This is a genomic window from Microbacterium sp. LB12 (assembly GCF_037150835.1).
In the GTDB taxonomy this organism is placed as follows: Bacteria; Actinomycetota; Actinomycetes; order Actinomycetales; family Microbacteriaceae; genus Microbacterium.
In genome coordinates this window covers 113,082-224,694 of record NZ_JBBCPF010000002.1, presented here as the reverse complement: position 1 = coordinate 224,694, position 111,613 = coordinate 113,082, and the positions used below count along the sequence as shown (strand labels likewise).

Annotated in this window: 114 protein-coding genes (1 of these 114 running past the window's edge); 36 read left to right on the top strand and 78 right to left on the bottom strand. The window is 69.5% G+C overall.

Annotated features, from left to right (window positions below; genetic code table 11):
- The 8 genes from WFM69_RS05615 to WFM69_RS05580 all read right to left on the bottom strand — a co-directional run.
- Positions 1–223: the 5' end (the start) of an ABC transporter substrate-binding protein gene (locus WFM69_RS05615; protein ID WP_337002534.1), read on the bottom strand. The gene continues 1,103 nt to the left of window position 1, outside the view; only the first 223 of its 1,326 coding nucleotides appear in the window; its start codon is at positions 221–223; its stop codon lies off the left edge, out of view.
- A 60-nt stretch (positions 224–283) separates the two neighbouring features.
- Positions 284–658: a cupin domain-containing protein gene (locus tag WFM69_RS05610; RefSeq protein WP_337002533.1), complete on the bottom strand. Its 375-nt coding sequence runs from the start codon at positions 656–658 to the stop codon at positions 284–286.
- Positions 655–1,545 carry a 3-hydroxy-5-phosphonooxypentane-2,4-dione thiolase gene (lsrF, locus tag WFM69_RS05605; RefSeq protein ID WP_337002531.1) on the bottom strand — a complete coding sequence of 297 codons (891 nt, stop codon included), beginning with the start codon at positions 1,543–1,545 and terminating at the stop codon, positions 655–657. Before lsrF ends, WFM69_RS05610 begins: the two co-directional genes overlap by 4 nt.
- A 23-nt stretch (positions 1,546–1,568) precedes the next feature.
- Positions 1,569–3,173: an FGGY family carbohydrate kinase gene (locus WFM69_RS05600; protein ID WP_337002529.1), complete on the bottom strand. Its 1,605-nt coding sequence runs from the start codon at positions 3,171–3,173 to the stop codon at positions 1,569–1,571.
- Positions 3,161–4,180: an NAD(P)-dependent oxidoreductase gene (locus tag WFM69_RS05595; RefSeq protein WP_337002528.1), complete on the bottom strand. Its 1,020-nt coding sequence runs from the start codon at positions 4,178–4,180 to the stop codon at positions 3,161–3,163. Before WFM69_RS05595 ends, WFM69_RS05600 begins: the two co-directional genes overlap by 13 nt.
- 43 nt (positions 4,181–4,223) lie before the next feature.
- Positions 4,224–5,039: a GntR family transcriptional regulator gene (locus tag WFM69_RS05590; protein WP_337002526.1), complete on the bottom strand. Its 816-nt coding sequence runs from the start codon at positions 5,037–5,039 to the stop codon at positions 4,224–4,226.
- 386 nt (positions 5,040–5,425) lie between these two features.
- Entirely contained in the window at positions 5,426–6,589 is a 1,164-nt protein-coding gene (locus tag WFM69_RS05585) for an acyl-CoA dehydrogenase family protein (protein ID WP_337002524.1), read from the bottom strand.
- A 151-nt stretch (positions 6,590–6,740) separates the two neighbouring features.
- On the bottom strand, positions 6,741–7,670 hold the full coding sequence (locus WFM69_RS05580) for a M15 family metallopeptidase (protein WP_337002522.1): 930 nt from the start codon (positions 7,668–7,670) through the stop codon (positions 6,741–6,743).
- 74 nt (positions 7,671–7,744) lie between these two features.
- Between WFM69_RS05580 and WFM69_RS05575 the strand changes: the two genes are divergently transcribed.
- Complete coding sequence (locus WFM69_RS05575) at positions 7,745–8,818, top strand: Rv2578c family radical SAM protein (RefSeq protein WP_337002520.1); 1,074 nt, start codon at positions 7,745–7,747, stop codon at positions 8,816–8,818.
- A 60-nt stretch (positions 8,819–8,878) separates the two neighbouring features.
- Positions 8,879–9,418: a YaeQ family protein gene (locus WFM69_RS05570; RefSeq protein ID WP_337002518.1), complete on the top strand. Its 540-nt coding sequence runs from the start codon at positions 8,879–8,881 to the stop codon at positions 9,416–9,418.
- Between the two features lie 166 nt (positions 9,419–9,584).
- Here the strand turns inward: WFM69_RS05570 and WFM69_RS05565 are convergent, their stop codons facing one another.
- Positions 9,585–11,846 (bottom strand): DEAD/DEAH box helicase, encoded by a 2,262-nt coding sequence (locus WFM69_RS05565; protein WP_337002516.1) that lies wholly within the window; start codon positions 11,844–11,846, stop codon positions 9,585–9,587.
- Positions 11,847–12,130: 284 nt separating this feature from the next.
- Between WFM69_RS05565 and WFM69_RS05560 the strand changes: the two genes are divergently transcribed.
- A complete protein-coding gene (locus tag WFM69_RS05560) occupies positions 12,131–13,027 on the top strand; it encodes an aldose 1-epimerase family protein (RefSeq protein WP_337002514.1) in 897 nt (298 codons plus the stop codon).
- A 116-nt stretch (positions 13,028–13,143) separates the two neighbouring features.
- Here the strand turns inward: WFM69_RS05560 and WFM69_RS05555 are convergent, their stop codons facing one another.
- From WFM69_RS05555 to WFM69_RS05540, 4 genes are all read right to left on the bottom strand, one after another.
- Positions 13,144–16,356 carry an efflux RND transporter permease subunit gene (locus tag WFM69_RS05555; RefSeq protein ID WP_337002512.1) on the bottom strand — a complete coding sequence of 1,071 codons (3,213 nt, stop codon included), beginning with the start codon at positions 16,354–16,356 and terminating at the stop codon, positions 13,144–13,146.
- A 16-nt stretch (positions 16,357–16,372) separates the two neighbouring features.
- Positions 16,373–16,960 (bottom strand): TetR/AcrR family transcriptional regulator, encoded by a 588-nt coding sequence (locus WFM69_RS05550; RefSeq protein WP_337002510.1) that lies wholly within the window; start codon positions 16,958–16,960, stop codon positions 16,373–16,375.
- Positions 16,961–17,029: 69 nt separating this feature from the next.
- Complete coding sequence (locus tag WFM69_RS05545; RefSeq protein WP_337002509.1) at positions 17,030–17,389, bottom strand: fluoride efflux transporter FluC; 360 nt, start codon at positions 17,387–17,389, stop codon at positions 17,030–17,032.
- Positions 17,386–17,760 carry a fluoride efflux transporter FluC gene (locus WFM69_RS05540; RefSeq protein WP_337002508.1) on the bottom strand — a complete coding sequence of 125 codons (375 nt, stop codon included), beginning with the start codon at positions 17,758–17,760 and terminating at the stop codon, positions 17,386–17,388. The genes WFM69_RS05545 and WFM69_RS05540 overlap by 4 nt, the downstream gene beginning before the upstream one ends.
- An 86-nt stretch (positions 17,761–17,846) precedes the next feature.
- Here WFM69_RS05540 and WFM69_RS05535 point away from each other — a divergent pair, with 86 nt between their 5' ends.
- A complete protein-coding gene (locus WFM69_RS05535) occupies positions 17,847–19,373 on the top strand; it encodes an FAD-dependent oxidoreductase (RefSeq protein ID WP_337002507.1) in 1,527 nt (508 codons plus the stop codon).
- Positions 19,374–19,472: 99 nt separating this feature from the next.
- Here WFM69_RS05535 and WFM69_RS05530 read toward each other — a convergent pair whose 3' ends face one another.
- The 7 genes from WFM69_RS05530 to WFM69_RS05500 form a co-directional block, all read right to left on the bottom strand.
- Entirely contained in the window at positions 19,473–20,261 is a 789-nt protein-coding gene (locus tag WFM69_RS05530; protein WP_337002506.1) for a nitroreductase family protein, read from the bottom strand.
- A 4-nt stretch (positions 20,262–20,265) separates the two neighbouring features.
- Entirely contained in the window at positions 20,266–20,640 is a 375-nt protein-coding gene (locus WFM69_RS05525; RefSeq protein ID WP_337002504.1) for a hypothetical protein, read from the bottom strand.
- A 126-nt stretch (positions 20,641–20,766) separates the two neighbouring features.
- Positions 20,767–21,564 carry a MerR family transcriptional regulator gene (locus WFM69_RS05520; RefSeq protein ID WP_337002502.1) on the bottom strand — a complete coding sequence of 266 codons (798 nt, stop codon included), beginning with the start codon at positions 21,562–21,564 and terminating at the stop codon, positions 20,767–20,769.
- A gap of 154 nt (positions 21,565–21,718) precedes the next feature.
- Positions 21,719–22,678: a nucleoside hydrolase gene (locus tag WFM69_RS05515; RefSeq protein WP_337002500.1), complete on the bottom strand. Its 960-nt coding sequence runs from the start codon at positions 22,676–22,678 to the stop codon at positions 21,719–21,721.
- A gap of 28 nt (positions 22,679–22,706) precedes the next feature.
- Positions 22,707–22,991 carry a hypothetical protein gene (locus tag WFM69_RS05510; RefSeq protein ID WP_337002498.1) on the bottom strand — a complete coding sequence of 95 codons (285 nt, stop codon included), beginning with the start codon at positions 22,989–22,991 and terminating at the stop codon, positions 22,707–22,709.
- A gap of 7 nt (positions 22,992–22,998) precedes the next feature.
- Positions 22,999–23,454 (bottom strand): hypothetical protein, encoded by a 456-nt coding sequence (locus WFM69_RS05505; RefSeq protein WP_337002496.1) that lies wholly within the window; start codon positions 23,452–23,454, stop codon positions 22,999–23,001.
- A complete protein-coding gene (locus WFM69_RS05500) occupies positions 23,418–24,317 on the bottom strand; it encodes an MFS transporter (protein ID WP_337002494.1) in 900 nt (299 codons plus the stop codon). The genes WFM69_RS05505 and WFM69_RS05500 overlap by 37 nt, the downstream gene beginning before the upstream one ends.
- A 93-nt stretch (positions 24,318–24,410) precedes the next feature.
- On the opposite strand from WFM69_RS05500, the gene WFM69_RS05495 reads away from it, so the two are divergent.
- Positions 24,411–24,824 (top strand): hypothetical protein, encoded by a 414-nt coding sequence (locus WFM69_RS05495; RefSeq protein WP_337002492.1) that lies wholly within the window; start codon positions 24,411–24,413, stop codon positions 24,822–24,824.
- 13 nt (positions 24,825–24,837) lie between these two features.
- On the opposite strand, the gene WFM69_RS05490 is transcribed toward WFM69_RS05495, so the two are convergent.
- Genes WFM69_RS05490 through WFM69_RS05445 form a run of 10 tightly spaced genes read right to left on the bottom strand, consistent with a single transcriptional unit; the run spans position 24,838 to position 33,138 of the window.
- Positions 24,838–25,824: a nucleoside hydrolase gene (locus WFM69_RS05490; RefSeq protein WP_337002490.1), complete on the bottom strand. Its 987-nt coding sequence runs from the start codon at positions 25,822–25,824 to the stop codon at positions 24,838–24,840.
- Positions 25,825–25,844: 20 nt separating this feature from the next.
- On the bottom strand, positions 25,845–26,522 hold the full coding sequence (locus WFM69_RS05485; RefSeq protein ID WP_337002488.1) for a substrate-binding domain-containing protein: 678 nt from the start codon (positions 26,520–26,522) through the stop codon (positions 25,845–25,847).
- Complete coding sequence (locus WFM69_RS05480) at positions 26,519–27,151, bottom strand: class II aldolase/adducin family protein (RefSeq protein ID WP_337002486.1); 633 nt, start codon at positions 27,149–27,151, stop codon at positions 26,519–26,521. The genes WFM69_RS05485 and WFM69_RS05480 overlap by 4 nt, the downstream gene beginning before the upstream one ends.
- On the bottom strand, positions 27,148–28,374 hold the full coding sequence (gene otnK, locus WFM69_RS05475) for a 3-oxo-tetronate kinase (protein WP_337002484.1): 1,227 nt from the start codon (positions 28,372–28,374) through the stop codon (positions 27,148–27,150). Before otnK ends, WFM69_RS05480 begins: the two co-directional genes overlap by 4 nt.
- Positions 28,371–29,039, bottom strand: a complete 669-nt coding sequence (locus WFM69_RS05470) for a hypothetical protein (RefSeq protein WP_337002482.1) — start codon at positions 29,037–29,039, stop codon at positions 28,371–28,373. The genes otnK and WFM69_RS05470 overlap by 4 nt, the downstream gene beginning before the upstream one ends.
- Positions 29,036–29,842, bottom strand: a complete 807-nt coding sequence (locus tag WFM69_RS05465) for a hydroxypyruvate isomerase family protein (protein WP_337002480.1) — start codon at positions 29,840–29,842, stop codon at positions 29,036–29,038. The genes WFM69_RS05470 and WFM69_RS05465 overlap by 4 nt, the downstream gene beginning before the upstream one ends.
- Positions 29,839–30,828, bottom strand: coding sequence for a phosphoglycerate dehydrogenase (locus WFM69_RS05460; RefSeq protein ID WP_337002478.1), 990 nt, complete (start codon positions 30,826–30,828; stop codon positions 29,839–29,841). The genes WFM69_RS05465 and WFM69_RS05460 overlap by 4 nt, the downstream gene beginning before the upstream one ends.
- Positions 30,825–31,610, bottom strand: coding sequence for an NAD-dependent epimerase/dehydratase family protein (locus WFM69_RS05455; RefSeq protein WP_337002476.1), 786 nt, complete (start codon positions 31,608–31,610; stop codon positions 30,825–30,827). Before WFM69_RS05455 ends, WFM69_RS05460 begins: the two co-directional genes overlap by 4 nt.
- Positions 31,611–31,635: 25 nt before the next feature.
- The gene (locus WFM69_RS05450; RefSeq protein ID WP_337002474.1) at positions 31,636–32,430 is read right to left on the bottom strand and encodes an MBL fold metallo-hydrolase; all 795 of its coding nucleotides are present in this window, start codon (positions 32,428–32,430) and stop codon (positions 31,636–31,638) included.
- A gap of 45 nt (positions 32,431–32,475) precedes the next feature.
- The gene (locus WFM69_RS05445; RefSeq protein ID WP_337002472.1) at positions 32,476–33,138 is read right to left on the bottom strand and encodes a GntR family transcriptional regulator; all 663 of its coding nucleotides are present in this window, start codon (positions 33,136–33,138) and stop codon (positions 32,476–32,478) included.
- 180 nt (positions 33,139–33,318) lie between these two features.
- Here WFM69_RS05445 and WFM69_RS05440 point away from each other — a divergent pair, with 180 nt between their 5' ends.
- Genes WFM69_RS05440 through WFM69_RS05430 form a run of 3 tightly spaced genes read left to right on the top strand, consistent with a single transcriptional unit; the run spans position 33,319 to position 34,939 of the window.
- Entirely contained in the window at positions 33,319–34,158 is an 840-nt protein-coding gene (locus WFM69_RS05440) for a DUF4097 family beta strand repeat-containing protein (RefSeq protein WP_337002470.1), read from the top strand.
- Positions 34,155–34,781 carry a PadR family transcriptional regulator gene (locus WFM69_RS05435; protein WP_337002468.1) on the top strand — a complete coding sequence of 209 codons (627 nt, stop codon included), beginning with the start codon at positions 34,155–34,157 and terminating at the stop codon, positions 34,779–34,781. The genes WFM69_RS05440 and WFM69_RS05435 overlap by 4 nt, the downstream gene beginning before the upstream one ends.
- Complete coding sequence (locus WFM69_RS05430; protein WP_337002466.1) at positions 34,778–34,939, top strand: hypothetical protein; 162 nt, start codon at positions 34,778–34,780, stop codon at positions 34,937–34,939. The genes WFM69_RS05435 and WFM69_RS05430 overlap by 4 nt, the downstream gene beginning before the upstream one ends.
- A gap of 53 nt (positions 34,940–34,992) precedes the next feature.
- Here WFM69_RS05430 and WFM69_RS05425 read toward each other — a convergent pair whose 3' ends face one another.
- Complete coding sequence (locus tag WFM69_RS05425; protein WP_337002464.1) at positions 34,993–35,535, bottom strand: universal stress protein; 543 nt, start codon at positions 35,533–35,535, stop codon at positions 34,993–34,995.
- A 150-nt stretch (positions 35,536–35,685) separates the two neighbouring features.
- Between WFM69_RS05425 and WFM69_RS05420 the strand changes: the two genes are divergently transcribed.
- Positions 35,686–35,871 carry a DUF3073 domain-containing protein gene (locus WFM69_RS05420; RefSeq protein ID WP_029259537.1) on the top strand — a complete coding sequence of 62 codons (186 nt, stop codon included), beginning with the start codon at positions 35,686–35,688 and terminating at the stop codon, positions 35,869–35,871.
- Positions 35,872–35,927: 56 nt separating this feature from the next.
- Here the strand turns inward: WFM69_RS05420 and WFM69_RS05415 are convergent, their stop codons facing one another.
- On the bottom strand, positions 35,928–36,377 hold the full coding sequence (locus WFM69_RS05415) for a DUF2231 domain-containing protein (protein WP_337002462.1): 450 nt from the start codon (positions 36,375–36,377) through the stop codon (positions 35,928–35,930).
- Between the two features lie 92 nt (positions 36,378–36,469).
- On the opposite strand from WFM69_RS05415, the gene WFM69_RS05410 reads away from it, so the two are divergent.
- The 3 genes from WFM69_RS05410 to WFM69_RS05400 all read left to right on the top strand — a co-directional run bounded on the left by WFM69_RS05410 (position 36,470) and on the right by WFM69_RS05400 (position 38,253).
- The gene (locus WFM69_RS05410; protein ID WP_337002460.1) at positions 36,470–36,976 is read left to right on the top strand and encodes a sigma-70 family RNA polymerase sigma factor; all 507 of its coding nucleotides are present in this window, start codon (positions 36,470–36,472) and stop codon (positions 36,974–36,976) included.
- Positions 36,973–37,665, top strand: a complete 693-nt coding sequence (locus WFM69_RS05405; protein WP_337002458.1) for a zf-HC2 domain-containing protein — start codon at positions 36,973–36,975, stop codon at positions 37,663–37,665. The genes WFM69_RS05410 and WFM69_RS05405 overlap by 4 nt, the downstream gene beginning before the upstream one ends.
- 66 nt (positions 37,666–37,731) lie before the next feature.
- Complete coding sequence (locus WFM69_RS05400) at positions 37,732–38,253, top strand: COG4315 family predicted lipoprotein (RefSeq protein ID WP_337002457.1); 522 nt, start codon at positions 37,732–37,734, stop codon at positions 38,251–38,253.
- Between the two features lies 1 nt (position 38,254).
- Here the strand turns inward: WFM69_RS05400 and WFM69_RS05395 are convergent, their stop codons facing one another.
- From WFM69_RS05395 to purM, 3 genes are read right to left on the bottom strand one after another with little or no spacing between them, the layout of a single operon-like run.
- Complete coding sequence (locus tag WFM69_RS05395) at positions 38,255–39,568, bottom strand: MFS transporter (protein WP_337002455.1); 1,314 nt, start codon at positions 39,566–39,568, stop codon at positions 38,255–38,257.
- Positions 39,565–41,037 (bottom strand): amidophosphoribosyltransferase, encoded by a 1,473-nt coding sequence (gene purF, locus WFM69_RS05390; protein WP_337002453.1) that lies wholly within the window; start codon positions 41,035–41,037, stop codon positions 39,565–39,567. The genes WFM69_RS05395 and purF overlap by 4 nt, the downstream gene beginning before the upstream one ends.
- Before the next feature lie 6 nt (positions 41,038–41,043).
- Positions 41,044–42,159, bottom strand: coding sequence for a phosphoribosylformylglycinamidine cyclo-ligase (gene purM / locus WFM69_RS05385; protein ID WP_337002451.1), 1,116 nt, complete (start codon positions 42,157–42,159; stop codon positions 41,044–41,046).
- Between the two features lie 86 nt (positions 42,160–42,245).
- On the opposite strand from purM, the gene WFM69_RS05380 reads away from it, so the two are divergent.
- A complete protein-coding gene (locus WFM69_RS05380) occupies positions 42,246–42,851 on the top strand; it encodes a zinc-binding alcohol dehydrogenase (protein ID WP_337002449.1) in 606 nt (201 codons plus the stop codon).
- Positions 42,852–42,870: 19 nt separating this feature from the next.
- On the opposite strand, the gene WFM69_RS05375 is transcribed toward WFM69_RS05380, so the two are convergent.
- Positions 42,871–43,185: a potassium transporter Trk gene (locus tag WFM69_RS05375; RefSeq protein ID WP_337002447.1), complete on the bottom strand. Its 315-nt coding sequence runs from the start codon at positions 43,183–43,185 to the stop codon at positions 42,871–42,873.
- A gap of 109 nt (positions 43,186–43,294) precedes the next feature.
- Positions 43,295–47,491, bottom strand: a complete 4,197-nt coding sequence (locus WFM69_RS05370; RefSeq protein ID WP_337002445.1) for an HtaA domain-containing protein — start codon at positions 47,489–47,491, stop codon at positions 43,295–43,297.
- A gap of 165 nt (positions 47,492–47,656) precedes the next feature.
- On the opposite strand from WFM69_RS05370, the gene WFM69_RS05365 reads away from it, so the two are divergent.
- The 3 genes from WFM69_RS05365 to WFM69_RS05355 are packed head-to-tail and all read left to right on the top strand — an operon-like array spanning position 47,657 to position 50,606.
- Positions 47,657–48,766 (top strand): heme/hemin ABC transporter substrate-binding protein, encoded by a 1,110-nt coding sequence (locus WFM69_RS05365; RefSeq protein ID WP_337002443.1) that lies wholly within the window; start codon positions 47,657–47,659, stop codon positions 48,764–48,766.
- On the top strand, positions 48,763–49,836 hold the full coding sequence (locus tag WFM69_RS05360) for a FecCD family ABC transporter permease (RefSeq protein ID WP_337002441.1): 1,074 nt from the start codon (positions 48,763–48,765) through the stop codon (positions 49,834–49,836). The genes WFM69_RS05365 and WFM69_RS05360 overlap by 4 nt, the downstream gene beginning before the upstream one ends.
- Positions 49,833–50,606 carry a heme ABC transporter ATP-binding protein gene (locus tag WFM69_RS05355; protein ID WP_337002439.1) on the top strand — a complete coding sequence of 258 codons (774 nt, stop codon included), beginning with the start codon at positions 49,833–49,835 and terminating at the stop codon, positions 50,604–50,606. The genes WFM69_RS05360 and WFM69_RS05355 overlap by 4 nt, the downstream gene beginning before the upstream one ends.
- 24 nt (positions 50,607–50,630) lie before the next feature.
- Here the strand turns inward: WFM69_RS05355 and WFM69_RS05350 are convergent, their stop codons facing one another.
- Positions 50,631–51,086, bottom strand: coding sequence for a MarR family winged helix-turn-helix transcriptional regulator (locus WFM69_RS05350; RefSeq protein ID WP_337002437.1), 456 nt, complete (start codon positions 51,084–51,086; stop codon positions 50,631–50,633).
- A gap of 61 nt (positions 51,087–51,147) precedes the next feature.
- Between WFM69_RS05350 and WFM69_RS05345 the strand changes: the two genes are divergently transcribed.
- Positions 51,148–51,516 carry a VOC family protein gene (locus WFM69_RS05345; RefSeq protein WP_337002435.1) on the top strand — a complete coding sequence of 123 codons (369 nt, stop codon included), beginning with the start codon at positions 51,148–51,150 and terminating at the stop codon, positions 51,514–51,516.
- Between the two features lie 9 nt (positions 51,517–51,525).
- Here WFM69_RS05345 and WFM69_RS05340 read toward each other — a convergent pair whose 3' ends face one another.
- Positions 51,526–51,894, bottom strand: a complete 369-nt coding sequence (locus WFM69_RS05340; protein WP_337002433.1) for a sterol carrier family protein — start codon at positions 51,892–51,894, stop codon at positions 51,526–51,528.
- 49 nt (positions 51,895–51,943) lie between these two features.
- Between WFM69_RS05340 and WFM69_RS05335 the strand changes: the two genes are divergently transcribed.
- The 4 genes from WFM69_RS05335 (at position 51,944) to WFM69_RS05320 (ending at position 55,999) form a co-directional block, all read left to right on the top strand.
- Complete coding sequence (locus WFM69_RS05335; RefSeq protein WP_337002431.1) at positions 51,944–52,618, top strand: NUDIX hydrolase; 675 nt, start codon at positions 51,944–51,946, stop codon at positions 52,616–52,618.
- 46 nt (positions 52,619–52,664) lie between these two features.
- Positions 52,665–53,942 carry a phosphoribosylamine--glycine ligase gene (gene purD / locus WFM69_RS05330; protein ID WP_337002429.1) on the top strand — a complete coding sequence of 426 codons (1,278 nt, stop codon included), beginning with the start codon at positions 52,665–52,667 and terminating at the stop codon, positions 53,940–53,942.
- Positions 53,943–54,167: 225 nt separating this feature from the next.
- Positions 54,168–54,647 (top strand): winged helix-turn-helix transcriptional regulator, encoded by a 480-nt coding sequence (locus WFM69_RS05325; RefSeq protein ID WP_337002427.1) that lies wholly within the window; start codon positions 54,168–54,170, stop codon positions 54,645–54,647.
- Positions 54,644–55,999: an MFS transporter gene (locus WFM69_RS05320; RefSeq protein WP_337002425.1), complete on the top strand. Its 1,356-nt coding sequence runs from the start codon at positions 54,644–54,646 to the stop codon at positions 55,997–55,999. Before WFM69_RS05325 ends, WFM69_RS05320 begins: the two co-directional genes overlap by 4 nt.
- A gap of 64 nt (positions 56,000–56,063) precedes the next feature.
- Here WFM69_RS05320 and WFM69_RS05315 read toward each other — a convergent pair whose 3' ends face one another.
- The 8 genes from WFM69_RS05315 to WFM69_RS05280 all read right to left on the bottom strand — a co-directional run bounded on the left by WFM69_RS05315 (position 56,064) and on the right by WFM69_RS05280 (position 63,830).
- Positions 56,064–56,792 (bottom strand): amino acid ABC transporter ATP-binding protein, encoded by a 729-nt coding sequence (locus WFM69_RS05315; protein ID WP_337002423.1) that lies wholly within the window; start codon positions 56,790–56,792, stop codon positions 56,064–56,066.
- A complete protein-coding gene (locus WFM69_RS05310; protein ID WP_337002421.1) occupies positions 56,789–58,264 on the bottom strand; it encodes an amino acid ABC transporter substrate-binding protein/permease in 1,476 nt (491 codons plus the stop codon). The genes WFM69_RS05315 and WFM69_RS05310 overlap by 4 nt, the downstream gene beginning before the upstream one ends.
- 127 nt (positions 58,265–58,391) lie before the next feature.
- Positions 58,392–58,931: a GNAT family N-acetyltransferase gene (locus tag WFM69_RS05305; protein WP_337002419.1), complete on the bottom strand. Its 540-nt coding sequence runs from the start codon at positions 58,929–58,931 to the stop codon at positions 58,392–58,394.
- Positions 58,932–58,998: 67 nt separating this feature from the next.
- Complete coding sequence (locus tag WFM69_RS05300) at positions 58,999–60,579, bottom strand: MFS transporter (protein ID WP_442928395.1); 1,581 nt, start codon at positions 60,577–60,579, stop codon at positions 58,999–59,001.
- Entirely contained in the window at positions 60,576–61,202 is a 627-nt protein-coding gene (locus WFM69_RS05295; RefSeq protein ID WP_337002417.1) for a PadR family transcriptional regulator, read from the bottom strand. Before WFM69_RS05295 ends, WFM69_RS05300 begins: the two co-directional genes overlap by 4 nt.
- 77 nt (positions 61,203–61,279) lie before the next feature.
- Entirely contained in the window at positions 61,280–61,828 is a 549-nt protein-coding gene (locus WFM69_RS05290) for a GNAT family N-acetyltransferase (protein WP_337002415.1), read from the bottom strand.
- 52 nt (positions 61,829–61,880) lie between these two features.
- Positions 61,881–62,564 carry a response regulator transcription factor gene (locus tag WFM69_RS05285; protein WP_337002413.1) on the bottom strand — a complete coding sequence of 228 codons (684 nt, stop codon included), beginning with the start codon at positions 62,562–62,564 and terminating at the stop codon, positions 61,881–61,883.
- Between the two features lie 21 nt (positions 62,565–62,585).
- A complete protein-coding gene (locus WFM69_RS05280; protein ID WP_337002411.1) occupies positions 62,586–63,830 on the bottom strand; it encodes a sensor histidine kinase in 1,245 nt (414 codons plus the stop codon).
- Between the two features lie 229 nt (positions 63,831–64,059).
- Between WFM69_RS05280 and WFM69_RS05275 the strand changes: the two genes are divergently transcribed.
- Entirely contained in the window at positions 64,060–64,899 is an 840-nt protein-coding gene (locus WFM69_RS05275) for an Ltp family lipoprotein (RefSeq protein WP_337002409.1), read from the top strand.
- Positions 64,900–64,989: 90 nt separating this feature from the next.
- Positions 64,990–65,868 carry a phosphoribosylaminoimidazolesuccinocarboxamide synthase gene (locus WFM69_RS05270; RefSeq protein ID WP_337002407.1) on the top strand — a complete coding sequence of 293 codons (879 nt, stop codon included), beginning with the start codon at positions 64,990–64,992 and terminating at the stop codon, positions 65,866–65,868.
- A gap of 7 nt (positions 65,869–65,875) precedes the next feature.
- Here the strand turns inward: WFM69_RS05270 and WFM69_RS05265 are convergent, their stop codons facing one another.
- Positions 65,876–66,265, bottom strand: a complete 390-nt coding sequence (locus WFM69_RS05265) for a type II toxin-antitoxin system VapC family toxin (RefSeq protein WP_337002405.1) — start codon at positions 66,263–66,265, stop codon at positions 65,876–65,878.
- On the bottom strand, positions 66,262–66,525 hold the full coding sequence (locus WFM69_RS05260) for a type II toxin-antitoxin system VapB family antitoxin (protein ID WP_337002404.1): 264 nt from the start codon (positions 66,523–66,525) through the stop codon (positions 66,262–66,264). Before WFM69_RS05260 ends, WFM69_RS05265 begins: the two co-directional genes overlap by 4 nt.
- Before the next feature lie 110 nt (positions 66,526–66,635).
- Here WFM69_RS05260 and WFM69_RS05255 point away from each other — a divergent pair, with 110 nt between their 5' ends.
- Complete coding sequence (locus WFM69_RS05255) at positions 66,636–67,964, top strand: uracil-xanthine permease family protein (RefSeq protein WP_337002402.1); 1,329 nt, start codon at positions 66,636–66,638, stop codon at positions 67,962–67,964.
- A gap of 44 nt (positions 67,965–68,008) precedes the next feature.
- On the opposite strand, the gene WFM69_RS05250 is transcribed toward WFM69_RS05255, so the two are convergent.
- Positions 68,009–68,677 carry a TetR/AcrR family transcriptional regulator gene (locus tag WFM69_RS05250; RefSeq protein ID WP_337002400.1) on the bottom strand — a complete coding sequence of 223 codons (669 nt, stop codon included), beginning with the start codon at positions 68,675–68,677 and terminating at the stop codon, positions 68,009–68,011.
- A gap of 128 nt (positions 68,678–68,805) precedes the next feature.
- On the opposite strand from WFM69_RS05250, the gene WFM69_RS05245 reads away from it, so the two are divergent.
- Together WFM69_RS05245 and WFM69_RS05240 are read left to right on the top strand one after the other, a co-directional pair.
- Entirely contained in the window at positions 68,806–69,678 is an 873-nt protein-coding gene (locus WFM69_RS05245; protein ID WP_337002398.1) for a DUF1266 domain-containing protein, read from the top strand.
- Positions 69,651–70,712 carry a hypothetical protein gene (locus WFM69_RS05240; RefSeq protein ID WP_337002396.1) on the top strand — a complete coding sequence of 354 codons (1,062 nt, stop codon included), beginning with the start codon at positions 69,651–69,653 and terminating at the stop codon, positions 70,710–70,712. The genes WFM69_RS05245 and WFM69_RS05240 overlap by 28 nt, the downstream gene beginning before the upstream one ends.
- Before the next feature lie 96 nt (positions 70,713–70,808).
- Here the strand turns inward: WFM69_RS05240 and WFM69_RS05235 are convergent, their stop codons facing one another.
- The 5 genes from WFM69_RS05235 to WFM69_RS05215 form a co-directional block, all read right to left on the bottom strand.
- Positions 70,809–71,804 carry a LacI family DNA-binding transcriptional regulator gene (locus WFM69_RS05235; RefSeq protein ID WP_337002394.1) on the bottom strand — a complete coding sequence of 332 codons (996 nt, stop codon included), beginning with the start codon at positions 71,802–71,804 and terminating at the stop codon, positions 70,809–70,811.
- Positions 71,805–71,903: 99 nt separating this feature from the next.
- On the bottom strand, positions 71,904–73,334 hold the full coding sequence (locus WFM69_RS05230) for a GH1 family beta-glucosidase (RefSeq protein WP_337002392.1): 1,431 nt from the start codon (positions 73,332–73,334) through the stop codon (positions 71,904–71,906).
- A 5-nt stretch (positions 73,335–73,339) separates the two neighbouring features.
- Positions 73,340–74,230 carry a carbohydrate ABC transporter permease gene (locus WFM69_RS05225; protein WP_337002390.1) on the bottom strand — a complete coding sequence of 297 codons (891 nt, stop codon included), beginning with the start codon at positions 74,228–74,230 and terminating at the stop codon, positions 73,340–73,342.
- Positions 74,227–75,315, bottom strand: coding sequence for a carbohydrate ABC transporter permease (locus tag WFM69_RS05220; protein ID WP_337002388.1), 1,089 nt, complete (start codon positions 75,313–75,315; stop codon positions 74,227–74,229). Before WFM69_RS05220 ends, WFM69_RS05225 begins: the two co-directional genes overlap by 4 nt.
- 70 nt (positions 75,316–75,385) lie before the next feature.
- The gene (locus WFM69_RS05215) at positions 75,386–76,696 is read right to left on the bottom strand and encodes an ABC transporter substrate-binding protein (protein WP_337002386.1); all 1,311 of its coding nucleotides are present in this window, start codon (positions 76,694–76,696) and stop codon (positions 75,386–75,388) included.
- A gap of 135 nt (positions 76,697–76,831) precedes the next feature.
- On the opposite strand from WFM69_RS05215, the gene WFM69_RS05210 reads away from it, so the two are divergent.
- From WFM69_RS05210 to purQ, 3 genes are all read left to right on the top strand, one after another.
- Complete coding sequence (locus WFM69_RS05210; protein ID WP_337002384.1) at positions 76,832–77,365, top strand: adenine phosphoribosyltransferase; 534 nt, start codon at positions 76,832–76,834, stop codon at positions 77,363–77,365.
- A gap of 80 nt (positions 77,366–77,445) precedes the next feature.
- Positions 77,446–77,694, top strand: coding sequence for a phosphoribosylformylglycinamidine synthase subunit PurS (purS, locus tag WFM69_RS05205; protein WP_337002382.1), 249 nt, complete (start codon positions 77,446–77,448; stop codon positions 77,692–77,694).
- Positions 77,691–78,398: a phosphoribosylformylglycinamidine synthase subunit PurQ gene (purQ, locus tag WFM69_RS05200; RefSeq protein WP_337002380.1), complete on the top strand. Its 708-nt coding sequence runs from the start codon at positions 77,691–77,693 to the stop codon at positions 78,396–78,398. Before purS ends, purQ begins: the two co-directional genes overlap by 4 nt.
- 24 nt (positions 78,399–78,422) lie before the next feature.
- Here purQ and WFM69_RS05195 read toward each other — a convergent pair whose 3' ends face one another.
- The 5 genes from WFM69_RS05195 to WFM69_RS05175 form a co-directional block, all read right to left on the bottom strand.
- Positions 78,423–79,532 (bottom strand): ROK family transcriptional regulator, encoded by a 1,110-nt coding sequence (locus WFM69_RS05195; protein WP_337002377.1) that lies wholly within the window; start codon positions 79,530–79,532, stop codon positions 78,423–78,425.
- A gap of 67 nt (positions 79,533–79,599) precedes the next feature.
- Complete coding sequence (locus tag WFM69_RS05190; protein WP_337002375.1) at positions 79,600–80,712, bottom strand: ROK family transcriptional regulator; 1,113 nt, start codon at positions 80,710–80,712, stop codon at positions 79,600–79,602.
- 106 nt (positions 80,713–80,818) lie between these two features.
- Positions 80,819–81,673, bottom strand: coding sequence for a carbohydrate ABC transporter permease (locus WFM69_RS05185; protein ID WP_337002373.1), 855 nt, complete (start codon positions 81,671–81,673; stop codon positions 80,819–80,821).
- Positions 81,674–81,675: 2 nt separating this feature from the next.
- On the bottom strand, positions 81,676–82,632 hold the full coding sequence (locus WFM69_RS05180) for a carbohydrate ABC transporter permease (RefSeq protein ID WP_337002371.1): 957 nt from the start codon (positions 82,630–82,632) through the stop codon (positions 81,676–81,678).
- A 98-nt stretch (positions 82,633–82,730) separates the two neighbouring features.
- Complete coding sequence (locus WFM69_RS05175) at positions 82,731–84,053, bottom strand: extracellular solute-binding protein (RefSeq protein WP_337002369.1); 1,323 nt, start codon at positions 84,051–84,053, stop codon at positions 82,731–82,733.
- A 308-nt stretch (positions 84,054–84,361) separates the two neighbouring features.
- Between WFM69_RS05175 and WFM69_RS05170 the strand changes: the two genes are divergently transcribed.
- Positions 84,362–85,999 (top strand): beta-N-acetylhexosaminidase, encoded by a 1,638-nt coding sequence (locus tag WFM69_RS05170; RefSeq protein ID WP_337002367.1) that lies wholly within the window; start codon positions 84,362–84,364, stop codon positions 85,997–85,999.
- Between the two features lie 17 nt (positions 86,000–86,016).
- Here the strand turns inward: WFM69_RS05170 and WFM69_RS05165 are convergent, their stop codons facing one another.
- Positions 86,017–87,282, bottom strand: coding sequence for a hypothetical protein (locus tag WFM69_RS05165; RefSeq protein WP_337002365.1), 1,266 nt, complete (start codon positions 87,280–87,282; stop codon positions 86,017–86,019).
- Between the two features lie 177 nt (positions 87,283–87,459).
- Positions 87,460–87,888, bottom strand: coding sequence for a DUF1761 domain-containing protein (locus tag WFM69_RS05160; protein ID WP_337002363.1), 429 nt, complete (start codon positions 87,886–87,888; stop codon positions 87,460–87,462).
- Positions 87,889–88,007: 119 nt separating this feature from the next.
- Here WFM69_RS05160 and WFM69_RS05155 point away from each other — a divergent pair, with 119 nt between their 5' ends.
- Both WFM69_RS05155 and WFM69_RS05150 read left to right on the top strand, forming a co-directional pair.
- Entirely contained in the window at positions 88,008–89,669 is a 1,662-nt protein-coding gene (locus tag WFM69_RS05155) for a glycoside hydrolase family 13 protein (RefSeq protein ID WP_337002361.1), read from the top strand.
- Between the two features lie 81 nt (positions 89,670–89,750).
- Entirely contained in the window at positions 89,751–90,758 is a 1,008-nt protein-coding gene (locus WFM69_RS05150; RefSeq protein WP_337002359.1) for a LacI family DNA-binding transcriptional regulator, read from the top strand.
- A 100-nt stretch (positions 90,759–90,858) separates the two neighbouring features.
- Here WFM69_RS05150 and WFM69_RS05145 read toward each other — a convergent pair whose 3' ends face one another.
- From WFM69_RS05145 to fdxA, 4 genes are read right to left on the bottom strand one after another with little or no spacing between them, the layout of a single operon-like run.
- Positions 90,859–91,488 (bottom strand): superoxide dismutase, encoded by a 630-nt coding sequence (locus WFM69_RS05145; protein WP_337002357.1) that lies wholly within the window; start codon positions 91,486–91,488, stop codon positions 90,859–90,861.
- Between the two features lie 12 nt (positions 91,489–91,500).
- On the bottom strand, positions 91,501–92,019 hold the full coding sequence (locus WFM69_RS05140; protein ID WP_337002355.1) for a flavin reductase family protein: 519 nt from the start codon (positions 92,017–92,019) through the stop codon (positions 91,501–91,503).
- Complete coding sequence (locus WFM69_RS05135; protein ID WP_337002353.1) at positions 92,016–93,365, bottom strand: FAD-dependent oxidoreductase; 1,350 nt, start codon at positions 93,363–93,365, stop codon at positions 92,016–92,018. The genes WFM69_RS05140 and WFM69_RS05135 overlap by 4 nt, the downstream gene beginning before the upstream one ends.
- Positions 93,362–93,688: a ferredoxin gene (gene fdxA, locus WFM69_RS05130; protein ID WP_337002350.1), complete on the bottom strand. Its 327-nt coding sequence runs from the start codon at positions 93,686–93,688 to the stop codon at positions 93,362–93,364. Before fdxA ends, WFM69_RS05135 begins: the two co-directional genes overlap by 4 nt.
- An 81-nt stretch (positions 93,689–93,769) precedes the next feature.
- Between fdxA and soxR the strand changes: the two genes are divergently transcribed.
- Positions 93,770–94,219: a redox-sensitive transcriptional activator SoxR gene (gene soxR / locus WFM69_RS05125; protein WP_337002348.1), complete on the top strand. Its 450-nt coding sequence runs from the start codon at positions 93,770–93,772 to the stop codon at positions 94,217–94,219.
- A gap of 126 nt (positions 94,220–94,345) precedes the next feature.
- Here soxR and WFM69_RS05120 read toward each other — a convergent pair whose 3' ends face one another.
- The 6 genes from WFM69_RS05120 to WFM69_RS05095 form a co-directional block, all read right to left on the bottom strand.
- Positions 94,346–96,592, bottom strand: a complete 2,247-nt coding sequence (locus WFM69_RS05120; protein ID WP_337002346.1) for a glycoside hydrolase family 3 N-terminal domain-containing protein — start codon at positions 96,590–96,592, stop codon at positions 94,346–94,348.
- On the bottom strand, positions 96,592–97,719 hold the full coding sequence (locus tag WFM69_RS05115) for an ABC transporter permease (RefSeq protein ID WP_337002344.1): 1,128 nt from the start codon (positions 97,717–97,719) through the stop codon (positions 96,592–96,594). The genes WFM69_RS05120 and WFM69_RS05115 overlap by 1 nt, the downstream gene beginning before the upstream one ends.
- Position 97,720: 1 nt before the next feature.
- Positions 97,721–98,809, bottom strand: coding sequence for an ABC transporter permease (locus WFM69_RS05110; RefSeq protein ID WP_337002342.1), 1,089 nt, complete (start codon positions 98,807–98,809; stop codon positions 97,721–97,723).
- Complete coding sequence (locus tag WFM69_RS05105) at positions 98,806–99,612, bottom strand: ABC transporter ATP-binding protein (RefSeq protein WP_337002340.1); 807 nt, start codon at positions 99,610–99,612, stop codon at positions 98,806–98,808. Before WFM69_RS05105 ends, WFM69_RS05110 begins: the two co-directional genes overlap by 4 nt.
- A complete protein-coding gene (locus WFM69_RS05100; RefSeq protein ID WP_337002339.1) occupies positions 99,609–100,433 on the bottom strand; it encodes an ABC transporter ATP-binding protein in 825 nt (274 codons plus the stop codon). Before WFM69_RS05100 ends, WFM69_RS05105 begins: the two co-directional genes overlap by 4 nt.
- A 73-nt stretch (positions 100,434–100,506) precedes the next feature.
- Entirely contained in the window at positions 100,507–102,165 is a 1,659-nt protein-coding gene (locus WFM69_RS05095; RefSeq protein WP_337002338.1) for an ABC transporter substrate-binding protein, read from the bottom strand.
- A 158-nt stretch (positions 102,166–102,323) separates the two neighbouring features.
- Between WFM69_RS05095 and WFM69_RS05090 the strand changes: the two genes are divergently transcribed.
- Together WFM69_RS05090 and WFM69_RS05085 are read left to right on the top strand one after the other, a co-directional pair.
- The gene (locus WFM69_RS05090) at positions 102,324–102,971 is read left to right on the top strand and encodes a TetR/AcrR family transcriptional regulator (RefSeq protein WP_337002336.1); all 648 of its coding nucleotides are present in this window, start codon (positions 102,324–102,326) and stop codon (positions 102,969–102,971) included.
- A gap of 50 nt (positions 102,972–103,021) precedes the next feature.
- Positions 103,022–104,239 (top strand): amidohydrolase, encoded by a 1,218-nt coding sequence (locus WFM69_RS05085; RefSeq protein ID WP_337002334.1) that lies wholly within the window; start codon positions 103,022–103,024, stop codon positions 104,237–104,239.
- Between the two features lie 84 nt (positions 104,240–104,323).
- Here WFM69_RS05085 and WFM69_RS05080 read toward each other — a convergent pair whose 3' ends face one another.
- Genes WFM69_RS05080 through WFM69_RS05060 form a run of 5 tightly spaced genes read right to left on the bottom strand, consistent with a single transcriptional unit; the run spans position 104,324 to position 109,724 of the window.
- A complete protein-coding gene (locus WFM69_RS05080) occupies positions 104,324–105,223 on the bottom strand; it encodes a 1-phosphofructokinase family hexose kinase (protein ID WP_337002332.1) in 900 nt (299 codons plus the stop codon).
- Positions 105,220–105,687: a hypothetical protein gene (locus WFM69_RS05075; protein ID WP_337002330.1), complete on the bottom strand. Its 468-nt coding sequence runs from the start codon at positions 105,685–105,687 to the stop codon at positions 105,220–105,222. Before WFM69_RS05075 ends, WFM69_RS05080 begins: the two co-directional genes overlap by 4 nt.
- A gap of 10 nt (positions 105,688–105,697) precedes the next feature.
- Positions 105,698–107,488: an IlvD/Edd family dehydratase gene (locus WFM69_RS05070; RefSeq protein ID WP_337002328.1), complete on the bottom strand. Its 1,791-nt coding sequence runs from the start codon at positions 107,486–107,488 to the stop codon at positions 105,698–105,700.
- Complete coding sequence (locus tag WFM69_RS05065) at positions 107,485–108,855, bottom strand: family 4 glycosyl hydrolase (RefSeq protein ID WP_337002326.1); 1,371 nt, start codon at positions 108,853–108,855, stop codon at positions 107,485–107,487. Before WFM69_RS05065 ends, WFM69_RS05070 begins: the two co-directional genes overlap by 4 nt.
- 29 nt (positions 108,856–108,884) lie before the next feature.
- Positions 108,885–109,724 (bottom strand): fumarylacetoacetate hydrolase family protein, encoded by an 840-nt coding sequence (locus tag WFM69_RS05060; RefSeq protein ID WP_337002324.1) that lies wholly within the window; start codon positions 109,722–109,724, stop codon positions 108,885–108,887.
- A 68-nt stretch (positions 109,725–109,792) separates the two neighbouring features.
- Here WFM69_RS05060 and WFM69_RS05055 point away from each other — a divergent pair, with 68 nt between their 5' ends.
- Positions 109,793–110,488: a hypothetical protein gene (locus tag WFM69_RS05055; RefSeq protein ID WP_337002322.1), complete on the top strand. Its 696-nt coding sequence runs from the start codon at positions 109,793–109,795 to the stop codon at positions 110,486–110,488.
- Positions 110,489–110,572: 84 nt separating this feature from the next.
- On the opposite strand, the gene WFM69_RS05050 is transcribed toward WFM69_RS05055, so the two are convergent.
- On the bottom strand, positions 110,573–111,418 hold the full coding sequence (locus WFM69_RS05050) for an endonuclease domain-containing protein (RefSeq protein ID WP_337002320.1): 846 nt from the start codon (positions 111,416–111,418) through the stop codon (positions 110,573–110,575).
- Positions 111,419–111,613: the final 195 nt, after the last annotated feature.

Genomic DNA, 111,613 nt, shown 5'->3' with positions numbered 1-111,613 from the left:
CGCCGGTGGCGGCCTCGAAGTCGGCTTCCAGGATCTTGCCCGCACCCTCCTGCGGGGCGGCGATGAGGACCTTGAGGGTCTTGTCGTCGCCGCCGGAGGAGGATCCGCCGGTGTCTCCCGCGCATCCGGCGAGCACGAGGCCCACCGAGGATGCGAGGGCGATGACGGGCAGGGCGCGGCGCGCGAACCGCGCGGAGGATGAGGAGCGTCGTTGCACACTCATGGTGCTGTCCTTTCGATCTTGTTCGGGTGAGGGGTGATGCGGTGGTGCGGTGGTGCGGGATCAGGACGCGGGCGTGGCGCCCGGCGTCCAGGGGCGATCGACCTTGTCGCCGTCGACCCAGGGGGTCTTCACGAACACGGCGCGGAAGATCTCGTCGAACGGGTTGCGCACGAAGTGCTCCTCGTGCGGTTCCGCGCGGAGCACGTCGCCGGCCGTGACGACCCGGCGGGTGTCGCGGTCGAGCCAGATCTCGGCGCGGCCCTCGATCACCACGAACGACTCGGTGTGGTGCTCGTGGAGGTGGTTGGCGAACTCGTCGCCGGGACGGAGGACGACCACGCCGAAGGCGGCGTCGTCGCCCTGAGCGAGGTATCCGGGGCCCCAGTCGCCGAACCGCAGCTCGGCGTCGGCGGACCGCAGCACGTCGGCGCTCACGCGGGCACCCGCGTCTCGGTGGCCTCGCGGAACAGCTCGTACGCGTCGGCGGGGTCCAGGTCGTCGTGCACGACGGCGCGCACCGCACGCATCATGGCCGCGGGGTCGGCGCTCTGGAAGATGTTGCGGCCCATGTCCACACCGGCCGCCCCGGCACGCACGGCGTTCGAGGCCATCGTGAGCGCGTCCGACTCGGGCAGCTTCTTGCCGCCGGCCATGATGACCGGTACCGGGCACCCGGCCACGACGTCCTCGAAGCCGTCCTCGCAGTAGTAGGTCTTCACGAGCTGGGCGCCGAGCTCCGCGATGATGCGGGTCGCGAGGCCGAGGTAGCGGGCGTCACGCACGAGCTCCTTGCCGACCGCCGTCACGCCGAGCACCGGGATGCCGGCGGCGTAGCCCTCGTCGACGAGGGTGGTGAGGTTGCGGATGCTGCGGCTCTCGTGCTCGCCCCCGATGAAGACCTGCACGGCCACCGCGTCGGCGTTGATGCGCACGGCATCGGCCATCGCCATCGCGGTGTACTCGTCGGACAGGTCCTTGAGGATCGACGGTCCGCCCGAAGCCCGCAGCACGAGCCCGGCACGGGTCGCCGGCGGGATCGACGTGCGCAGCGATCCCCGGGTGCACATGAGCGCGTCGGCGTACTCCGCGAGCGGCGCGATGTTCAGGTCGATGCGCTCCAGGCCGGAGGTCGGGCCCTGGAAGTACCCGTGATCGAACGCGAGCATGACCGTGCGGCCGGTCTCGGGGTCGAGGATGCGCGAGAGGCGGTTCTGCATGCCCCAGTCGAGGTTCGCGGCCCCGCGGATGTTCTGCGAGAAGCGCACGGCCTGCTCGCCGGGGTGGAACTGCTTAGCGGCGGCGTTGCCTTCGAGGTCTGCCATGAGTGGTCTCCTTCTGGTGTTCGTCAGCCGGCGTGGCCGACCGACGGGAGTCGGGTGAGGGGCGGATCGAGGGGGCCGCGGGCGGCCCCCGGCGGGGTGAAGAGCGGAGGGAGGTCGGAGCCGGAGATCGACACGACGTCGCGATACACGCGGTGCCAGCGCGCGGTCACCGCGCGGTAGGCATCGTGCTCGGCGGGGTCGACGCGCTCGACGCGCTCGGGATCGTCCATCGGCGGCAGCTGCGCGCCGACGCCGCGTGCGGCCAGGCGAGCCGCGCCGTACGAGGTGGCCTCGGGGGCGGGGGTGACCCAGGTGTCGAGTCCGGTCACTCCGGCGATCACGCGCGGCCAGAGCCGCCCTGCGCTCGATCCGCCGGTGAACGTCACGGCGCCCTCCGCGACCGCCCGTCCGTCGGTCAGCGCCGACAGGATGCCGAGGTGCGCGTGGGCGACGATGGCCGCCGATTCCTCGATCGCCCGGATGAAGGCTCCGCGCGAGGAGTTCGCCGCGTCGTTGATGTCGAACCCGACGAAGGCGGGCGCGGCGTGATGCCAGGCATCCGCCTGCATGACGTTGGCCATGGTGGCGACCACGCCGTTCGATCCGGCGGGCACGGCCGCCGCCCACTCCTCCATCACGGTGAAGGCGGAGGTGCCGGCGGCGCGGCCGAGCTCGGTGGCGTCGGGGCACATCGCGTCGCGGAACCAGCGCATCGCGAGGCCGGAGAGGAAGCCGATGCCCTCGACCATCCAGGTGTCGGGCTCCACGTGGCACAGCGTGCGCAGTCGACGCTCCGGGTCGATGAGAGGCTCGGTCGTCACAGCCGTGGTCTGCCAGAAGGTACCGGCGACGATCGTGGGGCGGCCCTCGCGGGCGGCGATGCCGTGCAAGGCGAGCTGCGTGTCGGCGCCACCGGCCACGACGGGCGTGCCGATCGGCAGTCCGGTGGCGTCGGCGGCCTCGGTCGTGACGGCGCCGACCACATCACCGCCTTCGACGACGGGAGGGAGGATGCCGCGGTCGACACGCACGAGTCCGGCGAGTTCGTCCGACCAGGTGCGCGCACGCAGGTCGAACAGGGCGGAGCTCGATCCGCTGGTCGGCTCTGTCACGAACTCGCCGGTGAGGCGCGTCGTGACCCAGTCGCTCAGCATCCCGAAGTGGCGCGCACGGGCGAGCAGCTCCGGCTGGTGGCGGGCGATCCAGCGCAGGCGTGCGGGCGCGGTGATCGACACCCAGTCCCCGCCTCTGCGGTAGACCTCGTCGGCCACTCCCTCGGCGACCAGCTCGTCGGCTTCGGCACGGGCCCGACCGTCGGTGTTCGGGCATGCCCAGAGCTCCCGGCCCTCGGCGTCGTACAGCACGAACCCCTCGCGCATGCTCGACGCGGCCACGGCGGCCACGCGCCGCTCCCCCAGACGTGCGACCACCTCCGACACGGCATCGGCGATCGCGCGCCATCCTCGCTCCGTGTCGAAAGCGGTGCCGCCGGGGTGGCCGGGGACCGCGGTGTGCGTCCATTCCCGCGCCGCCTGCGTGACCAGCCGGCCGTCGGCGTCGAAGGCGAGCGCCCGCGCCGACCCCGTGCCCGCATCGATGGCGAGGAAGACGTCGGTCAGCGCTCCCATCGCAGGCTCCCTTCCGTGAGGAAGCTGGCGACCTCGGCGGCGAGCATGTCGGCGCCGCGCACCAGCGTCTCGTTCGTGGCACCGGCGAGATGCGGGGTGAGGATCAGGTTCGGCTGGGCGACCAGCTCGCGCCAGGGGCCGTCCGGCTCGTTGACGTCGAGCGCGACACCCCTGAGGTGTCCGCTGCGCAGCGCGTCGAGCAGCGCCTGCTCGTCGACGAGGGATTCGCGAGCCGTGTTGATGAGGAACGAGCCCTCCGGCATCCGCGCGATCTGCGCGGCGCCGATCATGTGCCGGTTCTCGTCGGTGGCGCGTGCGTGCACGCTGACCACGTCGCTGCCGACGAGAAGGGCGTCGAGGTCGGCGACGATCGTCGCATCCTGCACCGAGGCGGGATCGACGAACGGGTCGTAGGCGGTGATGGTCGCCCCGAGTGCACGGGCGCGGGCCGCGACGAGACGGGCGACGTTGCCGTAGCCGATCAGTCCGAGACGAAGGCCCTTGACCTCGCGCCCGAACCACCGCGCCCCCTCGAAGGTGGACTCGGCGAGCGGACGCCCATCGGCCACACGCTCATCGACGTCGCGCAGGGATGCCGGCACGTTGCGCACCAGCGAGATGAGGAAGCCGATCGTGAGGTCGGCCACGGCATCCGCGTTCTTGCCGGGCGTCGTGGTGACGCGCACGCCGCGCTCACGGGCGGCGGCGAGGTCGACGTTCACGGGACCCCCGCGGGCGCAGCCGACCAGGCGCAGGTCCGGAAGGGCGGCGAGCACGTCGGCGGTGACGGGAGCGGCGTGGAACGCGATGACGTCGTAGCCTTTCGCGATGCGCGCCACCTCGGCGGGGTCGCCCTCGAACTCGCGGATCCCGGAGGTGTCCCACGTCGGCGGCGTGATCGTCATGGTCGCCGCGTCGGCGTCGATCCCCCGCTGCGCGAACGCGCGGGTGAAGATCTCGGCGGTCATGTAGCTGTCGCCGATGACGAGGATGCGGGGGTCGGTCATGTGCAGGACTCCAGAAGGGTTTCGTGAGGGAGGACGTGCGGATTCAGCGCAGTGCGGTGGGGTAGCGGCCGGACGCGGTCTCGGTCGAGATGCCCGCGGCGTCGAAGCCGGTGTCGACGCTGACGCGCAGGCGGTCGGTGCGCACCGAAGCGCGGGAGAAGTCGATCGGCTGGCCGCTCTGGTCGTAGGCGACGGCTTCGACCACGACGATCGGATGCCCCGGTTCGACCTCGAGGAGCGCGGCGAGCGCACGGTCGGCGGCGACCGCCTCGATCGTGCGGTGCATGCGTGCGATGCGCACCCCGGCGACATTCCGGATCGCGGCGTACAGACTCGCCCGCGGATCGCGGAGGTCGGGCAGCACGCCGGCGAAGCGCGAGGGCAGGTAGTTGATCACGTGCACGGCGGTACGAGCCCCCACGGCGCGCACGCGCTCCAGCACGAAACCCATGCCGTCGGGCGAGTCCCGTCCGACGACCGCGGCCGCCCACGACGGCAGCGGCTCGATCCCGGCGCGGAGGATCTCCGAGCTGAGGGCGCTGCGACCGTCTTCGCTGTACTCGCCGAGCAGGCTGGGAGCCGAAGGCAGCGTCCATGCCGAGGGACCCTGCGCCCGCTCGACGAACGCGCCCTTGCCCTGCTGGCGGGAGATGATGCCGGCGCTCTCCAACCGCGACAGCGCGTCACGGATCGAGGTGCGCGAGGCCGAGAAGTGCTCGCGCAGCTCGCTCTCGCTGGGCAGCCGGTCGCCCGGGCCCCAGGTGCCCTGGGCGATCTCCGCCTCGATGGCGCGCATGATCTGGAACCAGATCGGGGCCGTCGATGAGCGGTCGAGCTGCGGCATGGTGAGCGTGGACATTCCGGCCTCTTCGGTGAGCGGGTGCGAGGACGACGACGTCCTCCGCGCCGGACATCTCGTATCCGACATGTATCGATCATGGACCTGCACATGTATCCCATGAAGAGACAAGTCAGAAGATTGTCCTCACGTTGCCGCAAGCCGTCTTTTACTAACTCTCACCTGGTCTTTCCTCACCCAACCTCACCCACACCCGCACACACTCCCCCTGCGGGCTCCCCCACCCGGGCCGCGCCGCCGATACAAGTCGACTCGCCGACGCCGCGCTGCGGGATCGAAAACACACCCCCAGCCGGCCGCAGAGGCACGTTTCGAGCCAACCAAGGCGTGGAAACAGAAACGCACCCCCGGAAGAGGCTCCGGGGGTGCGTTTCGCCAGACGTGCGTCAGCGCTTGCCTGCGATCTGACGGCCGACGAGGTCGCGCATGATCTCGTTCGTGCCGCCGTAGATGCGGTGCACGCGGGCATCGGTGAAGGCGCGGGCGATCGGGTACTCCATGATGTAGCCGTAGCCGCCGTGCAACTGCACGCCCGTGTCGAGCACCTCCCACTCGCGCTCGGTCGCCCAGAACTTGACCTTCGCGGCATCCTCGGCCGAGAGCTTCCCCTGCGAGTACGCCCGCAGCGCGCGGTCGATGTACGCCCACATCGCATCCGTGGTCGCGGCCATGTCGGCGAGGCGGAAGCGGGTGTTCTGGAAGTCGGCGATGCGCTCGCCGAACGCCTCACGGTCCTTCGTGTAGGTGACGGTCCAGTCGAGTGCGGCCTGTGCGGCTGCGGCCGCGGCGACGCCGATCGAGAGGCGCTCGAGCGGCAGGTTCAGCATCAGCTGGATGAAGCCCTGCCCCTCCTTGCCGCTGATGAGGTTCTCGTCGGGGACGAACACATCGGTGAAGCTGAGCTCCGCGGTGTCCCACCCGTGGAAGCCCATCTTGCTGAGCTTCTTGCCCTGATCGAAGCCCTCCATGCCCTTCTCGACGAGCAGCAGACTGAACGCGTCGGGACGGTTGCCCTCACCGGTCTTGACGAAGGTCACGACGACGTCGGCCGTCGTGCCAGAGGAGATGAACGTCTTCGCGCCGTTGAGGATGTAGCCGCCGTCGACCTTCTTGGCGTTGGTCTTGATGCCGCGCAGGTCGGAACCGGCCCCGGGGTCGGTCATGGCGAGGGCGCCGAGCACCTCGCCCGTGGCCATGCGGGGCAGCCACTTCTCCTTCTGCTCCTGCGTGCCCATGTGCACGAGGTAGGGCACGGCCAGGTCGTCCTGGATGCCGAAAGCACCGGCCAGCGAACCCGCGCCGGCGGCGATGACCTCCTCCATCACGATCGTGCGGAAGCGGTAATCCTGCAGCATGCCGGCGCCGCCGAACTCCTCGGGGACCGAGAGCCCGATCAGCCCCGCCTCGCCGGCGGCGAGCATCGTGGCCCGGTCGATCTCGCCCGCGGCATCCCACCGCTCGATCGCCTCGCCCGTCACGTGGCGCTTGACGAAGTCCTTGACCAGGTCGCGGAAAGCCTCGTGATCCTCGTCGTAGATGTCGCGTTCCATGCCGTCCTCCTGAACGTCTCATGCATCGTTGCTTCCGGAATTCTACGTCGCAGGACGCAGCCGAGGCAGGACGTTGTGAGAATGCATCCCATATGCGGTGACACTGGGTACCGCGGTTGTCGGTTGTCGCAGGGTGGCCGGAATCGCCCGCTCAGTGCGGATAATCCGGCGCGGCCGGAAGCCCGAAGAACTCCTCGAGCGTGTGGAAACCACCGTCGTGGTACGCCGCCGCGAGATCGACGCCGACGTACCGCAGATGCCACGGTTCTGGCGCATAACCCGTCACCGCGGTGCCCACCTGCTCGTAGCGCACGATGAACCCGAACTCCCACGCATGGGCGGCGACCCAATCGCTCTGCGCGGTGCTGCCGAAGCCGTCGAGACCGCCGCAGCTCGTCGCACAGGCCACCACGTCCAGTGCCAGCCCGGTCTGATGCTCGCTGTGCCCCGGGCGCGCCGAACCGGCGTCCGCGTCCGCCTGGCCCTGGGCGCGCACATGGCTGTCGTAGGTCGACACCTGCAGGCCGTATGAGCGGTAGCCGTTGTTCGCACCGATGCGGCCGACCCCGGCATCCGTCGCTGCCGCGGCCATCGCGCCGACCGCCGCCGCCACGTCGACCCGGACGCGACCGGACGGCGTCGTCATCTGCAGCGGCACGGAGTCGAGGGGGGCGGGCTCGAAGTCGGGCGGGGTCAACGGCAGGCTCTTGTTGACCACGACCCAGACCCGCGCAGGATCGGCGAGCGAGATGCAGGGAGCGTTGCCCGCGACCACCGCATCGCGGAACGCCGTGCCTCCGCCGAAGCCGGCGATGGTCGCCGCGTCGTCGCCGTTCGCGATGGCCTGCTGCACACCACCGTCCGCACAGGGATCCGCGGCGGGAGTGGCGGCGACGTCGACGGAGGGAACCTGCATCACGGTGACCGGCACCGGCATCGGATCGGCGGCGGGCGAGCCGAAGGGTGCCGAAGCGATCGACAGCATCACCCCGATGGCCGTCACGGCGACGCCGATCGGCAGGGCGGGGCCGCGGATCGGGGAGCGCGGAGCCGCGTGCTGAGGCTGCGGCGTGACGAACATTGCTTCATTCTTTCATTCGAAGCTATGTCGCAAGGTGGCTTGCGTTAAGCTCGTCCATCTGTTCGAATAAGGGAATGAGGTGGCAAGGACAGAAACTCGGAGACGTGGATGCCGCGGCGCTGCCGGGGCTGGAGGCTCGCACCAGCGTGCTGCGCTCCGTCACCACGCCCGAGTTCGCCGGGATGACCTTCCACGAGGTGCTGTCGAAGTCGGCACTGAACCACGTGCCCGGCGCCTCGCGCATGCCCTTCGCCTGGACCATCAACCCCTACCGCGGCTGCTCGCATGCCTGCGTCTACTGCTTCGCCCGGGGCACGCACGAGTACCTCGACCTCGACGGGGGCGCCGACTTCGACTCGCAGATCGTGGTCAAGGTGAACGTGGTCGAGGTGCTCGAGAAGGAGCTGCGCAAGGGCAGCTGGGCGCACGAGACCGTGGCGCTGGGCACGAACACCGACCCGTATCAGCGGGCCGAGGGACGCTACAAGCTCATGCCGGGCATCATCGAGACGCTCGCGGCCTCCGGCACCCCCCTGTCGATCCTCACCAAGGGCACGCTCATCCGCCGTGACATCCCGCTGCTCGTGAAGGCCGCCCGGCGCGTGCCCGTCGACGTGCAGATGTCGATCGCGATGTACGACGACGAGCTGCAGAAGGCCATCGAGCCGGGAGCCCCCACCACGCAGGCGCGACTCGACACCGTGCGCGCCCTGGCCGACGCCGGCTTCCCGGTCACGGTCTTCCTCATGCCGATCATGCCGCACATGACCGACTCGATCGCCGCGATCGACAGCGCCCTCGTGCGCATCAAGGAGGCCGGCGCCCGCAGCGTCATCTACGGCGCACTCCACCTGCGCCCGGGCGTGAAGCCGTGGTTCTTCGAGTGGCTCGGCGCGCATCGCCCAGATCTCGTCTCCTCCTACCGCGGGCTCTACCCCGGTGCCTCCGCCGAAGCACCGAAGGGATACCGGCAGTGGCTCGCGAAGCGGGCGCGGCCGCTCATCCGGATGCACGGACTCGACGGCCGCCATGAGGACGACTACCCCCGACGCGGAAGCCGCACCGGGGAGGGACACGTGCAGACGAAGCCGACCTTCACCCCGACCACACGAACGGCACCGACCGCCGCGCAGCCGATGCTGTTCTGACGGCGGGTGGAGCGGGACGCGGTCGAGCGGAGCATCCGCGGCCGCGTAGGCTCGGGGATCATGGCGATCGGTTCGACAATCCACACGTTCGAGGTGCAGCTCGCTGACACCGATCGCGGCGTCTACGAGGACTACTCGCTCCGCGTGGCACGGCATCCGTCCGAGACCGATGCCTACATGCTCACCCGGGTGCTGGCGTACGGGCTCGAGTTCGCGGAGGGCATCGCGTTCGGCGGCAGCATCTCGTCGACCGAGGAGCCGGCGGTGCTCGTGCGCGACCTCACCGGACTGATCACGGTCTGGGTCGAGATCGGAGCACCCGACGCCGAACGTCTACACTATGGCAGCCGCCTCGCCGAGCGCACCGTCGTGTACACGCACCGCGACCCCGCCAAGGTGCTCGCCCCGTGGGCGGACAAGCGCATCCACCGTCGCGAGGACATCCGCGTCTACAGCTTCGACCCCGGATTCATCGACGAGGCGGCCGCACTGATCGAACGCCGCAACACCATGACCCTCACGGTCACCGAGAGCGTCATCTACCTCGACCTGAACGGCACGAACCTGACCTCGGCCGTGCACACCCACGACCTCGCCTGACTCTCGCCTCTCTCCTCCGCTCCCCGGTCGTCGGGAGGAATTCTCGCCCTGGGGTGGACTTCGTGGGCGCAGGTTTCCTCCCCACGCAGAGAAACTCCGCCGGGACGGGCCAGGCGCGAAAAAGCCCCGCCCTGCCGAGGCAGAACGGGGCCTTCCTGGACGAGACTCAGGCCGTGAGGTCGGCTGCGGTCGGCATGCGACCGGCGATCTCTTCGATGATGTCGTCGTCGAGACGCGCGTTCTCGAACGGCGCGTCGATCTCGGCACGGTCAAGCAGCTCGGTCATCCGGCGCTGACGCTGACGCGTGATCAGCGTGACGACGCGACCCGAACGACCGGCACGACCGGTACGACCCGAGCGGTGCAGGTACGTCTTGTACTCGTCCGGGGCGTCGGCCTGCACGACCAGGTCGATGTCGTCGACGTGGATCCCGCGGGCGGCGACGTCGGTGGCGACGAGCACGTTCACGCGACCCGAGGTCAGACGCTCGAGGTTGCGCGTGCGCTTGGCCTGGTTCAGGTCGCCGTGCAGCGAGACGGCCGGGATGCCGGCATCGTCGAACTGCTCGGCGAGCATGTCCGCATATGCACGGGTGCGCGCGAAGACCAGCGTCTTGCCCGCACGGTCGACGAGCGAGGTGAGGATGTCGGCCTTGTCACGGTGCTCGATCACGAGCACGCGGTGCTCGATCGTCGAGGACTCCTGGTCCTCACCGGCAACCTCGTACACGGCCGGGTCGACAAGGAACTCGTCCACGAGCGCGGCGACCTCGCGGTCGAGCGTGGCCGAGAACAGCAGCTTCTGGCTGCCGTCGGCGGTGTGCCGCAGAATGCGCTGCACCGGCTCGACGAAGCCGAGCTCGCACATGTGGTCGGCCTCGTCGAGCACGGCGATGCGGCAGTCGGACAGGTCGAGCTTGCCCTGGTTGATGAGGTCCTCGACGCGACCCGGCGTGCCGATCACGATGTCGACGCCCTTCTTGAGCGCGCCCACCTGACGACCCTGCGGGACACCGCCATAGATCTGCGTGGTGAACAGACCGACGCTGCGGGCGATCGGCTGGATCGTGCGGTCGATCTGCAGCGCGAGCTCGCGCGTCGGGGCGAGGATGATCGCCCGCGGCGACCGCCCGAACTCGCGACGCTTGCCGGCCTGCGACTGCAGCACACGCTCGACGAGCGGGGCACCGAACGCGATGGTCTTGCCGGAGCCGGTGCGGCCGCGCGCGAGCACATCGCGTCCTTCCAGGACAGCCGGGATGCTGGCGGCCTGGATCGGGAACGGTGTCTCCGCCCCCATGTTCTTCAGCGTCTCGACGATGTTCGAGCCGAGACCGAGGTCGGCGAAGGTGACGCCGTCGACCTCGACCGCCGCCACGGACTTCGCCTCGAGGCGCTCGTGCACGACGTCGTCGGTGGGCTCGAAGGCAGCCTTGGGCTTGGCATTCCAGTCGTTGCGGGACGGACGCTCGGTGCGCGCCGGTCGCTCGTCACGGCGCGGACGCTCGGTGCGGTAGGCGCCACCTGTCGACGGACGCTCACGGCCACCCTCGAAGGAACGGTGCGCACGGTCACGGTCGAAGGCGCGGCGGGCGCGGTCGGCGTCATAGGAACGCTCGGGGCCGCGGTCGTTCGACCGGGCGCGGTCGCCTCCGCGGTCGTCACGGCGCGGACGGTCGTCGCGGTCGTACCGGGGTCGCTCGGCACCACGGTCGTTGTACCGGGGACGCTCTCCGCCGCGGTCGCTGTTGTACCGGGGGCGGTCGGCGCCGTCGCTGTACCGAGGACGCCCGCCGTCGCGGTGGTCGTTGTCACGGAAGCCCTGGCGCTGGCTCCCACCGCTGCGGTCATCCCGACGCGGACGGTCGTCGCGGTCGTACCGGGGACGCTCGGCACCACGGTCGCTGTTGTACCGGGGACGGTCTCCGCCGCGGTCATCGCGGAAGCCCTGGCGCTGGCCGCCACCGGCGCGGTCGTCACGGCGCGGCCGGTCGTCGAATCGACTGCCACCCGAGGTGCGGTCGTTGTACCGGGGACGGTCTCCGCCGCGGTCGTCGTATCGCGGACGCTCGTCCCGGTGGTGCGGCGCCTCACGGCGGCCCGACTCCGCGCGGTTGCGGATGCTGCGGGCCTCGTCGCGACCCGCACGCTCGGACGCGTTCCAGCGACGCTTGGGCGCGCCGCTCTCGGCTTCCTCGGGGCGGTAGCCACGGTGTCCGGCGCTGCGGCTGCCCGGCCGACGGTCGTAGCCGCCTGCGGGAGCGGACCGGCGGTCACCGGCATCCGCGCGTCCACCGCGCTCGTCGCGCGCACCGTCGCGGGAGGGACTGCCGTGATGACGGTCGTGGAACGAGGTCTTCTTGGCGCCGTAGCGCGGCTCGAAGTTGGCGGACGGACGCCCGCCGCGGGGCTTCTTGTTCTTCGGCATTGCGATGTTCTTCCTGTGTTCTCGCACGAGAACAGCGCCGCGCGCACGCGCGAGCACCCTGCGCCTGATCGAACTCGACAAGCGGGGTTCCGGACTGTCAGCGGCCGGGGCCATTCATGTGATGGTTGATTAGCGTCGAGCGACGCTCACCATCGGCCCCTGGACTCACACTTCACACACAGAAAACGTCCACGCCAACGCGCGGGTGTCCGAAGCCGACCATCCGATCCTACCGGGTGCACCTGGGAGAGTGCCGACGGGAGGCGTAGCCGTACGATGACGAGGTGAGTACCGCTTCCCCCACCGGCGCCCAGATCCCCCTCCAACTCGGCGCTGTCACGGCGCAGATCGCCCAGGTCGGCGCCTCCCTGCGCTCGCTGCGTGTCGGCGGTGTCGATCTCGTGCCCCCGTATCCGCACGCCCTGCCCACCCCCGCCTGTTCCGGCGTCGTCCTCGCCCCCTGGCCGAATCGGGTGCGCGACGGCCGATGGGACGACGAGGGCACCCCGCGGCAGCTCGCCCTCACCGAGCCGAAGACCGCCAACGCGAGTCACGGGCTGCTGCGGTTCACGGCCTACGAGTTCACGCACACCGCTGCCGAGGCCGTGCTCCGAGCGACGATCGTGCCGCAGACCGGGTACCCGTATCTGATCGAGACGACGGTGACGTATGCCCTCACCGCTGACGGCATCGCCGTGACGCACACGCTCACCAACCGTTCGACCACCCCCGCGCCGGTCGCGCTCGGCACGCATCCGTTCGTGACGATCGGCGACGTCGACCCGCACGAGCTCGTGCTGCGCATCCCGGCCGCGACCGCTTTCACGACCGACGAGCGGATGCTCCCGATCGGCACCCGTCCGGCGGAGGCCGCGCTCCGCGACGGCGTACGACTCGGCGATGTCACGCTCGACACCGGCTTCGCCGACCTCGCCCGTGACGCCGACGGCCGCGTGCGCCACTCGCTCACCGCACCCGATGGCCGCCGCGCCACGCTGTGGCAGGGCGAGGGCTTCGACTACGTGCAGGTGTACACGACGCCCGCCTACCCCGGTCAGAGCCTCGCGGTCGCGATCGAGCCGATGACCGCGCCGGCCGATGCGCTGAACAGCGGCCTCGGCATCCGTCGCCTCGCTCCGGACGAGACCTGGACCCTGCGCTGGGGCATCGCTCTCGTCTGACCCTGGTCTCTCCGAGTCCGGCCGTTCACAACTCGAAAGGCCCTGAATGCCGCCTGCGCGGGGCATCCAGGGCCTTTTCTCCTGCGTTGTGAACGGTCGAGGGCGACCGGCGAGCGCTACTCGCCGCGCTCCCGCAGTTCGCGTCGCGAGAGCTGCGGCGCGTGCGGCAGCCCCGAGGCGTCGATCAGCACGGGCTGATCCGTGGCGACCGCGGCCGGTGCCACAGGACCGGCCGGAGCATCCGGGGCCGGGGTACCACCGGCATCCGAAGAACCACCGGCCTTGCGTGCCGCGCGACGCTCCTTGGCGCCCTCGACGAGGTTGTAGAGCGTCGGCAGCACGATCAGCGTCAGCACGGTCGACGAGATCAGCCCGCCGATCACGACGATCGCGAGCGGCTGCGAGATGAAGCCGCCGTGCCCGGTGATGCCGAGCGCCATCGGCGTGAGGGCGAGGATCGTCGCGAGCGCGGTCATCAGGATCGGCCGCAGACGCTTCTCACCACCGGCCTTGACCGCCTCGATCGTCGACAGACCCTTCTCGCGGTACTGGTTCACGAGGTCGACGAGCACGATCGCGTTCGTCACCACGATGCCGATGAGCATCAGCACGCCGATCAGCGACGCGACGCCGAGCGGCACACCCGTGGCGATCTGCAGCAGGATCGCACCGGTCGCCGCGAACGGCACCGACACGAGCAGCAGCAGCGGCTGACGCAGCGATTTGAACGTCGCCACCATCACGACGTAGACGATCAGGATCGCCGCGAGCATCGCGAGTCCGAGCTGCGAGAACGAGTCCGCCTGCTGCGAGGCGACACCGCCGACCTCGGCGGAGGCACCATCGGGAAGGTCGACGGCGGTGATGGCCTCGTTTACCGACTGCGTGGCCGTGGCGAGGTTGTCGGATGCCGGGGGCACGGTCACGGTCGCGGTGCGGCGTCCCTGCTCGGTGGTGATCGAGGTGGGTCCGTTGCGCTGCTCGACGGTCGCGATGTCCTGCAGCTGCACGATGCCGGCCGGGGTCGGGATCGCGAGCTCCTTGAGCGCATCGACGGTGGTCGGCGGGTTCGGCGTGACGATGTACACGGTCAGTGCGGTGTCGTCGATCTCGACGGATCCGGCCTGCTGCGGCCGCATGGTGTTCGACACGATGGAGCCGACCGCGACCTCGGAGAGGCCCTTCTGCGCCGCGGCTTCCCGGTCGACCACGACGGCGATGTACGGCAGCGACGCGGCGAGGTTGTCGGTCACCTGGCCGACGCCGTCACGACCGTCGAGCTCCTTGACGAGGGCGGTCGTCGCGGTCTGCAGGTCGTTCGCATTCGACGCGGACACGGTGACCTCGATGTCGCTCGACCCGAAGCCGGCCGAGGCCGACACGGATACGTCGCCGACCTCGTCGCCGAGTCCGTCGATCGCCTTCTGCACGTCGGCGCGCAGCTTCTCCTGGTCGGCGTCGCCGTCCGTGAGGACGGAGTAGGTGACTCCGGCCCCGCCCGAGAAGGCGTCGCTCAACGCCGAACCGCTGGTGCCGATCGAGGCCTGCACGTGCTCGATGCCGTCGATGTCGAGGAGTGCGTCTTCGACGGCGACCGCGGCATCGGACTTGGCCTGCAGGCTCGCAGTCGGCCCGAGGTCCTGCGTGATGGTCATGGTGTTCTGCCCCGAGTCGCCGAGGAAGTTCACCTTCATCAGCGGAGCGGCCGCGAGGGTGGCGCCGAGCACCACGACCGCGAGGATGACCGTGATCCCGGAGTGCTTGAGCGTCCAACCCAGAATCGGACGGTACTGTCGCTGGAGCCAGGTCGGCGGGGCGTCCGGGTGCTCCGGATCGATCGCGTTGCCGTGCTCGTCGAGCAGGGGCTTGCCCGGCTTGAGGAACCAGTAGGCGAGCACCGGCACGATCGTCAGGGCGACCAGCAGCGAGGCCACCATCGCGATCGTGACCGTCATCGCGAACGGTCGGAACAGCTCGCCGACCATGTCGCCGACGAACATGATGGGCAGGAACACGGCGACGGTGGTGATGGTCGATGCGGTGATCGCCGTGGCGACCTCGCGCACGGCCAGTCGGATCGCGGCACCCTTGTCGGCATCGCCGACGTAATGACGCTTGATGTTCTCGATCACGACGATGGAGTCGTCGACCACGCGCCCGATCGCGATCGTGAGCGCGCCGAGCGTGAGCACATTGAGCGAGTAGCCGAACGCCTGCAGTCCGATGAACGTGATGAGCACGCTGGTCGGGATCGAGATGGCCGTGACGAGCGTGGATCGCACCGACAGCAGGAACAGCAGGATCACGAGCACCGCGAACACGAGACCGAGCAGGCCCTCGGTCGCGAGCGTCTCGATCGACTGCACGATGAACGGCGCCTGATCGAAGATGATCGTGAACTGCGCGTCGGGGAAGGCCTTGCCGATGGTGTCGAGCGCGGCGATGACACCGTTGGACACCTCGACCGTGTTCGCGGCAGGGAGCTTCGTGATGGAGATCGAGAGCGCGTCCTTGCCGTCCACGCGCGAGATCGAGGTGACCGGGTCGGATTCCTGCACGACGGTCGCGACGTCGCCGATCGTCACGTCGGTGCCGACCAGCGGGAGGGCGGCGATCTCGTCGACGGAGGTGATCTTCGCCCCGGTCTGCACCGTGAGCGTCTGCCCGTCCTGGGTGATGTCGCCACCGGGGAAGAGCGTGCCGTTCTGCTGCAGGGCGTCGCTGATCGCCTTGGTGCTCTCGCCCGCGGCGGCGAGCTTGGCCATGTCGGGTGTGATGCTGACGCGCTGGCCCACGCCGCCGACGATCTCGGCGGCGTTGACGCCGTCGACATCTTCGAGCTCGGGGATCGCGACGGATTCGAGTTCGGCCTGTGCGTTGTCCGCATCCTCGAATCCGGTGACGGCGACCTGGATCACCGGGAAGTCGTCGATCGACACCGAGAGCACCTGCGGGCTGACGTCCTCCGGCAGCTGCGACGAGATGCGGTTGATCGCCTGCTGGATCTTCTGCTCCGCCGTGGCGAGGTTCGTGCCGTAGGCGAACATCGCCTGCACGATCGACGCGTTCGTGGTGCTGGTCGCCGTGGTCGATTCGAGCCCGGGCACACCCTGGATCGCCGCCTCGACGGGCGTCGACACGTCGTTCTCGACCACCTCGGGCGATGCGCCGGGGTAGGTGGTCATGACGACGAGCGCGGGCAGCTCGAGCGAGGGGATGAGCTCCTGCTTGAGGTTCGTGAGCGCGAGCCCGCCGAACACCGCCGCGACGATGGTGATGAGGGCGATGAGCGCGCGGTTCTTCAGGCTCAGGATGGCGAGTTTCGACAAGGCGGGTTCCTCGGTGTCAGGGTGTGGCTGTCGCTGCGGAGGGGGTGGAGAGGGAGTCTCCGAGGATCCGCGCCAGTGCGGTCTCGATGAAGGACTGTTCGAGCGGGGCGTCGCGGATCTGCGTGCTCCACATGATGCCGTCGATGAAGATCATCGCCGCTCGGGCACGGTCTTCGCCATAGGTCGGCTCCAGCAGCTCGACGAGCTGGTCCGACAGGTGGCGGGCGAGTTCGCGCAGGCGGGGGTCGTGCACGGCGGCGGTGACGACGGCGCGGTCGGCCTGCACCGCACGGGCGTCGTCGAGCCCTGCGAACACGAGGGCGGCGATCACGTCGGGGGTGTCGCCGCGTTCGGCGATCGTGTGGCGGACGCCGTCGAGGCGGGCGTCCACTTCTTCGGCCAGGGCGCCGAAGGCGGCGGCGCGGAGATCGTCGAGGGTGTCGAAGTACTGGGTGGTCGCGCCGAGGGGAACACCGGCGCGGGCGGCGACCATGCGGTGGGTGACGGCGTCGGCGCCCACTTCGACGATGAGTTCGGCGGCGGCGGTCACGATCTCGCGACGGCGCGCCTCAGGGTCGCGGCGGCGGCGCGCGCCTTCACCCATCGAGGACCCCCTGGACATCCGTACATGTACGTTTGTACATTTCTGGATTGTGAGGATGCTGGGAGGGGGTCACCACAGCGTGCCGAGGGCGAGCCCAGCACCGGCCGCCAGCAGCCCGAGCAGCAGCATCCCGACGCCGTTGAACACAGACGCCCCGCGCTCGCCGTCGCGCCACAGGGCGACCGTGTCGAGCATCGCCGTGCTGAAGGTCGTGTAGCCGCCGAGCAGTCCGGCACCCAGGAGGAACGCGGCATCCGGCAGCGCGGTGGTGACGAGACCGAGGGCGAAGGAACCCGAGAGATTCACGAGCAGGATGCCCCAGGGGAATCTCCGACCCGCCAGCCGGGCGACGCCGAGATCGGCCAGGTACCGCAGCACGGCCCCGACGCCTCCGGCGAGCGCGGCGCCGACGAACAGCAGCGGACTCACGCGACCACTCCCCGGCGCGGGCGGGCGAGTCGCAGGCCGAGCGCGGCGGCGGCGAGGCCGAGCACGAGGCTGCCCACGGCGTAGGCGACCGCGAGCAGCGGCGCATCCGTCCACAGGGCGAGCGTGCCGGTCATGAACGCACTGTAGGTGGTGAAGCCGCCGAGCACGCCCGTGCCGAGCAGCAGCCGCAGGTCGGTGGAGCCGGGCAGACGCGCGGCGAGCACGCCGATCAGGAAGGCCCCGACGATGTTCGCGAGGAGCACCGCCAGGGGGAAGCCGCCCGTCGCGGGGATCACGAGCCCCAGCGCAAGTCGTGCCGCGGTGCCGACCGTGCCGCCGAGGGCGACGAAGAGGATGCGGCGGAGGGTCACGTCCGCCACTGTAGTCCCGACGGGCAGTACGCCGTCGCCGTGTCAAGGAGGTGGCAGCGCGGTGGCGCGCGGAGTTGACTGACGACATGGATCCGCTGTGGAAGTCCGACAAGAGCCCGCTCGCCTCCTCGCCGTTCGAGTCGGGGGCGCGGCACGACGTGGTGGTGGTCGGCGCCGGGATCACGGGTCTCACCACGGCGGTCCTGCTCACACGGGCCGGACTCGACGTCGCCGTGGTCGACTCCGGCGAGGTCGCGGAGCTCGCGACCGGCGGCAACACCGGCAAGCTCTCCCTGCTGCAGGGGCGGCAACTCGCCACGATCCGCCGCCATCACCCCGCCGCCCTCGTGCGCGCATACGTCGACGCGAACCGCGCCGGCATGGAGTGGCTGCTGGGGTTCGCGGACGGGGCCGGAGTCTCGTACACCCGCCGCACGGATCACTCCTACGCGCAGGGACCTGCCGGGCTCGAGGCACTCCACGACCAGCACGCGGCCGCGCGCGAGGCCGGGCTGCCGGCGCGCATGCTCACGCCGGACGAGTCCACCGCGCATACGTTCCCGATCGCCGGGGCGACCGCGCTCGACGGCCAGGTCGCGATCGACCCGGTCGCCGTCGTGCAGGCGCTGGCCGCCGAGGTGCTGTCGGCGGGAGGGACGCTGCACACCGGCATCCGCGTCACCGGCACGCACGCCGTCTCGGGGCGGGTCGATACCGCAGCGGGTCCGTTGTTCGCCGAGCACATCGTGCTGGCGACCGGCACACCCATCACCGATCGCGGCCTGTACTTCGCCAAGACGCGCGGCCTGCGGTCGTACTGCGTCTCGTTCCGCGTGCCTGATCTCGCCCTCGACGGCACGTTCCTCTCGGTCGACGGCCCGACCCGGTCGATCCGTCCCGTGTCGGACGTGGACGGCCCGGCGGCCACCGCGCAACTCGTCGTGGGCGGAAACGGTCATCCGGTCGGCCGCTCGGACGGCGAGACCGCCGCCGTCGAGGATCTGGTGGCGTGGACGCGTCTGCACTTCCCCGATGCCGAGGAGACGCACCGCTGGTCGGCGCAGGATTACGAGTCGCACAACCTGATCCCGTTCGTGGGCGCGATGCCGCGCGGACTCGGACGCATCCGTTTCGCCACCGGGTACGCCAAGTGGGGGCTCTCGAACGCCCCGGCCGCGGCGCTGCGACTCACGGCCGAGATCCTCGGCTCTCCACGCCGCGAGCGGCCCACCTGGATGAACCTGATCAGCACCCGCCTGACGGTGCCGGCCGACCTCGGTCGCGGTGCCGTCGAGGGTACGAAGGTGGGCAGTGCCGCCGCGAAGGGGTGGGCGGATGCCGAGACGCACGCCGTGCCGGTGCCGCAGCCTGCGGAGGGCGAGGGCGTGGTGGCGAACCGTGCCGGGCATCCGGTCGCGATCTCGACGGTGGGCGGCGTGACCCGAGCCGTCAGCGCGGTGTGCCCGCACCTGGGTGGCGTGCTCGACTGGAACGACGCCGAGTGCTCGTGGGACTGCCCGCTGCACGCCTCGCGCTTCGCCCCGGATGGCACCCGCATCGAGGGTCCGGCCGGGCGCGACCTGAAACCTCTCGACCGCACGACCGCGGGTTGAACCGCGATTCGCGGGATCAGGAACGCGCCGCGAATCGCGCTCTCAGGCGCCTTATTGATCCCGGCTGGCGCGGGGCGGGGGCTGGGGGGCTGGGGGGGGTCAGTCCCAGCCTTGTTGGGGGGTGTCGCCGTTCTCGCGGAACACGTACTGGGACACGAGCTTGCGCTGACTGCTCGTCCAGTCGATCGCGGGTCGCCGCAGCTCCGGGGGCAGGTAGCCCAGCCGGTAGACCGCCATCAGCTCGAGGTCGTCCGGCACGCGCAGGAGTCGCACGATCTCGTCCCAGCGCCCCGGCACCTCCATCGGGAACGAGATGAACTGGATGCCCATGCCGAGCTCGACCGTCGTGAGCCACACGTTCTCCATGGCCGCGCCCATGCTGAACACCGAGTAGAACGACGAGAGTTGCCCCGGTCGGTACTCGCTGCGGTCGAGCATGACCCCGAGCAGCAGCGGCGAGCCCGCGACCAGCTTGCGATTCTCCCCGCCGAGGGTCTTGGGCACGCCGAAGGTGTTCATGAGCGTCTGCCCGCGCTTGGTGAACACCTGACTCGTGAACGGTCGAAGCGCCGCGGGGAGCTTGTCGAACAGCATCCCGCTGCGCTTCTCCTCCATCTCCGCCTGACTGAAACGGAAGTACGGCTTGTAGCGCTCGAAGAAGGTGCCGTTCGACATCGCCTCGGTCATGCTCTCACCCGAGATCCGCGCGATCTCCTCGATCGTCTCGCGGTTCTCGATCACGACGAACCGCCACGGCTGGCTGTTCAGCTGCGAGGGAGCCCGGCCGGCGGCCTCCAGCAGGATGCGCTGATGCTCCTCCGAGACAGGGTCGGGCAGGAACGGTCCGTTCGTGGTCTTGCGGCGGCGGATGGCATCGAGCAGTTCCATGCGTTCACTTCCGGTCGGCGGAGCGTCGCGAGACGAGGAGTCCCGCGACGAGGAAGGGGGCGGCGGCGAGGGCGACGAGCGGGTGTCGGCGCGTGTGCGTGCCGAGGTAAGGGATCGCCGCGAAGGGGACCGCGGCGGGGAAGAGGGCGAGAGCGGCCCGGCGGTCGGGCGTTCCGGGTCCTCGAGACCAGCCCGCCACGACCGCGGATGCCGTCGTGGCGCACGTCACGATGTACAGCGCGTGGTGCACCCAGCGGAAGCGACGGGTGTCGATGATGCCCCCGGCGACGGACGCCCCGAGTGCGCAGTTCAGGCCGTACGCGGTGGCCGCCGCGACGAACAGCGGCGCCGCGGTCGTGCGCCTGCGTCGCCGACTCATGGCACGACCATACGCCTCCCCCTCCTCCGCCGACCCACCCCCTTGCGCGCGAGCGGCCCCTTTGCGTACGTCCACAACGGGGTGGGTCGCGTGCAAAGGGGCCGCTCGGCATCGAGGGAGACCGGGTTAGAGGTTCGCCTCTGCGTAGACGCGGAGTGCGTCGCGGACGAATTCCGCGCCATGGGTGCCGCCGGACGACGTCGCGTAGTTCGCGCCGAAGCGCGGATCCGCGACGTACATCTCGCCGAGCCCGAGCACATACGCCTTCACGTCACCGCCGGGAACAGACGCCGGAGTTCCCGGGATGCCCGTGAGCCAGGCGACGTGGCGTCGCGCCAGCTCCTGCGCCTCGGGGGACGCCGGGTCGATCCCGCTCTCCGCGGCGGCGATCCAGTCGCGGCCGAGGTCGGACACGCGCTGCTGCCAATCGGCGCGTTCGGCGTCGGTCATCCCGCGCCACCAGCGGTCGCTGTCGGCGTAGGCCTTCTTCCCCCAGCGCTCCTCGACCTCCTCCTTGTACGTCGTGTGGTCGAAACCGTCGAACATGTTCTGAGCCATGAGTTCTTCACCTCCTCTCAATGCCGTGATGGTGGATTCGACCGACGCGATCTGCCGCGCCAGCCGGGTCTGCTCCTCGCGCAGCACCGCGAGATGAGTCTCCAGGGCGGATGCTTCGTCGGCCGCGACCGCCCGGTCGGAGGAAGCTCCGAGAACGTCGGCGATCTGCGGCAGCCCGAGTCCGAGCTCACGCAGCAGCAGTATGCGTTGCAGACGCACGAGCGCCTGCCCGTCGTAGTGCCGGTAGCCGTTGTGCGCGATGCGCGACGGCGGCAGCAGCCCGATGTCGTCGTAGTGCCGCAGCGTGCGGCTGGTCGTGCCTGCGAGGCGGGCGATCTCCTGGATGGACCAGTCGTCCGTGTGCATCGCGTTCTCCTTTCGCCGGTGATCCTGTTTCGATGACTCGACTCTAGAAGTTGACGCAACGTCAAGGTCAAGCACAAGCCCGCGAAACGCGAAAACGGCCCCACCCCCGGGTCGGGAGGGTGGGGCCGCTGGTCGCGACGGGCGTCGAGGAGACTCAGCCCGTGGTGGCTCGGAACGAGGTCACCGCGTCCGTGAGCGCATCGGCGACGGCCTGTGCGTCGATGTCGAAGAGCACATCGACGTTCGGCACTCCCTGCCAGCGGTCGATCATCTGCACGACCGTCTGCCCGCGGGTGTGCCGGCCGTTGAGCTCCACGTCGACACGCAGGTTGCGCACCGTGAACCAGTCGGGGTTCAGCGCGTAGGCGACGCAGGGCACGTCGTTGAGGTGCATGCCCTCGGTCTTCCACTCCGGCATCTCGTCGCGGTCGTCCTGACGGTCCGGGTAGCCGATCATCTCGCACAGCGCCACGCCCATCGGCGAGCGCGACTCCCACAGGGTGCGGATGTGGTCGGGCGAGAGGGAGAAGCTGCGCGACACGTCCAGGCCGACCTGCGTGAGCGGAGCGCCGGACTGGATGACGATCTCGGCCGCCTCGGGGTCGTTGTAGATGTTCGCACTCGCGACCGGGGTCACGTTGCCCCAGGTGAGAGCCGCCCCGCCCATGTAGATGATGCGGCGCACGGACCGCGCGAACTCCGGCTCGAGCGTGATCGCCAGCGCGACGTTGGTCAGCGGAGCGAGCGCCATGATGGTCACCTCGCCCGGCGACGCCATGACTGTGTCGATCATGCGACGCACGGCATCAGGGGCGACTTCGGCATGAGGATCCGGGTCTGGGTACTCCCAGTAACCCACCCCGCCGGGGCGGTGGATGTGCTCCGCGAAGTTCGGCTCGCCGACCAGCGGACGGCTGGCGCCCTTCCAGATGGGCAGGTCGGAGCGGCCGGCGAGGTGCGCGATCTTGCGCGCGTTGGCCGTCGCCGTGTCGACATCGACGTTGCCGAACACCGTGGTCAGCGCCTCGATCTGGAAGGCGTCGGACGCGAGCGCCCAGAACAGCGCTCCGGCGTCGTCGATCCCGGGGTCGGTGTCAATGATCAGTCGTTCCATGTCCATTCCTTCTGTCATGTCCGAGCGGCTACGCCAGCCGTCCGGACGCTTCGTCGAGCCCATCCGTGTCGCCCGGCTTCGCACGCGCCGCACGGGCGGAGCGCAGATAGACAGCCAGGTACCAGCAGTTGATCGCGATCAGGGTGATGTTGAGCGCGACCATGGGCGCGCTGCCGAGCATCAGGTTGTAGCCCATGAGCAGGGCCGATGCGCCGAGGTTCAGCCACCGCAGGCGCGAGATCGTCGGCTGGAGGATCGAGACGATCAAGAGGGCGCTTCCCGCCCAGCCGACGACCTCGCGCCACGCATCCATCAGGCGGTCACTTGCCCACGAAGAGGCCGTTGCGCCGCTTCGCAAGGAGGTAGAGCACGACGCTGATCGCGCACAGGGTCGCGATGTACACCGGGAAGACCCACATCATGCCCTGGCTCTGCAGCCACAGCAGCAGGTACGAGGCCGTGCCGCCGAAGATCGCGACGCCGAGGCCGTAGCCGAGTCCGAGGCCGGTGCCGCGGATGTGCTGCGGCAGGAGCGAGTTGGACACGACCACGAAGATCGTCATGTTGAGGAGCAGCACGATCGCGCCGCCGAACATCACGCCGGCGAGCGTGCCGACTCCGGGCTGCGAGTACAGCAGCGCCAGGAAGATGGTCGGGATGGCCAGCAGACGCGCGACCACGAACCAGCGCGACATCGGGAACCGGTCGAGGATACGGCTCAGCCCGTACGCACCGAGGGTCAGGAAGACGCCCATGCCGGTCGTGATGGCGAACACCGCGGTGGGTCCTCGCCGAACGTGCCGTTGGCGAGGTTGGGGAGCCCGGCGATCCAGGTGTAGTTGTACGCCTGGATGGCACCGACGATGAACACCGTGGCGAGCACGCTCAGCCAGTACTTGCGCACGTCGCGCCACACGGAGTTGTTCTTGGTGGGGATCGCGCCGACCGTGCGGATCGCCGCGGTGTCGAGCGTCTCGGGCAGGGTGCGGCGCAGCCACAGCACGATCAGGCCGAACGCGCCACCCACGATGAAGGGGATGCGCCAGCCATAGGCGGCGAGGGCTTCCGGTCCCAGCAGAAGGCTGATGAGGAAGATCGACGTCGGCGCGAGCAGGTTGCCCAGGTTGTTGAAGAAGGCGAAGAACCCGGCGACGTAGCCGGGGCGGTTGGGCACCAGCTCCAGCGCGTACGCCGTGCCGAGAGGCGCTTCGACACCGGCGGAGAGTCCCTGGAGGAGGCGCGCCGCGACGACGATGATCGGCGCGAGGACCCCGATGGTCTGGAAGTCGGGGAGGATGCCGATGATGAAGCTTCCCAGGGCGACGGCGCCGACGGCGAAGATCATGATCTTCCGGCGGCCGTAGCGGTCGGCGACGAAGCCGAACACGACACCGCCGAGCGGTCGTGCGACGAAGCCGACGGCGAAGACGGCGAGGGCGTTCAGGGTCGAGGCGAGCGGGCTGTCGGACGGGAAGAACGCTGCACCGAGGTACACCGACAGCAGTCCGAAGATCGCCCAGTCGTACCATTCGAGCGCGTGCCCCCAGCTCAGCGCGCGGAGGTTGCGGCGCTCGGTCTTGCTGGCCTTGCTCGTCAGCTGCTGCGGCGCCGCGGCTGCCACTACTTCTTCAGTGCTCATGGAGCTCCTTTGCTCTGCCCCGAGGGGGAGGTGATCGACCCGTCAACGACTATAGTATAGCAGGATTCCCCTTCGTGACAGAAAGAGTGCACCGTGGCTTCTCCCCTGAACGACGCCGACCGCCGCCTCGTCGAGGCCGCCTCCGAACTGCTCGTCCGCACGCACGACGCCGACCTCCACCGTGTCGCTGCGGCGGCTCGCGGAGCGACGGGGCGGATCTACCTCGGACTCAGCCTGCGCTCCCCTCGCGTGAGCGTGTGCGCCGAGAGCTCGGCACTGGCCAACGCCCGGATCGGCGGGGAGCAGGACATCGAGGCCATGGTCGCGGTCGGGCTGCGGGAGGACGGGACCTGCGTGATCCTCAACCCCTGCGGCGTGTGCCGCGAGCTCGTGCCCGCGATCGCCCCCGGCATCCGCACCCTTGCTGACGACGGCGGCCACCCGGTGTGGGTGACCGCCGCCGATCTGCTGCCGATGCCCTGGGTGCGCGCGCGCTCCTACGACTAGCCCGACGCGCTTCTCAGCGCCAGGGCAGCGGGCGCCGCAGCACCTCGCCGATGCGCTCGAGCACGCCGTCGAAGTCCATGTCGAAGACGACACGGTGGATCGGGCGCGTCTCGCCCTTCATCGGGTGCACGCCCGCGAGGTAGCGGTCACCGGTCTCGGGGTCGCGGAAGGTCTCCAGCGGACGCCTGACCGCACCGGTCACCAGCTCGGGGTAGAGCAGGCTCGCCACCGCCATGCTGTCGTTGATGCCCATCACCCGGCGTCCCTCCGGCTGAGGATAGGAGCGCGAGTAGAACCCGGCGTAGTCGCGGCTGATGGCGGTGATCAGCTGCGCAGGTGCGAACCCGGTCGACGACGCGATGTCGAGGAAGAAGTCCTCGGGCACGAGCGCCTGCCGGGTGACGTACGGTCCGCACCAGGTCACGTCGCCCTCGTGGGCTGCGACGATGCGCGCCGCGTCGATGTCGAACGACACGTTCGGGTCGCGCGAGACCCGGAATCGGCGGTCCTCCCACGGCGCGGTGTCGTGATACAGCGCCGGGCCGAGCGTGCCGACGATCGTGGTCGAGCGCAGTCGCTGCAGCAGGTCGGGCTGCGCCTGGATGCCGGCGGCGAGGTTCGTCTGCGGACCGAGGGCGATGTAGTCGATCTCCCCCTCGTGCTGAGCGACCAGGTCGAGCACGACGGGAACGCCGACCGGCTCCGGGTCGACGGAGCGCTCCGGGCGGAGTCCGGTGTTGCCGAAGCCGTCCTCCCCGTGGATGCCCGGGTTCATGCGCAGCTCCTGCACGAGCGGGACGTCCGCGCCGCGGTACACGGGCACGTCCGTACGCCCGCAGGTGTCCAGCACATAGCGCGCATTGTCCGCGGCCCGCTCTCCGGTGGTGTTGCCGAAGACGCTGACGGCGGCCAGGATCTCGACCTCCGGATCGGCGGCCAGCAGCATCAGGGCCAGGGCGTCATCCACCCCGGTGTCGGTGTCGACGATGACTTTTCTCATGAGTGCTCTCCTCTTAGGGGTCAGGGGCGCGACAGCCCGAACGCGGCGAACGCGTCCTGCGTCGACTTCTCGGTCAGGAGGGTGACGAATCGTGCCGCGTCGTCCCCGGCTCCGGGGCGGGCGCCGACGGCGAAGCGTCCGTAGGACTGCAGTTCATGGGGGATCGGCTCGACGAGCTGGGGCCCTGCGACCGACCGCAGCTCGCTCACCTGCTGGACCGCGACATCCGCCCGGCCGTCGAGCAGCGCCTCCACCGTGAGACCCGCCTCGCAGCGGACCGCGCGTTCATCGAGGCGCTCCAGCAGGTCGCGCTCGCGCAGCATCTTCATGAAGTGCACGCCGCTCGCGCCGCTGAGCGTGTAGGCCACAGCCCGGGCGGCGAGGAGGTAGTCGAGGAAGGCCGTCGCCGAGTCGTCGACCGGTGCCGGTGACCCGTCGAGCCGTGCGAATCCCACGGACGAGACCGCGATCTCCGCGACCTGGGCGGGATCGAGCACTCCGCGCTGGGCGAGGTCGGTGACCGACGACGACACCCCGAGCACCAGGTCGGGACGCTCACCCGCGGCGATGCGCTCCAGGAGGACGGTCGTGGGCTCGAACGTCGCATCGATGCGGGCGCCCGTCTCGCGCTCGAACGCCGGGATGATCTGTTCGACGAGAGGCTTCTGGACGACGAGGCCGCTGTACAGGGTGATCACGAGGGAGTCCTTTCGGAAGGTGCCGCGAACGCGTGCAGCTGCGCGGAGGTGAGCGGGGCGGTGGCGAGACCGCGGGTGAGGAAGAACAGCTGTGCGGTGTGCTCGAGCTCTTCCAGTGCATCGAGCGCGGCGTCGAGGTCGACGCCCGCGACCACGGGACCGTGATTGCGAAGCAGCAGGGCGTGCGTGCGGCGGGCCGCCTCTTCCACCGCATCGGTCGCGGCCGGGTCGCCCGGCGCGAAGTAGGGGAGCATCCGCAACGTCCCGACACGCATGCCGTAGTAAGCGGTGAGGGGTGGGATCGGATGGTCGGCATCGACGTCGGCCAGACACGAGACGGCGGCTGCGTGCACCGAGTGCGTGTGCACGACGGCGTTCAGGTCGGGACGCACACGCAGCATCGCGACATGCAGGAACGCCTCCTTCGTGGGCTTCGGACCATCGAGGTGCGTGCCGTCGAGGGCCACCACCGACAGCCGATCTGCGTCGACGTCGGCGAGGCTGACGCCCGTCGGGGTGAGCAGCACGTGCTCCCCCTCGCGCACCGCGAGGTTGCCGGTGCGGCCGTGGGTGAGGCCGCGGCGGTGGATGGAGTGTGCGACGCGTTCGATCGCGCGGCCGGCGGTCATGCGGCGAGTCCTTGGCGCGCGACCTCCACGAACAGGTCCTCGTCGCCGAAGTTGCCCGATTTGAGCACCAGGTGCACATCGCGTCGCTCGTCGTGGATCCACGGCGCCCCCGGCGCGACTTCCTCTCCCACGACCGCGACGGTGGTGCCGAGTGCGCGGATGACCTCGCCCGAGGTCTCACCGCCGGCGATGAGCATGCGCGTCACACCACGGTCCGACAGCTGTGCGGCGATGAGGCCCGCCGTGCGCTCGTAGAGCTCCCCGGCGCCGGGCACGTCGTCACGACGCTCGGATGCGGGGCTGGAGGAGTAGAGGAGGGCGGCCACATCGGCGGGTTGGCGATCCCACCACTCCAGCGCGCGCGAGGCGAGTTGATCCGCGGTGTCGCCGGGTTCGGCGGCGATGCGGAAGGCGGGGCTCCCCGTCGCGACGAAGCGGTCGATCTGCTCGAGGGTGCGGCGAGAGCAGCTGCCCGCGATGATCGCCGTGCGTCCCGCGGGCGGCGCCGGTGCGACCGTGCCGTCGGCCGTCTCGCGCAGCGCGATCGCCCCGATCAGGCCGGCGGATCCGGCGACGAGCGCGTCGCCCGCGACGACCTCGGCGAGCACGGCGAGATCGGCGTCGGTGACGGCATCCGCCACGAACTGGAGGGCGCCGTCCGCGCGCGCACGGTCGAGCACGTCACGCACCGCCCCGGCACCCTGCTGCACCACGTCGAGTGATACGGTCGCCACCGGCGCCGTGCTCTGCGCCGCGAGCAGTCGGAGCACCGAGGAGTCGCGCATCGGCGTCACCGGGTGATCGCGCATGTGGGTCTCGGCGAGCAGCGTGTCGCCGACGAAGAGATGCGCGCGGTACACGGTACGAGCGTGCAGGGGCGCGGCGGGAGTCGTCACGACCCGGTCGGCGCCGAGCTCCTGCGCGACCGCCTCGGTGATCGGACCGATGTTGCCCTCGGCCGTGGAGTCGAAGGTCGAGCAGTACTTGACGTAGATGCGGTCGGCTCCGCGCTCCCGCAGCACCGCGAGCGCGTCGAGGCTCTGCGCCACGGCGTCGGCCGCGGGGAGGGACCGCGTCTTGAGTCCGATCACCATCGCGTCGGCCGTGACCGCGGAATCGTCGAGGTCGGTGCCGAGCGCGAGGAGGGTGCGCAGCCCCGCACGGCGGAGCGCTGCCGCGACATCGGTCGCCCCCGTCACGTCGTCGGCGATGACACCGATCATCGAGGGTCCTCGCGCAAGGCCTCGGTCAGGCGGCGCGCGGCCGCAGCGGGCCCGTCGAGCACGGTCACGCCGAAACGGTCGGCGAGGGCGTCGGCTGCGGCCGCGAGCGAGTACTGGGCGAGCACGATCAGGTCGTAGGGCTCGTCGACGGCGGCGATCGCGGTGGCGAGGGCGTCGATCAGCTCCGGAACGGCCAGCGGGACGGCGGCAGCGGAGACCACGACCGGATGCACCTGCGCCGAGGATCCGCCCGCGGCGAAGGCGGCGGCGAGCCGGGCCGTGCTGTCGCTCGCGGACGACTCCAGCGATGCCACGAGCAGCACGCGCGCGGGCGCGGCGGCGACGGCCTCGGCGAACAGCGGACCGTCTGCCGAGAGCACGGCGGCCCCGTCGACAGCAGGGTCACGGCGGTCGGCCCGCACGCCGAACTGCGAGCAGGTGAGCAGCACGCCATCCGCTCCCCCGGCGAGCGCGAGCTCGATCAGGCTGTCCATCCGGGCGGCCAGCGGTTCCGTGATGCCCCCCTCGACGTGGGCGTCCGCGAGCAGGCGGTCGTCGAGCAGGTTCCACACGGTCGCCGTGGGCAGCGCGGCCGTGATCGCCGTCGCGGCCGGCGCGATCGCCAGGGGAGTGGCGCTGATGAGCGCGATCCTCGGGTCGGTCATCGGATGATCCTCTCGATCCAGGAGAGCCCTTCGCGGGTGCCCGCGACGGGGCCGTACTCGCAGCCGATCCATCCGGGATAGCCGCTCTGGGCGATGCGGTCGAGCACGCGTTCGTAGGCGATCTCGCCGGTGCCGGGTTCGCCGCGTCCGGGGTTGTCGGCGATCTGCACGTGCACGATCACGGGGAACAGCTGCTCGAACCGCTCGATGATGTTCCCGCGGTCGACCTGCGCGTGGTACACGTCGAACAGCACGCCGACCGTCTCCGGGTCGACGGCCCGCGCGACGGCTGCGGCGGTCTCCATCGAGTCGAGGCCGTAGCCGGGCTGATCGCGCTTGTTGATCGCCTCCAGCGCCAGCCGCACTCCCGTGCCGCGTGCCTGATCGGCCGCCCAGGAGATGTTCGCCTGGTACGTCGCGAACGCGGTGTCCTCGTCGGCGTCGGCGGGCTTGATGCCGGCCATGGCGTGCACCACGCCGGCGCCCAGCACGTCCGCGTACTCCAGCGCGCGCAGCAGGCCGTCGCGGAACTCCTGCTCCGCACCGGGCACATACGCCGCACCGGATGCCGTGGCAGAGGCGGGCGCACCGGCGGGCGTGTTGATGAGGATCTGCCTCAAGCCCGCGTCGTCGAGCAGGCGACGCACCTCCGCGGGTGCGAGCTCGTACGGCGAGGCGAACTCGACCGCGGTGAAGCCCGCCTCTGCGGCGGCGTCGAAGCGCTCGACGAACGGCAGTTCGGTGAACATCCACTTCAGATTCGCGGCAAGACGCACCGGCCCCGACGCGCTCTCGACGATCATGCGGTCACCGCGCTGTAGTCGGGGTTGACCACGAACTCCGGGGCCGCGCCGCCGAGGGCCGCGATCACGGTGCGAGCGGCCATCCGGCCCGACTCGCCGCGGGCCTCGCGGGTGGCACCGGCGACGTGCGTCGTGGCGAGGATGCCGGGAGTGTGCAGGAGCGGACTCGATGCGCCGAGCGGTTCGTCGGCGAACACGTCGAGTGCGGCACCGCCGATGCGCCCCTCGCGCACGGCATCCACGAGGGCATCCTCGTCGACGATCCCGCCGCGCGCCGTGTTGATGAGCACCGCGTCGTCCTTCATCATCGCCAGTCGGGGCGCGTCGATGAGGTTCCGGGTGGATTCGTCGAGGAAGAGGTGCAGGGTCACGAAGTCGGCCTCGCGCAGCAGCTCGTCCAACTCACGGCGACGGATGCCGTGGGCTGCGGCGAACTCCTCATCGAAGTACGGGTCGTACGCGACGACGTGCATGCCGAAGCCGGCGGCGATCGTCGCGACCGCCTTGCCGATCGAGCCCAGTCCGAGGATGCCGAGGGTGGCACCGCGCAACTCGCGTCCGCTGAGCTGCTGCCACGTTCCCGCCGCCAGGTTGCTGACGTTCTCGGGGATGCGACGGGCGCAGGCCAGGGCGAGCGCGAAGACGTGTTCGGCGACCGCCTGGCGATTCGCGCCCGGGGTCACGCACACGGGGATCTGGCGCGCGGTCGCAGCGGGCACGTCGACGCTGTCGTAGCCGACGCCGGTGCGCACGATGATCTGCAGCTCGGGTGCGAGTGCGAACTCCTCCTCGCCCAGCGGCCGCGTACCGGCGATGATAGCGCGCGCTCCGGACAGCGCGTCGGCGCGGTCCACGGGCGTCAGCTGGGCCAGCTCGGGCTCGTGCCGGGTCGTGAGACCGGCGGCGCGCAGCATCCGGTCGACCTCGTCACCGGGTTCGAGGAACGCCGTGGTGATGAGCACGTCGTGGGAATCGGTCGTCGTCACCAGATTCCTCCTTCATAGTCGGGGGCGGCGAAGGCGCCGCCGTGCAGAGTGGGTGCGGGGGCGGCGAGGTCCACGGCCTCGGCGTGGTCGGCCGCGTCGTCGCGCGGGACGTACCCGATGGCCGCCCATCCGGCGTCGCCGTTCCACCAGCGCTCCGTGTTGGCCGAGCAGCCGTACACGACCTGGCATCCCACGGGCGGGCTCTCGATCGCACAGCGGAAGAGCTCGACGCCGTCGCGCCAGCTGAGCCAGAGTGCGAGCTGACGCCGGTCCTCGGGAGCCGGGCGGAAGGTGCCGATGCGCACGAGCACCGACTCGATCCCCCACTTGTCGTGGTACAGGCTGGCGAGTGCTTCCCCGAACGCCTTCGACACCCCGTAGAAGGTGTCGGGGCGCAGCGGCGCGCTCTCGTCGAGGACTTCTGCCGCGGGGTGGAACCCGACGACGTGGTTCGAGCTGGCGTAGACGACGCGGCGCACTCCGGCGCGTCGCGCCGCCTCGTACACGTGGTGGGTGCCGTCGATGTTGACACGACGGATGCTGTCGTACGGGGCTTCGTCGGCGATGCCGCCGAGGTGCACGATGACGTCGACGCCCTCGGCCGCCGCGGTGAGGGCATCGAGGTCGCCGAGGTCGCCGATCACGACCTCCTCACCGGGGAAGAGGGGCTCGTCGGAGTCGGAGCGCGCGAACAGCACGACCCGGTCGTAGCGGGAGGCGAGTCCTTCGCGGATCACCCGGCCCATCCGTCCGGTCCCCCCGGTGTACAGCACAGTCGTCATCGTCATCCTCTCCTCCGGCAGCGGCTCAGCCGATGCTGCGATCCTCTTCACCCGTCGATGGATCGGCGAAGAACCCGATCTCCGCCCGCTGCGGGCGCTGACGGTGCGCGGTGCGGCCGTCCCACCGCAGTTCCGCATCGTGTCCGGGGACGAGCGCCGCTCCGGTGTCGGTCAGCAGCGAGCGCAGCGCGGCGATGGTCCTGGTGCTGGCGTCGACGTCAAGCGTGGAATCCACCCGTCCGGTGGCGAGTTCGTACACGTTCTTCACCGCGTCGCCCGCGAACACGCGCTGGTCAGCAGCGCGATCGAGGTAGAACGCGAGGTGGTGCGGAGTGTGCCCGGCGCTGTCGACGGCGTGGATGCCGGGAAGCACTTCCTGGCCCGCGGCCATGCGCTCGACCCGCCCGGTACGGCGCAGCAGCTCCTGCACGTGCAGGTCGGGGATGAAAGGTGTGCCGGCGGGCTGATCCGCGGCCCAGCGCAGCTCCTTCTCGCCCACCCAGGTGGTCGCGTTGGCGAACATCGGGAAGTTCGAGACGTGATCCCAGTGCATGTGGGTGAGCAGCACGTCGGTCACGTCGTCGGCCGTCATGCCGAGACGTTCGAGGCCGGCGTGGATGAGCGGGATGTAGGCGGGTTGGCCGGCGTCGATGAGCACGCGGCGCACGCCGTCGTCGAGCAGCCAGAGACTGCTCCAGCCGAAGGCGCCGTGCGAGCGGGACTTGCCGGGGAACCCCTCCACGAGCGGACGTGCCACGTAGCCCGACGATCCCGCTGCCGCGGTCGTCGGCGTCGAGTTGGGTCCCTCGTTCTGCGCCATCACAAAAAATAGTATAGCGCAGATCCGGGAGACCGGCGGGGCGGATCAGCCCTCGAGCAGCCTCTCGGTCGCGCCGACGATGTGGTGGCGCATCGCCTCGGCCGCGCCGTCCGCGTCGCCGGCCACGATCGCCTGGTAGACGGCATCATGCTCGGGGGCCGCGCTCACGGCGCCGGTGCGTCCGAACTTCGAGAACAGCCGGAAGCGCTGGATCTGCCCGCCGAGTGCGGCGTACGACATCTCGAGGAAGGCATTGCCCGACTGCGCCGCGATCATCATGTGGAAGCGCGCATCGCTGCGCCAGTAGAGATCGAAGCTCTCGGTCTCGGTGTCGGCGACGTCGGCCGAGCGGCGGAAGTCCTCGACCGCCTCGCGCAGCCCCTCCAGGAACTCCGGCGTCGTCCGCTGCGCCGCCTCGAACGCGAGCCGGGGCTCCAGCAGCACGCGGGCCTCCCCCAGCTGCTCCACCTCTTCGCGCGTCATGACCGGAGCCACCCGGTAGCCACGCAGCGCCTCACGCTGCACGAGCCCGGTGTGCTCCAGACGTGCGAGCGCCTCCCGCAGCGGCGTCTGACTGACATCCAGCTCGCGCGACAGGGCACCGATGTTCAGGCTCTGCCCTGCTGCCCGCTCTCCCGACATGAACTGGTGCAGCAGCACCTCGTACATCCGGTCGGCGATGGGCTGCTTCGTCGATCGCCCGGCCACATCTTCTCCCCTCGAAGTCTTTCCGTCGAAGACTACCGGTCGGCTCCGCACGGCCCGGACGGACGCGCTGCGGCTCTGGCGACCGATGATCACGAGGAGAGGGTTGACAACATCGAGATATATCGTGTTATTGTGACAACACACGATATATCGTGATCCCTCAACCCAGGAGAAGCAGACATGACCGAGAAGTGGCTCATCGCCCCCGGCGAGGAACGCGTCATCGACATCGAATCCGTCACCCGCCTGAAGGTGGGCCTCGTCGGCGGACAGGTCGACATCATCGCCCACGACGAACCGGGCATCCGCATCGAGGTGCACGGCGTCACCACCAAGGACCTCCGCGTGGAGTCCCACGACGGCGAGGTCGAGATCGACCACCCCCAGCTCGGCTGGGACAACTTCCTCGAGGTGTTCCGCAACTTCGGCTCGGGCGGCCCGCGCGCCGAGGTGAGCGTCGCGGTCCCCCGCTCGATCGCGCTGAACCTCGGCGTCGTCAGCGCCGGCGCGCTGGTCTCGGGCCTGCGCAACGACGCCCGCCTCAACACGGTCTCCGGCGACATCATCGTCGACACCCTCATCGGCGATCTCACCGTCAACTCCGTTTCGGGCGACGTGCAGGTGCGCGGTCTCACCGGGTCGATCAGTGCGAACAGCGTCTCGGGCGACGTCGCCGTCACGGGTGCCGTGCGCCGCGCGACGGTCGACATCGTCTCCGGATCCACGCTGGTCGATGCCGCGGGCGACGTGAACACGATCACCGTCAACTCGGTCTCCGGCGGCACGACCGTGCGCCTGGACGAATCGCTCGCCGCGAACTACGTGATCCGCTCGCTGAGCGGGCGACTGCTGATCGACGGCGTCGAGCGCGGCACCTCCGGGCCCAGCAACTACACCGGCACGACCGGGGAGCTCGCGGGACGCTTCGTCGACCTGCGGGCGAACTCCGTCTCGGGCGGCGTGACCGTGCTCCGGCGCACCCCGGCCTCCATCACCGACGACGCGGAGTGGGAAGCATGAGCCCCGCGGTCTTCTCCCACGGCGACCTGCGCCTGTACCTGCTGTCGCTCCTCGCCGAGGCGCCGCAGCACGGCTACGGCATCATCCAGTCGCTGACCGACCGCACGGGCGGCACCTACACGCCGAGCGCCGGCACCATCTACCCCCGGCTCGCGAAGCTCGAGGAGGAGGGCCTGGTGACCAAGACCGTCGATGGCCGCACCACCATCTACGCCATCACGGAGGCCGGCCGGGCCGAGCTCGCGTCGCGCGAGGGCGACCTCGCCGGCATCGAAGCGGGGCTCACGGATTCGGTGCGGCTGATCGCGAGCGAGGTGCGCCAGAGCGTGCAGGACGCGATGAAGAGCCTCCGCGCCGATCTCGCCGCCGCCGAGAAGGGAGACCGCAGCGCCGCCAAGAGCCGCCCCCGCACCGCGACCGACGACTCCCGACTGGTGAGCCGCGAGGAGATGCATCGGGCGGATGCCGTGATCAACGCGTTCCGCGCACGGGTGCGCACCGACCTGCGCACCCACATCGCGAAGGGCGGCACGCTGTCGCCGTCGATCGTGACCACGCTCGAGAACGCCCTCGACGACGCGGCGCGAGGGGTCACGGTCGCCCTGCGGTCATCGGGCTCATGACCGAGATCGCGGGACCGCCGCGCACACCCCCGGTGGGCGACGCCCGCGTATCGGCACCGCCGATCGCGACGTCACCCCACGGCGTGCGGCCCGTCGCCGGCGCGGCGCCGGAGACTGCGGCGTCACGACGGCACGGCATCATCATCCGCATGGGTTGACGGGCACAGAAAGGGGCCCCGGCGTTCATCGCCAGGGCCCCTTTCCGTCTGCGCTACTCCGGCCAGATCTCCTTCTGCTCGTCCGGCACGGACTCCCCGAGCGGAACGACCAACACGGAGCGATGCTGACGGTGGGCCAGTCGTGCCGCCACCGAGCCGGTGAAGAACTCCCGGATGGATTCGCCGATGCCGCGCTTGCGGGTGCCGACGACGATCAGCTGCGCGTCGAGCTTGTTCGCGAGCTGCTTGATCGCCAGGGCCGGATCCCCGACGAGCTGGCGGGCGGTCCAGGTCACATCGGTCCCCGCGAGCATCGTGGCCGCAGCTGCCTCGACGGCTTCGAACTCGGCAGCGCCCGCATCGAAGTTGATGTCGATCGGCGCCGAATGCACGTAGCCGTCCGGGTCCTCGTAGGTCACGAAGCGCGTGACGTCGACGTGCGCGACCACGAGGGGCGCGTGCAGCAGCCGCGCGTAGCGCACGGCCTCATCGATCACGTGTCGGTCCTGGTCGAGCTGCATGCCGACGATGACGGCCTTCTGCAGCGCCGCGTTCTGTGCGGCTTCGTCGGACGGAGTGGAGGTGTTCTCGGTCATGATGATCGTTCCCTTCACCAGCCTGGCATCAGCCAGAGGGCCATACCCGCGTGCTATTCTGAATGCTACTCTTACCGGCCTCGAGCCGGTGTCGTGAAAAATGCCGCGGGCCTCGAACCCCGCCGCTTAACTCGTGAGGGGGTCTCGCGCATGGGCCGTGGCCGTCAGAAGGCGAAACACACAAAGATCGCCCGCGAACTCAAGGCGTACAGTCCGTCGGTGAACTACTCGGCTCTTGAGCGCGAGCTTGGTCACCCGACCGACGAAGACGCATACGTCGACAAGTGGGCTGATGACTATGCCGACGAAGACGAAGACGAACTAGAAAAGGCCTGACCGCCTGATCTGCTTCGAAACACCCGCACGACGTGCGGGTGTTTCGTCGTGCCCGATCATCCGCCCCACACGGCACGGGCACCGGCCTCGCCGATGAGCACGACCATCACCGTGCTGCCCGCACCGCTCACCACCGCGAGACCGGCGATGATCGCGCGCGCCGTGCGTCGGGGCGCATCGCCGAACCGGTACCAGCACCATTGCGCTGCGGCGACCACGAACATCGCGAGCACCCACGGCCAGAGCATCCCTCCGAGGTCCGCGTGATGCAGTACGGCGGGGATCGGTCCCACCTGCCGCGCGAGGTCCTCCCCGGCGAGCATCGTGATGGGCACGAGCGCGAGCACGACCAGGGCGGCGCCCGGCGTCACGATCCCGAGTCGCTTCCTCGCGGCGGGGACGAACGCCCCCAGGATGAGGGCCAGCGCCGTGAGCGGCACCAGCACGACCACGGCATGCACGATGAGCGGGTGGAGAGGGAGCCCGGCGATCTCGAAGAGGTCCATACTCAGGACACGCGATCGATGCACGCAGGGTTCACGTGAACCTTCCGCTGCGCTGTCTCGTGTCTCCAGGGAGGACCCGAAGGAGGTGCCTGATGCCGAAGGACGATGCGGCACGCCTCGGCGCGCTGTACGACGCGCATGCGGCACCCGTCTGGCGCTACGTCGTGCACCTCACCGGGGATCAGGCCGGCGCCGACGACGTGGTCCAGGAGACCCTGCTGCGCGCCTGGCGCACTCCGCGCATCCTCGCCGACGATCCGGAGTCCACGCGATCCTGGATGTACACGGTCGCCCGGCACCTCGTGGTCGACGAGGTGCGCAGCGCCCGCCACCGCCGTGAGATCGCGATGGACGAGCCGCCGGAATCGGCCGTGCGCGATGCGACGGATGCGATCTTCGATGCGATCCTCATCGAAGAGGCGCTGGCCGCGTTGTCCGAGGAGCATCGCGATGTCGTCGTCCGCGCGTACTACCGCGGGCTCACGGTGGCGGAGATCGCCGCCGAGCTCACCATCCCCGAGGGGACCGTGAAGTCGAGGCTGCACTACGGTCTCCGCGCGCTCCGTCTCGGGCTGCAGGAGAAGGGGGTGACGCGATGACCGCCGACCACGCACGCTTCGCCGAGTGGGATGCCGCGTACGTCCTGGGTGCTCTCAGTGCCGCTGACCGCGCCGAGTACGAGGCGCACCTCGCGCACTGCCCGCAGTGCCGTGCCGCGATCGGGGAGATCGCGCCGACGCTCGGCCTGCTGTCCCGCGTCGCCCCGGAGCGCGCCGAATCCCTGCTGGGCGCGACCGACATGCAGGAGCCGGCCCCCGAGCACCGTGCCCGGGTGCTGTCTCTCGCCACCGCACGGGCGCAGCGCCGCCGCCGTGTCTGGATCGCCGGGCTCGCGGCCGCCGCGGCGATCGTCGTCGCCGCTGTCGCGGTGCCGATCGTGTCGTCGCAGCTCCGGCCGCCGTCCACCACGGTCGCCCTGGAGCAGGTGATCGATGCCCCGCTCGAAGCGTCGGTGACGCTCACGGACGTCGCCTGGGGCACACGGATCGACATGACCTGCGACTACGGAGCCGAGGGCGATGCCCCGGCCGACGGATGGGCATACGCCCTCGTCGTTATCGGCGACGACGGCACCGAGAGCGTGCTGTCGACGTGGCGGGCACATCCCGGAACGACCGCGCGACTGAGTGCGGGGACCGAGCTCCCAGCGTCCGGCATCTCCGCCGTCGAGATCCGCGCGGTCGACTCGGGCCGCGTGCTCATGCGCTCCGCCGTGGACGCATCCTGAACCTTTCGCGCCGCCGTGTCGTGTACCCGGTGACCGCACCCGCGGTCCGGCACAGGAGGTTCGACCATGCTCACCAGATTCTCGAAGACGGCGGCGGTCGCCGCACTGCTCATGACGTTCGTCGTCGCGGGATGCTCGTCGTCCGGCGGCAGTTCCGGCGGCGGATCCGACACCGGCGGCGGCTACGGGCAGTCGTCGGAATCCAGTGCACCGAGCACGAGTGAATCCTCCGGCGCCGGCACGCTGATGGTCGCGGACTCCACACTCGGGAAGATCGTGGTCGACGCCGATGGGAAGACCCTGTACATGTTCGACGACGACACCCAGGGGTCCGGCGCGAGCTCGTGCACCGGCCAGTGCCTGACGAACTGGCCGCCGCTCACGACCACCGGCGATGCTCCCGCACTGCAGGGTGTGACAGGCGATGTCGGAACCATCACCACCGCCGACGGCTCCACCCAGGTGACGCTGAACGGCTGGCCGCTCTACTACTTCGCCGGAGACGCCGCCGCGGGCGACGTGAACGGGCAGGGTGTCGGCGGCATCTGGTGGGTGCTCTCGCCCGCCGGTGAACGCATGGCGGGGTGAGTCACCAGCGGCCGTGCCGGTGCTCCCACTCGTCCTCGACCGTGCGGCGACGCCCCGCGATCATGCCCGCCGGGATCGACACGACGAGCACGCCCGCGATGACGAGGAGCGGGATCTGCCATCCGGCCGTCGTCTCGTGGAGCAGGCCGATCAGCAGCGGGAACGTCGCCGCGATCGCGTAGCCGATGCTCTGCACGAAGCCGCTCAACGCGACCGCGGTCTCGGGCGTGCGCGCGCGGATGCTGAGCAGCACGAGGCTGAGCGGGAACATGATGGCCGTGAGCCCGAAGATGCTGACCCACAGCGGCAGCGCGACCGTCGGGACGAAGAGGAGCCCGGCGAGCCCGACAAGGCCGCCGGCCACAGCCACGAGGAACAGCGGCCTGGTGGCCTGGAATCGCACGACGAGGATCGGCACGAGCAGCGAGCACGGCAGTCCGATCAGCGCGAACAGCGAGAGCAGGAAACCGGCCGTGGCGGGAGAGACCCCGCCGATGTCGACGAGCATCGTCGGCATCCACGCGAACGAGACGTACGCCATGGTCGACGATGCCCCGAAGACGATCGCGAGCGCCCAGGCGAGCGGCAGCCGCCACAGCCGCGCGAACTGACGGCGGTTCGCCGGCGAGGTCGAGATCGGTCCCGTCGCCACGGCCACCGCATCCTGCAGGTCGTTGACCCCGTCGGTGGGGTCGGGAACGAGGAGCTCGGTCTGCACCGGCTCGTCGACCCGCGACCCGTTCTTGAGCAGCAGCGCGACCCACGGCACGAGCGCGATCCCTGCGACGATGCCCCACATGCCGAGCGACACCCGCCACCCGAGCGAGTCGGCCACCGGCACCGCGACCAGCGGCGGCAGGAAGGTCGACACCGCCATCGTGGTCGAGTACAGCGTCATCATGATGCCGAGACGATCCGGGAAGTACTTCTTCACCAGCGGCGGCAGCAGCACGTTGCCCGAGCCGACCCCCGCGAACACCACGGCCGTCGCGGCGAGCAGACTCGTCGCGTCCACCGCGAACCCGCGCAGCAGCAGGCCGAGGGCCATCAGCGTGATCGCGGCCACCGCCATCCGCTCCAGACCGAACCGGCGCTCGAACAGCGGGGTCAGCAGACCGAAGATCGCGAAGCACACCGGCGGCGCTGCACCGATCAGACCGATGACGACCGGCGAGACCGGGAAGTCCTCGGCGACGTGGTCGATGACGGGAGAGAGGGAGGCGACCGCCGAGCGCAGCGAGAACGCCACCAGGACGATCCCCACGAGAGCGAGAGCCCGACCCTGCCACAGCGGTCGTGCACTCGGCATCGTCATGAGGTCTGCGACCCCTCCACCCAGGCCAGGTATTCATCCGAGACGGTGCCGGTCACGTAGCGGCCGTCGAAGCAGCTCATGTCGAGATCGGTCAGGACCGAACCCTCGATGATCGCCGCCTTGAGGTCTTCGACCTCCTGGTACACGAGGTGGTCGCAGCCGAGCTCCTCCGCGATCTCCGGGATCGTGCGCCCGTGCGCGATGAGCTCCTGACGGGACGGCATGTTGATGCCGTAGACGTGCGGGTGCCGCACCGGCGGGGCGGCCGAGGCGAACGTCACCGAGGCGGCGCCGGCATCCCGCGCCATCTGGATGATCTCCTTGGACGTCGTCCCGCGCACGATCGAGTCGTCGATCAGGAGCACGTTCTTGCCCTGGAACTCGGTCGACATGGCGTTGAGCTTCTGGCGCACGCTCTTCTTGCGCACCGCCTGCCCCGGCATGATGAAGGTGCGGCCGACGTACCGGTTCTTGTAGAAGCCCTCGCGGTACTCGATACCGAGCTTGCGCGCGACCTCCATGGCGGCGGGGCGCGACGAGTCGGGGATCGGCATGACCACGTCGATCTTGTCCATCGGCACGTGCTTGGCGATCGTGTCGGCGAGCTTGTCGCCCATGCGCAGCCGCGACTCGTACACCGAGATGCCGTTCATGACGGAGTCGGGACGGGCGAGGTAGACGTATTCGAACGCGCACGGCGCGAGCGTCGCAGCGGTGGCGCACTGCTGGGAGAACAGCTCGCCGTCGTTGGTGATGAAGATCGCCTCGCCGGGCTCGACCTCGCGGACCACCTCGTAGTCGCCGTTCTCGAGCACGAGCGACTCGCTCGCGACCACCCACTCGTCCTTGCCCTCGGAGCCGACGACGGTAGAAGGACGACGGCCGAGGATCAGCGGACGGATGCCGAACGGGTCGCGGAAGGCGAGCAGACCATACCCGGCGATCACGGCGATCACGGCGTAGGCGCCCTCGATGCGCTCGTGCGTGCGGGCGACTGCCTCGAAGATGCGCTCGGGGTCGAGGTCGACGCTCGACGTGGTGTTCTGCAGCTCACCCGCGAGCACGTTCAACAGCAACTCGGTGTCGCTGGAGGAGTTGAGGTGACGACGGTCGCGCTGGGCCATGTCGGCCGTGAGCTCCCGCGTGTTGGTGAGGTTGCCGTTGTGGATGAGGATGATGCCGTACGGCGCGTTCACGTAGAACGGCTGCATCTCCTCTTCGTTGGAGGCCGTGCCCTTGGTGGCGTAGCGCACATGGCCCAGCCCGACGTTGCCGAGCAGCGCCCGCATGTCACGGGTGCGGAACGCCTCCCGCACCATGCCCTGCGCCTTGGCGTTGTGCATCACGCCGTTCGCCTCGGCGGTGGCGATTCCCGTCGCGTCCTGGCCGCGGTGCTGCAGCAGCAGGAGTGCGTCGTAGATGTCCTGATTGACCGGGGCAGAGCCCACCATTCCGACGATGCCGCACATGGGCTCTTACTTCGCTCCGTCCGCGTAGGCGCCGACCAGGCGCACCGCTCCACCATCGACGCCCTTGGCGCCCTGCTCGAATTCGCCGGTCGGGCGCGGGCCGAAGCCCACGGTCCCGACCTGCCACGAGGGCATGCCCTCGGCGTTCAGCGCCGCGATCGCGGCATCCTTCTTGTCTGCGGCGACCACCGCGAGGAATCCGATGCCGAGGTTCCACGTGCCCTCGGCGGACTCCAGCGTCGAGCCGGCGATGTCGCTGAGCACACGGAAGACCGGGCTCGGCGACCAGCTGCTGCGGTCGACCTCGGCCCAGCTGCCCTGCGGGAGCACGCGGGCGAGGTTCGCCGCGATGCCGCCTCCGGTGACGTGGCTGAGTGCGTGGACGCCGCCGGACAGGGTCTCGATGAGACGCAGCAGCGGCAGCGTGTAGAGGCGGGTCGGCTCGAGGAGCGCCTCGCCCCAGGTGGTGCCGAAGTCGGCGGCGTTGTCGCCGTAGGAGATGCCGGCGCCGGTGATGATGTGGCGCACGAGGGAGTAGCCGTTGGAGTGCAGGCCGCTGGAGGCGACCGCGATCACCGCGTCGCCGTCCTGCACGAGCTCGGCGCCGAGGATCGCGTCGGCCTCGACCACACCGGTCGCCGCACCGGCGACGTCGTAGTCGCGGGGGCCGAGCAAGCCGGGGTGCTCTGCGGTCTCGCCGCCGACCAGCGCGGTGCCCGTGGCCGAACATGCCTGGGCGATGCCGCGCACGATGTCGGCGATGCGCTCGGGGACGACCTTGCCGCACGCGATGTAGTCGGTCATGAAGAGGGGCTTGGCCCCCACCACGACGATGTCGTCGACGACCATGCCGACCAGGTCCTGCCCGATCGTGTCGTGCTTGTCGATCGCCTGCGCGATCGCGACCTTCGTGCCGACGCCGTCGGTGCTGGTCGCGAGCAGCGGGCGGCGGAAGTCGCGCAGCGCACTGGCGTCGAACAGCCCGGCGAAGCCGCCGACACCGCCGAGCACTTCGGGGCCGTGCGTCGCGCGCACGGAGGACTTCATCAGCTCGACGGCGAGATCACCTGCAGCGGTGTCGACGCCGGCTTCGGAATAGGGATTGGTGGGGGAGGCAGCCACGCCTCCAGCCTACCGCCCGCAGGCCCCCCGACTCTCCGCTCGAATGACTCTCGGATCCGGGCCCCCGTGCCGCCTACGATGGGGCCATGGCCGACAAGCCGCAGTGGCTCATCCGCGAAGACGCGAGCGTTCCGGTGCTCGTCGCGCTCGCGTTGCGCCAGGCACTCGGCATCCGCACCCCGGAGGATCTTCCCCCGCTGCGGGAGCTCGCGGTGCGGGCCCCGGATGCGATCGACGCCGATCCTGCGGTCGAGGCGCAGTGGCGCGACTACTGGGACATGACGGTCGAGCCGCGCGCGCATCCGTCCGGCGTGCCCCTCGAACTCATCGACGGTTTCGACACGCTCGTCGCGCTGCCGGCGTCCGGGGCGGAGGCGCTCTCCGCGGCGATCGCCCCGCACGCGGCATCCGCTCTCCTGTTCGCCCGCGCCGCGCATGACCGCTACGTGAATGCGATGAAGAGCCACACCGGCGGTGACGCCTACCGCGCCTATGCGAGCGCGATCGCCGAGTTCGAGCGCGAGGTGGGTCGCCGCGCGCATTCGTTCGAGCTGAACGTGCAGGTGCTGCCGTTCTCGCAACGGGGAATCTGGTGGATCGGTGCGCTCACGGTCGCGGTGACCGATGGTCTGCGTCGCGACGTCGTGGCGTTCGACGCCGCGATCCGCCCGGTGATCGCCGAGCTGGCGTAGGTCGTCCGAAGGGTCGGGGTCAGTCCTCGTCGACGACGGTCTCGCGGTCGACCCGGACGACGCGGTCGTGACGACGCGCGATGCGCTCCAGCACGAGACCCGCGATACCGCCGAGAGCGAGTCCGATCGGCACCGTCCACAGCAGCAGGAAGCCGAAGACCTGGCCGGGGGGATAGACGACGTCGAGCGCCTGCGACTCCTCGTAGCTGCCGATCCAGGTGAGGATGCCGGCGGCGATCACGCCGACCACGACGCCGATGCCCATGAGCACGCCGTACCGCGGCACACGGCGCACGGTCGCTTCGACGGTCTGGTGGGAATCGGTGGGGGCCATGCCTCCATTGTCCCACCGCTCGACGATGCCGTGCACCGATGTCCGTGCGACGGAGAACGGCCCTCCCCGCGTCCGCCGCGGAGAGGGCCGTTCCGTCATGCGCCCGGGATCAGACCTCGGTGGTCACCTCGGCCGTCTCGCCCTTCTTGTTGCGACGCGCGATCAGCACACCGCCCGCCGCGGCCAGAGCCACGACCACGATGCCGCCGACGATCCACGGCCATACCGGGGCACCCTCGCTGTCGACGGGCGCGGTCGCAGTGGTGACGGCTGCAGACGCCTCGGAGTCGACGGTCGTCTCCTCCGCGGCGACGCCGCAATCCGTGTTCACCGGGATGACAGCCGACAGCGGGTCGAGCTCCTCGCCCGCCGCGTACGTGCCGAATGCGGCCGCGCCGGCATCGGTGAGCGTGGTCGGGACCGCGTCGAGCGACAGGGCGCCGTCGACCACGGCGGCATCGCCCAGCGCGAACTCCGCGAGACGCACGCCCTTCTGGTCGATGCTCTCACCGCCCTGCGTGGTGCCGCTCACGTCGAACACGACGTAGCCCTTGTCGCCGGCGAGCTCGAGGCGGGCGTTGGCGAGCGTCGTGTTCAGCGCGCCGTCATGGCCCGTGAACGTGATGCTGCCGCCGTACGTGACGAGTCCCGTGAGGGTCTTGTCGTCGAACGATCCGGTGCCGTTCATCCACACGTAGTCGGGGTACTCGTACGCCACGTCGGTCAGAGTCCAGCCGCCCTTCGCGATGCCCTCGATGTAGGTGCGGAACGACTCCTTGTAGCCCCAGTTGAGCGAGGCGCCGTCGACCGTGCACGAGCCGATGACCGTGGTTCCCCTGGCGAGCGTGAACACCAGACCGCGGTTGACTGACCCCTGGAAGGTGAGTGTGTGCTCGCCGTCCTCGAGGCTCGCGGGCAGCGCACCCGACCAGGTGGCGACGCCGTTCGCGTCGGCCGACACGGTCTCGAGCAGCACAGGGGTCGAGTACACGACGACCTTGATGTCCTTCTCGTTCGGCTGGAACCCGGATGCCGACACGGCAGCGGGCTGGCCGGCGCCGAGCGCGGCGAGGTTCGCGTCATCGACGTCGATGCCCTCGGTCGCGGGCGGGGTCGCCGGGAGCGTGGTCTTCGCCTTCACGGCGGCCACGGCCACGGTTCCCGATGTGCCGGCGGGCGCCGCAGCGACCGAGCCGATCGTGAACGTCACCGGGTTCAGCGTGGTGCTGTATCCGGACAGGACGCGGTCGCGACCGGCGTCCGTGAGCGACGCGGGTGCCGCCGTGTAGGAGACAGCGCCGTTGGCCGTGGTGCGCACCGCGCGGGAGAGGTCGAGCGTGGCGAACGCCACCTGCGCCCCACCGCTCGTGACGTACAGCGTCGCCGCGTCGGCAGAGGTGATGCGGATCTGCGGGTTGGAGACGGTCACGTCGAGCGCGCCGTGGTGGCCGGTGAAGCGCACCGAACCGCGGTACACGACGCTGCCGAGGCCGGTGCTCGTGTCGAAGTCGCCGCCGACGGTCTGACCGAACTGGAACTGGCCGCCCGATCGGGTCGCACCGTCGGTGACCGCGATGGCCCCCTGCGCGATGCTGCCCGTGATATAGTCCGTGAACGACGAGGAGATCGCCCAGCGGAGGGAGCCTCCCGGCACGGTGACCGGCGGCGTCGTCGGGGTCGTCGGCTTGGTGACGCCGAACAGGTCGTCCCACTGCTCCGGCGTGATCGTCACCGCCGAACGGACGTAGATCGTCTCGGCCGTGGGGTTCGTGTGCTGCTGCCACACGATCACCTCGTACGACTTCGTGCGGTCGAGGTTCTTCGCCGCGGTCGTGAGGTCGACCGTGAACGCCTCGAACGTGAGCTGCCGCACGTACTGCATCGCGAGGAATCCGCCACCGGCTGTGACGTCGGCCTCGGTCCCGGTCTCGATCAGTGCGACGTAGGCGCCGGGGATGGATCCGAGCTTCCGGGCCGCGGCGGTGACGGTCAGACCGTCCGCCGCCGTCGCCGTCTTCACGGTCGCGGTGAGCGAGGTGGACTCAGGGAACAGCGTGTCCCACTGCGCGTCGCTGACCGCGACGCCGGCGCGTGCGTAGAGCGTGCTCGCGTCGGGCATGGTGTGCTGCTTCCACACGATGACCTCGTACGACTTCGTGCGGTCGAGCTTGTCGGTCGCCGCGGTCAGGTCGACCGTGAACGCACCACCCGTGATGCCGCGCACGTATTCCATCGCCAGGAACCCGCCACCGGCCGTGACGTCGGCCTCGGTCCCGGTCTCGATGAGTGCCGCGTAGGCGCCCGTGATGGAGCCGAGCTTCGACGCGGACACCGCCACCGTCAGGCCGTCCTTCGCGGTCGCCGACTTCACCGACGTGGTCACGACGGGGGTGTCACCGTAGTTCAGGGTGACGGCGCGTTCCTGGTCGGCGTTGGAGACCCCGCCCGCACCGTAGGTGTAGACACCGTAGGACCCCGGAGTGGCGGTCGCGTCCTTCAGCGTCAGCGTCGCACGGAACGTGCCATCCGCGGCGATATCGACCCACTGCGAACGGATCGTGCCCTGATACTGCGAGGGCACCTGGTTCAGCACACCCTCGGCCAGAGCCCACGCCTGCGTGCCCACCGACCGGGTCGACGACGCCGCACCCGTGGACGGCTGCCACGCCGCACCGAAGTTCCCGAACACCACATATGTGCCCTGCGGCAGGTTCGACGGGATCGGAACACCACGCCCACCCACATTCGCCGCCGGGTCATACCCCGAACCCTTCACGACGATCTTGTCGCCCGCCTTCAGAGCAGTGGTCCCCACCGGCGTCGTCCCATCCGCAAGGAACACCTCGATACCCGCAGAGACAGGAGCCGGCTGCAGGGCTTCCCACTGCGCGTCGCTGACCGCGACGGCGGAGCGTGCGTAGAGCGTGCTCGCGTCGGGCATGGTGTGCTGCTTCCACACGATGAGCTCGTAGGTCTTGGTCTTGTCGAGCGTCCCCGCGGCGGCGGTCAGGTCGACCGTGAACGCACCGCCCGTGATGCCGCGCACGTATTCCATCGCGAGGAACCCGCCACCGGCCGTGACGTCGGCCTCGGTCCCGGTCTCGATGAGTGCCGCGTAGGCACCCGTGATCGCGCCGAGCTTCGATGCCGAGGCGGTGACGGTCAGGCCGTCTGCCGCCGTCGCGGACTTCACGGTCGCCGTGGCCACCGCAGTCTCCGCGTAGTTCAAGGTGACGGCGCGTTCCTGGTCGGCGTTGGAGACCCCGCCCGCACCGTAGGTGTAGACACCGTAGGACCCCGGAGTGGCGGTCGCGTCCTTCAGCGTCAGCGTCGCACGGAACGTGCCATCCGCGGCGATATCGACCCACTGCGAACGGATCGTGCCCTGATACTGCGAGGGCACCTGGTTCAGCACACCCTCGGCCAGAGCCCACGCCTGCGTGCCCACCGACCGGGTCGACGACGCCGCACCCGTGGACGGCTGCCACGCCGCACCGAAGTTCCCGAACACCACATATGTGCCCTGCGGCAGGTTCGACGGGATCGGAACACCACGCCCACCCACATTCGCCGCCGGGTCATACCCCGAACCCTTCACGACGATCTTGTCGCCCGCCTTCAGAGCAGTGGTCCCCACCGGCGTCGTCCCATCCGCAAGGAACACCTCGATACCCGCAGACACAGGAGTGGTACCGGGGTCCGTTCCCGGGTCGGTACCGGGATCCGTTCCCGGGTCCGTGCCGGGATCCGTTCCCGGGTCCGTGCCGGGATCCGTTCCCGGGTCCGTGCCGGGATCGGTACCAGGATCCGTACCGGGGTCCGTGCCCGGGTCGGTGGGGACGGGACCGAACACGGCATCCCACTGTCCCGCCGAGACCGTCACGTCACCACGTCCGTAGATCGTGGTGACGTTCGGGTTGGAGTGCTTCTGCCAGACCAGCACCTCGTACGTCTTCGTGCGGTCGAGCGAGCCCGCGGGGGCGTCGAGCGTGAAGGTGCTCGCGCCGCCCACGACGGTCGGCATCGTGAAGGCCGCGAATCCGCTGTCGCCCGTGAGTTCACTCTCGGTGCCGCGCACGATGAGCGCCGCGTATGCGTCCGCGACATCGGGCAGGCCGCTCGCCTGCACCTGCACGCTGACACCGGTGGTGTCGGCGGAGGTGACGCCGGTGGTCACGGTCGCGCCGGCGGCATGCGCGGGCGGAACGATCACCGCGCCGGCGGCGATGAGGAGGAAGGAGACGAAGGCGGCGAGCAGCACACGTATGCGTGTGCTCGCCGGGGATGCGATGGCTGTGTCGGTCACGATTCTCCACGGCCCCCGGGTGCGCACGTCGAGCACGCACGCCGGCGGTGCCGCAATGCAGTCGGGCGAAGGTAGGGTGTTGGTTAGGCTTAGCTAAGCAAGCCACCGATCCTGAGCGTAGAGGTGCGAAACCATGCGCGTCAAGTTTTAGGATAGCCTTGCCTAATGCGTCGCGTTCTTGCCGTCTTCCTCGCTGCCGCTCTCGCCGTCAGCCTCGCTGCATGCGCGGCACCGACCGCTGACGCCGCCCCCGCCGCCGAGACCGTCGACGCCTCCTGCCCGCAGGCGTCCGTCCCCCTCGCCGACCTCGACCTCGTCGGCGACGTCCGCACTGCGACTGGCCCCTCCACCGCCTGCCTCGCGAGCCACGCGATCGAACCCGTCGACGACGACACCGTCCCGAAGCTGCCGGTGACGGTGACCGACAGCGAAGACCGCGAGGTGACGATCACCGACGTCGACCGCATCCTGCCGATCGACATCTCCGGCACGATCGCCTCGACCGTCTTCGCACTGGGGCTCGGCGACCAGGTCGTCGGTCGTGACTCTTCGACGATGTTCCCCGGCACCGAGAAGCTGCCCGTCGTGACGAAGAGCGGCCACTCGCTCAACGCCGAGGCGATCCTGGAGCTCGCGCCCACCGTGATCCTGACCGACACGACGATCGGACCGAAGGAGATCCGCCAGCAGCTGCGTGATGCCGGCATCGCCGTCGTCGTCATCTCGAGCGACCGACGCATCGACACCACCGACGAACTGGTCACCGAGATCGCGACCGCGCTCGGCGTGCCCAGCCGCGGCGAGGCGCTCATCCAGCGGCTGGACGACGGTCTCGAGAAGGCGCTGGCCGAGATCGCCGAGGTGACGCCGGCGAAGGAGGACGAGCGTGCACGGATGCTGTTCCTCTACGTCCGCGGCAGTGCGAACGTCTACTACATCTTCGGCGAGGACTCCGGTGCCGATTCCCTGATCGACGCGGTCGGGGGCGTCGACGTCGCCGCCGAGATCGGCTGGGAGGGCATGAAGCCGATGACGGCCGAGGCCCTCGTTGCCGCGAAGCCCGACGTGCTCGTGATGATGACCGACGGACTCGAGTCCGTGGGCGGCATCGACGGGCTGATCGAGCGCATCCCCGCCGTCGCCGAGACCCCCGCCGGCACCAATCGGCGCGTGATCGACATGGCCGACAGTGAGATCCTCAGCTTCGGGCCGCGCTCGGCCGACGTGATCAGCGCACTCGCCCGCGCACTGTACGCTCCCGAGCCGGCGAAGTGACCGGCGAGGTCGTCACCCCGACACCGACCAGGCACCGGGGGCTGCGCTTCCTGCTGGTCACGATCGTCCTGGTGGTCGCGCTCGCGATCACCTGCGTGGTGTCGATCACCAGCGGGCAGTACAACCTCTCCCCCACCGACCTCATCGGCGTGCTGCTGCGCGGCGTCGGCATCGACACCGCCTGGGCTCCGTCCGCCGCCACCGACTACGGCGTCATCTACAACCTGCGACTGCCGCGCCTGGTGCTCGGACTCCTCGTCGGCGCGGCCCTGGCCGTCTCGGGCGTGCTGATGCAGGCGATCTTCGGCAACCCGCTCGCGGATGCGGGTGTGGTCGGCGTCTCCTCGGGGGCGGCGCTCGGCGCGGCTGCCAGCATCACCTTCGGCCTCGCGACCTTCGGGATGTGGACCACCCCGGCGTTCGCGTTCCTCGGCGGACTCGTCGCGGTGTTCTCGGTGTACTTCATCAGCCGCTCGGGCGGTCGCACCGAGGTCGTCACGCTGCTGCTGACGGGTATCGCGATCAATGCGATCGCCGGAGCCGGCATGGCCTTCTTCACGTTCCTGGGCACGACGTCCACGCGCGAGCAGATCGTGTTCTGGCAGCTCGGCTCGCTCAACGGCGCACTGTGGACGAACATCCAGCTGGTCGCGCCCCTCGTCGCGATCGGCATCGTGGTCGCGCTGATCGTCGCCCCCAGTCTCGACCTCTTCGCCCTCGGCGAGCGCACCGCAAGGCACCTCGGCGTCAACGTCGAGCTGCTGCGAATCGTGGTCATCGTGACCGTGGCGCTCCTGGTGTGCGCGGCGGTCGCGTTCGCCGGCATCATCGGATTCGCGGGCCTCGTGGTGCCGCACCTCATGCGCATGATCATCGGCCCCGCGCACCTGCCGCTCGTGATCGCCTCGGCCCTCGGCGGTGCGCTCCTCATCGCCGTCGCCGACCTCGTCGCACGCACCGCCGTGCCGCTCGCCGACCTGCCGATCGGAATGATCACCTCGCTCGTGGGCGGTCCCTTCTTCCTGTGGCTGCTCGTGCGCACGCGTCGTCGCTCCGGGGGCTGGGCATGACCGCCCGGCTGCGCGGCACCGGCCTCACGGTGCGCGTCGGCGAAGGGCGCACGATCCTCGACGACGCGTCCATCGAGATCCACGCCGGGGAGATCCACGCGCTCGTCGGTCCGAACGGTGCCGGCAAGTCGACCCTGTTCGGTGTGCTCGCGGGCGATGTCAGCGCACAGGCGGGCGCGGTCGAGATCGACGACGTGCCGATCGCGCGGATCAAGCCCCGACTGCTGGCGCAGCAGCGCGCCGTGCTCCTGCAGGAGAACGCGGTCACCTTCCCGTTCACCGCCGAGCAGGTCGTGCGGATGGGGCGGACTCCCTGGGCGCACACCCCGGCGGCGGACGACGACGACGCGCGGATCTCCGATGCCATGGCGCAGACCGAGGTGATGCCCCTCAGCGCCCGCGCGGTCCCCTCGCTCTCCGGCGGCGAGCGCGCGCGGGTCGCCCTCGCCCGCGTGATCGCTCAGAGCACCGGCATCCTGCTGCTGGACGAGCCGACCGCGGCGCTGGACCTCAAGCACCACGAAGACGTGATGCGACTCATCCGCGCCCGTGCGGATCAGGGGGCGGCCGTGGCGATCGTGCTGCACGACCTGAATGCCGCGCTCGCGCACGCCGACCGCGTCACGCTGTTGTCGGACGGCCGGGTGACCGCGACCGGCACGGCAGCCGAGGTGCTCACGGCCGCGCGCATCGAGCAGGTCTACGGTCAGGCCGTCGACGTGTTCCCGCATCCGACGACCGGCGTGCCGCTGGTGGTCGCGCGCCGCTGATCTTCGCGTGGCGGCCGCGGCGACCTATGCGATGCCGTCGCCACGCAGAGAACGGATCATGCTCCGCAGGATCCGGAGCGCTCCCGCCTGCTCCTCGGCGCTCATGCCGTCCAGCATCCTGACCTCGACCGACCGCACCGCGGCACTCGCCGCCGCCAGGCTCTGCCTCCCCCGGGCTGTCAACCGTGCAGGAAGGGCCTTGCCGACCGGCGCTTCGGACGGTCTGGTGACGAATCCGTCCCGTTCGAGTGCCTGCAGCAGCACGTTCATCGACTGACGGGTGACGAATGCGCCCCGTGCGAGCTCCGAGTTCGACAGACCGGGACGCTGAGCGAGCAGTTCGAGGCAGGAGTAATGGGTGATCGTCATGCCGAGCGGACGCAGCACCTCCTCCATCGCCGCACGCAGGGCACTGGACGCCTCCTTCAGCAGGTAGCCCAGTGAGGTGTCCAGGTCGATGACCGCAGCGTCTTGACTCATGTCAGTATTCTGACATATGGTGTTGCGTGTCAGAAAACTGACATCAACGGAAGGAAGCACCATGCCCGTCACCGGACCCGACTTCATCTCCCTCCAGGTGCGCGACCTCGACGCCTCGCAGGCGTTCTACGAGCGGTACCTCAGCCTCGTCCGCTCGCCCGCCGGCCCTCCGCACGCCGTCGTCTTCGACACCGCACCCATCGCATTCGCCATCCGCGACATCGCACCGGGCACCGACCTCACGGCCGTCGCGCAGCCCGGCATCGGCACCGCGATCTGGTTGCACGCCACCGAGGTGCAGACCATCCACGATGCACTCCTCGCCGACGGCCACCCCATCACCGCGGAGCCGATCGACGGGCCGTTCGGCCGCACCTTCACCTTCGCCGACCCCGACGGCTACCGGATCACCCTCCACGACCGCGCCTGACCCACGAGCTCAGGGACGCACCGGCAGCACGTCGGCGAGATCCGCGCGCACGCCCGACGCGTGGATCCGCCCCGCCATCGCCGCATCCGCCCAGACCTCGGTGCCGGTGGCGACCGCGATCCAGGTCGCGGCGTCCATCTCGACCACGTTCGGCGGCGTGCCACGCGTGTGCCGCGGGCCCTGGATGACCTGCACGGCACCGAACGGGGGGACGCGCACCTCGACGCTGTTGCCCGGCGCCTTCTCGTCGAGCAGCTGCAGCAGGTAGCGCACCGCCGTGGCGAGCTCCGCGCGCTGCGGCTTCCCACCGGCGACCTCGGCATCGCGCACGGCCGCGAGCGCCGCCCGCCCGTCCACGATGTCGATCTTCCTGGCCATTCCCCCAGCCTAGGACCGCCACCACGAACGCGGTCCTAAGCTCGGATTCATGAGCATGCATCCCCAGGGCGCCCGCGCCGAGCTGCTCGCCGCGGTGGCGGACCACTCGTGGGGCGTGCGCATCCCGCAGCTCGCCGATCCGCACAGCGCCAACGACGCCGCCGTCCTCATCCTGTTCGGCGTGCTCGATCGCATCCCCGCCCCGACGACGGATGCCGCTGTGGCCCGCGACCTCGACGTGCTGCTGCAGCGTCGCGCGCCCACCCTGTCCTCGCATCCCGGACAGGTCTCGTTCCCCGGCGGCCGCGTGGAGCCGGACGATGCGGATGCGGTGGCCACAGCGCTGCGCGAAGCCGAAGAGGAGACCGGGCTCGACCCGCATGGGGTCGAGGTGCTGGCCACGCTTCCCGTGATCCCACTCGCCGCCAGCAACCACCTGGTCACGCCCGTGCTGGCATGGTGGCAGTCCCCGTCGCGCGTCGTGGCCGTCGACCACGCCGAGACGGTCGAGGTGTTCCGGGTTCCCGTGGCTCAACTGCTCGATCCCGCCACCCGCTTCACCTCGACGCTGACCCGCATGGGTCGCACGTTCCGCGGCCCGGCGTTCGACGTCGACGGGACGATCGTGTGGGGATTCACGGCCTTGGTGCTCGACGCGCTGTTCGACGCGGCTGGGTGGACCGTGCCCTGGGACGCCGCAGTGGAGCGTCCGGTCGAGGTCTGAGCCGCATCGCCGAAACCCGGTCCTCGCGCCTCGGTAGTCTGGACAGGTGAAGATCCTCGTCCTCGGTTCCGGTGCCCGTGAGCACGCGATCATCCTCGCCCTGCGGGCCGAGCAGACGGAGCACGAGATCCTCGTCGCTCCAGGAAACGCCGGCATCGCACAGGATGCGACTCCCGTGGCACTCGACCCCCTCGACGGAGCCGCGGTCACCACGTTCGCCGACGAGCACGCGGTCGACCTGGTCGTGATCGGACCGGAGGCACCCCTCGTGGCCGGTGTCGCCGATGCGCTGCGCGTGCGCGGCATCCCGGTGTTCGGCCCCGGCAAGGCCGCCGCGCAGCTGGAGGGCTCGAAGTCGTTCGCGAAGCGGGTCATGGATGCCGCGGGCGTGCCGACCGGTCGCGCGGTCCGCGCCGCCAGCACCACCGAGGTCGAGGCCGCGTTCGACGAGCTGGGCGCCCCCTACGTGGTCAAGGCCGACGGACTCGCCGCGGGCAAGGGCGTGATCGTCACGTCCGACCGCGCCGAGGCACTCGCGCACGCCGAGCACTACCTCCCCGCCGGCCCTGTCCTGATCGAGGAGTTCCTCTCCGGCCCCGAGGTGTCACTGTTCTTCCTGAGCGACGGCGATACCGTCCGCGCGCTCAGCCCCGCGCAGGACTTCAAGCGCGCGCTCGACGGCGACGCCGGACCCAACACCGGCGGCATGGGCGCATACTCGCCGCTGCCCTGGCTCGCCGAGCAGTTCGGCAGCGAGCAGGCCTTCGTCGAGGAGGTCACCCGTGATGTCGCGATGCCCGTGGTGCGGCAGCTCGACGCCGAGGGCACCCCCTTCATCGGGTTGCTCTACGCCGGGCTCATCCTCACCCCGGCGGGTGTGCGCGTGATCGAGTTCAACGCCCGGTTCGGCGACCCCGAGACGCAGATCGTGCTCCCGCGCCTGGTCACCCCGCTGTCCGAGCTGCTGTTCGCCGCGGCATCCGGGACTCTCGAGGATCAGCCGGATCCGGTCTTCAGCGACGACGTGGCCATCACGGTCGTGCTCGCGAGCGAGGGCTACCCGGAGGCACCGCAGACCGGCCGACCGATCGAGGGGCTCGCGGATGCCGCAGCCGTCGAGGGCGTCCGCCTCGTGCATGCGGCGACGGCGAGCCCGGATGCTCCCGGCGGATCGCTCATCGCGACGGGCGGCCGCGTGCTGAACGTGGTGGCGGTGGCTTCGGACTTCCGCACCGCGCGCGACCGTGCGTACGAGGCGATCGGCCGCATCGACCTCGAGGGCTCGCACTACCGCACCGACATCGCCGCCCGCGTCGCGGAGTAGCGCGCCGCCGCGTCTCTCCCCCCCCCCCCCCCCCCCGAGTGCACGGCTTCGCGCCGAGTGCACGGCTTCGGGCCGCGAATGCCCCGTGCACTCGGCAGCGTCCCGTGCATTCGGCGCTGCCCACCGCGCACGATTCGCGACGAATGCGAAGCGGAATCCTGCCAACCTTCGTCGCCCGACGCCGCCGCACTTGACACCGCCAGCTTTCTTCAAGAAAGTTGGCGCATGCCCCTCCGCTCCGACTGGTCGTCCGCGACCTGCCCGATCGCCCGTTCGGCCGACATGCTCGCCGACCCGTGGGTCCTGCTCGTCCTGCGCGAGATGTTCTCCGGTCGGACGCACTTCGATGAGCTGCGCGACGCCACGGGCGCGGCCGACTCCGTGCTCTCGCGGCGGTTGAGCGCGATGGTCGAGGCCGGCCTGATCGCCCGGGAAGACCCGGATGCCGGTCGCAGCGGATACCGGCTGACGGATGCCGGACGCGAAACGCTCCCGATCCTGCATGCCTACGCACGTTTCGCACGCATCACGGACCCGGATGGCCCGTGGGGACTGACCGTCAGCTGTGGTCGCTGCGGCGACGTCGCGCGGTCTGTCGACTGGTGCGCCACGTGCGCCGCACCGCTCGACGCCGACAGTACCCGCTGGGCACGTCGCAGCATGGGCGGGGAGCCGTTCGCACTGTTCTCCGGGCACGCGGCATGACCGCCGAGTCGGTCGATGAACCGGTCGGCATCGAGCCCCACGGCATCCGGCCTCGTCGCATCCACCCCGCCTGGACGGTCGCGCTCGTCGCGCTCATCGCACTGATCGGCGCCGCCGGCTTCCGCGCCGCTCCCGGCGTGCTGATGGTTCCGCTCGAGCAGGAGTTCGGCTGGAGCACGGCCGAGTTGTCGCTCGCAGTCTCGATCAACCTCCTGCTCTACGGACTCATCGCACCGTTCGCCGCAGCGCTCATGCAGCGGTTTGGGATCCGCGCGGTGACGGTCGTCGCGTTGTTCGTGATCGGCGCGGGTGCAGCCCTCAGCGTGTTCGTCGCAACACCGGGACAGCTGATCCTCACGTGGGGTGTGCTGATCGGACTCGGCACCGGATCGATGGCCCTGGTGTTCGCCGCCACCATCACCGACACGTGGTTCGCGACCCGTCGCGGTCTCGTCTCCGGCGTGCTCACGGCGGGCAGTGCGACCGGGCAGCTCATCTTCCTGCCGGTGATCGCGGCCGCGGCGGACAGCATCGGTTGGCGCGGTGCCTCGCTCATCATCGCCGGCGGTGCTCTCGCGGTGATGCCGCTGGTGTGGATCTTCCTGCGCAATCGTCCCAGCGACCTCGATGTCACCCGCTACGGCGAGACCGGCTCGCTGGCCCCGGCCGCGCCCGCCCCACGCGGCACTGCCTGGGGCGCCGCACGTCTCGCGCTGACGACGCTGCGGGATGCCTCACGCACGAAGACCTTCTGGGCGCTGGCCATCGGTTTCGCGATCTGCGGCGCGACGACCAATGGCCTGATCGGCACGCACTTCATCCCGAGCGCCCACGACCACGGCATGGCGACCACGACCGCCGCGGGACTCCTCGCCGTCGTCGGCATCTTCGACATCGTCGGAACCGTGTTCTCGGGCTGGTTGACCGACCGCGTCAACCCCCGCATCCTGCTCGCCGCCTACTACGCACTGCGCGGGGTGAGCCTGCTGTTCCTGCCCAGCCTGCTGTCGGCCGAGGTGCAGCCGAGCATCATCGTGTTCATCGTGATCTACGGACTCGACTGGGTCGCGACCGTCCCGCCGACCATCGCCCTGTGCCGCGAGGTGTTCGGCGACAAGGGACCGCTCGTGTTCGGATGGGTGTTCGCCGCACACCAGATCGGCGCCGGTATCGCGTCGGTCCTCGCCGGGCTGGTCCGCGACCACACCGGCCAGTACACGGTCGCGTGGTTCGCCGCCGCCGGACTCTGCGCCGTCGCGGCTCTGGTCAGCGCCACGATCCGCCGGCACCGCCCCACCCCCGACCCATCCTCGACGCCGAACCACCCCGTTACGAGCGAACCACCCCTCTGAGTTCGCACTCACAGGGGTGGTTCGCGCCCGAAGGGGGCCGCTCGGCGGCGCGTTTGAGGGGGCGTCAGAGCACCTTGGAGAGGAAGTCCTTCAAGCGCTCGTTCTTGGGGGCGCCGAACAGCTCGGCGGGCGGAGCCTCCTCGACCACGACACCGGCATCCATGAACACGGTGCGACCGGAGACCTCGCGCGCGAAGCCCATCTCGTGCGTCACCAGCACCATGGTCATGCCGCCGGAGGCCAGATCGCGGATGACCTGCAGCACCTCGCCGACCATCTCCGGGTCGAGAGCGCTCGTGGCCTCGTCGAACAGCATGATCTCGGGATCCATCGCCAACGCACGGGCGATCGCCACACGCTGCTTCTGCCCGCCGGAGAGGGATGCCGGCTTCGCGTCCGCCTTCTCCGAGAGGCCGACCCGATCCAGAAGCGCCAGCGCCCGCTCACGCGCCTCGGCCTTGGAGAGCTTGCCGAGTTCGACGGGGGCGAGCGTGATGTTCTCCAGCACGGTCATGTGCGGGAACAGGTTGAAGTGCTGGAAGACCATGCCGATGCGCTGACGCACCTCGTCGAGCTTGACGCTCTTGTCGGTGAGGTCGACGCCGTCGATGACGACATGTCCCGATGTGGGCTCCTCGAGCTTGTTCAGGCAGCGCAGCAGAGTGGACTTGCCCGACCCTGACGGACCGATGACAGCGACGACCTCGCCGTCCTGCACCGTGAGGTCGATGCCCTTGAGCACCTCGTTGGCGCCGAACGACTTGTGGAGGTTCTTGACCTCGATCTTGCTCATGCGTTGAACTTCCTCTCCAGGCGGTTCGCGAGCAGCGTCAGCAGCGTGATCACGACGAAGTAGATGACGGCGACGATGGTCAGCACCTGCGCCGACAGATACGTCGAGGCGATGATCTGACGCGACACGAAGGTGAGCTCCGCCAGGCCGATGACGCTGATCAGGGACGTGTCCTTGAGGGTGATGATGCCCTGGTTGACGAACGACGGGATCATGATGCGGAACGCCTGCGGGAGCACGACCTTCTGCATCGTCTTCCAGTGTCCGAGACCCAGCGAGCGGGAGGCCTCTGCCTGGCCGGGGTCGACGGCCTGGATGCCGCCGCGGATGATCTCGGTCATGTACGCACCCGTGTTGAGCGAGAGCGTGATGGCGCCCGCCACGAACGGGTTGAAGGTGAGCCCGGGGAACAGCTGCGGGATCGCGAAGAACACGAAGAACGCCTGGATGAGGATCGGGGTCCCGCGGAAGACGTAGACGTAGGCGGTGGCGATCCACCGGAACGGCGCGAACTTCGAGATGCGCCCGAACCCGAACACGAGGCCCAGGATGAACGCGGCCACGATCGCGACGATCGTCGCGAGGATGGTGAGCCACAGGCCCTCCATGAGTGCGGGCCAGTACTGCGCGGCGACCGAGAAGATGTCGGTCGGCTGCGCGGACTCCTCGCCGCCGGAGAGGTAGGTGTCGACGATCTTGTCGTACTCGCCCGAGGCCTTGAGGTTGGCGAGTCCCGCGTTGAACATCTCGATCAGCTCGGGGTTCTGCCCCTTGTTCACCGCGAACCCGTACTCGCCGCCGAGCTCGGGATCGCCGACGAGGCGGAACCCGGAGCCCTGCTGGATGCCGTACGCCAGCACGGGGAAGTCCTCGAAGTAGCCGACCGCCTGGCCGGCCTTGACGGCGTCGACCATGTCGGTCGTGTCCTGGTAGGGAGTGACCTTGAAGCCGTACTCGTCCTTGTGCTCGTCGGCGAAGGTCTGACCCTGCGTGCCGGTCTTCACCGCGACCGTCTTGCCGTCGAGGTCATCGAGGGAGTGGATGTCGCTGGCGTCGAGCACGCCCAGCTGGATGCCGCTGGTGAAGTACGGCTCGCTGAAGTCGAACGTCTTCTGCCGCTCGTCGGTGATCGACATGCCGGCCATGACCGCATCCACCTGGTTCGACTGCAGTGCCTGCACGGCGGCGTCGAATCCGAGCTGGCGGATCTCGACCTCGAAGCCCTGATCCTTCGCGATCGCGCGGAGCAGGTCCATGTCGATGCCGACCAGCTCACCGTCTGCATTCGTGAACTCGAACGGCGCGAAGGTCGTGTCAGTGCCGATGACGTACTTGTCGCCGGCGGCGGTCGCGGGCACGGCGGCGCCTGCGACGACGGCCCCGGCGGCGATGAACAGGGCGAGCATGGCCGCGCCCGCGCGACGCACAACAGTGTGCAGTCGTCGGGTCGCGGAGGATGGATTTCGGCTCACGTCGAGTGCTCCTCGGGGATGGGAAAGGCGACCCGGCGGCCGCCGACCATCCACCCTAACCCCGCGCCGACGGTCGACCGGAATTCTAGGAGGGGCGCGCAGACGCCGATCGAGAGCGTCAGGAGGGTCAGCGCGGAGCGAGCTCGATCCAGTAGCGCCGCACCCTCGGCAGGCCCGGCTCCGGAGCGTCGACGACGTCTTCGAGCACGCCGCCGGCCCCCTCGATCGTGCGGTATGACGCGATGTTGTCGTCGTCGCAGGTGAGGAGCACGCGATCGTACCCGTCGGCGCGGGCGGCCCGCAGCGCGAGTCGCAGGGCCGCATGCACGATCCCCTCACGTCGGCGCGAGGGGATCACCGAGTACCCGATGTGCCCACCGAAGTTGCGCAGGTAGTCGTTGAGCTCACGACGGAAGGAGAGGAAGCCGACCACCTGGCCGGATTCGGTGATCCAGTAGTGGTCGCAGGGCACGTGCCCCTCCGGCAGCACGGCACCGGGTGTGGCGTAGACGGCTGCCTTCTCGACGAACGCCTGACACGCGGCCCGGTCGGGCACGAGACCCTTCTCGGACCCGCCGCCGGCGATGTGACCGCCGTCGAACTCGGCCACCGCGGTGGCCCAGGAGTCGAAGAGGTCGATGCTCGGTCGGGAGAGTGCGATCGTCATCGCCCGATGACACCAGAAAGGGTGCCGTGTCCGCAAACCGACGGACACGACACCCCTTCTGATGCGCCTACTCCGCCGGTGCGGGAGCGGACGGGGCGGACACCGCGGCGTCCACCTTGTCGTAGCGGCCGAGGAACAGCGACGCGATCAGGGCGATGCCCATGACGCAGGCCGGGAGCAGGATCGACTGCGCCATGCCGGCAGCGAAGCCGTCGGCCACCTGCGGCGGAAGGGTGCCGCCGGTCGAGATGCCCGCAGGAGCGTCCGCGAGACCGGGGAGGTTCGCTTCCAGGCGAGACTGCATGAACGCGGCGATGGACGCCGAGCCGATGACCGAGCCGATCGTCCGGGTGGTGTTGTAGATTCCCGCACCGGCGCCGGCCTGGCGCGGCGGCAGCTTGCGCGTCGCAGTGGTGGCGAGCGGCCCCCACATGCCGGCGTTGCCGATGCCCATCAGCGCGGACGGCAGCAGGAACATCCAGATCGGGGTGTCCATGTTGATCAGCGCCGAGTACCAGAGGAGTGCGCCGGCGACGCACAGCAGACCAGGGATGAGGATGATGCGCGGATCCACACGGTCGAGCAGCTTGCCCGCGCTCGGCGCCAGGACGCCGGAGAGCACGGCCATCGGGATGAGGAGCAGCGCCGCCTCGGTCGGGGTGAGTCCTCGTGCGGTCTGCAGGAAGAACATCATCGGCAGCGACATGCTCGTCACCGTGAAGCCGACCGCGGCGATCGCCACGTTGGCGCCCGAGAAGTTGCGGTCGCGGAACAGCGCCAGCGGAACCAGCGCCTCGCTCTTGGTGCGGGCCTGCTGCAGGATGAACAGTCCGAGCACCACGATGCCGACGATGATCAGGCTCCACACCGAGATGGGACCCCAGATCACACCCCAGTCGTACTTCTCGCCCTCCTGGAGCCCGAACACGATGAGGAACAGGGCCACGGCGCTCAGCACCACGCCCACGATGTCGAAGCGGTGCGGGTGCGTGGCGAGCTTCGGGACCAGACGCCAGGCGAGCACGAAGGCCACGATGCCGACCGGGATGTTGACGAAGAAGATCCACTCCCAGCCGAAGCCGTCCACGAGCAGACCGCCGACGAGCGGGCCGACGAGTGTCGCGACACCGGCCGTGGCTCCCCACAGCCCCATGGCGGCGCCGCGACGCTCGGGCGGGAAGGTACGGGTGATCACGGCCATGGTCTGCGGTGTCATGAATGCGGCACCGAGACCCTGCACGGCGCGGGCGACGATGAGGCCGTCGAGCGTGGTCGACAGTCCGCACCAGAGCGAGGCGAGCGTGAAGACCGCGAGGCCGATCAGGTAGATGTTCTTCGGGCCGAAGCGGTCGCCGAGGCGTCCGGTGATCAGCAGCGGCACGGCGTAGGCGAGCAGGTACGCGCTCGTGACCCACACCACGTTGTCGAGGTTGTTGGTGTTCGGGTCGAGAGCGGCCTTGATGGCCGGGTTCGCGACCGAGACGATCGTGGTGTCGACGAGGATCATGAAGAAGCCGATGACCAACGCCCAGAGGGCGGGCCAGGGGCTCTTGGGCTTGTGGCCGACGGAGTAGGTGCCGGTCGACGGACCGGACGTGGAGGGCGCGGACACCGGCGGGCGGTCTCCGTCGCGGGTGGGATCGGTCATTGCTGTGCGGCCTTTCGCTGTGCGCGGTAGCGGTCTGAGTTCTGGAATGCCGTGGGACCCCACGGCAGGCTTTGGGCCTCGAGGCGATTGAGGAGGGAGTCGAGCCAGCGCAGCTCGGCCTTCAGCAGGGCTTCCTGACGTTCGATCTCGACGAGCACCTGCTCGGGAACGTTTTTCTCCCTGGCCCGCACCAAGCCGTCCCGGTGCCGGGCATGATCGTCGACGAGAGCACCCCGCCGCGCGCGCAGGAGGTCGACGACCTCAGGACGCTCGAGGTTGTGGGCCTCGGCGAGCGCGATGCGGAAATCGGCAGGGCGATCGACGCGTGGCAGCTCCCGTCGCACCCACGTCACGACCGCGTCGCGCCCGGCATCCGTGAGGGAATAGGTCGTTCGTTCGGGACGGTTGCCCTCGCGATCGATGCCCAGCTCGTCGATCAGCCCCGCCCGATGCAGGCGCGAGACCGTGTGGTAGAGCGTGCCGTTGGTGATCGTGAGCAGTCGGTCGTCGTGGCGTGCCCGCATGAGCCGGACCATCTCATAGGGGTGCATGTCGCCCTCGCGCAGCAGCGCGAGCACCATCACCCCCATGGGAGTGAGCCGGTCGACGGCATCCTTCTTCATGACCCACCTCAATTAGTCCATGTGGACTATACGCCCTTTTCGGCTCGGCGAAAAGCCACCCGGCGGGACGTGCGTGTTCAGAGCGAGGCCGCCGCGAGCTGCACCAGGCTGAGCGGGCGATCGGCGTAGACCAGGCGCCACACGGACGGATCGGGGTTGCCTGCGTCCGGAGCCCGGTGCACGAGTTCGAGCCCCACCTTCTCTGCCACGCGCGCCGAAGCCCGGTTGTGCTCGACGAGGTAGGCGATCACCGGGCGGTCGGGGTCGACCGCCCGCGCGTGCTCGATCGCCGCGAACGAGAGCTCGGTGGCGTAGCCGTTCCCGTGATGATCGGCCGACAGCCGGTAGCCGAGGTTCCACACCTCGCCGCCGAGCAGAGTGCAGCCGCCATAGCCGATGATCTCCCCCGTGCCGCGCACCCGCACGGACCAGGGACCGAGCCCGGCACTCTCCCAACTCGACGCCCAGCGCGCCATCATCGCCGCCGTCTCCTCGGGCCGGACATGCCGAAGGCTCGGATAGTGGGTCCACACCCGTGCGTCGGCGGAGATCGCGAACAGCGCATCGAGATCCGCGTCCGTCGGTCGCGAGAGCCGGAGGCGCGAGGTGAGGACGTCGGCGGTCATGCGACCAGGCTAGGACCCCGCACCGACACGGGTGCGGGACCGTCGCGCCGGGTCAGACGTCGCGCGGACCCAGTCCCGCGCGCTCGAGGATCACGCCGACCTGGACGCGGTTGCGCACACCGAGCTTCGCGAACACCTGCTCGAGGTGCGTCTTCACGGTGCCCGCGGAGATGTGCAGTTCGACCCCCACCTCCTGGTTCGTGGCACCGGAGGCGACCAGGGTCGCGACATCGCGCTCACGGTCGGTGAGCCCGGCGATGCGCGCGTTCGCCGCCTGCCGTCCTGCGCCACCCTCGGCCTCGACGGCGCGACGCACGAGCTGCGCCGTGCTCTGCGCCGAGAACACCGTGTCGCCGAGGGCGGTGCGGTGAATGGCATCCACGATCCGCGCCGGGGACTCGTCCTTCAGCAGATAGCCGCTCGCACCCGCGAGCAGCATCCGCATCAGCTGCCCTTCCGCATCGATGCTGGTCATCGCCAGCACCCGCGCGCTCGACTCGGCCACGATCGTCGCCGTGGACTGCGCCCCGTCGACCCCCGGCATCCGCACGTCCATGAGCACGACATCCGGGCGGTGCCGACGCACCAACTCGATCGCCGCCGCCCCGTCCGGCGCCTCTCCGACGACCTCGATGGCGGGATCGACCGCGAGCACGAAACGGAACCCGTTGCGGATCAGCGGCTCGTCATCGACGATCAGGACCCGGACACGAGAGTCGACATCGGCAGTGACCACGCACCGAGCATATCGACGCGGTCAGCCGCGCTCCTGCCACGGCAGGCTCACGTCGACGATGAACGATCCCTCGAACTCGCCGATCCACGCCTCCCCGCCGAGCGAGACAGCGCGCTCCCGGATCCCGACGATCCCGTTGCTGCCTCCGGGCACCGCGGAACGACCACCGGGGACGAGCGGATTGACGACGCGCAGCCGTGCACCCTCCGACGGCGAGACATGGACGAACACGTCGATCGCGGCGCCGGGCGCGTGCTTGATGGCGTTCGTCAGCGATTCCTGCACGATGCGGTGAACGGCGCTGTCGAACAGCGCACCGGTCCGCTCAGGTGATTCGATCACGACGAACGAGGTGATCGGCTGCCCGCCCGCGCGCACATCCGCGAGGAGGGACCCGATCGCACGCATCGTCGCCGGTGGTGCGAGCGCCGCGTCGTGCGGGCTCCGCAGCTCGCCGATCAGGCCGCGCATGTCCTGCAGCGCCGCGTGGGTCTGCTCACGCACCGTCTTGGCCATCTCGCTCGCATCGCCGTGTCCCGCCGCCGCCTCCAGCGCGCCGGCATGCAACGACACGACCGAGAGCCGATGAGCGAGTGCATCATGCATATCGCGCGCGATCCGCTCCCGCTCCGCCTGACGGGCGGCCTGCTCTGTGAGAGCATCCGCCCGCTTCACCACCGTGTCGGCGCGCCGATCACTCCGCTCGGCCCGTTCGCGACTGCGCGAGATCGCCACGATCCCTGCGGCGACGCCGAGCGACAGCGCTGCGCACACGAAGGACGCCAGTGCCCAGCCCAGGTCGTCGAGCGCACCGATGCGCGTCGTGAGGAACCACGGGAGCGCTCCACCCCACGGCGACAACAGCTCTCGCAGGGCGAATACCAGCACGCCGAGGCCGACGAGCGTCGCCGTCAGCCGCAGCTTCGCCGGGCGGCGACGCACGAAAGCCACGGCGCCGACCAGGAGGAGGAGATAGGAGACGCCGATCGCGGCGAGCACTGCGCCCGCCACCAGCGGGATCACCGGGTGACGGCCGCGCCAGAACACCGTGACCCAGGCGCAGATCACCACGATTGCGAGGAATCCGCCGAATCCGGTGACCTTGACGTCGCCGCCGTCGACTCCGGGGAACGTCGCCGCCCCCGGGACGTTGATGATGCCGCAGATGTCGATAGCGCCGCCCACGACGGCGAGCGCGATGCTCGACGCGGCGCCGCGCGCACGACGCGCCGTCGTCGGCGTGCCCGGGTTGATGGATGACGTCACACCCCAGAGCGTATTGGTCCGGCACACGCGCATCGTCCACCGACCGGCTGCGGCCGACTCCCCCGAACGGCAGAGCCGATGATGGCCGCACGACCGATCCCCGGGGTATCCCTCCGCTGGGACGCTTCCTTCAGCGGGGCCGATCCTCGCCCTGCTTCACCTGCATGCACCACCCGCCCGATTCGGCGGGAGCTGCGACCCTCACCCACCGAGCACAAGGACCCGTCACATGACCTTCGACAACAACAGCCAGATCCCGCCGTCCGCACCCGGCCCGATGCCCACCACGCCCCCGGTCGCCTCCGCGTCTGCTCCCGGTGCTCCCGCCCCCGCGGCGATGCCGGTCGGGGAGAAGTCGTTCCTCACCACCTGGCTGCTCGCCCTGCTGCTGGGAGTCCTCGGCGTCGATCGCTTCTACCTCGGCAAGGTCGGCACGGGAATCCTGAAGCTCATCACGTTCGGCGGCCTCGGCATCTGGGCGCTGATCGATCTGATCCTGGTCCTGACCAACTCGACCCGCGATGCCAAGGGGCTCGCCCTGGCCGGCCACCGGGAGCACAAGAAGGTGGCATGGATCGTCACCGGGGTCGTACTGGTCCTCGGCATGATCAGCGGCGGGGTCAATGCCGCGCAGCGCCCGTCGCTTCCGGCATCCGACGCCCCCGTGGTGAGTACCCCGACGGCCGATCCCGCCGACGAGCCCACCGAGGAGATGACCGAGGCGCCCGTCGAGGAGGAGAAGGAGCCTGAGGCGCCGGCAGTCCCGGCGGAGTACGCGTCTGCACTCGTCAAGGCACAGCGCTACTCCGACATCATGCACATGAGCAAGGCCGGCCTCTACGACCAGCTCACCTCGGAGTACGGCGAGAAGTTCACCGCGGAGGCCGCGCAGTACGCCGTGGACAACGTGAAGGCGGACTGGAACGCCAACGCACTCGCGAAGGCGAAGAGCTACCAGGAGACGATGGCGATGTCGCCCTCGGCGATCCACGACCAGCTGACGAGCGAGTACGGCGAGAAGTTCACCGTCGAGGAAGCCGACTACGCGATCGCGAACCTCAACGGCTGAGCGCCGACGCTGCCGGGAGGAGAGATCTCGCTCCGCCCGGCAGCGGCGTCTCCGCGCGAGACCGGCCGGGGCATCTGGGAAGATGAGCGGGTGAGCACTCCTGCAGAAGGCACAGCACAGAGCATCCCCGGCTGGCGGCACATCTATTCGGGCAAGGTCCGCGACCTCTACGCGTCGGAGGACCCTGCGGACACCCGCATCCTCGTCGTCGCCTCCGACCGGGTGAGCGCCTTCGACTTCGTGCTCTCCCCCGGCATCACCGACAAAGGCGCCCTGCTCACGCGGCTGAGCCGCTGGTGGTTCGACGAGCTCGCCGCCTTCTCGAACCATCTCGCCGAGGGCGAGCTCCCGGCCATCGTCGCCGACCGCGCCATGCTCGCGCAGTCCCTCGAGATGCTGCCCATCGAATGCGTCGTGCGCGGCTACATCACCGGGTCCGGCTGGGCCGAGTACCAGGAGAGCGGCACCATCTGCGGCATCCCGCTGCCCGCCGGCCTGCAGAACGGCGACCGCCTGCCCGAGCCGCTGTTCACCCCGGCGTACAAGGCGCCGATGGGCGAGCACGACGAGAACATCACCTTCGCACGCGCCGTCGAACTGGTCGGCGAAGAGCGAGCGACCGAACTGCGCGACACCTCGCTCGCGATCTACGCGCGGGCCGCCGAGATCGCGGAGGACAAGGGCCTGATCCTCGCCGACACCAAGTTCGAGTTCGGGACGGATGCCGACGGCACCCTGCGCCTCGCCGACGAGGTGCTCACGAGCGACTCCTCGCGCTACTGGGACGCGGAGGCCTGGCGCACGGGAGACACGCCGAGCGCGCGCATGGCGAGCTTCGACAAGCAGATCGTGCGCGACTGGCTCGCCACGAACTGGGACAAGCAGGGCGAGCCGCCACTGCTGCCGGACGACGTGGTCGAGCGGACGGCCGCCCGCTACCGCGAACTGATCGACCGCCTGGGCGCCTGAGCCCGCGCTACTCCACGCGCCGCACGTCGGTGTGGATGAAGTCGTCACCCTTGAAGAGCAGCGGCTCGTCGCGACTGATCGCGAGCGCGTACGAGAAGCAGTCGCCGTAGTTCAGACGCGCCGGGTGTCCGGAGCCGCGGCCGTACCTGAGATAGGCATCGCCCGCCTGGCGGGCCTGGGCCTCGTCGAGCGGAACCACTGTCGCTCGCGCCAGTTCCAAGAGCTCATCGAGGGCGCGTGCCTTCGCCTCGCCACCCTTGCCGCGGAGCACGATCAGGGACTCCGTGAGCGTGGCCGCCGACAACGAGAAAGAGCGAGATTCCAACGCACCACTCAGTTCATCGGCGCCAGGCTCAGCCATCAGCACAGCCACCAGCGCTGAGGAATCGACGATCACCGCGGCATCCCCGTCTCGTCGTACAGCTCGTCCATGATCTCCTCGGTGGTACGACCCGTTTCGGGAAGCTGCTGCGCCCGGCGGATCACCGCACGGATACGACGACGACGTTCCTGCTCATCGTCAGACCGCTGCTGCGTCAGCTCGGCGATACGCCGCCGCACCGCGTCTTCCACGGCGCTGGTCTGGCTCTGCCCGGTGAGCGCCGCGAGCTGCCGCACGAGCTCGTGCGTCGTCTCGTTCTTGATGTTCAGGCTCATGTCTACCATTCTACCCAGGGCTTCTACCCTGGTAGACACGCTCAGGGAAAACTCAGGAATCGGTAGTGTTGCTCCAGCACTCCCGACATCCCCAACCCTGAGGAGCCCGCATGGCCCTGTGGAAGCTGCACGGAAACGGCCGCACGGTCGAGCCCGGCGCCGTCGTCCGTCCCGATGAGCGCCTGAACTGGCCCGCGACGATCACGATCGGACTCCAGCACGTCGTGGCCATGTTCGGTGCGACCTTCCTCGTGCCGATCATCACCGGGTTCCCGGTCGCCACCACACTGCTGTTCAGTGGTGTGGGCACGATCCTGTTCCTCCTGATCACGCGCAACAAGCTGCCCAGCTACCTCGGCTCGTCGTTCGCGTTCATCGCTCCGGTCACCGCGGCCACCGCGTCCGCGAACATGGGCACGGCGCTGGCCGGCATCGTCGCGGTCGGCGTGCTCCTGGCGATCATCGGCGTCGTCGTGCACACGGTCGGCGTCAAGTGGGTCGACCGCTTCCTGCCGCCGGTGCTCGCTGGCACGATCGTCGCCCTCATCGGGTTCAACCTGGCCGGGGCCGCGCACAACAACTACGCCGCCGCCCCCGTGACGGCCACGTTCACGCTCGCCATCACCATCCTCTTCGCGGTCGTGTTCCGCGGCTTCCTCGGCCGCATCTCGATCTTCCTCGGCGTGATCGCCGGGTACATCTTCGCGGCGTTCCGCGGCGAGCTGGACTTCGAGGCCGTCGAGAAGGCGGACTGGATCGGCCTGCCCACCTTCACGCTCCCGAACTTCACCGAGCCGGGCACCCTCACCGCGCTCGCCATGTTCCTGCCGGTCGTGCTGGTGCTCATCGCGGAGAACGTCGGCCATGTGCGCGGCGTCGCGACCATGACGGGCGATGCGACGGTCAACGAGCAGACCGGCAAGGCGCTCATCGCCGATGGCGTCTCGACCACCCTCGCCGGCTTCTTCGGCGGCTCCGGCACCACGACCTACGGCGAGAACATCGGCGTCATGGCATCCACCCGCGTCTACTCCACGGCCGCGTACTGGGTCGCGGGAGCGGCGGCGATCCTGCTCAGCCTCTCGCCCAAGTTCGGCGAGGTCATCAACTCGGTGCCCGCGGGCGTGCTCGGCGGCGTGACCACGGCCCTGTACGGCCTCATCGGCGTGATCGGCATCAAGATCTGGGTCGACAACCGTGTCGACTTCTCGCGCCCGGTCAACCAGTACACGGCGGCCGTCGCGCTGATCATGGCCGTCGGCGGTTTCATGATCAAGGACGAGGCGTCCGGGTTCGAGCTGGGCGGCATCGTCATCGCCACCGTCGCGGCCATCCTCATCTACCACCTGGGCAACCTCATCGCCCGCTTGCGCAAGACCGGCGCCGACGACCCGAAGCCGCTCGAGGCGGTCGGCCCGCTCGGCGGCGACCCCTCCTGAGGACGTGACGAGCGGAGCAGGGTGTCGCGCCCGGCTCCGCTCGCTCACCGCGCGGGACGGTCGAGCGCCGCGGTCGCGCGCGGACGCGGTTCGCCATCGCGCAGAGCCGACGCGGTCGGGAGTGCGGCGGCCGGCTCCGGCAGGTCGTAGCGTCGGTGGATCCAGCGCCGCGCATCCTCGAGCGGGTACGTGTCGCCGAAGACCGCGAACTTCACGAAGATGCCCTCGAGCGTGCTGCGCAGCATGATCTCCTCGAGCGCCGGATCCTCGGCACCCCGGGCACGGAACAGGTCGCGCACCGCGTCTTCCGCCGCAGTCGCCGCCTCCTCGTGCCGCGCCTCGGACTCGGCGAACAGTCGATGCGTCGAGGGCTGCTGCTGCATCGCGAGCACCGCACGCTGCAGGGGAAGCGCGTAGGCGGTCGCCGTCAGCGCGCCATCGATCACCGCGGCGAGCATCTCGTCGGGCGTGCCCTCGACGCGGGCGAAACCGAGCACGGTCTCGAACCAGCGGTCGATCACCGCGGACACGAGCTGCTCCTTGCCCCCGAAGTGGTAGTTCACCAGCCCCTGGGCCACGCCGGCGCGCGTCGTGATATCGGCGATGCTCGCCCCGCTCACGCCGCGTTCGCCGAACGCCTCGATCGCCGCCTGCAGGATGTTCTCCCTGGCGCGTTCACGGGCCAGCCGGTTCTGCTCGTCGGAGCGTGCCATGTGGCATCCACCTCCAGAGATTCGCCGGCCGTCTTCCCGATTCGTCCCCCCGCCGTATAGATTACTCACTGAATGTTCGTTCAATCTATGGATGGACACGGATTCACCCCTCCCCAGGAGCACACCCCATGCACTCTTTCGCGAGCGTCGACTTCAACAGCATCACGTCCATCTTCGAGTGGCTCATCAGCCAGTGGTGGTCCTGGGCGATCGTCGGCGCCGTGGTGCTGTTCTTCCTGGTGATCTGGATCCTCCCCGATGCGAAGGTCAAGGCCTCGCCCGACTACTCGACCACCGATACCGAAGCCGACGAGATCGCGCTCGGCTTCCTGCAGATCGTCAACCTCCCCTCGGGCCACTGGAACGACCCGAAGGCCTCCATCCTCGGCGACCGGGAGAAGAAGGTGCTCGTCGACCAGTGGGGCGTGCACACCCGCGAGGAGTGGCTGGCGAACATCGAGCGGCTCGCCACCGTGCGGCGCCGACGCGAGGTGTGGGTGCTCTACCTCGCCGTGCGCGCCGAGCTCGCCGAACGACTGGGACGCACCCCGAAGGCGAAGGAATGGCTCGCCGCGATCGTGCAGGAGGGCGGCGACAAGCGCGACGCCCGCACCTTCGTCACCTCGATCGAGTACTCCGAGGCCCAGGTGCGCAAGCGCGTGGGCAAGGACATCGTCACCCCCGACCTGTTCGTGCGCACGCTCGACGGCTACGCGCTCGGCCAGGCCGTCGCCATGACGACGTGGGGTGTCGCGCTCGGTCACGGCGACGTCGCCGAAGCCCGCGAGATCATCCACCGCATCAACGTGGAGGGGCGTCCGGCGTTCACGTCCTGGGCCGACTTCGGCCTCAGCTACATCGTGGGCCGAGTCATGCACTGGTCCGACGGCAACGTCGACGAGAAGTCGTTCGAGAAGTTCGGCGACGGCTGGTCCGACTTCAAGGCCGCGGCGACCGCGAAGCGCAACGGCCCGTGGGCGACGCTGTCGTGGAGCCTGTAGCCGTCGACCTGGGACCGCTGCGACGAAGCGCAGGACTCCGCGACATCCTCACCTACGAGCGCATCTGCGGCATCCCGCCGCACCGCCGGTTCCTCACGATCCTGGTCGCCGTGCTGCTGTTCGCCGCGGCGATGCTGTTCGGCCTGTGGTTCCTCGGGCGCAGCGACATCCTCGCCGTGTCGCCGATCCTCGCCGTGTTCGTGATCGGCTACACGGTGCTCGCCGCCGTCGGGTTCCTCTGGTGGGCCGTGGGGCTGAGCCGGCGGGTCAAGGTCGCGGCCTTCGCGTGGCGGAACGGATGGGCATACGCCGATGCGCTCGAGCGCACTCGACGTCCCGGTGCTCCGTTCGCCCGGGTCGTCCACGGCCGCGAGCGCGCCGTCGTCGCGTGCGACGACGAGCGGATGCCGTTCGAGCTCGGTATGCACCACTCGGTGTCCCGCGGCGACCAGCGGGCCACGATCCAGCGCCCGTTCGCCTTCATCGAGTTGCCGCTGCCCTCGCCCGTGCCGCACATCGTGCTCGCCAACCGGAAGCGCAGCGTGATCCCCACCCTCGGGCTGGGTCGGGGAGCGGCGCGGATGGATCTCGAAGGCGACTTCGCCCGGACGTTCCGCCTCATCGTTCCCGAAGGATACCAGCAGGACGCGCTGTACATCTTCACACCCGACCTGATGGCGCGCGTGCTCGACCTCGGTTCCGGGGCGGAGATCGAGCTCGTCTCCGACCGGCTCTACGCGTACCTCCCCGGCAGCACCCGGTTCGACCGCGCCGACACGATGGCCGCCGCCGTCACCCTCGCCGAGGAGTTCCACCGTCGCTTCGCCGCCCGCACCGCGCAGTACCGCGACGACAACGCGGGCGAGATCGCGGCCAGGGCGGGAGTGGCGGTCGGGCTGCGCGGGCAACGGCTCGGGGGTAGCGGGATCTCGGTCGTCGCGGTCGCGGGCACGGCCGCGGTGCTGCTGCTCTCGGCCGGGCTGACCGCGTTCACCCTGTTCGGCGGTGACCTGCTGACATCGATCTTCGGCTGACGCGTTCAGCCGCACCCAGACGCACGGTTGCGTTCCTGGCCCGGAGGGGGCGCCAGGAGCGCAGCCGTGTTCATCCCCTCCGTCCGCCGACCGGGGTCAGGCGGAAGCGCGGACCACGAGCTCGGTCGGCAGGATCGTCGTCTGCGGCGGATCCTCCCCCGCGAGACGCGACAGCAGCACCTGCGCCATCGCCTCACCCTGCGCGTACATCGGCTGACGCATCGTGGTCAGCTGCGGGTCGGTGGTCACGGCCACCGAGGAGTCGTCGAAGCCGACCAGGGCGATGTCCTCCGGCACGCGCACGCCCGCCGCGCGGAGGGCGGTCAGTGCACCGCGGGCCATCAGGTCGCTGGCGACGAAGATCGCGTCGGGACGTCCGCCGCCGAGGAGCCGCCGCGCAGCCTCCGCGCCGCTCGCCTCGCTGTAGTCGCCCTCCTCCTCCGCGTAGGGAGTGAGTCCGGCATCCTTCAACGCCGCACGGAAACCCTGCACGCGGTCGGCCGAGGCGACCATGGTCAGCGGGCCCGAGATCGTCGCGATACGCGTGCGGCCGATGTCGACCAGACGTCGAGTGGCGTTCTCCGCCCCCGCGACGTTGTCGACATCGACCACGTAGTCGCTGGACCGTCGATGCTCCGGGCGCCCGCCGAAAACGACCGGCACGGCGTCGGCGATCCGGTCGATGAACGCGTCGCTCGTGTGATGCGACACGATGAGTGCCCCGTCGACGCCGCCGTTGCGCACGAAGCTGGTCATCTTGTCGCCGGGGTCGTCGCTGGCGATGAGCAGGTTGAGCAGGTAGTCGGAGCCGCCGAGGGCGCCCGTGATACCCGCGACGATGGCCGCGAAGAACGGGTCGCCGAAGAATCGCGTGGTGTCCTCCGGCACGATCAGGGCGATGGCGTGCGTCTGCCGAGACGCCAGCGAGCGGGCCGCCCGGTTGGGCACGTAGTTGAGCTCGTCGATCGCCGCGCGGACGGCGGCGAGGGCCTCCGGGCTCACCGCCGTCGACCCGTTCACGACACGCGACACCGTCGACCGGGAGACACCGGCGGCGGAAGCCACCTCTTCGATGGTCGCCCGTGACGACATCACCGTACGCTCTCTTCCATCGCCCTATTCTCGTGCCTGCGGGCTCAGAAACGTGCCCGGATGGCGGGTCGGGCGCACCTTTTCGCGCCCGCCGCCGACCTAGACCGCCCGCGCGGCGATGATGCGGCGGTACTCCCGGCCGGAATCCTTCAGGCTGCGCTCCTGCGTGTCGTAGTCGACGCGCACGATGCCGAAGCGCTTGTCGTACCCCCACGACCACTCGTAGTTGTCGAACAGCGACCAGTAGAAGTAGCCGCGCACGTCGACTCCGGCTTCCACAGCGTCCAGCACGGCATCCAGGTGTAGTCGCAGGAACTCGGTGCGATCGGCGTCGTGCACGCGCGTCTCGCCGTCTTCGACCACCGCGACATCGTCGTAGGCGGCGCCGTTCTCGGTCATGGCGAGCACGGTGCCCGCGGGCTCGGCGTACTCGGTCCAGACCCGCTGCAGCAACCGGGTCAGCCCTTCCGGCTGCACCTCCCAGTTCTGCGCGGTTCGCGGCAGGCCCCGCTCGATGGCGTGGATGCCCTCGCTCGACGGGTACGGGCTGCGTCCCTTCCGCTCGGTCGCGGGCCCTCCCGACACCGGCGGCTCGGCCGGAGCCGTGCCCGACACGAGGTCGCCGTGGTAGTAGTTCACGCCCTGGGTGTCGATGTGCTGCGCGATCGTGTCGAAGTCGCCCTCGTGCACGGCGGCCTCGAACCGTGCGACTGCCTCCGCATCCACCGCTCTGATGTCCTCGACGATGTCGGCGGGGTAGCTGCCGCGGTAGATCGGGTCGAGGAACCATCGGTTGAACTGGCCGTCCACCCGGCGCGCAGCGTCGACGTCGGCCGGGTTCTGCGGGTCGGCGGGATCGGCGACCGTGTGGTTGAGGGTGATGCCGAGGTTGAGCGAGGCGTCACGGCCGCGCAACTCCTGCACCGTCCGGCCGTGCGCGAGCAGCAGGTGGTGCGAGGCGAGCAGCCCCTCCGCGATGCTCGTGTGCCCCGGCGCGTGCTCGCCGCCCGTGTAAGAGAGGAACGACGAGCACCACGGCTCGTTCAACGTGGTCCACACGTTCACCCGGTCGCCGAGGGCGTCGTGCATGGTGCCCGCGTACTCGAGGAAGCGGTCGACCGTGTCGCGGTTCGTCCAGCCTCCGACCTCCTGCAGGGCCTGCGGCATGTCCCAGTGGTAGAGCGTCAGCCAGGGCAGGATGTCGGCGGCCAGCAGCTCGTCGACCAGCCGCTCGTAGAAGTCGACCCCCGCCGCATTCACCGCACCGCCGTCGGGGCGCACACGCGACCACGAGGTGGAGAACCGATACGTCTGCAGCCCCAGCTCCTTCATGAGCGCCACGTCCTGCGGATACCGGTGGTAGTGGTCGCAGGCCACGTCGCCGTTGTCGGCGCCGACGACCGCGCCGGGCACACGCGCGAACGCATCCCAGATCGACGCCGTGCGTCCGTCCTCGAAGGCCGCTCCCTCGATCTGGTAGGCCGCCGTGGCGGCGCCGAAGAGGAAGTTCTCGGGGAAGGAACGGGTCATAGGGGTCATCCTTTCACCGCGCCCGCCATGATGCCACTGACCAGCTGCCGGCCCGCGATCACGAAGAGCACGAGCAGGGGGAGGGTCGCGAGCACCGCGCCGGCGAGCACGATCGAGTAGTCGATGTAGTAGCCCGATTGCAGCTGGCTGAGCGCCGTCTGCAGGGTCGGATTCTGCGGGGAGAGCACGATCAGAGGCCACAGGTAGTCGGTCCATGCGGTCATGAAGGTGAAGAGTCCGAGGATCGCCATGGCCGGGCGCGCGGCGGGAATGCCGACCGTGAGGAACGTGCGGAACTGGTTCGCGCCGTCCATGCGCGCGGCCTCGATCAGCTCGTCCGGGATCACATCGACCAGGTACTGCCGCATGAAGAACACCCCGAAGGCGGTCACCAGGGTCGGCACGATCACCGCCCCGATCGACCCGGTCCAGCCGAGCTGGCGCATCAGCATGAACAGCGGGATGATGCCGAGCTGCGTCGGGATGGCCATGGTCGCGATCACGAAGATCATCAGTCCGTCGCGGCCCTTGAACCGCAGCTTCGCGAACGCGTATCCGGCCAGGGTCGAGAACGTCACGACCGAGACCGTGATGATCGTCGAGATGAGGAATGAGTTGCCCAGCGCCAGCCAGAACGGGATCGCGTCGAACACCTTGGCCGCGTTGGTGAAGAAGTTGCCGCCGGGGAGCAGGGGCAGCGTCTCGCCGCGGGTGGCGTTGGTGCGGCTCGCGACCACGACCGACCACCACAGCGGGTACACGCTGCCGATGATGAACGCGGCGAGCAGCCCGTAGGTGAGGAAGCCGGGGCGGCTGCCGATTCCGGCCGTGCCGGTGGATGCGCCACGGCGACGGCGGATCCTCTCGGGCACGCTGAGTGCCTGCGTGGCGGTCATCGCGCGTTCTCCTCGGTCGTGGTGGCGATCGTCGTCCCTGCGGCTGCTGCGGTCGCTGACGACTCGGTCGTGCGGGCGCGGCGTCGGGCCATGCGGTTCTTCGGGGCATCGCCGGTGGAGATGCGGCGGGAGATGAGGAAGTTGATCACGCCGATCGCGACGATCAGCAGGAACAGCAGGATGGCGACGGCCGACGCTTCGCCCAGGTTGCGGCGGAAGAACGCCAGCTCCCACAGGAACAGCACCGTGGTCTGGAACTGCCGGTCGCTGCCGCCGATGCCGCCCGCGGTGGAGACGTCGAACAGGCGCGGCTCGGCGAAGATCTGCAGCCCGCCGATCGTGGCCGTGATGATCACGAAGATGAGCGTCGGCCGGATCGTGGGGATCGTGATCGAGAAGAACCGGCGGGCGGCGCCGGCGCCGTCGAGAGCCGCCGACTCGTACAGGTCGCGCGGCACGGCCTGCATCGCGGCCAGCAGGATGAGGGCGTTGTACCCCGTCCAGCGGAAGTTCACCATGACCGCGATCGCGATGTGCGACAGGGCCGTGTTGTGCTTCCACTGTTGGTCGGCGATGCCGATGAGGTTGAGCAGGTTGTTGGCCAGGCCGTCGGCCTCGTTGAAGATGCTCGAGAAGATGATGGCGACTGCCACCGGGGTGACCACGAACGGGATGAGCACGCTCATGCGCCAGAACGTCGGGGCCCGGAGTCCCCGGTCGAGGAGGTACGCGATCACGAGGGCGACCGCCAGCTGCGGAATCGCGGAGAGCAGGAAGATGCTCAGGGTGTTGCCGATGGAGTTCCAGAACATGGCGTCGCCGAGGATCTCGACGAAGTTGCCGACGCCGACGTAGTCGCCCTGCCCCTTGAGCAGGTCCCAGTCGTGCACCGCGACCCACACCGTGTACAGCAGCGGGAACAGACCGACCAGCCCGAACAGCAGGAAGAACGTCGAGATGTAGAAGTAGGGCGAGGCGTGCTGGTCGAAGCGTGAGACGCGGTGGCGCCAGGAGCGCTTCGCGGGCGCATCCGGTGGCGCGGATGCCGCGGGCTGAGATGCCTTCGGCGGGGCGGTGAGAGTCATGGGGTGTCCTTGGAGGGAGGCGGATGGGGCGCCGCATCCCGCTTGCGCGGGACGAGGCGCCCCGGGGTGATCAGCCGACGAGTTCGTTCAGCAGACCGATCGCCTGGTCCCAGGCACCCTGCGTGTCGGTCTCCTTGCGGTCGAGGCTGCTGAGCGCCGGACCGAAGACGTTCTCCTGGATGACCGAGTCATCCGCGCCCTTGAACTGCGCCACGACGCCCTTCGCACGCTCGGCGAGGATCGCACCGGTGGGAGCGTCGTTGAAGAAGGCGTTCGGCGTCGCGTCCGAGGCCAGCTTCTCCTGCGCCTTGATCGTGGAGGGGAAGTTGCCCGCCGCGGCGGACTGCTTCACCTGCTGCTCGGGCTGCGTGAGCCAGTCGGCGAGCTCGGCCGCCGCCTCCTTGTGCTGCGAGGTCTCCGGGATCGACAGGAAGGCGCCACCCCAGTTGGCCGCGCCTCCGGGGAACACGTCGGCGAAGTCCCATCCGGTCGACGCATCGCCGCCGCCGGCCTCGATCTGGCCCTGCACCACGCCGAGCATCCACCCGGGGCACACGAACGTCGCGAAGGTGCCGTCGACGAACGACTTGCCGCCGTTCCAGTCCCAGGCCGTCTGCGCGGCGGACTGGCCGCCCTCGGTCGCGGCTCCCAGCAGCTCGAAGCGCTGCTTGAGCTCGTCGTTGCCCTCGACGTTCAGCTCGCCGTCGGCGGTGTAGTAGCCCTCGTCGAGCTGGTTGACCATGGCGTTCCACACGAAGCCGGAGTGGTCGTACCAGGCCTTGCCCGTCTTGGCGGTGTAGTCGGCGCCGACGGCGAAGTAGTTCTCCCAGTCGCCGTTGAGCAGCTCGGCGACCGACTCGCGATCGCTCGGGAGACCGGCGGCCTCGAACGCGGCGCCGTTGTAGCAGATGCCGCTCGGGCCGATGTCGGTGCCGTAGCCGATCACGCGGCCTTCGGCATCGGTCGCCTGCCCGTACTTCCAGTCGACCCAGTCGGCCTTGCGGTCTTCGATGCCGTAGTCGCGCAGATCGACGAAGGTGTCGGAGACGTCCATGATCGCGCCGAGCCAGCCCTCCTCGATCGCGACGACGTCGCTGAGACCGGAGCCGGCGGCGATCTTCGTGAACGCGTCGGTGCGGGCGTTGCCACCGGTGTCGATGTTGGTGGCCTCGATCTTCACGTTCGGGTGGAGCTTCTCGTACTCCTTGTAGAGGTCGTCGTAGCCGAAGGTGCCGAACGTGGTGACGGTCAGCGTGACCTGTTCGTCGGCGTTGCCTTCGCCGTTGTCGCCGGTGCTGCTGGAGCAGCCGGCCAGGGCGAGGGCGGAGACGGATGCCACGGCGGCAGTCACGAGGATCCGGTGGCGGGCACGTGTGTTCACAGTTCACTCCTTTGTGGTGGTCGTGCGGTGTGTGATGCTTCGGGACGTCGTGGGAGCGCTCCCACATACTGGGCAGTCACTCTATGGGAGCGCTCCCACGGTGTCAACCTGAGCCAGCCGGGGTACCCTTGGGCAGTGCCCGAAGCCACACTCTCCCCTGCCCTCGTCCGCGCTGAAGCCCTGATCCGCAACGTGCCGGACTATCCGGAGCCGGGCATCATCTTCCGCGACATCACCCCGCTCCTCGCCGACGCCGAGGCGCTGCGCGTGACGACGGAGGCGATCATCGCCCCGTTCGCCGGCCAGTTCGACGTGATCGCCGGCATCGAGGCACGCGGCTTCATCCTCGCCAGCGCCGCCGCCCTCGCCGCCGGCGTCGGCCTCATCCCGATCCGCAAGGCCGGCAAGCTGCCCCGCCCCGCGGCATCCGTCGACTACGCCCTCGAGTACGGCACCGCCACGATCGAGATGCACGACGACCTACCCGCAGGCTCCCGCGTGCTGCTCATCGACGACGTGCTCGCCACCGGAGGAACGCTCGCCGCGGGCCGTGAGCTCGTCGAACGCCTCGGCAGCCATGTCATCGGCATCTCCGTGCTGTTCGAGATCGACGGCCTCGGCGGACGCGAGACGGTCGGAGACCTGCACACGGTCTTCCACTCCGCGTAGCCCGCGCCTCGCGAGCAGGGGCCGTCACCCGGGGCAGTAGACTGGGTGCGCCCGTCCGCCCGCGACTCCCGGAGCCGTTCATGCCCACCATCGTCGTCGACGTCATGCCCAAGCCCGAACTGCTCGACCCGCAGGGGAAGGCCGTCTCCGGCGCCTTCGCCCGCCTGGGCGTCGAGGGCTTCACCGATGTCCGCATCGGCAAGCGCTTCGAGCTCACCGTCGAGGGCGAGGTCACCGACGAGGTGCTCGCCGAGGCCCGACGCATCGCCGACGAGGTGCTCTCCAACTCCGTGATCGAGGACGTCGTCGGCATCGAGGTGGTCGAGTGACCGTCCGCATCGGCGTCGTCACCTTCCCGGGTTCGCTCGACGATCGCGACGCGCAGCGCGCCGTCCGCATCGCCGGCGCCGAGCCGGTCGCCCTGTGGCACGGCTCGCACGACCTCGAGGGCGTCGATGCCCTCGTGCTCCCCGGCGGCTTCAGCTACGGCGACTACCTGCGCGCCGGCGCGATCGCCGCGCTCTCGCCGATCATGAGCGAGGTCAAGAATGCCGCCGCCAAGGGCATGCCCGTGCTCGGCATCTGCAACGGATTCCAGATGCTCGTCGAGGCGCACCTGCTCCCCGGCGGCCTGATCCGCAACAACCACCAGCACTTCGTGCGTCGCGACCAGAAGCTCACGGTCGAGAACTCCGACACCGCCTGGACCAACGCGTTCCGCACCGGCCAGGAGATCGTGATCCCGCTCAAGAACGCCGACGGCGGCTACATCGCCGATGAGCAGACGCTCGACCGCATCGAGGGCGAGGGGCTCGTGGCCTTCCGCTACGCGGGCGTGAACCCGAACGGCTCGCTGCGCGACATCGCCGGCCTCACGAACGAGGCGGGCAACGTGGTCGGCCTGATGCCGCACCCCGAGCACGCCACCGAGGCGGGCTTCGGCCCCGACACGTCCGCCGCCATGCGCAGCGGTGTCGATGGGCTCGACTTCTTCACGAGCGCGATCGCCGACGTCACCCGCGTCGCCGCCTGAGCCCCACCCCCGCCACTCCGCCTCTCAGCGGATGCCGAGCTCCTCGGCGATGACGAGGGCGGTTCCCCCGAGGAGCACGATGTCGTCGCCACGCACGGCGACGCGGATGTCGAGCGCATCGGTGACGATGGCGAGTGTCTGCTCCTCGATGGTCGCCCTGGCCTCATCGAGGAACACGCCGCCGACCACGTCTTCCGGACCGGACAGGACGACCTGCTCGAGCCCGAGCGCCGTCACGACGGGTGTGAGCACGCGTCCGAGCGCCCGCCCGGCCGCTCCCAGCACCTCATCGGCGGAGGCGCCGGGCCGGGCCAGATGCTGCCGGATGTACGGGACCGCGGCGACGACCTCGAGACATCCGTGGCGGCCGCATCGACACTGCACGCCGGTCTCGTCGACCAGCACGTGCCCGATCTCACCGGCGGTGTAGCGATGACCGGTGACCAGTGTGCCGCCCACGACGACGCCACTGCCGATGCCCTGCCCGATCCGGACGAGGGCCAGGTCTTCGACGGCAGGCTGCCCGTAGGTCCGAGCGGCGAGCGCCGCGGCGTTCGCGTCATTCGCGATGTGCACCGGAACGGGTACGGCGTCGGCGATCGCGGCACCGACGTCGAGATCGTGCCAGTCGAAGGCCACGGCCTCACGAACCACGCCCTCGGCGTTCACGACGCCGGGCGAACCCACCCCGACGCCGAGGACGCGCACGGTCGAACGCTTGACGAGCGCCGATGCCAGGGAGCACACCTTCCGCAGGAGCGCCTCACCGGTGGCTCCGTCCATGGGCATGCTCATGGTGTGGATCACCTCGCCATCGAGGTTCATGATCGCGCCGGTGAGCTCGGCGTACGCCGACAGGTCGAGGGACACCACGTGGTATGCGTCGGCGTTCAACGCGATCGGCGTGCTCGGCTTGCCCACGCGTCCGCCCGACCTGGGCCCGTGCTCCAGGACCAGCCCCTCGGCGGTGAGGTCATCCACGATCCGCGACACGCTCACTCTGGTCAGACCGGTCCCCCTCGCCAGGTCGGCGCGACTCATCGCGCCCCCGTGGAAGAGCGTGCGAAGGATCAGCGACCGGTTGACCTGGCGCGTGTGCTCCGGAAGCGCCTTCTCGGTACCGCGACTCGCCACGATCGCATCCGCGTTCCTCGACCCCATCAGACACTCTCCCACTCAAGAGGGCATCCGACCACCGTGGTCACGAGATCCCCAGCTCCGCTGAGAGTACCGCGACAGCCGCCCCCTGCAGCCCGAGCAGGCCGCCGTCGGAACCGATGTCCACCCCGATCGGGCGCGTCGTCGCGGGCAGCGTGCGTGCGGTCAGGCGCTGCTGCACGTCCGCAGCGAAGGCATCGTCGAGGAGGTCTTCGGGACCGGCGAGCACCACGCGCGTCGCTCCGAGGACGGCGATGATGGGCGCGACGGCCGCTGCGATCGCGTCGGCCGCATCCTGCATCACCACGTCCCGAGGCTCCCCCTCGTCCATCCGGTGCCGCAGCTCCGGGATCGCGACGATCGACTCCAGACATCCGCGGCGCCCGCAGGCGCACTCCATCTCCCACTCCGGCGCCACGATCACGTGCCCGATCTCGCCCGCGGCGAAGTCCTCGCCGTCGATGAGCTTCTCCCCGACGATCAGCCCCGCACCGACTCCCCTCTGGATGGTGAGGATCAGAATGCTCCGCCCGTCGTTCTGACGGAAGGTGTGCACGGCGAGCGCCATGCCGTTGGCGTCGTTGACGATGTGCACCGGCAGATCGAAATGCCTGGCCAGAGCACCGCGCACATCGGCGTCGAACCAGCCGAGGTGCGGGGCGTAGCGCACCACACCGTCGCGGTCCACGACGCCAGGACTCCCGATGCCGATGCCGAGCACGGGCGCCGTGGCCTGACCGATCAGGTCCTCCGCCATGTCGATGACACGAGCGATCGCGGCATCTCCGCGGTCGGCCTGCCCGTCGAGGCGCCGCAGGGTCGATGCCCGGCCGCGCAGGTTCATGACCGCGCCCTGGAAGGCCTTCTCGTCGGACAGGTCGAGGCTGATGATCGAGCGCGAGTCGTCGTCGATGGCGACCAGCGTCGCCGGTTTGCCCACGCGCACCGCGGTGGACTGACCGGCGTCGACGAGGATCCCCTGTTCCACCAACTCGGCCACGATGGCCGAGACCGTGACCTTGTTCAGGCCGTGGAGCCGCGCGATGTCGGCACGGCTGCGCGGCCCGTCGTGGAACAGCGATTGCAGAAGCATCGCCCTGTTGCGCAGACGACTGTGCTCCGGCAGAGCCTTGCTCGTGATGCGAAGATCAGCCATTGATCTTCCTCTCTCTTCGGTGCGCGATCACCGGGACGGGTGAGGCCGGCGAACGGATCCCAGCCTCGCACACCGCGTGTGCATCGGCAGCCGGTGATCGCACGCCTCAGCCCTTCACCGCCCCCGCGGACATCCCGGTGACGAGGTTGCGCTGGATGATCATGAAGAACACGACGACCGGCAGCGCGAACAGCGTGGCCGCAGCCATCTGCCCGCCGTAGTCGGTTCCCATCTCACCGCCGACCGAGACAGTGAAGGAGTTCAGCCAGACCGGCAGGGTGTAGTTCGCCTGATCCTTCATGAACGTGTAGGCGATGATGTAGTCGTTCCACGCGGCGATGAAGGCGAACACGCTGCTGGAGATGATGCCGGGCATCACCAGGGGGAACAGCACTCGGGTGAGGACCTGCCAGGTGGATGCGCCGTCGATCCGCGCCGCCTCGTCGATCTCGATCGGGATGGCCAGGAAGAAACCGCGCATGACCCAGATCGAGAACGGGAGCACTCCCGCGACGTAGGCGAAGATGAGTCCCCAGTACGTTCCGAGCAGGCCCATCGAGTTGAAGATCAGGAACTGCGGGATGAGCAGCGCCGTCGCTGGGAGCATCTGGATGATCAGGATGAGCACGAGGATCGGTCGTCGTCCACGGAAGCGGAACCGCGAGAGCGCGGCCGCGGCGAACAGCCCGAGCACGATCGAGAAGATCACCGCCCCGGCGACCACGACCACCGAGTTCTGGAAGTAGACCAGGAACTGTCCCTTGCCGATGGCCGTGAAGAAGTTGTCGAGGGTGGGATTCTCGGGGAGGAAGTGCGGTGTCGTGCTGAGCATCTCCGACCGCGGCTTGAACGCCGTGTTGACCATCCAGTAGACCGGGAACGCCCAGACGATGCAGAAGACGATGGCGATGGTGCTGCTGATCCAGGGAGTGCGGCGGCGCCGACGGGTGCGAGTGGCCATGGTCACAGATCCTCTCCCGAACGCACGAGGCTTCGGATGTACAGGGCGCTGAGCGCGACGAGGATGAGCGTCGAGGCCACCGCGATCGCGGCGCCGGTCCCGATCTGCAGGTTCCCCGAGAAGGCGGTGGTGTAGGTGAAGACGCCGAGCGTGGAGGTCGCTCCGTTCGGGCCGCCCTCCGAGATCAGCCAGATCTGGTTGAAGACGTTGAAGTCCCAGATGATCGAGAGCATCGTGACCAGGAGCATGGTGGGCGCGATCGACGGCAGCACCACCACCCGGTAGATCCGCCATTCGGATGCGGCGTCGAGCCTGGCCGCCTCCTTCAGTTCGCCGGGGACCTGCGTCTCGGAGGCGTACAGCGTGAGCGCGATGAAGGGCACGGCCTGCCAGACGACCAGCAGCCAGATGCACACCCAGGCGAGCGTGGGGTCCGACGCCCAGTCGGTGCTGGTCATGTCGCCGAACAGCCCGGTCTGGGTCAGCATCCAGTTGATGACGCCATACTGCGGCTGGAAGAGCCAGGACCACACGATCGACGATGCGACGTTCGGCATCGCCCAGGCGAGGATCAGCACGACGGTGGTGACCAGCCGCAGCGCAGAGGTCAGGCGCGTCATGAGGTGCGACATGCCCGCGCCGATCACGACGCTGCCTGCCACCAGGGCGGTGGTGAAGAACACCGTGCGCACGAGCGCCCACCAGAACTCGCGGTCCGCGAGCACGGCGCCGTACTGCTCCAGTCCGACGAACTGGAAGGCTCCCGTGAACAGAGTCCGCTGGTTGTAGTCCGTGAAAGAGGTGAAGACGAGGAATCCGATCGGCAGCAGCGTGACGAAGACGATCACGATGCCCGCCGGGCTGAGCAGCCAGAACGGTGCGGAGGATCTGTGCGGGTTGTTCGTTCGGGGGGAGCGCGTCGGGGAGGCTCGACGTACCTCGACGGGAGTGCTGACCAAGGACTCGCCTTTCATCTGCGCAGCGCCGACGGATGATCGGCGCGCGGGTTCTCAGGGGAACGGGTGCCGGGTGACGGAGCCGCCCGGCACCCGTGCCACTACTTGGTGTTGAGCGTCTTGTCCGCCGCGACGTCGAAGTCGTCGGCGGCTTCCTGCACGCTCTTCGATCCGGAGGCGATGGACGAGAAGAGGTTGTTGATCGCTTTGTTGCTCTCGATCGTCGTCCAGTTCGCGTTCGCCGGAGTGGCCTGGGAGTTGAGGGCTGCCGTGAAGAAGCTGGCCTTCACCTCATCCAGCGACTCCTGCGCGAACGCGATGCCCTCGGCGCTGTTCGGGATCCAGCCGTCCACGCCGAAGACGTAGTCCTTCTGGATCTCGGGGCTCGCGGCGATCTTGACCCAGTTCAGCGCGAGGTCGCTGTGCTGCGACTTCACAGGGATGGCCCAGTCAGAGCCGCCGAGCATCACGGGCTGCGACTCGCCGGACTGACCGGGGAACGGGAAGGTGCCGAGGTCGTCCTCGAGCGTGGGATCGATCTTGAGGATCGCGGCCGTGTTGGTGTTGAGGATGGCCGAGGTCTTCCCGTCGGCGAAGATCTGGCTCTGGTTCGGCTCGAGGGTGTCGAGTGTGGAGGATGCCGCCGTGGAGTACTCGTTCTGGAAGGACTGGAACGTCCTCAGGCCCTTGATCGACGCCTCGCTCCCGAACGTGGAGGTCCACGACCCGTCCTTCTCGGTGGCGATGCTGCCGCCGGCGTCCCAGACGAACTGGAGGCCGGCGAACCAGTACTGTCCCGGGAGGTAGAAGGGTGCGAAGTCCGCAGTCTGGGCGTTCGCGGCCTTCACCTTGTCGAGGGCTGCCGTGAGCTCCTCATACGTCGTCGGCGCCTCGGTCACTCCCGCGGCGGCCCACATCGTCTTGTTGTAGACGACGGCGCGCGCTCCGGCGAATCCGGGAACGCCGTAGAGGCTGCCGCTGATCGTCGCGGGGTCGACGAGGCCGTCGAGCCAGGTCTGCCCCTGCGCCAGGTCGTCCTTGTACGCGCTCAGGTCGAACAGTCCGCCGTTCGCGCCGTAGCTTGCGACCTGCGTGTTGCCGACGTCGACGACATCCGGCGGGGTGTCGGTGGCGAGTGCGGTCGTGATCTTGGTGGTGATGCCGTCCCAGGTCTGCACCTGGAGGTTGACCTCCGCTCCCGTCTTCTCGGTGAACTTCGCGTTGATCGCGTCGAGGGTCTCGGTCGTGTAATCGCCGTCCATGACCCAGACGGTGATCTTCTGCCCCTTGCCATCGACCTGAGGGACCTTTCCATCGCTCGGGGCGGCACCTTGGCCGCTCCCGGTCGAACCGGAACATGCGCTGAGCGTGAGAGCAGCCACGACGCCGAACGCGCCGATCGCTGCCAACTTCTTGATTGCCACTGATCTTCTCCTTCGTAGATGTGCGACCGAACGTCTCTGCCGGCGCTCGCCCTTCACTTCACCGCCTGCCCCAGGGATGGACCACGTGAATGTGCTGGACGGTGAAAGTTAGTACACCTCTGTTTCATATCCTGTGTCAATCACAATGTGGCGCAGATTTGGAACTGTTATATTCTCTGGAATGACGCGGCGAATGCATTCATGATGCAAAAGCAGCCTCTCGAATTAGGTAACTATATTTACTAACTATTAGGGCATGAAACCAACTAATTCATGACCGCGAGATCTGCCTATACAGGAGCTGGACCATGCCGACCCTCTTGCCCCGAGCCCTCCACGAACGCGCCCTCGAGGGGGATTTCGAGCTCACGCCGGAAACCACGATGACGGCCCCTCCGGCGCTCGTCGAGCCGGCGCTGCGCCTACAGGAGCAGTTGCGCCACGCGACCGGTTTCGTTCTCCCGATCACGATCGTCGAGCACGGCGCGGCACACCACACCGGGATCCGTTTCGAGCAGGATGACCGGCTCGATGAGGAGGGCTTCGAGCTCACGGTCACCCCCGCGGGGGTGCGGATTGGAGCAGCCGTCGAGCGCGGCGCGCACTGGGCCGCGCAGGCCCTGCTCCAGCTCTTCCCCGCCACCATTCACCGCCGCGCGCCGTTGCCGTCGACGGTTCCATGGCGCGCTCCTGCACGAGAGATCCGCGATTCACCCCGGTTCAGCTGGCGTGGTGCCATGCTCGATGTCGTCCGCCACTTCGCACCTCCGCGCGACATCCGCCGGTTCATCGACCTGCTCGCCATGCACCGGCTGAACACGCTCCACCTGCACCTGACGGACGACCAGGGATGGCGCATCGAGATCGCCCGCTACCCGAAGCTGACCGAGGTCGGGAGTTGGCGTCCCGAGTCGCAGGTGGGCGCCGCGCCCGAGTCAGACGGCGACGGAAGACCGCACGGCGGTTTCTACACGAAGGACGACCTCCGCGAGATCGTGGCCTACGCCTCGGCTCGAGGGATCACCGTCGTCCCCGAGATCGAGCTCCCCGGGCACGCACAGGCCGCCGTGGCCGCCTATCCCGAACTCGGTGTCGGAGACGCGGCCCCCGAGACGCCCTGGACGCGCTGGGGCATCAATCCCGTGATCTTCAACGTCGAGGAGTCGACCATCGCCTTCCTCGCCGATGTCCTCGACGAGGTCATCGACATCTTCCCCTCGGAGTACATCTGCATCGGCGGGGACGAGTGTCCGAAGGTGCAATGGCGCGACGATCCGCGCACGCAGGAGCGCATGCGCGAACTCGGGGTCGAGGAGGAGGAGGAGTTGCAGAGCTGGTTCATCGGGCGCATCGCCGCCCACCTCGCCTCCCGCGGGCGGAAGCTGCTCGGCTGGGACGAGATCCTCGAAGGCGGACTCGTCGACGACGCCAGCGTGCTCTCCTGGCGCGGGCAGATCGGTGCCCTCGTGGCCGCACGCGCCGGGCACGACGTGATTGCCTGCCCCGTCGACTCGGTCTATCTCGACTACCGGGAGTCGGACATGCCCGGCGAGCCGATCCCGGTTGGCACCGTGACGACGGTCGAGACGGCGTACGGGTTCGACCCGGTGCCGCCCGAGCTCAACGCGACCGAGGCGCGCCACGTGCGGGGCGGGCAGGCGAACCTGTGGACCGAGCACATCGACTCGTCGCGCGCCATCGATTACCACGTCTTCCCGCGCCTGTGCGCGGTGTCCGAGGCGCTCTGGACGCGCGGAGACCGCGACTTCCGCGAGTTCGAGCCGCGGCTCGTCGAGCACCTCGCGCGCCTCGATGCGGCGGGCGTCGAGTACCGGCATCCGGACGGGCCACGGCCGTGGCAGTCGCGCCCCGGCGTGGTGGGTCGACCGTCATCGATGGAGGATGCCGTGGCGCACCTCGAGCGGATCACGGCGAACATCGGCTGACCCCTTCCGCCTCCCGGTCAGTCGACCGGGAGGCGGAAGGGGTTGTCCCCCGCCGCTGCGAGCAGGTACCACGCCGTCGTTCCCGTGTGCAGGCTCGCGTAGTAGAGGTCTCCGAAGCCGGAGTCCAGGCCGTCGGTCGATGTCGCGACGATCCCCTTGCCATCGCCGTTCACGGCATCGCGCTGCGCCAGGCGGATGCTGCCCAGCAGCGTCTCGGCACGGTCGGCATCGCCCGCTCCGCCGCGCAGTGTGAGCGCCAGGGCGAGGTGTCCCGCACCCTCGAACCAGGCCTTCGACACGTCGACGTCGCTGATCGAGGGCCCCGTGTACGGGCCGTCGGTGGCGATCAGGTTCGTGAGGGTCCAGTCCAACGCGGCGCCGTAGCGGGCGTCGCCCGTGCCGAGGTAGCTCCACGTCTGCGCATCCAGCGGGACGGGATGGGTGTTGACCGTGGAGCCGTCGAGGAGAGTACCGGTGTCGACGTGGCCGTCCGTGCTCTGCATGGCCGTGACGAACGCCGCCGCGACCGCTGCCCGATCCGCCCACACGGTGTCGCCGGTGAGCTGCGCGAGCTGCGTGAAGAAGCCGGCGACGTCACTGTTGTGCTCGGTGGACTTCCACACCAGCGGGGTGCCGTCTGCGAGCTGGCCGCCCGTGTAGCCGAAGGGAGCGCGCACCAGGTCGGCCGTGTTGTCCTGGATCCACTGACCGATGCGCAATGCGCTGTCGAGGTAGCGGGAGTCGCCGGTCGCGTGTGCGAGCCGGGCGAGTGCCATCCCCGCCCAGGCCTGGTTGCCGGTGAACGTGCCGGGGCCGGTGATCTCCACCCGCCCGTCCCGGATGCCGTGCGGCTCGTAGGAGGTGCGCGTGCGCCCGTCGCCGATCGGATCGTTCTCCTGCACGAACAGCAGGGTGTCGCCGATCGCCCGCGCCCGGCGGAGGTCGTCGGGCAGACCACGCGCCGTGTAGGCGATGATCACCAGGGCATCGTCGTAGACGAACGAGGGCGTGAAGTCCCAGGTCGGGAGGTCGGTGAAGAATCCGCCCTGATAGCTGCGCGGCAGGCAGTGGCCCGCGCCGTCGCAGAACTCGTCGACGCGCGCGTCGAGGAACTCGTAGGCGAGGGCCACGGACTGGGCCGGATCGGTGGTGACGTCGGCGGTCGCATCGCCGGGATCGCCGATTGCGCCGAGGGCCGCGGGGGCGGCTCCGGCGAGGACGGCTGCGGCGACGAGAGCGGCACCGATGGCCCAGGGCGCGGAACGGCGCGATGAACCGGACATGTGGGGGGAACCTCTCGGTCAGAACCGCGCGGTGGGGAGACGCGCAGGTGACCCAGGGGTCACGAGACCAGCCTGACAGCGGCGGCCATGCCGGCAGAAGCGGCGAAAGTCTAGTGTTCCCGTTCCACAAGTCGAGAGGGCGCGCCGTGAACCGTCGCGCGACCTCGGCGTGCCGACCTAGCCCAGGGCCGGCGGCCAGACCCCGATGATGATCGCCATGACCACGACCGTGACGAGCTCATGCGCGATGTTCAACGTGGTCAGCCTGGTCGAGCGGCCCTCGAACGCATCGTGTGTGATGAAGCGCGCAGCGGTGAACCCCGCCCACAGCGTGACGGCGGTGACGATCGCACCCCAGAAGTAGGAGCCGCCGTAGAAGTGCCAGGCGATGGCGGATGCGCCGGCGAGCACCCATGCCGTGATGAAGCTCACGATCACCGTGGTGATGATGGGCCAGGCCGCGGTCGCCGCCGGTCGGTCCATGTCGACGTTCGCGAGCTTCGACCAGCGGGTGCCGAACACGCCGCGGGCGTACCAGACCGAGCCGACGAGCATGCTCGACGCGGTCGCCAGCAGCACTGCCCAGTAATTGATCTCCGGCACCATGACAGCCTCCACTCATCGGATGCCGCCACCATACTCCCGCGGCAGGACAGCGCCTCGGCTCCGAACCGATTCGATCCCCATGCTGGCATGTATGTAAGCGTTTGCAGTAGCCTGTTCGCATGGCACAGCTTGAGCAGATCGCAGCCCCCGGTTCCGAGTGGTGGCGCAGCGCCGTCATCTACCAGATCTACCCCCGCTCCTTCGCCGACGCCTCGGGCGACGGCATCGGCGACCTGCCGGGCATCACCAGCCGACTCGACTCCCTCCAGGAGCTCGGCGTCGACGCGATCTGGCTGAGCCCTTTCATGACCAGCCCGCAGCGCGACGCCGGCTACGACGTGGCCGACTACCGCGACGTCGACCCGCTGTTCGGCACGCTCGCCGACTTCGACCTGATGCTCGAAGAAGCACACGCCCGCGGCATCCGCGTCGTCGTCGACCTCGTCCCGAACCACTCGTCCGACCAGCACGTCTGGTTCCAGGAAGCCCTCAAGGCCGCACCGGGAAGCCCCGAGCGTGCGCGCTACATCTTCCGCGACGGCAAGGGCGAGAACGGCGAGCTCCCGCCGAACAACTGGGAGTCGGTGTTCGGCGGCGGCATGTGGGAGCGCGTGACCGAGGCCGACGGCACCCCCGGCCAGTGGTACCTGCACATCTTCGACGCCACGCAGCCCGACTTCGACTGGACCAACGAGGAGGTGCGCGAGGAGTTCCGGTCCATCCTGCGCTTCTGGCTCGACCGTGGCGTCGACGGCTTCCGGGTCGACGTGGCGCACGGCATGATCAAGGCCGACGGCCTCCCCGACTACACGCCCCCGAGCGACGCGGACTCCATGGGCGGCGGCGAGTCGAACGTGCCGTACTGGGGTCAGGACGGCGTGCACGACATCTACCGCGACTGGCACAAGGTGCTGGCGGAGTACGACGGCGACCGCGCCCTGTGCGGCGAGGCCTGGATGCCGACCCTGAAGCAGACCGCGCTCTGGGTGCGCCCGGACGAGATGCACCAGACGTTCAACTTCCCGTACCTGATGACGGAGTGGGACGCGAAGAAGCTGGGCGACGTCATCCGCGAGTCGCTCGACGAGTTCGGCGCTGTCGGCGCTCCGAGCACCTGGGTGCTCTCGAACCACGACGTCGTGCGCCACGCCTCGCGACTCGCGCTGACGGACGACAACCCGCAGGGCGAGGGCATCGGCCCGAAGACGCCGCACAAGCCCGACACGGCCATCGGCCTCGCACGCGCCCGCGCTGCGACGACCCTGATGCTCGCGCTTCCCGGCTCCGCGTACCTCTACCAGGGCGAAGAGCTCGGACTCCCCGAAGCCATGGAGATCCCCGACGAGTTCCGTCAGGACCCCACCTGGTTCCGCACCAACGGCGAGCGCTACGGCCGCGACGGCTGCCGCGTGCCCCTGCCGTGGGAAGCGGATGCTCCGGCGTTCGGCTTCAACGACACCGGACTGTCGTGGCTCCCGCAGCCCGCGGAGTGGGCCACGTACGCCCGCGACGTCGAAGAGGTCGACCCCGGCTCGACGCTCGCGCTGTACAAGCGCCTGCTGGCCGCCCGTCGCGAGCACGGTTTCGGTGCCGGATCGCTGGTCTGGGAAGATGCCGGTCCCGACGCGGTCGCGTTCCGCCGCGGCGAGGTGCACGTGGTCGCGAATCTCGGCACCGCCCCGATCGAGCTGCCCGCCGGCGCCCTCGTGCTGCTGCAGAGCCAGCCGTTCGACGGCGGATCCCTGCCGATCGACACGGCCGTCTGGTACACCACGGCCTGACGCACGACCCTTCCGGTCGCGATCCTCACCCCCCCCCGGCGGGGCGGGGATCGCGACCAGAGCACTTTCGAAGAGGAACACATGGCCAGCATCGATGAGGTCGCCCGGCTCGCCGGAGTCTCCACCGCGACCGTCTCCCGCGCACTGAGCGGACGCGGCCACGTGTCCGAATCCGCCAAGGAGCGGGTGCAGGCCGCGGCCCAGTCGCTCGGCTACGTCGTCTCGTCCCGCGCCTCGAGCCTGGCATCCGGGCGCACGCGCAACGTCGGGGTCGTGGTGCCGTTCCTCGACCGCTGGTTCTTCAGCACCGTGCTCTCGGGCGTCTCGGCCGCTCTCATGCGCGCGGGCTACGACATCACGCTCTACAACATCACCGCCGACAAGGACGTGCGGCGACATGTGTTCGATACGTTCCTGCGACGCCAGCGCGTGGACGCCGTGATCGCGGTGTCGATCGAGCTCGACGAGGACGAGACGCAGTACCTGCTCGACCTCGGACTCCCGGTGATCGCGATCGGCGGCCCGAACCCCAAGCTCGACACCCTCACGGTCGACGACGTCGCGGTGGCGCAGCTCGCCACCGAGCACCTGATCAGCCTCGGCCACACCGACATCGCGCACATCGGGGCCAACCCCGAGTTCGACATCGACTTCCACATCCCCACCAATCGCCGACTCGGATTCGAGAAAGCGCTGGCGAAGGCCGGGATCCCCCTGAACCACACCTTCCTGGAGCCGGCCGACTTCACGGTCGAAGGCGGCTACCGTGCGGCGAAACAGCTGCTGGGACGGCCCGGTCCCCGCCCGACCGCAGTGTTCGCGGCGTCGGACGAGATGGCGATCGGGGCACTCCTCGCCGCCCGCGACCTCGGCTTCAGCGTGCCGGAGGAGCTGTCGATCGTCGGCATCGACGGTCATGAGCTCGGGGAGTTCTTCCGCCTGACCACGGTCGATCAGTTCCCGCTCGGTCAGGGCGAACGGGCGGCGGATGCGGTGCTGGCCAAGCTGACGACACCCGAGGCCGTGCACATCCCGTCGGCGCTGCCGTACGAGCTGAACGTGCGCGGCACGACCGCCCGCCTGCTGTAGCGCGCTCTGCCTGTCGCTTCCGCCGACCCGGCCCCTTGCGTGCGTACGAGAGGGGCCGGGTCGCGCAGAAGGGGCCGGGTCGGCGGAGAGTAGGGGCGGGTCAGCCCGCGACGATGAGGCCCTGGGTCGCGGTGCGGGCGGCCTCGAAGCGACGCTGCACGTCAGGCCAGTTCACGAGGTTCCAGAACGCCTTCACGTAGTCGGCGCGCACGTTGAGGTAGTCGAGGTAATAGGCGTGCTCCCACACGTCGAGCTGCAGCAGCGGCGTGACTCCCAGCGGCGCGTTGCCCTGCTGGTCGAACAGCTGGAAGATCACCGGGCGTGCGCCCACCGAATCCCAGGCGAGCACCGCCCAGCCCGAGCCCTGCACCCCGAGCGCGGTGGCCGTGAAGTGCGCGCGGAACGCATCGATCGACCCGAACGCGTCGACGAGCGCCGCCTCGAGCTCGCCCTCGGGAGCGCCGCCGCCCTCGGGCGACAGGTTCTGCCAGAACACCGAGTGGTTGATGTGGCCGCCGAGGTTGAACGCAAGGTCCTTCTCGAGCTTGTTGACGTTCGCGAGGTCCCCGGCGCTGCGGGCGGTGGCGAGCTGCTCGAGCGCGGTGTTCGCGCCGGTCACGTATGCCTGGTGGTGCTTGGAGTGGTGCAGCTCCATGATCTTGCCGGAGATGTGCGGCTCGAGGGCCGAGTAGTCGTAGGGCAGTTCGGGGAGCGTGTAGAGCGTGGTCATGACGGTTTCCTTTCAGAGGGCGGTGTCGTGCGTGTTGTGCGGAAGGGAGTGGAAGCGGCGGTCGAGGTAGACGAGCGGGCGGCCCGGTGAGCCGGGCAGCACCTCCAGCACCTCGGCGATGACCACGGTCGAGGAGCCGACCGGGACCGTCTGGATCGGGCGGCAGCGCAGCGCGACCCTCGCCTCGGGGAGGTGCGGCTCACCGGTCGGGAGCGTGTCCCACCCCTGCTCCGGCGTGAAGCGCTCGGCGCCGCTCACCGCGAAACTCTGCGCGAGGGCGGAGTGCTCATCGTCGATGAGGTGCACGACGAAGGTCGCCGCCCCCAGGATGGCGCCCGCACTGCCGGTGGCGCGGGTGACGGAGAACACGATCGCGGCAGGGTCGACCGCCACGGACGCGACGCTCGACGCCGTGAGACCCACCGGGCCGTCCGGGGTCGGTGCCGTGATGATCGCGACGCCGGCCGGATGCGTGCGGAACGCGTCCTTGAGCCCTTCGCCGACCGGGGTGGGTACGGGTGTGACGGTCATCGACCGGCCTCCATCATCTGCTCTTTCGTGGCGTGAGCGAGCATCTCGGCACGCTCCACTATCTTCGTCCGTTCGCGACCTCGCGCGGTTCCGGCGTCGCGTTCGGCGGCGTCGATGCGGAGCCAACCGTCGAGGTCGACGGCATCGGCGAGGTGGGCGATCGGGTCGTCATCGCGCACGGCGCTCTCGACGGCGGCGAGGTCCTCGACCAGGTGCGCGACGGTCTGCGCGGCATCCGACTTGGTCGAGCCGATGAGGCCGACCGGGCCCCGCTTGATCCAGCCCGTGGCATACAACCGCGGGATCGGGGTGCCGTCGGCATCCACCACGCGCCCCTCGACATGGGGCACGACGCCGCGTTCGGCGTCGAACGGCACGCCGGGCACCGCGGTGGAGCGGTAGCCGACCGCACGGTAGACCGCCCCCACGTCGTAGCGCAGCAGCTCGCCCGTACCGACCATGCGGCCCAGCTCGTCCGACGCGGTGCGCTCCAGCTCGATGCCGGTCACGCGCCCCCTGCCGAGCAGGCGCACCGGACGTTGCCGCAGATGCAGGTGGATGCGGCGCGAGGCCGTCCGGGAGGCCGGATCGAGCGCGGCCCACTCGGTCATGGTCCGCACGATGATGCGGCGCTGCGAGAACTGCGCGATCATCCGCTCGGCATGCTCATCCAGGGCGAGCTCCGACGGATCGACGATCACATCCACGTCCTCCTGCTCGGCGAGCTCGCGCAGCTCCATCGCGGAGAAGCGCACGTCGGCCGGTCCTCGCCGCGCGAACAGGTGCACGTCGCGCAGCGGGCTCGCGGCGAGCTGATCGAGCACCGCGTCCGGGGTGTCGGTGTGCGTCAGCGTGGCGGCGTGCCGGGCCAGGATCCGCGTGACGTCGAGCGCCACGTTGCCCGCCCCCAGCACCGCGACCGACTCGGCGGCGAGCGGCCAGGTGCGCGGCGCATCCGGGTGCCCGTCGTACCAGGCGACGAAGTCGGCGGCGCCGAAGGATCCGGGCAGGTCGATGCCGGGGATGTCGAGCGCGACGTCGAGATCGGCGCCGGTGGCCACGATCACCCCGTCGTAGGCGGCGCGGAGCTGGTCGAGGTGGATGTCGACCCCGAGCTCGACGTTGCAGCGCAGTCGGATGCGCGGGTTCACCAGCACGTCGTGCAGGGCATCCGTGATCTTGCGGATCTTCGGATGGTCGGGCGCGACGCCGTAGCGGACCAGGCCGTACGGGGTGGGCAGCTTCTCGAACAGGTCGACCGTGGCGGTGGGTGCCGCGGCGAGCAGGATGTCGGCCGCGTAGATGCCGGCCGGCCCCGCCCCCACGACCGCGATGCGCGGGCTCATGCGTGCGCCTCCTGCGGCGGGAGCGCGGCGATGATCGGGTGGTCGAACGAGAGCATCCCGGTCTTGGCGGCGCCACCGGGAGAGCCGAGCTCGTCGAAGAACTCGACGTTGGCCTTGTAGTAGTCCTGCCACTCATCGGGCAGATCGTCCTCGTAGAAGATCGCCTCGACCGGGCACACCGGTTCGCAGGCACCGCAGTCCACGCATTCGTCCGGGTGGATGTAGAGGGATCGCTCCCCCTCGTAGATGCAGTCGACGGGACACTCGTCGATGCAGGCCTTGTCCTTCACATCTACACATGGCAGTGCGATCACATAGGTCATCGCGGGAGCTCTGTTCGGGTCACGGTTTCCACCGTAAAACCTCAAGTACACTTGAGGTCAAATCCGGAGGAAGGACTCAGGTTGACGCCACACGCCCCCGACGAGCCGCTGACGATCGGCGAGATGACCCGACGCACCGGGGTCGCCGCATCCGCCCTGCACTTCTACGAGTCGCTGGGACTCATCGCCTCCACCCGCACACCCGGCAACCAGCGCCGCTACGCCCGTCACATGCTGCGGCGGGTGTCGCTCATCACGGTCGCCAAGCGCCTCGGCATCCCGCTGTCCGATGTGCAAGCGGCCTTCGCCGACGTGCCGCTGACCGAGACGCCGAGCCACGCCGACTGGCAACGCGCCTCGCGCCGCTGGAAGCGCGAGCTGGAGAAGCGCCGCGAAGGCATCGAGCGTCTGGAGCGCGAGCTGACCGGATGCATCGGCTGCGGCTGCCTGTCGATGAAGGCGTGCGGGCTGCTCAACCCCGACGACACCCTCGCCGACCAGGGCGCGGGCCCGCAGCGCCTCCGCGACTGACGCGCACCCCCGCCACAGCCCGCCGAGCCACCCCTTTGCGCGCCACCCGGCCCCTTGCGTGCGAGCGCAGAGGGGTGGCTCGCACGCAAGGGGGTGGTTCGGCGAAAGGGGTGAAGGGGAGAACCCTCAGGCGACCTCGAAGTCGGCGGAGAGGAGCACCTCGTCGCGCGAGCTCGGGCCGACCAGCAGCTCGAACGTGCCCGCCTCGACGATCCGCTCGCCCGCGGCATCCACGATCGTGCAGTCGGCGACCGGCAGCTCCAGCCGCACCCGCACCGACTCGCCCGGTGCGATGTCGACCTGCCGGTAGGCCTTGAGCTCCTTGTCGGTCCAGCTCACGCTCGTGACCGAATCCCGCACGTACACCTGCACGGTCTCGCGCACGGGGCGCGTGCCGGTGTTGGCCACGGTGACGTGCCCGACGATGGTGTCGGACTCCGTCAGCGCCGTCGCCTCCAGCTCCAGGTCGGCGTACTCCACGGTCGTGTACGACAGGCCCTCGCCGAACGCCCAGGCGGGCGACTGCGTGAGGTCGGCGTACCGGTCGCCGTGCTGTCCGCGGATCTGGTTGTAGTACGTCGGCTGCTGACCCACGTGACGCGCGAACGAGATCGGCAGACGCCCGGAGGGCTCGACTGCTCCCGCGATGATGTCGGCGAGCGCCTGCCCACCCTGCATGCCGGGGCTCGCGGCCCAGATCACGGCGGCAGCCTGTGCGGCGGATGCCGGGAGCACGAGCGGCTTCGAGGCGAGCAGCACGATGACGACGGGCTTCCCGGTCGCGACGAGCGCGTCGATCAGCGCGTTCTGCCCGCCGATCATCTCGAGGGTCGCGGTCGAACGGCCTTCGCCCACGAGCTCGATCCGGTCGCCCACGACCGCGACCACGACATCGGCCTCGGCTGCGGCGGCCACGGCCTCGGCGATCAGCGCGGCGTCGGGGGCGCACGGCTTGACGACCGGCGGACGCGGCTGTTTGTCGGGGAAGTGTTTACCCCGGGGGTCGTCCTCCAGGGTGAGGATGTCGGCGCCGCGCGTGTGCGTGACGCTCCAGCCGTCCACGCCCTGGAGGCCGTCGAGCACGGTCGTGATCATGTCGCGGGGCTGCCCGTCGAGCCACCCTGCCTGGCCGGAGCCGCCGGCCCAGTCGCCGAGCTGCGTCTGCGCGTCGTCGGCGAGAGGCCCGGTGACGGCGATCCTGAGCGGCGCGGAGGCGTCGAGCGGCAGCACACCGTCGTTCTCGAGCAGCACGATCGAGCGCCGCGCGGTCTCCAGGTTCAGGGCGGTGTGCGCGGCACTGCCCACCACGGCGTCGAGCTCCGTGCCGGGCAGGCGCGGGTTCTCGAACAGGCCCAGCTCGAACTTCAGCGTGAGGATGCGGGCGGCGGCCGCATCGAAGGCGTCTTCCGCCAGCATGCCCTTCGCGACCGCGTCCAGCGCCCCCTCGAAGAAGGCCGGGGTGGTCATGATCATGTCGTTGCCCGCGCGCACGGCGGCGGCGGCCGCGTGCGTGATGTCCGGCTGGATGCGCTGCTCCCACACCATGCGTCCGACGTTGTCCCAGTCGGTGATGAGCGTGCCGGTGTAGCCCCACTCACCGCGCAGCACATCGCTGAGCAGCCAGTCGTTCGTGGTGATCGGCACGCCGTCGGTGGTCTGGTAGCCGAGCATGAACGTGCGGCATCCCTCGCGGGCCACGCGCTCGAACGGCGGCAGGAACCACGAGCGCAGCTTGCGGCGCGAGATGTCGGCCTCGCTGGCATCGCGTCCGCCCTGCGTCTCGGAGTACCCGGCGAAGTGCTTGGCGGTCGCGAGGATCGCGGTGGGGTCGTCGAGCCCTTCCCCCTGGTAGCCGCGCACCATGGCCGAGGCGAGCTCACCGATCAGGAACGGGTCCTCGCCGAACGTCTCGTCGATGCGTCCCCAGCGCAGGTCGCGGGCGATGCAGAGCACGGGGGAGAACGTCCAGTGGATGCCGGTGATCGCGACCTCCTCGGCCGTGGCACGGGCGACGCGCTCGACGAGCTCGGAGTCCCACGATGCGGCCATGCCGAGCTGGGTCGGGTAGATCGTGGCGCCGGGCCAGAACGAGTGCCCGTGGATGCAGTCCTCGCCCACCAGCAGGGGGATGCGCAGGCGGGTCTGGGCGGTCAGCTCGTTCGCGCGCAGGATGCGCTCCGGCGAGGTGTGCAGGATCGATCCGGCGTGACGGCGGCCGATGTGGTCGTCGAGGTCGTCGCGGGCGTCGAGCTGGAGCATCTGCCCGACCTTCTCCTCCACCGTCATGCGGCTGAGGAGGTCGGCCACGCGCTCCGGGATCGAGAGTGCGGGGTCCTGGTACGGCAGGACCGTGGTCAGTGTCTGAGAGGTCATCACTTCGTGTTCTGTGTCGTTGCGGTCGTTGCGGTCGTTGCAGTCGCTGGGGTGGTCGTGGTGGTCGGATCGGGGGTCTTGCCCGGCAGGGGCACGGCGCGCACGACCGTGACGGCGTCGTTCACGTTCAGCCCCTTCTTCTTCATGGCCCTGGCGCGCTCTCCGGCCGAACGCAGGCGCGGGTTGACGTACTCGTCGATGCCGAAGTTGATCAGCGACAGGGCCACGCCGATGATCGCGATGCAGAGACCTGCGGGGACGTACCACCACCACAGGCGCGGGAAGGCGCCGTTCTGCTGCGCCCAGAACAGGATGGTGCCCCAGTTGAGGTTGCTCACCGGGATCACCCCGATGAACGCGAGCGTGGTGAGGCCGAGGATCGCCGCGGTCACGGTGCCGACGAAGCTCGACGCGATGAGCGCCATGAGGTTCGGGAGCATCTCGACCGTGATGATGCGACGCAGCGGTTCGCCGTTGGCGCGCGCGGCCTGGATGAAGTCGCGGTTGCGCAGCGACATGGTCTGCGCGCGCAGCACCCTGGCGCCCCACGCCCATCCGGTGATGCCGAGCACCGCGGCGATCACGATCAGCGGCGGGTTGTCGAACTGCGAGGCGATGATGATGATCAGCGGGATGCCGGGGATCACCAGGAACACGTTGGTCAGCGCCGAGAGGGACTCGCTCTTCCAGCCGCGCACGTAGCCGGCGATGACGCCGATCGTGATCGCGATGATCGTGGCGATGAACGCAGCGAGGAAGCCGACGACGATCACCCCGCGGGTGCCGTAGATGAGCTGGCTCAGCACGTCCTCACCCATGTGGGTCGTGCCCAGCCAGTGCTCCCAGGACGGCGGCTGACGCAGCGCCGTGCGGTCCTTCTGCGTCGGACCGTACGGGGCGATCCAAGGCGCGAAGATCGCGATCAGCACGAACGCGCCGAGGATGATCAGGCCGGCGACCGACTTGGGGTTGCGGAACATCGCGAACGCCTGGCCGAGCTGCGACCAGAACGTCTTGCGCGGCGGGGGCGTGCTGGCCGGGGTGCGCAGCGTCGCGGTCTCCGGCATGCCCGAGATCACGGGCGAGCCGTCGGGCGCGGTGCTGTCGGTGGTCGTGGGAACGGTCATCTCAGGACTCCGTCTGGCGCGTGCGCGGGTCGAGGTAGGCGTAGACGACATCCGCGAGGATGTTGGCCACGAGCACCGAGAGCGTGATCACCAGGAACACGCCCTGCATGAGCGCGAAGTCCTTGGCGTTGGTGGCGTCGAGCAGCAGCTTGCCGATGCCCGGGTAGCTGAAGACCATCTCCATCACGATCGTGCCGCCGACGATGAAGCCGATCGACAGCGCGAAGCTCTGGATCTGCGGCAGCACCGCGTTGCGGGCGGCGTACGCCCACAGCACCCGCTTGTTGGGCATGCCCTTGGCCTGCGCGACCGTGATGTAGTCGTCGTCGAGCACGGTCAGCATCATGTTGCGCATGCCGAGCACCCAGCCGCCGAGCGACGCGACCACGATGGTGAGCGCCGGCAGAGTGCCGTGCATGATCACCTGGCCGATGAAGTCGAAGCTCCACTCCGGGGATTGCCCCTTGTCGTAGGCGTGCGAGGAGGGGAACCATTTCAGCGTCGAGGAGAAGATCGCGATCGCGATCAGGCCGAGCCAGAAGTACGGGATGGTGTTGAAGAATGTCGTCACCGGGATGATCGCGTCGAGCTTGCTGCCGCGCTTCCAGCCGACGACGGCGCCCGCGAGGGTTCCGATCGTGAAGGAGATGATGGTCGCGATGCCGACCAGGCCGAGCGTCCACGGCAGCGCCGCGGCGAGCACCTCGGCGACGGGGCGCAGGCCGTGCAGCGTCGAGATGCCGAGGTCGCCCCGCAGCAGCATCCCCCAGTACTCGATGTACTGCTGCCAGATCGACTTGTCGGTGTCGATGCCGAGCAGGATGCGCAGCGCCTCCTCGGCCTCGGGGCTCACGCTGCGGTTGCGGGCCAGGTACGAGCTGACCGCGTCGCCCTTCATGAGGCGAGGGATGAAGAAGTTGATCGTGATCGCGGCCCACAGCGTGAACAGGTAGAAGGCCGCTCGTCCGACGAAGAAGCGCCAGGGCACGCGACGGCGTCCGCGCTCGGCGGTCGTCGCGGTGGTGCCGACCTCGAGGGCGTCGCGCGCGACGAGGTCGTTGTCGTCGAGCTGGGGGAACGCGGTGCTCACAGGTCACCTCCGGTCGATGAGGCGTGCGCGAAGTGCTTCTCCGGGTCGGGAGAGGCCGCGCGCAGCTCGCGGGTGTAGGGGTTCTGCGGGTTGAGGATGACGTCGTCGGCGGTGCCGTACTCCACGACGCGCCCCTGGTTGAGCACCATGATCTCGTCGCTGAAGTGGCGGGCGGTGGCCAGGTCGTGGGTGATGTAGAGCACGCCGAGTCCCTCCTCGCGCTGCAGGTCGGCGAGCAGGTTGAGCACGCCCAGGCGGATCGATACGTCGAGCATCGAGACGGGCTCGTCGGCGACGAGCAGGGAGGGGCGGGATGCCAGCGCCCGGGCGATCGCGACGCGCTGCCGCTGTCCGCCGGACAGCTCGTGCGGGCGGCGATCGATCACGGCATCCGCATCCAGTCGCACCCGTTCGAGCAGGCGGCGCACCTCGGCCTCGGTGTCCTTCTTGGGCACGACGTCGTCGAGTCGGATCGGGCGCTCCAGGTGGTAGCGGATCGAGTGGTACGGGTTGAGCGAGGCGAACGGGTCCTGGAACACCATGCGCAACTGCTGCCGGTACTTCCGCAACCCCTTGCCGCGCCGCGGGATCGCGTTTCCGTCGAGCAGCACCTCGCCGGCGGTCGGGGTCTCCAGCTGGGTGAGGATCTTCGCGATCGTGGACTTCCCGCTGCCGGACTGGCCCACGAGGCCGATCGTCTGGCCGGAGGTCAGGGTGAAGCTGACGTCGTCGAGCGCCTTGATCTGGCCGGCGCCGCGGACGTTGTACGCCTTGGTGACGTGACGGAATTCGAGGGTGGTCATCGCACCAGCACCCCTCTCTCGCCGGTCAGTCGGGGGAACGACGACAGCAGCGTCTTCGTGTACTCGTGCGCGGGTTGCGTCCAGATGCGCTCGGCGGTCGCGAGCTCGATGATCTCGCCCTCGCGCATGATCGCGATCCGGTCGCTGATCTCGAGGAGGAGAGGAAGGTCGTGGGTGATGAAGATCACCGAGAAGCCGAACTCGTGCCGCAGCTGCGAGATCTGCTTGAGGATCTCCCGCTGCACCAGCACGTCGAGAGCCGTCGTGGGCTCGTCCATCACCATCAGCTGCGGACGCAGCGCGAGCGCCATCGCGATCATGACGCGCTGCCGCATGCCGCCGGAGAGCTCGTGCGGGAAGGAGCGCACGCGCTGGCGGCCGACCTTCACGATCTCGAGCAGCTCCTCGGCCTCGGCGCGACGCTGCCGACGGTTCATGTCGGGCCGGTGGATCTCGAACACGTCCTCCAGTTGCGAGCCGATCGTGGCGACCGGGTTGAGGGCGTTCATCGCCCCCTGGAAGACCATCGACACCTTGTCCCAGCGGAACCGCTGCATCGCGTCGACGTCGAGGGCGTTGATGTCGATGTCGACACCGGTCACGTCGTGGAAGGTGACGCTGCCGCTCGTGATCACGGCCGGGGCGCGGAGCAGGCGCTGCACCCCGTAGGCGAGCGTCGTCTTGCCGCATCCGCTCTCGCCGGCGAGTCCGAGGATCTCACCGCGCTGCAGTTCGAGGGTGACGTTCTTCACCGCCTCGACGGGCGGATCGACGTCGTACACGACCGAGAAGTCGCGCACGCTGAGCAGGGGGTCTGGCATGGCGGTGTCTTTCGTCGGCCCGGTGGGGAGCCCGACCCGTGTGGACGGGCCGGGCTCCCGCTCCGGATGGTGCTTACTCGGCGGGCTTGAGCTTCGTCAGGATCTGCACGATGTTCTGCTGAGTCGGATCGGCAGAAGCGTACGGGTCCTGTTCGGAAGGCCAACCGACGTAGTTGCGCGTGTTGAACTCGCCGAGCAGCGGGTGCGCGCCCAGCGGGATGGCCGGCACCTGCTCGGAGAAGATCGTCTGCAGCGTGTCGACCGCCGCGGTGCGCTCCTCGTCGGAGGAGGCGTTCGCGTAGGAGTTCAGCGCGGCCGTCGCCTCCGGGTCGTCGAAGCGGCCGAAGTTGAAGCCGGCCTTGCCGTCCGAGATCCAGCGCGGGTCCATGGTGGAGGTGTAGAGGCCGTATGCCGTGCCGCTGTCCTCGAGCCAGTGGATGATCGCGGAGAACGTGCCGTTGTCGCGGGGGTCTGCCCAGCCGCCCCAGTCCGGCATGTCGATCTTGACCTCGGCACCGATCGCCTCGGTGACGTCCTCGGCGATCAGCTCCTGCGCCGTGTTCCAGTCGCTCCAGCCGGACGGGACGGAGAGCGTGAACGACACGGGCGCGCCGTCGGGGTCGATCAGCGCGTCGTCCTTCCAGGTGTAGCCGGCCGTGGTGAGCAGGTCGCGCGCCTTCTCGGCGTCGACGGAGTACTCCTTGCCCACGAACTCGGGCTGGATCTCGTCCTCGAGGATCGACGACAGGCCGGTCACGGACCAGACCGCTTCACTCGCCCCTTCGCGAGCGATGTCGACGTACGAGTCGCGGTCGATCACCCAGGCGAGAGCCTGACGGAAGGCCGGGTCGTCGAACGGCTTCTGCTGCAGGTTCATGAACAGCGTCGCGGAGCCGGTGGTCGGGGCCGCCCAGAACTTGTTGTGCTCCGGGTCGGCGGAGAGGAACTGCTCCTCGATCTGCGGGATGAACGCCTGCGCCCAGTCCGCGTCGCCATTGGCGAGTGCGGTGGTGAGGGCGGTGTTGTCGCCGTAGGACACGTAGTGCAGTTCGGGCACGGCCAGGTCGCCGCCCCAGTAGTCGTCGCGGGCCTCGAGGGTGACCGACTCGGTCGACCAGTTCGACAGGACGTAGGGGCCGGTGCCGACCAGGTCGTCGCCCTTGACGGGGTCCGTGGCCGGGTCGTCGAGGTTCTCCCAGATGTGCTTCGGGACGATCGGCACGTGCAGGGCGCGGGCCTGGTTGACGTACTTCGATGCGGCGAAGGTCAGCACGACGTTCTCGCCGTCGACGGCAGCGCTTTCGAGCTGGAGCCCGGCGGTGTCCAGCGCGGGCGTGGAGGCGAGCTCGTAGGAGTAGACGATGTCGTCGGCGGTGAAGGGCTTGCCGTCGCTCCAGGTGACGTCCTTGCGCGGGACGACGGTGAGCTGCGTGTAGTCGTCGTTCCACTCGAGGCTCTCGGCGAGCCAGGGGGTGACGCCGCGGTCACCGGTCTGGTTCACGAGGGCGAGGGTCTCGAAGATGACCTTGCCGTAGCCGTACTTGGAGGCGGACGAGTCGCCGACGTACGGGTTGTTCGACTCGGTGGTGATCGCGCCGTCCGGCTTCGCGATGGTGAGGGCGGCGCCGCCGCTTCCGGCGTCGGATTCGCCGCCTGCTGCGCATCCGGCGAGGGCCGAGACGCTGAGGGCGGTGATCGCGGTCACGGCGATCAGAGACTTTCTGAGCTTCATTGCTTCTCCTAGGGCACTGGTCTTTGTGCTGTGTCACCGGCGGAGGGGGATCCGTCGGCCATCGTGATTTGCTTACTGTCGAGAAAGTAAGCTTCCGTGAGGTTACCGAGTAGTAAGTTGGATCGCAAGCACAGCCCGACGATGGAGAGGAGGCCACGGTGGCAGACAGCGACCAGACCTTACGCGTGCGCCCGGCGACCCTCGCGAAACGCGAGCAGATCCTCAAGGCCGCCGTCGAGATCTTCGGGAACAAGGGATCCACCAACGGCACCCTCGCGGATGTCGCGGAGCAGGTGGGCATCACGCACGCCGGCGTGCTCCATCATTTCGGCTCGAAGCAGAAGCTGCTCCTCGAAGTGCTCGCCTACCGCGACCAGACCGATGTGGCCGAGCTCGCCGAGAAGCACATCCCCGACGGACCCGAGCTGTTCCTGCACCTGGTGCGCACGGCCTTCGCGAACGAGAAGCGTCCCGGCATCGTGCAGGCCTACACCGTGCTCTCCGCCGAGTCGGTGACCGACGACCATCCGGCACGCGGGTTCTTCGAGGATCGGTACACGACGCTGCGCCGCGAGGTCGCGGCCGCCTTCCACGAGCTGTGCGAGCAGGAGGGTGTGCGCGAGCCCGCCACGGTGGCCGCCGCGTCCGCTGCGATCCTCGCCGTCATGGACGGCCTGCAGCTGCAGTGGCTCCTGCACCCGGGGGTCGTCGAGCTCGGCGAGGCCAGCGAGTTCGCGATCCAGGCGATCGTGAACGCCGTGCTCCACCCGGGCCCCACCCTCCCCACCTACACCCACCCCGCCTGACCCCCTCCCCCCTCTCCCGGAGCGACGAGGCGCCCGGCTAGGCTCGGGCCATGACGATCGACCTCGAAGCGCTCTACATCGACCTGCACCAGCACCCGGAGCTCTCCTTCCAGGAGACGCGCACGGCCGGCATCGCCGCGCAGCATCTCCGGGATCTCGGGCTCGACGTCGAAGAGGGCGTCGGGGTGACCGGCGTGGTCGGGGTGCTGCGCAACGGCGAAGGTCCCGTCGTCTGGGTGCGCGCCGACATGGACGCCCTCCCCGTCGAGGAGCAGACCGGCCTCGCGTACGCGAGCACTGCGAAGGGCGTCGACCCCGTGGGGAACACCGTCCCCGTCATGCACGCCTGCGGTCACGACATGCACGTCACCGCCATGATCGGCGCGGTCGAGCGGCTCGTCGCCGAGCGCGACCAGTGGTCGGGCACGGTCGTGGTGCTGATCCAGCCCGCCGAGGAGTACGGCGCCGGGGCACGGGCCATGCTCGATGACGGCATCCTCGACCGCTACCCGAAGCCCGACATCGTGCTCGGTCAGCACGTGACCCCGCTGCCTGCCGGCATCATCGGCGTGCGCAGCGGCACGCAGATGGCGGCGTCCGACGGCTTGACCGTGACACTGCACGGACGCGGTGGCCACGGCTCCCGCCCGCACGCCACGATCGACCCCGTGGTGATGGCGGCGGCGACCGTGATGCGCCTGCAGACCATCACGTCGCGCGAGATCGACCCGCAGGGCGTCGCCGTGGTGACCGTGGGCTCGATCCACGCCGGGCTGAAGAACAACATCATCCCCGCGGAGGCGAAGCTCGAGCTCAGCCTGCGCTACCCCGACGAAGAGGCGCGGGAGAAGGTGCTCTCGAGCGTCGAGCGCATTGTGCGGGCCGAGGCCCTCGCGTCCGGTGCCGAGCGCGAGCCCGAGATCCGCACCGACCACACGCTGCCCGCCACGATCAACGACGAGGAGGCCACGGCCCGAGTGACCGCGGCACTGCAGCGCGCGCTGGGCGAGACGACCGTGATCGACCCCGGCATGTTCACCGGCAGCGAGGACGTGTCGTGGTTCGCACGGGATGCCGGGGCTCCCCTGGTGTTCTGGTTCTGGGGCGGTATCGACCCTGCGCGGTTCGCCGCAGCGCAGGCGGCCGGGCGCCTCGAACAGGAGATCCCGACCAACCACTCGCCGTTCTTCGCCCCGGAGATCCACCCGACCATCGAGGTCGGCGTCACGGCGCTGTCGTCCGCGGCGCGGGAGTTCCTCGGCGCGTAGCCGGCGGCGGCCGCGAGCCGAAAACTCGGAGAACGGCAGAATCTTCGCAGGAATCTCGCGGTTTTCTGCGAAGTTCTCGCCGTTCTACGAGTCGCGGGCCGGGGAGCCTGCGACGGAAGCCAGCACACCCTGACCGGGAACCAGCGCGTTGCGCTCCGCGGCATCGCGCGCCATCGCAAGCGCCTCGCCCAGAGGCACACCCGTGTCGAATCCGTGCAGCAGGCCACCGAAGAACGAGTCGCCGCTGCCGGCGGGGTAGCGGCCGACCACCTGCGGAGCATCGAGGACGCGGACCTCGCTGCCGACTCTCGCGACGCCGCCTCGCACGCCATCGGTCACGACGGCATCCACGCCGAACCGCTCGCGAAGCGCCTCGCATGCGGCAGCGGCATCCACCATCTCCCGCCCGACCAGCTCGGCGACCTCGGCACGGTTGACCTTGATCAGATCGGCATGCTCCGCGAGATGTGCGAGTGCGGCTCCGGCCGTGTCGATCGCGATCCGCGTACCGCGAGATCGCGCGTCGATCAGAACCCGAGCGAAGTCGTCGAGCGGGACACCGGCCGGAATGCTCCCGGACACGGCCAACCACCGCGAGGGAGTCGCGGCCCGCACGGCCTCGGCGAACCTCGCCCACTCCTGCGCATCGATTCGCGCGGCGGACTCATACACGTCGGTACTGGTCGCGCCGCCTGCGGCTTCGACGAGCGACAGACACGTGCGCGTCTCCGCGGCGATCTCGACAACCGTGGCCGCAACACCATCGGCCTCGAGCCAGCGACGCACGCGTTCTCCGCTCAGACCCCCGAGCGCCACCGTCACGTGCACCTCCGCGCCGAGCGCCCTCGCTGCGCGCGCTGCGTTGAGGGCCTTCCCGCCCGCGACCGTGGTCGTGCGCGAGGGGCGGTTGATCTCGCCGGGCACGAGCGCGTCGAGCTCGTACGTCACATCGACGGCCGGAGACAACGCCCACACCGAGATCACGGGCGACGCTCCCAGGGGCGGACCGTGCCGAGGACGCGCGACTCGCCGCCGTCGAACACGTCGAGAGCGGCCGCCGACACCTCGTCCGGCGTGTGCCAGCGCACGGTCGCGCCGTCGTCCCGCCAGCCCAGCTGAAGCACATCGGGCGGAAGTGCGACCTCTCCCCGCACGGGATCGGCCGCCGCGCTCGTGCGCACCCGGACCAGCCTGTCCACCGCCCGCGCGATCAGGGGCAGCGTCGATTCGTCGACGGTCGGGCCGTAGACGATCGCCGCCGTCCACCGGCGTCCGTCCAGCACGGCGGCGAGCGCCGTCGCGTCCCGCGCATCCGCGTGCAACGCCTCGACGCCGTCGGGCATCGCGCCGCGCCGCGAGATGCCCGTCACGGTCGCGCCACGTGCGACGAGAGCGGATGCCGCGGGGGCGAGGATCCCGGAGGCGCCGACGATCAGAATCGAGCCCATTCGTCCCAACCTAGAACGCCTGCGGACCGACGGACGCCCCCGACCGCCCCTGGAGGAAGTCGAGGTCGAGCCCCTCATCCGCCTGGGTCACGTGGTCGATGTAGAGCCGTGTCCATCCGCGCTCGCTGTTCGGCACGACCGGCGCACGCCAGTCCGCCCGACGCGCCTCGAGCTCTTCGTCCGTGACGTGCATGTGCAGCGAGCGTCCGGCGACGTCGAGCGTCACCAGGTCACCCGTGCGCACCAGCGCCAGGGGACCGCCCGCGGCCGCCTCGGGCACGACGTGCAGCACCACGGTGCCGTACGAGGTGCCGCTCATGCGGGCATCGGAGATACGGACCATGTCGGTGACGCCCGCCTCCAGGATCTTCCGTGGCAGAGCGAGATTCCCCACCTCCGGCATGCCCGGATACCCCTTGGGCCCGACGTTGCGGACCACGAGGATGTCGTCGGGTGTCACGTCGAGATCAGGATCCTCGGCATCGGCGAGATAGTCCCGCAGCGAATCCCACACCAGCGCGCGACCGGTGTGCTGCATCAGCTCCGGGGCCGCAGCCGACTGCTTGATCACAGCGCCGCGCGGGGCGAGGTTGCCCTTCAGCACCGCGATGCCGGAGCCGACGGGCTTGACCGGGTTGTCGAGCGGGCGGATCACCTCGCGGTCGAACACCTCGGCTCCCGCGTAGTTCTCACCGAGCGTGGCGCCGGTCACGGTCAGCGTGTCGCGATGCAGCAGGTCGCCGAGCGTCTCCGCGAAGCCCGCGGTGCCTCCCGCGTACTCGAAGTCCTCCATCAGGAACCGGCCGCTCGGCATCAGGTCCGCCAGCACGGGGACATCGCGCACGAGCGTGTCGAAGTCGTCGATCGTGAGCTCCACCCCGACCCGGCGCGCAAGGGCGAGCAGGTGGATGACGGCGTTCGTCGATCCACCCAGTGCCGCGTTCGCGCGGACACCGTTCTCGAACGCCTCGCGGGTGAGGATCTTCGAGGGCCGCAGATCCTCCGCGACCATCTCGACGATGCGGCGACCGGCCAGATGCGCGGCCGTCGCACGGCGCGAGTCGTTCGCCGGCAGCGAGGCCGTGCCCGGCAGCTGCATGCCCATGTACTCCGAGATGCACGCGAGCGTCGATGCGGTGCCCATGGTCTGGCAGTGACCCTGACTGCGGGCCATGCAGCCCTCCGCCTCGGTGATCGCGGTGTCGTCGATCAGCCCGGCACGGTACGCCTCGGTGAACTTCCACACCGAGGTGCCGGAGCCGATGTCGGTGCCGCGGTGCTTGCCGTTCAGCATCGGACCGCCGGTGATCAGCAGTGCCGGGAGATCGACGGATGCCGCGCCCATCAGGTACGCGGGCGTCGTCTTGTCGCAGCCGGCGAGCAGCACGACGCCGTCGAGCGGGTTCGAGCGCAGCGTCTCCTCCAGATCCATCGCCATGAGGTTGCGCAACAGCATCGCGGTGGGACGCACCAGCGGCTCCCCCGCAGAGGTGGTGGGGAACTCGAACGGCACGCCACCCGCCTGCCAGATGCCGCGCTTGACATGCTCGGCCAACGCGCGCAGATGGATGTTGCAGCTGGTCAGCTCGCTCCACGAGTTGGCGATGCCGATGATCGGCCGACCGCGGAACGAGTCATCCGGGAGACCTTCGCTGCGCAGCCAGGACCGGTGCATGAACCCGGTCTTGCCCTCCGCGCCGAACCACTGCTGGCTGCGGAGGCCCTGACCCCACTCGTGCTCGCCCTGCGGCGCGAATCCCGCGAACGGCTCGTGCGTCGACCCGATGTTCTCGGCACTCATGCGAACCTCGGAAGGTGCTGCGCCTGCGCGGCGATGAGGTCGTCGGCGAGGGCAGTGGCGCGATCGGCGTCGAAGACCGCGCCGTCGGCGATCATCGCCTCGACCACGAGTCCGCGGTCGCCGGTCAGCGCGGCCTCGACCGCGATGTCGACCGACGTCAACCGTCGCGCCAGGATCGCGGTGAGCGGCTTGCCGAGGTCGGGCACCGCCACCGGCCGGATACCGCGGGCCGTGGCGACCCCGGGGATCTCGACCGCAGACCAGTCGGGGAGGCCCGGCACCGCGCCGTTGTTCACGACGTTGCAGCTGAACATCTCGCGCGAGTCGAACGTGATGGAGCGGATGATCGCGATCAGCTGTTCCTGCTCGCCGCCGGATCGCTCGAAGATCGACTGGTCGAGCGGCTCCTCGCCGAGCGCCTGACGCTTCATGCCCTGGTAGCGGTTCTCGCCCCACTCCAGGATCTCCGGGAGGCTGAACGCGTCGATGCCCAGCTTCTTGCCGTAGTAGTCGCCGTTCTGGAAGCGCTCCGGGAAGAACTCCACCACGTGGCGGTCCCCTGCGGCGGCGAAGGCGCCGTAGCGCTCGAACAGCTCCCATGCGAACGGGTTGTGCCAGGCCGTGGGGGTCTCGTAGAAGATGTTGCCGATGTCGTCGGGGTTCGGCGCCTCCGCGAGCTCGCGGCGTACGCGCTCGGCGACCAGCGGCCATGCATCCCGGCCCTTCCAGCGGAAGTCGTAGATGAACGTGAGGTGGTTGATGCCCGCGTACAGCGTCGAGGTCTCGTCGAAAGGTGCGTCGATGAGCTGCGCCAGCTCGCGCTGGATGTGGTGCATCCCGTGACACAGCCCCACCACGTCGAGGCCGGTCTGCTGGTGGATCGCCTGGATGTTCGCGGTCATCGGGTTGGAGTAGTTGAAGAAGAACGCGTCCGGTGCGAGCTCGGCGATGTCCTGCGCGATCTCGACCAGCACCGGGGTCGTGCGCAGCAGCCGCGAGATGCCGCCGGGCATGATCGAGTCGCCCACGGGCTGGTAGATGCCGTGCTTCTGCACGATCTCGTGGTCGAGCTGCCAGGCGGGACGGCCGCCGACGCCGACACACGTGACGATGAAGTCGGCGCCGGGCAGCACGGCGCGGCGGTCGGTCGATCGCACGATGCGGATGCTATCGCCCACACCGCGCGCGGCGACCATGGCTTCGGCCAGATCGGCCGCGACGTTCAGGGCCGTGCCGTCCACATCGACGAGTCGGATCTCCCATCCGCCCAGGTCGTCGGCGCTGATCAGGTCGGCGAGCAGCCCACGGGTGAAGACGGCGGATCCGGCCCCGATGAGGACGAGGACGCGACGGTCGGTGGTGTTCATCTTGTGCGACTTCCGATCACTGGGCGGGGTCAGTTGCTCTGCTGCGAGCGGTACACGAAGCGGTTGCGCAGCTCGCCGATGCCTTCGACGCCGGCGACGACGACCTCTCCATGCTGGAGGTAGCGGGGCGGGGTGCGGAACCCGCCGGCGCCCGCGGGAGTGCCGGTGAGGATGAGGTCACCGGGTTCGAGCGTGACGCCGTCGCTGACGAAGGCGAGGATGGTGGGCACGTCGAAGATCATCTCGGCCGTGTCGTCCTCCTGCAGCAGCTCGCCGTCGACCTCCGCGTAGATGCGGTGACCGCGCGGGTCGCCGAACTCGTCGGGGGTGACGAGCGAGGGGCCGAGCGGGGTGAAGGTGTCGAACGACTTGCCGCGCGTCCACTGCACATCGCCGAACTGCACATCGCGGGCCGACACATCGTTGGCGACGGTGTACGCGGCGACGTCGTCGAGGGTGGCCGGCGTCTCGCCTCCGCAGCGGCGGCCGATGAGCAGCGCGAGCTCCGACTCGAAGTCGACGCCCTGCGTGAGGTGGTCCGGCACCACGACGTCTGCCGTGGGACCGGTGATCGAGGTCGCGTACTTCGCGAACGTGAGCGGGCGTTCGGGCTGCGCGATACCCGTCTCGGCCGTGTGGTCGACGTAGTTCAGGCCCACGGCGATGATCTTGCCGGCACCGGCGACCGGGGCGAGGAGTGCGAAGTCCGTCGGATCGACCTCGGCCCAGTCGGCGGAGAGGCCGTCCTGCACGGAGGCCAGGGCCGCGAGCGCGTCGTCCGGGTGCGTCTCCGGGGCGAGCCGGGAGACTCCGGCATCCGTGATCAGGATGCGGGGGGTTCCGTCGACGAGGACTCTGGCGATTCTCATGCTTCTCCTTCGAAAGGTCGTGAAACACATGTTGTCACAAACATCCACAAATGAGCAAGAATAAGCAAATGCATTCAGAGATCATCATGACGGTGGGTTCCGAACGGTCGACATCTGGGCCGGTGGGCCTGGCTCAAGGCGTCTACGGCGCCCGCGGCAACCTCGAACTGGTGGCCTGCGATGCCGCGGACGGGCTGTGGGTGTTCTGGTTCAACGCCGACGCCCCCGACGATCCGCAGGAGACTCCCGACGTGCCGCCGGGACACTGGAGCAGCGGACTGGCGTTCGCGCCCGGACACCGATACCTGGATGCGCAGATCGCACAGTCGACGCTCGGCCCCGACCACCTCGAGGTGGCGGCCCTGCGTGAGGACGGCGTGTTGGAGAGCTGGTACTGGTCCCCCGGTCCTGGCTTCCAGCGACGTGATGCCGATGTCGCGGCATCCGTCTCCCGCTTCCGCCTCTCGCACCGCGATGGCGTCCTCACCGTCGACGTGCAGCATCTCGACGGCCGCACGGCGGTGGTGTCGTCCGACGCCGAGGGATACCCGACCCGCCGATGGGTCGCACGCCCGGGCAGTGCGATCCTGGACGACCGCCGTGCACTCGAGGCTCTCCACGCCCACGGCATCACCCCGCTCCCCGACACCGCCCGCTCCACCACCTCCACCCGCAACGGCGGCACGCTCGAGCTCACCTGGCGCGCCCCCAACGGCCCCATCCACCACCTCCCCCTCCCCCTACCCCAGCCCCTACCCCGCTGAACCTCGCAGAACGGCAGGAACTTCGCAGAGATCCGGCCGACTCCTGCGAAGTTTCCGCCGTTCTGCGAAGTTTCGCGATCCGGTTCAGGCCGCACGGTGCAGCCCCTGGGCAAAGGCGCGCATGATCAGGTCTTGAACCATCGGCCATTCGTCGATCATCTGCCGGTATCCGATCCTGATCACGTGGAACCCCATGAGCTTCAACGCCGCGTCGTGGCGGATGTCCTCCGAACGCTGCGCACCGACATGGTGGGCACCGTCGATCTGCAGCACGAGCCTGTCGCCGAGAAGCGCATCCACGCGGTGACCGGCGATCCAGGTCTGCACGCGGATCGGGACGCGCAACCACCGCAGCCGCAGTCGCAGGTAGGTCTCGAGTCCGGCATCTGCGAACGGGGATGCGCGTTCGAGAAGGCCCCGGGCTCGAGCCCGCAACGGCAGGTTCTGCAGGAGCTCACGGGTGACGAGCCCCTTGTTCAGCGCCGATTCCCACGTGGCGAGAGCCTGCTCGAAAGGTTCGCATTCCGCGACGAGAGCAAGCACGTTCTCGATCGGATCGACCAGCACGCCCGGCTGTCGAGGCACCAGCGGTTTCGCCCAGTGCACGCGGATGCCGTCGGGCTTGCCGCCGGCACTCCCCGGCGTCGCTGCGACGTGCACCCCTGGCGCCTCCGCATGCACCCAGACTCCGAGGCGACGCGCCTGAGTGATGCAGGAGAGCACCACGCCACAGCGGGCCGCGGCGACGAGTGCGGGGTCTGCGTCCGGGACCGCCACCCAGCCGTTGCGCACGCGGACCAGCCCACCGCCACGGATCGCCGCATCCAGTGTCGAACGACGGAAACCGCGGTCGGTCAGGTCGCGCACCCGCGCCACACCGTGCACTCGGCGGACGGCCTCGACGATGCCGATGAGCGAAGAAGGATGCACCCCGCGATGGTGTCAGACCTCGACCCGCCGCCTCCTCCTGTCCTGCCCTCAGTTCCCTCTTCCTGGGGAACCTTCGGTGACCGGCCTCCTGTGCAGGACCACTGCGCGCCCCAGACCCGTCGGTACGAGATCGCAGAGCGGCACGAACTTCGCAGAGATCCCGGGGATTCCTGCGAAGTTCATGCCGTTCTGCGA

Excerpts from the sequence above, each read along its gene's own strand:
- WFM69_RS05300 (WP_442928395.1), bottom strand. The coding sequence starts at position 60,579 with ATGACCGATCCCACCCGCGACGGAGACCGCCCGCCGGTGTCCGCGCCC.
- purS (WP_337002382.1), top strand. The coding sequence starts at position 77,446 with ATGCCCACCATCGTCGTCGACGTCATGCCCAAGCCCGAACTGCTCGAC.
- WFM69_RS05590 (WP_337002526.1), bottom strand. The coding sequence starts at position 5,039 with ATGTCCACGCTCACCATGCCGCAGCTCGACCGCTCATCGACGGCCCCG.
- WFM69_RS05250 (WP_337002400.1), bottom strand. The coding sequence starts at position 68,677 with ATGGCACGCTCCGACGAGCAGAACCGGCTGGCCCGTGAACGCGCCAGG.
- WFM69_RS05275 (WP_337002409.1), top strand. The coding sequence starts at position 64,060 with ATGACCTTCGACAACAACAGCCAGATCCCGCCGTCCGCACCCGGCCCG.
- WFM69_RS05350 (WP_337002437.1), bottom strand. The coding sequence starts at position 51,086 with ATGAGTCAAGACGCTGCGGTCATCGACCTGGACACCTCACTGGGCTAC.
- WFM69_RS05575 (WP_337002520.1), top strand. The coding sequence starts at position 7,745 with ATGAGGTGGCAAGGACAGAAACTCGGAGACGTGGATGCCGCGGCGCTG.
- WFM69_RS05490 (WP_337002490.1), bottom strand. The coding sequence starts at position 25,824 with ATGAGAAAAGTCATCGTCGACACCGACACCGGGGTGGATGACGCCCTG.
- WFM69_RS05375 (WP_337002447.1), bottom strand. The coding sequence starts at position 43,185 with ATGGCCCCCACCGATTCCCACCAGACCGTCGAAGCGACCGTGCGCCGT.
- WFM69_RS05380 (WP_337002449.1), top strand. The coding sequence starts at position 42,246 with ATGGCCGACAAGCCGCAGTGGCTCATCCGCGAAGACGCGAGCGTTCCG.
- otnK (WP_337002484.1), bottom strand. The coding sequence starts at position 28,374 with ATGATCGGTGTCATCGCCGACGACGTGACGGGGGCGACCGATGTCGCG.
- WFM69_RS05400 (WP_337002457.1), top strand. The coding sequence starts at position 37,732 with ATGCTCACCAGATTCTCGAAGACGGCGGCGGTCGCCGCACTGCTCATG.
- WFM69_RS05530 (WP_337002506.1), bottom strand. The coding sequence starts at position 20,261 with ATGGAACTGCTCGATGCCATCCGCCGCCGCAAGACCACGAACGGACCG.
- WFM69_RS05135 (WP_337002353.1), bottom strand. The coding sequence starts at position 93,365 with ATGAGCCCGCGCATCGCGGTCGTGGGGGCGGGGCCGGCCGGCATCTAC.
- WFM69_RS05510 (WP_337002498.1), bottom strand. The coding sequence starts at position 22,991 with ATGGATGCGTGGCGCGAGGTCGTCGGCTGGGCGGGAAGCGCCCTCTTG.
- WFM69_RS05450 (WP_337002474.1), bottom strand. The coding sequence starts at position 32,430 with ATGGCGCAGAACGAGGGACCCAACTCGACGCCGACGACCGCGGCAGCG.
- WFM69_RS05465 (WP_337002480.1), bottom strand. The coding sequence starts at position 29,842 with ATGATCGTCGAGAGCGCGTCGGGGCCGGTGCGTCTTGCCGCGAATCTG.
- WFM69_RS05185 (WP_337002373.1), bottom strand. The coding sequence starts at position 81,673 with ATGGCCACTCGCACCCGTCGGCGCCGCCGCACTCCCTGGATCAGCAGC.
- WFM69_RS05305 (WP_337002419.1), bottom strand. The coding sequence starts at position 58,931 with ATGACGATCGCACTCTCCCGACCGAGCATCGACCTCTTCGACTCCTGG.
- purF (WP_337002453.1), bottom strand. The coding sequence starts at position 41,037 with ATGTGCGGCATCGTCGGAATGGTGGGCTCTGCCCCGGTCAATCAGGAC.
- WFM69_RS05415 (WP_337002462.1), bottom strand. The coding sequence starts at position 36,377 with ATGGACCTCTTCGAGATCGCCGGGCTCCCTCTCCACCCGCTCATCGTG.
- WFM69_RS05065 (WP_337002326.1), bottom strand. The coding sequence starts at position 108,855 with ATGAACACCACCGACCGTCGCGTCCTCGTCCTCATCGGGGCCGGATCC.
- WFM69_RS05420 (WP_029259537.1), top strand. The coding sequence starts at position 35,686 with ATGGGCCGTGGCCGTCAGAAGGCGAAACACACAAAGATCGCCCGCGAA.
- WFM69_RS05170 (WP_337002367.1), top strand. The coding sequence starts at position 84,362 with ATGCCGACCCTCTTGCCCCGAGCCCTCCACGAACGCGCCCTCGAGGGG.
- WFM69_RS05595 (WP_337002528.1), bottom strand. The coding sequence starts at position 4,180 with ATGACCGACCCCCGCATCCTCGTCATCGGCGACAGCTACATGACCGCC.
- WFM69_RS05295 (WP_337002417.1), bottom strand. The coding sequence starts at position 61,202 with ATGAAGAAGGATGCCGTCGACCGGCTCACTCCCATGGGGGTGATGGTG.
- WFM69_RS05095 (WP_337002338.1), bottom strand. The coding sequence starts at position 102,165 with ATGAAGCTCAGAAAGTCTCTGATCGCCGTGACCGCGATCACCGCCCTC.
- WFM69_RS05105 (WP_337002340.1), bottom strand. The coding sequence starts at position 99,612 with ATGACCACCCTCGAATTCCGTCACGTCACCAAGGCGTACAACGTCCGC.
- WFM69_RS05395 (WP_337002455.1), bottom strand. The coding sequence starts at position 39,568 with ATGACGATGCCGAGTGCACGACCGCTGTGGCAGGGTCGGGCTCTCGCT.
- WFM69_RS05225 (WP_337002390.1), bottom strand. The coding sequence starts at position 74,230 with ATGACCGCCACGCAGGCACTCAGCGTGCCCGAGAGGATCCGCCGTCGC.
- WFM69_RS05405 (WP_337002458.1), top strand. The coding sequence starts at position 36,973 with ATGACCGCCGACCACGCACGCTTCGCCGAGTGGGATGCCGCGTACGTC.
- WFM69_RS05060 (WP_337002324.1), bottom strand. The coding sequence starts at position 109,724 with ATGAGAATCGCCAGAGTCCTCGTCGACGGAACCCCCCGCATCCTGATC.
- WFM69_RS05480 (WP_337002486.1), bottom strand. The coding sequence starts at position 27,151 with ATGACCGCCGGCCGCGCGATCGAACGCGTCGCACACTCCATCCACCGC.
- WFM69_RS05315 (WP_337002423.1), bottom strand. The coding sequence starts at position 56,792 with ATGAGCAAGATCGAGGTCAAGAACCTCCACAAGTCGTTCGGCGCCAAC.
- WFM69_RS05600 (WP_337002529.1), bottom strand. The coding sequence starts at position 3,173 with ATGGGAGCGCTGACCGACGTCTTCCTCGCCATCGATGCGGGCACGGGG.
- WFM69_RS05220 (WP_337002388.1), bottom strand. The coding sequence starts at position 75,315 with ATGACTCTCACCGCCCCGCCGAAGGCATCTCAGCCCGCGGCATCCGCG.
- WFM69_RS05365 (WP_337002443.1), top strand. The coding sequence starts at position 47,657 with ATGCGTCGCGTTCTTGCCGTCTTCCTCGCTGCCGCTCTCGCCGTCAGC.
- WFM69_RS05100 (WP_337002339.1), bottom strand. The coding sequence starts at position 100,433 with ATGCCAGACCCCCTGCTCAGCGTGCGCGACTTCTCGGTCGTGTACGAC.
- WFM69_RS05260 (WP_337002404.1), bottom strand. The coding sequence starts at position 66,525 with ATGAGCCTGAACATCAAGAACGAGACGACGCACGAGCTCGTGCGGCAG.
- WFM69_RS05325 (WP_337002427.1), top strand. The coding sequence starts at position 54,168 with ATGCCCCTCCGCTCCGACTGGTCGTCCGCGACCTGCCCGATCGCCCGT.
- WFM69_RS05535 (WP_337002507.1), top strand. The coding sequence starts at position 17,847 with ATGGATCCGCTGTGGAAGTCCGACAAGAGCCCGCTCGCCTCCTCGCCG.
- WFM69_RS05585 (WP_337002524.1), bottom strand. The coding sequence starts at position 6,589 with ATGGAACGCGACATCTACGACGAGGATCACGAGGCTTTCCGCGACCTG.
- WFM69_RS05230 (WP_337002392.1), bottom strand. The coding sequence starts at position 73,334 with ATGACCCGTTCCTTCCCCGAGAACTTCCTCTTCGGCGCCGCCACGGCG.
- WFM69_RS05430 (WP_337002466.1), top strand. The coding sequence starts at position 34,778 with ATGACCGAGATCGCGGGACCGCCGCGCACACCCCCGGTGGGCGACGCC.
- WFM69_RS05410 (WP_337002460.1), top strand. The coding sequence starts at position 36,470 with ATGCCGAAGGACGATGCGGCACGCCTCGGCGCGCTGTACGACGCGCAT.
- WFM69_RS05290 (WP_337002415.1), bottom strand. The coding sequence starts at position 61,828 with ATGACCGCCGACGTCCTCACCTCGCGCCTCCGGCTCTCGCGACCGACG.
- WFM69_RS05580 (WP_337002522.1), bottom strand. The coding sequence starts at position 7,670 with ATGTTCGTCACGCCGCAGCCTCAGCACGCGGCTCCGCGCTCCCCGATC.
- WFM69_RS05165 (WP_337002365.1), bottom strand. The coding sequence starts at position 87,282 with ATGTCCGGTTCATCGCGCCGTTCCGCGCCCTGGGCCATCGGTGCCGCT.
- WFM69_RS05425 (WP_337002464.1), bottom strand. The coding sequence starts at position 35,535 with ATGACCGAGAACACCTCCACTCCGTCCGACGAAGCCGCACAGAACGCG.
- WFM69_RS05570 (WP_337002518.1), top strand. The coding sequence starts at position 8,879 with ATGGCGATCGGTTCGACAATCCACACGTTCGAGGTGCAGCTCGCTGAC.
- WFM69_RS05160 (WP_337002363.1), bottom strand. The coding sequence starts at position 87,888 with ATGGTGCCGGAGATCAATTACTGGGCAGTGCTGCTGGCGACCGCGTCG.
- WFM69_RS05190 (WP_337002375.1), bottom strand. The coding sequence starts at position 80,712 with ATGGCTGATCTTCGCATCACGAGCAAGGCTCTGCCGGAGCACAGTCGT.
- WFM69_RS05435 (WP_337002468.1), top strand. The coding sequence starts at position 34,155 with ATGAGCCCCGCGGTCTTCTCCCACGGCGACCTGCGCCTGTACCTGCTG.
- WFM69_RS05345 (WP_337002435.1), top strand. The coding sequence starts at position 51,148 with ATGCCCGTCACCGGACCCGACTTCATCTCCCTCCAGGTGCGCGACCTC.
- WFM69_RS05455 (WP_337002476.1), bottom strand. The coding sequence starts at position 31,610 with ATGACGACTGTGCTGTACACCGGGGGGACCGGACGGATGGGCCGGGTG.
- WFM69_RS05120 (WP_337002346.1), bottom strand. The coding sequence starts at position 96,592 with ATGACCTCTCAGACACTGACCACGGTCCTGCCGTACCAGGACCCCGCA.
- WFM69_RS05550 (WP_337002510.1), bottom strand. The coding sequence starts at position 16,960 with ATGGGTGAAGGCGCGCGCCGCCGCCGCGACCCTGAGGCGCGCCGTCGC.
- WFM69_RS05520 (WP_337002502.1), bottom strand. The coding sequence starts at position 21,564 with ATGCACACGGACGACTGGTCCATCCAGGAGATCGCCCGCCTCGCAGGC.
- WFM69_RS05565 (WP_337002516.1), bottom strand. The coding sequence starts at position 11,846 with ATGCCGAAGAACAAGAAGCCCCGCGGCGGGCGTCCGTCCGCCAACTTC.
- WFM69_RS05500 (WP_337002494.1), bottom strand. The coding sequence starts at position 24,317 with ATGAGCACTGAAGAAGTAGTGGCAGCCGCGGCGCCGCAGCAGCTGACG.
- WFM69_RS05255 (WP_337002402.1), top strand. The coding sequence starts at position 66,636 with ATGGCCCTGTGGAAGCTGCACGGAAACGGCCGCACGGTCGAGCCCGGC.
- WFM69_RS05155 (WP_337002361.1), top strand. The coding sequence starts at position 88,008 with ATGGCACAGCTTGAGCAGATCGCAGCCCCCGGTTCCGAGTGGTGGCGC.
- WFM69_RS05245 (WP_337002398.1), top strand. The coding sequence starts at position 68,806 with ATGCACTCTTTCGCGAGCGTCGACTTCAACAGCATCACGTCCATCTTC.
- WFM69_RS05235 (WP_337002394.1), bottom strand. The coding sequence starts at position 71,804 with ATGTCGTCACGGGCGACCATCGAAGAGGTGGCTTCCGCCGCCGGTGTC.
- WFM69_RS05055 (WP_337002322.1), top strand. The coding sequence starts at position 109,793 with ATGCATTCAGAGATCATCATGACGGTGGGTTCCGAACGGTCGACATCT.
- WFM69_RS05355 (WP_337002439.1), top strand. The coding sequence starts at position 49,833 with ATGACCGCCCGGCTGCGCGGCACCGGCCTCACGGTGCGCGTCGGCGAA.
- WFM69_RS05140 (WP_337002355.1), bottom strand. The coding sequence starts at position 92,019 with ATGACCGTCACACCCGTACCCACCCCGGTCGGCGAAGGGCTCAAGGAC.
- WFM69_RS05515 (WP_337002500.1), bottom strand. The coding sequence starts at position 22,678 with ATGGAACGACTGATCATTGACACCGACCCCGGGATCGACGACGCCGGA.
- WFM69_RS05440 (WP_337002470.1), top strand. The coding sequence starts at position 33,319 with ATGACCGAGAAGTGGCTCATCGCCCCCGGCGAGGAACGCGTCATCGAC.
- WFM69_RS05320 (WP_337002425.1), top strand. The coding sequence starts at position 54,644 with ATGACCGCCGAGTCGGTCGATGAACCGGTCGGCATCGAGCCCCACGGC.
- lsrF (WP_337002531.1), bottom strand. The coding sequence starts at position 1,545 with ATGGCAGACCTCGAAGGCAACGCCGCCGCTAAGCAGTTCCACCCCGGC.
- WFM69_RS05145 (WP_337002357.1), bottom strand. The coding sequence starts at position 91,488 with ATGACCACGCTCTACACGCTCCCCGAACTGCCCTACGACTACTCGGCC.
- fdxA (WP_337002350.1), bottom strand. The coding sequence starts at position 93,688 with ATGACCTATGTGATCGCACTGCCATGTGTAGATGTGAAGGACAAGGCC.
- WFM69_RS05525 (WP_337002504.1), bottom strand. The coding sequence starts at position 20,640 with ATGAGTCGGCGACGCAGGCGCACGACCGCGGCGCCGCTGTTCGTCGCG.
- WFM69_RS05150 (WP_337002359.1), top strand. The coding sequence starts at position 89,751 with ATGGCCAGCATCGATGAGGTCGCCCGGCTCGCCGGAGTCTCCACCGCG.
- WFM69_RS05115 (WP_337002344.1), bottom strand. The coding sequence starts at position 97,719 with ATGACCGTTCCCACGACCACCGACAGCACCGCGCCCGACGGCTCGCCC.
- WFM69_RS05470 (WP_337002482.1), bottom strand. The coding sequence starts at position 29,039 with ATGACCGACCCGAGGATCGCGCTCATCAGCGCCACTCCCCTGGCGATC.
- WFM69_RS05335 (WP_337002431.1), top strand. The coding sequence starts at position 51,944 with ATGAGCATGCATCCCCAGGGCGCCCGCGCCGAGCTGCTCGCCGCGGTG.
- WFM69_RS05075 (WP_337002330.1), bottom strand. The coding sequence starts at position 105,687 with ATGGGCTCGATTCTGATCGTCGGCGCCTCCGGGATCCTCGCCCCCGCG.
- WFM69_RS05070 (WP_337002328.1), bottom strand. The coding sequence starts at position 107,488 with ATGAGTGCCGAGAACATCGGGTCGACGCACGAGCCGTTCGCGGGATTC.
- WFM69_RS05340 (WP_337002433.1), bottom strand. The coding sequence starts at position 51,894 with ATGGCCAGGAAGATCGACATCGTGGACGGGCGGGCGGCGCTCGCGGCC.
- WFM69_RS05085 (WP_337002334.1), top strand. The coding sequence starts at position 103,022 with ATGACGATCGACCTCGAAGCGCTCTACATCGACCTGCACCAGCACCCG.